The organism is Salegentibacter flavus (assembly GCF_900115145.1).
In the GTDB taxonomy this organism is placed as follows: Bacteria; Bacteroidota; Bacteroidia; order Flavobacteriales; family Flavobacteriaceae; genus Salegentibacter; species Salegentibacter flavus.
Genome location: NZ_FOVL01000008.1, coordinates 1 through 115,343, shown reverse-complemented (window position 1 = coordinate 115,343; position 115,343 = coordinate 1). Strand labels below are relative to the sequence as shown.

At 39.6% G+C, this 115,343-nt stretch carries 116 protein-coding genes and 2 tRNA genes (1 of these 118 running past the window's edge); 73 read left to right on the top strand and 45 right to left on the bottom strand.

What is annotated here, in order from left to right; translation table 11 throughout:
* The 3 genes from BM266_RS08275 to BM266_RS08265 form a co-directional block, all read left to right on the top strand.
* A protein-coding gene (locus BM266_RS08275) for a M1 family metallopeptidase (RefSeq protein WP_093408213.1) crosses the window boundary here: on the top strand, positions 1-904 show its 3' end. Its footprint begins 935 nt before the window's first position; the window shows 904 of its 1,839 coding nt (coding positions 936-1,839); the start codon falls outside the window, past its left edge; it ends in the stop codon at positions 902-904.
* A gap of 214 nt (positions 905-1,118) precedes the next feature.
* Positions 1,119-1,496 carry a ribonuclease P protein component gene (gene rnpA / locus BM266_RS08270; protein WP_093408211.1) on the top strand — a complete coding sequence of 126 codons (378 nt, stop codon included), beginning with the start codon at positions 1,119-1,121 and terminating at the stop codon, positions 1,494-1,496.
* 35 nt (positions 1,497-1,531) lie between these two features.
* Positions 1,532-3,160, top strand: a complete 1,629-nt coding sequence (locus tag BM266_RS08265; protein WP_093408208.1) for a S41 family peptidase — start codon at positions 1,532-1,534, stop codon at positions 3,158-3,160.
* Here the strand turns inward: BM266_RS08265 and BM266_RS08260 are convergent, their stop codons facing one another.
* The 3 genes from BM266_RS08260 to BM266_RS17080 form a co-directional block, all read right to left on the bottom strand.
* Positions 3,161-3,604: a GNAT family N-acetyltransferase gene (locus BM266_RS08260; RefSeq protein WP_394333122.1), complete on the bottom strand. Its 444-nt coding sequence runs from the start codon at positions 3,602-3,604 to the stop codon at positions 3,161-3,163. It abuts the gene before it with no gap.
* Positions 3,605-3,774: 170 nt separating this feature from the next.
* Positions 3,775-4,209 (bottom strand): ribose 5-phosphate isomerase B, encoded by a 435-nt coding sequence (gene rpiB / locus BM266_RS08255; protein WP_093408203.1) that lies wholly within the window; start codon positions 4,207-4,209, stop codon positions 3,775-3,777.
* A gap of 790 nt (positions 4,210-4,999) precedes the next feature.
* On the bottom strand, positions 5,000-5,170 hold the full coding sequence (locus tag BM266_RS17080; RefSeq protein WP_175494781.1) for a hypothetical protein: 171 nt from the start codon (positions 5,168-5,170) through the stop codon (positions 5,000-5,002).
* A 248-nt stretch (positions 5,171-5,418) separates the two neighbouring features.
* On the opposite strand from BM266_RS17080, the gene rnr reads away from it, so the two are divergent.
* From rnr to BM266_RS08240, 3 genes are read left to right on the top strand one after another with little or no spacing between them, the layout of a single operon-like run.
* Positions 5,419-7,617 carry a ribonuclease R gene (gene rnr, locus BM266_RS08250; protein ID WP_093408200.1) on the top strand — a complete coding sequence of 733 codons (2,199 nt, stop codon included), beginning with the start codon at positions 5,419-5,421 and terminating at the stop codon, positions 7,615-7,617.
* Between the two features lie 13 nt (positions 7,618-7,630).
* Complete coding sequence (locus BM266_RS08245) at positions 7,631-8,308, top strand: head GIN domain-containing protein (RefSeq protein WP_139220610.1); 678 nt, start codon at positions 7,631-7,633, stop codon at positions 8,306-8,308.
* A gap of 30 nt (positions 8,309-8,338) precedes the next feature.
* The gene (locus tag BM266_RS08240) at positions 8,339-9,037 is read left to right on the top strand and encodes a LysE family translocator (RefSeq protein WP_093408195.1); all 699 of its coding nucleotides are present in this window, start codon (positions 8,339-8,341) and stop codon (positions 9,035-9,037) included.
* Positions 9,038-9,096: 59 nt separating this feature from the next.
* Here the strand turns inward: BM266_RS08240 and BM266_RS08235 are convergent.
* Positions 9,097-9,167: transfer RNA gene (locus tag BM266_RS08235), tRNA-Cys, on the bottom strand.
* 52 nt (positions 9,168-9,219) lie between these two features.
* The gene (gene folB, locus BM266_RS08230) at positions 9,220-9,576 is read right to left on the bottom strand and encodes a dihydroneopterin aldolase (protein WP_093408193.1); all 357 of its coding nucleotides are present in this window, start codon (positions 9,574-9,576) and stop codon (positions 9,220-9,222) included.
* Between the two features lie 114 nt (positions 9,577-9,690).
* Between folB and BM266_RS08225 the strand changes: the two genes are divergently transcribed.
* The 4 genes from BM266_RS08225 (at position 9,691) to BM266_RS08210 (ending at position 12,449) form a co-directional block, all read left to right on the top strand.
* Positions 9,691-11,367 carry a glutamine--tRNA ligase/YqeY domain fusion protein gene (locus BM266_RS08225; protein ID WP_093408190.1) on the top strand — a complete coding sequence of 559 codons (1,677 nt, stop codon included), beginning with the start codon at positions 9,691-9,693 and terminating at the stop codon, positions 11,365-11,367.
* Positions 11,368-11,495: 128 nt separating this feature from the next.
* On the top strand, positions 11,496-11,849 hold the full coding sequence (locus BM266_RS08220) for a YtxH domain-containing protein (RefSeq protein WP_093408188.1): 354 nt from the start codon (positions 11,496-11,498) through the stop codon (positions 11,847-11,849).
* 12 nt (positions 11,850-11,861) lie between these two features.
* The gene (locus BM266_RS08215) at positions 11,862-12,212 is read left to right on the top strand and encodes a phage holin family protein (protein ID WP_093408186.1); all 351 of its coding nucleotides are present in this window, start codon (positions 11,862-11,864) and stop codon (positions 12,210-12,212) included.
* Positions 12,213-12,215: 3 nt separating this feature from the next.
* Positions 12,216-12,449, top strand: a complete 234-nt coding sequence (locus BM266_RS08210; RefSeq protein WP_093408183.1) for a DUF6327 family protein — start codon at positions 12,216-12,218, stop codon at positions 12,447-12,449.
* 97 nt (positions 12,450-12,546) lie between these two features.
* On the opposite strand, the gene BM266_RS08205 is transcribed toward BM266_RS08210, so the two are convergent.
* Together BM266_RS08205 and gltX are read right to left on the bottom strand one after the other, a co-directional pair.
* The gene (locus BM266_RS08205) at positions 12,547-13,536 is read right to left on the bottom strand and encodes an SPFH domain-containing protein (protein WP_093408181.1); all 990 of its coding nucleotides are present in this window, start codon (positions 13,534-13,536) and stop codon (positions 12,547-12,549) included.
* A gap of 109 nt (positions 13,537-13,645) precedes the next feature.
* On the bottom strand, positions 13,646-15,163 hold the full coding sequence (gltX, locus tag BM266_RS08200) for a glutamate--tRNA ligase (protein WP_093408306.1): 1,518 nt from the start codon (positions 15,161-15,163) through the stop codon (positions 13,646-13,648).
* Positions 15,164-15,318: 155 nt separating this feature from the next.
* Here gltX and BM266_RS08195 point away from each other — a divergent pair, with 155 nt between their 5' ends.
* The 5 genes from BM266_RS08195 (at position 15,319) to BM266_RS08175 (ending at position 22,551) form a co-directional block, all read left to right on the top strand.
* On the top strand, positions 15,319-18,582 hold the full coding sequence (locus tag BM266_RS08195; RefSeq protein WP_093408178.1) for a DUF4175 family protein: 3,264 nt from the start codon (positions 15,319-15,321) through the stop codon (positions 18,580-18,582).
* A complete protein-coding gene (gene ybeY / locus BM266_RS08190; RefSeq protein WP_245760410.1) occupies positions 18,557-18,994 on the top strand; it encodes an rRNA maturation RNase YbeY in 438 nt (145 codons plus the stop codon). The genes BM266_RS08195 and ybeY overlap by 26 nt, the downstream gene beginning before the upstream one ends.
* Positions 18,995-19,004: 10 nt before the next feature.
* Complete coding sequence (gene mnmG / locus BM266_RS08185; RefSeq protein ID WP_093408175.1) at positions 19,005-20,876, top strand: tRNA uridine-5-carboxymethylaminomethyl(34) synthesis enzyme MnmG; 1,872 nt, start codon at positions 19,005-19,007, stop codon at positions 20,874-20,876.
* Positions 20,877-20,956: 80 nt separating this feature from the next.
* Positions 20,957-21,805, top strand: coding sequence for a class I SAM-dependent methyltransferase (locus BM266_RS08180; RefSeq protein WP_245760409.1), 849 nt, complete (start codon positions 20,957-20,959; stop codon positions 21,803-21,805).
* Between the two features lie 233 nt (positions 21,806-22,038).
* Complete coding sequence (locus BM266_RS08175; protein ID WP_093408173.1) at positions 22,039-22,551, top strand: OmpH/Skp family outer membrane protein; 513 nt, start codon at positions 22,039-22,041, stop codon at positions 22,549-22,551.
* A gap of 69 nt (positions 22,552-22,620) precedes the next feature.
* On the opposite strand, the gene BM266_RS08170 is transcribed toward BM266_RS08175, so the two are convergent.
* Entirely contained in the window at positions 22,621-23,016 is a 396-nt protein-coding gene (locus tag BM266_RS08170; protein WP_093408170.1) for a DoxX family protein, read from the bottom strand.
* A gap of 2 nt (positions 23,017-23,018) precedes the next feature.
* Positions 23,019-24,173, bottom strand: coding sequence for a DNA polymerase III subunit (locus BM266_RS08165; protein WP_093408168.1), 1,155 nt, complete (start codon positions 24,171-24,173; stop codon positions 23,019-23,021).
* A gap of 70 nt (positions 24,174-24,243) precedes the next feature.
* Here BM266_RS08165 and BM266_RS08160 point away from each other — a divergent pair, with 70 nt between their 5' ends.
* From BM266_RS08160 to BM266_RS08150, 3 genes are read left to right on the top strand one after another with little or no spacing between them, the layout of a single operon-like run.
* A complete protein-coding gene (locus BM266_RS08160) occupies positions 24,244-25,425 on the top strand; it encodes a phosphoglycerate kinase (protein WP_093408166.1) in 1,182 nt (393 codons plus the stop codon).
* Between the two features lie 54 nt (positions 25,426-25,479).
* The gene (locus BM266_RS08155; protein WP_093408164.1) at positions 25,480-27,057 is read left to right on the top strand and encodes a lytic transglycosylase domain-containing protein; all 1,578 of its coding nucleotides are present in this window, start codon (positions 25,480-25,482) and stop codon (positions 27,055-27,057) included.
* Positions 27,058-27,082: 25 nt separating this feature from the next.
* Positions 27,083-28,060, top strand: a complete 978-nt coding sequence (locus tag BM266_RS08150) for a DUF4837 family protein (RefSeq protein ID WP_093408161.1) — start codon at positions 27,083-27,085, stop codon at positions 28,058-28,060.
* A gap of 53 nt (positions 28,061-28,113) precedes the next feature.
* On the opposite strand, the gene tatA is transcribed toward BM266_RS08150, so the two are convergent.
* On the bottom strand, positions 28,114-28,305 hold the full coding sequence (tatA, locus tag BM266_RS08145; protein ID WP_093408158.1) for a twin-arginine translocase TatA/TatE family subunit: 192 nt from the start codon (positions 28,303-28,305) through the stop codon (positions 28,114-28,116).
* 239 nt (positions 28,306-28,544) lie between these two features.
* Here tatA and BM266_RS08140 point away from each other — a divergent pair, with 239 nt between their 5' ends.
* From BM266_RS08140 to BM266_RS08110, 7 genes are read left to right on the top strand one after another with little or no spacing between them, the layout of a single operon-like run.
* On the top strand, positions 28,545-29,414 hold the full coding sequence (locus BM266_RS08140; protein WP_093408155.1) for a M23 family metallopeptidase: 870 nt from the start codon (positions 28,545-28,547) through the stop codon (positions 29,412-29,414).
* Positions 29,415-29,420: 6 nt separating this feature from the next.
* Positions 29,421-30,920, top strand: a complete 1,500-nt coding sequence (locus tag BM266_RS08135) for a GH3 auxin-responsive promoter family protein (protein WP_093408153.1) — start codon at positions 29,421-29,423, stop codon at positions 30,918-30,920.
* 3 nt (positions 30,921-30,923) lie between these two features.
* A complete protein-coding gene (locus BM266_RS08130) occupies positions 30,924-32,609 on the top strand; it encodes a DUF6909 family protein (protein WP_093408150.1) in 1,686 nt (561 codons plus the stop codon).
* Between the two features lie 9 nt (positions 32,610-32,618).
* Positions 32,619-33,164, top strand: a complete 546-nt coding sequence (rfbC, locus tag BM266_RS08125) for a dTDP-4-dehydrorhamnose 3,5-epimerase (RefSeq protein ID WP_093408148.1) — start codon at positions 32,619-32,621, stop codon at positions 33,162-33,164.
* Positions 33,161-34,027, top strand: coding sequence for a dTDP-4-dehydrorhamnose reductase (rfbD, locus tag BM266_RS08120; RefSeq protein WP_093408145.1), 867 nt, complete (start codon positions 33,161-33,163; stop codon positions 34,025-34,027). Before rfbC ends, rfbD begins: the two co-directional genes overlap by 4 nt.
* Before the next feature lie 24 nt (positions 34,028-34,051).
* A complete protein-coding gene (locus BM266_RS08115) occupies positions 34,052-35,041 on the top strand; it encodes a UDP-glucuronic acid decarboxylase family protein (RefSeq protein WP_093408143.1) in 990 nt (329 codons plus the stop codon).
* Positions 35,041-35,814 (top strand): glycosyltransferase family 2 protein, encoded by a 774-nt coding sequence (locus tag BM266_RS08110; RefSeq protein WP_093408140.1) that lies wholly within the window; start codon positions 35,041-35,043, stop codon positions 35,812-35,814. Before BM266_RS08115 ends, BM266_RS08110 begins: the two co-directional genes overlap by 1 nt.
* Here the strand turns inward: BM266_RS08110 and BM266_RS08105 are convergent.
* Positions 35,811-37,118 carry a phenylacetate--CoA ligase family protein gene (locus BM266_RS08105; protein ID WP_093408138.1) on the bottom strand — a complete coding sequence of 436 codons (1,308 nt, stop codon included), beginning with the start codon at positions 37,116-37,118 and terminating at the stop codon, positions 35,811-35,813. The genes BM266_RS08110 and BM266_RS08105 overlap by 4 nt on opposite strands.
* An 86-nt stretch (positions 37,119-37,204) precedes the next feature.
* Here BM266_RS08105 and purD point away from each other — a divergent pair, with 86 nt between their 5' ends.
* The gene (gene purD / locus BM266_RS08100; RefSeq protein WP_093408135.1) at positions 37,205-38,479 is read left to right on the top strand and encodes a phosphoribosylamine--glycine ligase; all 1,275 of its coding nucleotides are present in this window, start codon (positions 37,205-37,207) and stop codon (positions 38,477-38,479) included.
* Here the strand turns inward: purD and BM266_RS08095 are convergent.
* Positions 38,471-38,701, bottom strand: a complete 231-nt coding sequence (locus BM266_RS08095; protein ID WP_093408134.1) for a DUF6341 family protein — start codon at positions 38,699-38,701, stop codon at positions 38,471-38,473. The genes purD and BM266_RS08095 overlap by 9 nt on opposite strands.
* Positions 38,702-38,820: 119 nt before the next feature.
* Between BM266_RS08095 and BM266_RS08090 the strand changes: the two genes are divergently transcribed.
* From BM266_RS08090 to BM266_RS08080, 3 genes are all read left to right on the top strand, one after another.
* Positions 38,821-39,744, top strand: a complete 924-nt coding sequence (locus BM266_RS08090) for a DUF6427 family protein (protein ID WP_093408131.1) — start codon at positions 38,821-38,823, stop codon at positions 39,742-39,744.
* 134 nt (positions 39,745-39,878) lie between these two features.
* Positions 39,879-40,484: a DUF4254 domain-containing protein gene (locus tag BM266_RS08085; RefSeq protein ID WP_093408129.1), complete on the top strand. Its 606-nt coding sequence runs from the start codon at positions 39,879-39,881 to the stop codon at positions 40,482-40,484.
* A 99-nt stretch (positions 40,485-40,583) separates the two neighbouring features.
* Positions 40,584-41,651 (top strand): glycosyltransferase family 9 protein, encoded by a 1,068-nt coding sequence (locus tag BM266_RS08080; protein ID WP_093408299.1) that lies wholly within the window; start codon positions 40,584-40,586, stop codon positions 41,649-41,651.
* Positions 41,652-41,704: 53 nt separating this feature from the next.
* Here the strand turns inward: BM266_RS08080 and BM266_RS08075 are convergent, their stop codons facing one another.
* Positions 41,705-42,751 (bottom strand): ferredoxin--NADP reductase, encoded by a 1,047-nt coding sequence (locus BM266_RS08075; RefSeq protein WP_093408126.1) that lies wholly within the window; start codon positions 42,749-42,751, stop codon positions 41,705-41,707.
* Between the two features lie 96 nt (positions 42,752-42,847).
* Between BM266_RS08075 and BM266_RS08070 the strand changes: the two genes are divergently transcribed.
* The 19 genes from BM266_RS08070 to BM266_RS07980 all read left to right on the top strand — a co-directional run bounded on the left by BM266_RS08070 (position 42,848) and on the right by BM266_RS07980 (position 60,808).
* A complete protein-coding gene (locus tag BM266_RS08070; protein ID WP_093408123.1) occupies positions 42,848-44,332 on the top strand; it encodes a DUF5687 family protein in 1,485 nt (494 codons plus the stop codon).
* A 12-nt stretch (positions 44,333-44,344) separates the two neighbouring features.
* Entirely contained in the window at positions 44,345-45,070 is a 726-nt protein-coding gene (locus BM266_RS08065; protein ID WP_093408121.1) for an ABC transporter ATP-binding protein, read from the top strand.
* A 114-nt stretch (positions 45,071-45,184) separates the two neighbouring features.
* Positions 45,185-47,680, top strand: coding sequence for a type IX secretion system periplasmic lipoprotein PorW/SprE (porW, locus tag BM266_RS08060; RefSeq protein WP_245760408.1), 2,496 nt, complete (start codon positions 45,185-45,187; stop codon positions 47,678-47,680).
* A 10-nt stretch (positions 47,681-47,690) separates the two neighbouring features.
* Positions 47,691-48,092: a bactofilin family protein gene (locus BM266_RS08055; RefSeq protein ID WP_093408116.1), complete on the top strand. Its 402-nt coding sequence runs from the start codon at positions 47,691-47,693 to the stop codon at positions 48,090-48,092.
* Complete coding sequence (locus BM266_RS08050; protein WP_093408113.1) at positions 48,073-48,288, top strand: AtpZ/AtpI family protein; 216 nt, start codon at positions 48,073-48,075, stop codon at positions 48,286-48,288. The genes BM266_RS08055 and BM266_RS08050 overlap by 20 nt, the downstream gene beginning before the upstream one ends.
* A gap of 4 nt (positions 48,289-48,292) precedes the next feature.
* Positions 48,293-48,676, top strand: a complete 384-nt coding sequence (locus BM266_RS08045; protein WP_093408111.1) for a hypothetical protein — start codon at positions 48,293-48,295, stop codon at positions 48,674-48,676.
* Between the two features lie 135 nt (positions 48,677-48,811).
* Positions 48,812-49,900, top strand: coding sequence for a F0F1 ATP synthase subunit A (gene atpB / locus BM266_RS08040; protein ID WP_093408108.1), 1,089 nt, complete (start codon positions 48,812-48,814; stop codon positions 49,898-49,900).
* A gap of 23 nt (positions 49,901-49,923) precedes the next feature.
* The gene (gene atpE, locus BM266_RS08035) at positions 49,924-50,145 is read left to right on the top strand and encodes an ATP synthase F0 subunit C (RefSeq protein ID WP_072553516.1); all 222 of its coding nucleotides are present in this window, start codon (positions 49,924-49,926) and stop codon (positions 50,143-50,145) included.
* Positions 50,146-50,232: 87 nt separating this feature from the next.
* A complete protein-coding gene (locus BM266_RS08030; protein WP_093408106.1) occupies positions 50,233-50,730 on the top strand; it encodes a F0F1 ATP synthase subunit B in 498 nt (165 codons plus the stop codon).
* Between the two features lie 6 nt (positions 50,731-50,736).
* On the top strand, positions 50,737-51,294 hold the full coding sequence (gene atpH / locus BM266_RS08025) for an ATP synthase F1 subunit delta (protein WP_093408103.1): 558 nt from the start codon (positions 50,737-50,739) through the stop codon (positions 51,292-51,294).
* A 41-nt stretch (positions 51,295-51,335) separates the two neighbouring features.
* Complete coding sequence (gene atpA, locus BM266_RS08020; protein WP_093408101.1) at positions 51,336-52,916, top strand: F0F1 ATP synthase subunit alpha; 1,581 nt, start codon at positions 51,336-51,338, stop codon at positions 52,914-52,916.
* A 46-nt stretch (positions 52,917-52,962) separates the two neighbouring features.
* Positions 52,963-53,820: an ATP synthase F1 subunit gamma gene (gene atpG / locus BM266_RS08015; protein ID WP_093408098.1), complete on the top strand. Its 858-nt coding sequence runs from the start codon at positions 52,963-52,965 to the stop codon at positions 53,818-53,820.
* A 113-nt stretch (positions 53,821-53,933) separates the two neighbouring features.
* Complete coding sequence (locus BM266_RS08010; protein WP_093408096.1) at positions 53,934-54,374, top strand: hypothetical protein; 441 nt, start codon at positions 53,934-53,936, stop codon at positions 54,372-54,374.
* 27 nt (positions 54,375-54,401) lie between these two features.
* Positions 54,402-55,841 carry a lipopolysaccharide biosynthesis protein gene (locus BM266_RS08005; protein WP_093408093.1) on the top strand — a complete coding sequence of 480 codons (1,440 nt, stop codon included), beginning with the start codon at positions 54,402-54,404 and terminating at the stop codon, positions 55,839-55,841.
* Positions 55,842-55,880: 39 nt separating this feature from the next.
* A complete protein-coding gene (gene dut / locus BM266_RS08000; RefSeq protein ID WP_093408091.1) occupies positions 55,881-56,315 on the top strand; it encodes a dUTP diphosphatase in 435 nt (144 codons plus the stop codon).
* A 90-nt stretch (positions 56,316-56,405) separates the two neighbouring features.
* The gene (locus BM266_RS07995) at positions 56,406-57,416 is read left to right on the top strand and encodes a sugar phosphate nucleotidyltransferase (RefSeq protein ID WP_093408088.1); all 1,011 of its coding nucleotides are present in this window, start codon (positions 56,406-56,408) and stop codon (positions 57,414-57,416) included.
* Between the two features lie 36 nt (positions 57,417-57,452).
* A complete protein-coding gene (locus BM266_RS07990; protein WP_093408086.1) occupies positions 57,453-58,817 on the top strand; it encodes a tetratricopeptide repeat protein in 1,365 nt (454 codons plus the stop codon).
* Positions 58,818-59,588: a lipoprotein insertase outer membrane protein LolB1 gene (locus BM266_RS07985; RefSeq protein WP_093408083.1), complete on the top strand. Its 771-nt coding sequence runs from the start codon at positions 58,818-58,820 to the stop codon at positions 59,586-59,588.
* On the top strand, positions 59,585-60,808 hold the full coding sequence (locus tag BM266_RS07980) for a murein hydrolase activator EnvC family protein (protein WP_093408081.1): 1,224 nt from the start codon (positions 59,585-59,587) through the stop codon (positions 60,806-60,808). Before BM266_RS07985 ends, BM266_RS07980 begins: the two co-directional genes overlap by 4 nt.
* A gap of 9 nt (positions 60,809-60,817) precedes the next feature.
* Here the strand turns inward: BM266_RS07980 and BM266_RS07975 are convergent, their stop codons facing one another.
* Together BM266_RS07975 and BM266_RS07970 are read right to left on the bottom strand one after the other, a co-directional pair.
* Positions 60,818-61,336 carry an acyl-CoA thioesterase gene (locus BM266_RS07975; protein WP_093408078.1) on the bottom strand — a complete coding sequence of 173 codons (519 nt, stop codon included), beginning with the start codon at positions 61,334-61,336 and terminating at the stop codon, positions 60,818-60,820.
* Positions 61,337-61,393: 57 nt separating this feature from the next.
* Positions 61,394-62,326 carry an HU domain-containing protein gene (locus BM266_RS07970; RefSeq protein ID WP_093408076.1) on the bottom strand — a complete coding sequence of 311 codons (933 nt, stop codon included), beginning with the start codon at positions 62,324-62,326 and terminating at the stop codon, positions 61,394-61,396.
* Between the two features lie 98 nt (positions 62,327-62,424).
* Here BM266_RS07970 and dprA point away from each other — a divergent pair, with 98 nt between their 5' ends.
* Positions 62,425-63,525 carry a DNA-processing protein DprA gene (gene dprA / locus BM266_RS07965; protein ID WP_093408073.1) on the top strand — a complete coding sequence of 367 codons (1,101 nt, stop codon included), beginning with the start codon at positions 62,425-62,427 and terminating at the stop codon, positions 63,523-63,525.
* On the opposite strand, the gene trpS is transcribed toward dprA, so the two are convergent.
* Positions 63,522-64,490, bottom strand: coding sequence for a tryptophan--tRNA ligase (gene trpS / locus BM266_RS07960; RefSeq protein WP_093408071.1), 969 nt, complete (start codon positions 64,488-64,490; stop codon positions 63,522-63,524). The two genes, dprA and trpS, sit on opposite strands and share 4 nt — an antisense overlap.
* Positions 64,491-64,583: 93 nt before the next feature.
* Between trpS and BM266_RS07955 the strand changes: the two genes are divergently transcribed.
* Positions 64,584-65,306, top strand: a complete 723-nt coding sequence (locus tag BM266_RS07955; RefSeq protein WP_245760407.1) for a lysophospholipid acyltransferase family protein — start codon at positions 64,584-64,586, stop codon at positions 65,304-65,306.
* A gap of 45 nt (positions 65,307-65,351) precedes the next feature.
* Here the strand turns inward: BM266_RS07955 and BM266_RS07950 are convergent, their stop codons facing one another.
* The 4 genes from BM266_RS07950 to recA all read right to left on the bottom strand — a co-directional run bounded on the left by BM266_RS07950 (position 65,352) and on the right by recA (position 68,961).
* Positions 65,352-66,788, bottom strand: a complete 1,437-nt coding sequence (locus tag BM266_RS07950) for a hypothetical protein (protein ID WP_093408066.1) — start codon at positions 66,786-66,788, stop codon at positions 65,352-65,354.
* Positions 66,785-67,327, bottom strand: coding sequence for an RNA polymerase sigma factor (locus BM266_RS07945; protein WP_093408062.1), 543 nt, complete (start codon positions 67,325-67,327; stop codon positions 66,785-66,787). The genes BM266_RS07950 and BM266_RS07945 overlap by 4 nt, the downstream gene beginning before the upstream one ends.
* A 38-nt stretch (positions 67,328-67,365) precedes the next feature.
* Positions 67,366-67,830 (bottom strand): hypothetical protein, encoded by a 465-nt coding sequence (locus tag BM266_RS07940; protein ID WP_093408060.1) that lies wholly within the window; start codon positions 67,828-67,830, stop codon positions 67,366-67,368.
* Between the two features lie 117 nt (positions 67,831-67,947).
* On the bottom strand, positions 67,948-68,961 hold the full coding sequence (gene recA / locus BM266_RS07935) for a recombinase RecA (protein WP_093408057.1): 1,014 nt from the start codon (positions 68,959-68,961) through the stop codon (positions 67,948-67,950).
* 314 nt (positions 68,962-69,275) lie between these two features.
* On the opposite strand from recA, the gene trhO reads away from it, so the two are divergent.
* From trhO to BM266_RS07905, 6 genes are all read left to right on the top strand, one after another.
* Complete coding sequence (gene trhO, locus BM266_RS07930) at positions 69,276-70,307, top strand: oxygen-dependent tRNA uridine(34) hydroxylase TrhO (RefSeq protein ID WP_093408055.1); 1,032 nt, start codon at positions 69,276-69,278, stop codon at positions 70,305-70,307.
* A 118-nt stretch (positions 70,308-70,425) separates the two neighbouring features.
* Complete coding sequence (locus BM266_RS07925) at positions 70,426-71,586, top strand: PSP1 domain-containing protein (RefSeq protein WP_093408052.1); 1,161 nt, start codon at positions 70,426-70,428, stop codon at positions 71,584-71,586.
* A complete protein-coding gene (locus BM266_RS07920) occupies positions 71,579-72,070 on the top strand; it encodes a gliding motility lipoprotein GldH (RefSeq protein WP_093408050.1) in 492 nt (163 codons plus the stop codon). The genes BM266_RS07925 and BM266_RS07920 overlap by 8 nt, the downstream gene beginning before the upstream one ends.
* 14 nt (positions 72,071-72,084) lie before the next feature.
* Positions 72,085-74,397 (top strand): penicillin-binding protein 1A, encoded by a 2,313-nt coding sequence (locus BM266_RS07915; protein ID WP_093408047.1) that lies wholly within the window; start codon positions 72,085-72,087, stop codon positions 74,395-74,397.
* 105 nt (positions 74,398-74,502) lie between these two features.
* Complete coding sequence (locus BM266_RS07910) at positions 74,503-75,204, top strand: CoA transferase subunit A (RefSeq protein WP_093408044.1); 702 nt, start codon at positions 74,503-74,505, stop codon at positions 75,202-75,204.
* 3 nt (positions 75,205-75,207) lie between these two features.
* Positions 75,208-75,864 (top strand): CoA transferase subunit B, encoded by a 657-nt coding sequence (locus tag BM266_RS07905; protein ID WP_093408042.1) that lies wholly within the window; start codon positions 75,208-75,210, stop codon positions 75,862-75,864.
* A 68-nt stretch (positions 75,865-75,932) separates the two neighbouring features.
* On the opposite strand, the gene BM266_RS07900 is transcribed toward BM266_RS07905, so the two are convergent.
* The 15 genes from BM266_RS07900 to hemA all read right to left on the bottom strand — a co-directional run bounded on the left by BM266_RS07900 (position 75,933) and on the right by hemA (position 88,200).
* A complete protein-coding gene (locus BM266_RS07900; protein WP_093408296.1) occupies positions 75,933-76,298 on the bottom strand; it encodes a DUF6616 family protein in 366 nt (121 codons plus the stop codon).
* Positions 76,299-76,436: 138 nt separating this feature from the next.
* A complete protein-coding gene (locus BM266_RS07895) occupies positions 76,437-77,150 on the bottom strand; it encodes a 3'-5' exonuclease (RefSeq protein ID WP_093408040.1) in 714 nt (237 codons plus the stop codon).
* Positions 77,140-78,285 (bottom strand): serine hydrolase domain-containing protein, encoded by a 1,146-nt coding sequence (locus BM266_RS07890; RefSeq protein ID WP_093408038.1) that lies wholly within the window; start codon positions 78,283-78,285, stop codon positions 77,140-77,142. Before BM266_RS07890 ends, BM266_RS07895 begins: the two co-directional genes overlap by 11 nt.
* A gap of 15 nt (positions 78,286-78,300) precedes the next feature.
* Positions 78,301-78,771: a methylated-DNA--[protein]-cysteine S-methyltransferase gene (locus BM266_RS07885; protein ID WP_093408036.1), complete on the bottom strand. Its 471-nt coding sequence runs from the start codon at positions 78,769-78,771 to the stop codon at positions 78,301-78,303.
* Positions 78,728-79,852, bottom strand: a complete 1,125-nt coding sequence (locus BM266_RS07880; RefSeq protein WP_093408034.1) for a CNNM domain-containing protein — start codon at positions 79,850-79,852, stop codon at positions 78,728-78,730. The genes BM266_RS07885 and BM266_RS07880 overlap by 44 nt, the downstream gene beginning before the upstream one ends.
* Before the next feature lie 144 nt (positions 79,853-79,996).
* Positions 79,997-80,455, bottom strand: coding sequence for a hypothetical protein (locus BM266_RS07875; RefSeq protein WP_093408032.1), 459 nt, complete (start codon positions 80,453-80,455; stop codon positions 79,997-79,999).
* Positions 80,456-80,573: 118 nt separating this feature from the next.
* The gene (locus BM266_RS07870; protein WP_093408030.1) at positions 80,574-80,930 is read right to left on the bottom strand and encodes a hypothetical protein; all 357 of its coding nucleotides are present in this window, start codon (positions 80,928-80,930) and stop codon (positions 80,574-80,576) included.
* A 61-nt stretch (positions 80,931-80,991) separates the two neighbouring features.
* Entirely contained in the window at positions 80,992-81,981 is a 990-nt protein-coding gene (gene hemB / locus BM266_RS07865) for a porphobilinogen synthase (protein ID WP_093408029.1), read from the bottom strand.
* Between the two features lie 20 nt (positions 81,982-82,001).
* Positions 82,002-82,463, bottom strand: a complete 462-nt coding sequence (tnpA, locus tag BM266_RS07860; RefSeq protein ID WP_093408027.1) for an IS200/IS605 family transposase — start codon at positions 82,461-82,463, stop codon at positions 82,002-82,004.
* A 496-nt stretch (positions 82,464-82,959) separates the two neighbouring features.
* Entirely contained in the window at positions 82,960-83,862 is a 903-nt protein-coding gene (gene hemF, locus BM266_RS07855) for an oxygen-dependent coproporphyrinogen oxidase (protein WP_093408025.1), read from the bottom strand.
* Entirely contained in the window at positions 83,859-84,353 is a 495-nt protein-coding gene (locus BM266_RS07850) for a DUF6973 domain-containing protein (RefSeq protein ID WP_093408022.1), read from the bottom strand. The genes hemF and BM266_RS07850 overlap by 4 nt, the downstream gene beginning before the upstream one ends.
* A gap of 4 nt (positions 84,354-84,357) precedes the next feature.
* Complete coding sequence (hemE, locus tag BM266_RS07845) at positions 84,358-85,380, bottom strand: uroporphyrinogen decarboxylase (protein WP_093408020.1); 1,023 nt, start codon at positions 85,378-85,380, stop codon at positions 84,358-84,360.
* Positions 85,377-86,036, bottom strand: a complete 660-nt coding sequence (locus BM266_RS07840; protein WP_245760406.1) for a uroporphyrinogen-III synthase — start codon at positions 86,034-86,036, stop codon at positions 85,377-85,379. The genes hemE and BM266_RS07840 overlap by 4 nt, the downstream gene beginning before the upstream one ends.
* Positions 86,036-86,947 (bottom strand): hydroxymethylbilane synthase, encoded by a 912-nt coding sequence (hemC, locus tag BM266_RS07835; RefSeq protein ID WP_093408015.1) that lies wholly within the window; start codon positions 86,945-86,947, stop codon positions 86,036-86,038. Before hemC ends, BM266_RS07840 begins: the two co-directional genes overlap by 1 nt.
* Complete coding sequence (gene hemA, locus BM266_RS07830) at positions 86,944-88,200, bottom strand: glutamyl-tRNA reductase (RefSeq protein ID WP_093408012.1); 1,257 nt, start codon at positions 88,198-88,200, stop codon at positions 86,944-86,946. Before hemA ends, hemC begins: the two co-directional genes overlap by 4 nt.
* Before the next feature lie 197 nt (positions 88,201-88,397).
* On the opposite strand from hemA, the gene BM266_RS07825 reads away from it, so the two are divergent.
* From BM266_RS07825 to BM266_RS07790, 8 genes are all read left to right on the top strand, one after another.
* On the top strand, positions 88,398-89,297 hold the full coding sequence (locus tag BM266_RS07825) for a helix-turn-helix domain-containing protein (RefSeq protein WP_093408293.1): 900 nt from the start codon (positions 88,398-88,400) through the stop codon (positions 89,295-89,297).
* 2 nt (positions 89,298-89,299) lie between these two features.
* Positions 89,300-90,073, top strand: coding sequence for a ThuA domain-containing protein (locus BM266_RS07820; RefSeq protein WP_093408010.1), 774 nt, complete (start codon positions 89,300-89,302; stop codon positions 90,071-90,073).
* A 70-nt stretch (positions 90,074-90,143) separates the two neighbouring features.
* Positions 90,144-91,178, top strand: a complete 1,035-nt coding sequence (gene hemH / locus BM266_RS07815; RefSeq protein WP_093408007.1) for a ferrochelatase — start codon at positions 90,144-90,146, stop codon at positions 91,176-91,178.
* Positions 91,178-92,524: an MATE family efflux transporter gene (locus BM266_RS07810; protein WP_093408005.1), complete on the top strand. Its 1,347-nt coding sequence runs from the start codon at positions 91,178-91,180 to the stop codon at positions 92,522-92,524. Before hemH ends, BM266_RS07810 begins: the two co-directional genes overlap by 1 nt.
* Before the next feature lie 93 nt (positions 92,525-92,617).
* The gene (locus tag BM266_RS07805) at positions 92,618-93,169 is read left to right on the top strand and encodes a CopD family protein (protein ID WP_175494780.1); all 552 of its coding nucleotides are present in this window, start codon (positions 92,618-92,620) and stop codon (positions 93,167-93,169) included.
* 21 nt (positions 93,170-93,190) lie between these two features.
* Entirely contained in the window at positions 93,191-94,645 is a 1,455-nt protein-coding gene (locus tag BM266_RS07800; RefSeq protein WP_093408002.1) for a sensor histidine kinase, read from the top strand.
* Positions 94,646-94,660: 15 nt separating this feature from the next.
* Complete coding sequence (locus BM266_RS07795; RefSeq protein WP_093408000.1) at positions 94,661-95,443, top strand: enoyl-CoA hydratase/isomerase family protein; 783 nt, start codon at positions 94,661-94,663, stop codon at positions 95,441-95,443.
* 73 nt (positions 95,444-95,516) lie between these two features.
* The gene (locus BM266_RS07790) at positions 95,517-96,590 is read left to right on the top strand and encodes a PA0069 family radical SAM protein (protein ID WP_093407997.1); all 1,074 of its coding nucleotides are present in this window, start codon (positions 95,517-95,519) and stop codon (positions 96,588-96,590) included.
* On the opposite strand, the gene BM266_RS07785 is transcribed toward BM266_RS07790, so the two are convergent.
* The 4 genes from BM266_RS07785 to BM266_RS07770 form a co-directional block, all read right to left on the bottom strand.
* Positions 96,587-97,240 (bottom strand): HD domain-containing protein, encoded by a 654-nt coding sequence (locus tag BM266_RS07785; protein WP_093407995.1) that lies wholly within the window; start codon positions 97,238-97,240, stop codon positions 96,587-96,589. The genes BM266_RS07790 and BM266_RS07785 overlap by 4 nt on opposite strands.
* A gap of 33 nt (positions 97,241-97,273) precedes the next feature.
* A complete protein-coding gene (locus tag BM266_RS07780) occupies positions 97,274-98,005 on the bottom strand; it encodes a lysophospholipid acyltransferase family protein (RefSeq protein WP_093407992.1) in 732 nt (243 codons plus the stop codon).
* 51 nt (positions 98,006-98,056) lie between these two features.
* Positions 98,057-98,431 (bottom strand): hypothetical protein, encoded by a 375-nt coding sequence (locus BM266_RS07775; RefSeq protein WP_139220609.1) that lies wholly within the window; start codon positions 98,429-98,431, stop codon positions 98,057-98,059.
* Positions 98,432-98,512: 81 nt separating this feature from the next.
* On the bottom strand, positions 98,513-98,923 hold the full coding sequence (locus BM266_RS07770; protein WP_093407987.1) for a BrxA/BrxB family bacilliredoxin: 411 nt from the start codon (positions 98,921-98,923) through the stop codon (positions 98,513-98,515).
* A gap of 177 nt (positions 98,924-99,100) precedes the next feature.
* On the opposite strand from BM266_RS07770, the gene BM266_RS07765 reads away from it, so the two are divergent.
* The gene (locus BM266_RS07765) at positions 99,101-99,832 is read left to right on the top strand and encodes a TerB family tellurite resistance protein (RefSeq protein WP_093407985.1); all 732 of its coding nucleotides are present in this window, start codon (positions 99,101-99,103) and stop codon (positions 99,830-99,832) included.
* Between the two features lie 2 nt (positions 99,833-99,834).
* Here the strand turns inward: BM266_RS07765 and BM266_RS07760 are convergent, their stop codons facing one another.
* The gene (locus tag BM266_RS07760) at positions 99,835-102,096 is read right to left on the bottom strand and encodes a TonB-dependent receptor (protein ID WP_093407982.1); all 2,262 of its coding nucleotides are present in this window, start codon (positions 102,094-102,096) and stop codon (positions 99,835-99,837) included.
* Between the two features lie 96 nt (positions 102,097-102,192).
* Between BM266_RS07760 and BM266_RS07755 the strand changes: the two genes are divergently transcribed.
* From BM266_RS07755 to BM266_RS07745, 3 genes are read left to right on the top strand one after another with little or no spacing between them, the layout of a single operon-like run.
* Positions 102,193-102,846: a metal-dependent transcriptional regulator gene (locus BM266_RS07755; protein WP_093407980.1), complete on the top strand. Its 654-nt coding sequence runs from the start codon at positions 102,193-102,195 to the stop codon at positions 102,844-102,846.
* A 2-nt stretch (positions 102,847-102,848) separates the two neighbouring features.
* Positions 102,849-103,670 carry a ZIP family metal transporter gene (locus tag BM266_RS07750; protein ID WP_093407977.1) on the top strand — a complete coding sequence of 274 codons (822 nt, stop codon included), beginning with the start codon at positions 102,849-102,851 and terminating at the stop codon, positions 103,668-103,670.
* Between the two features lie 49 nt (positions 103,671-103,719).
* On the top strand, positions 103,720-104,127 hold the full coding sequence (locus BM266_RS07745) for a hypothetical protein (RefSeq protein ID WP_093407975.1): 408 nt from the start codon (positions 103,720-103,722) through the stop codon (positions 104,125-104,127).
* 1 nt (position 104,128) lies between these two features.
* Here BM266_RS07745 and BM266_RS17075 read toward each other — a convergent pair whose 3' ends face one another.
* The 4 genes from BM266_RS17075 to BM266_RS07730 form a co-directional block, all read right to left on the bottom strand.
* Positions 104,129-104,275 (bottom strand): hypothetical protein, encoded by a 147-nt coding sequence (locus BM266_RS17075; RefSeq protein ID WP_175494779.1) that lies wholly within the window; start codon positions 104,273-104,275, stop codon positions 104,129-104,131.
* Positions 104,276-104,282: 7 nt separating this feature from the next.
* Positions 104,283-106,385, bottom strand: coding sequence for a ferrous iron transport protein B (gene feoB, locus BM266_RS07740; protein ID WP_093407972.1), 2,103 nt, complete (start codon positions 106,383-106,385; stop codon positions 104,283-104,285).
* Position 106,386: 1 nt separating this feature from the next.
* On the bottom strand, positions 106,387-106,617 hold the full coding sequence (locus BM266_RS07735) for a FeoA family protein (RefSeq protein WP_093408288.1): 231 nt from the start codon (positions 106,615-106,617) through the stop codon (positions 106,387-106,389).
* 74 nt (positions 106,618-106,691) lie between these two features.
* The gene (locus BM266_RS07730; RefSeq protein WP_093407970.1) at positions 106,692-107,366 is read right to left on the bottom strand and encodes an SCO family protein; all 675 of its coding nucleotides are present in this window, start codon (positions 107,364-107,366) and stop codon (positions 106,692-106,694) included.
* Between the two features lie 158 nt (positions 107,367-107,524).
* Here BM266_RS07730 and rseP point away from each other — a divergent pair, with 158 nt between their 5' ends.
* From rseP to istB, 5 genes are all read left to right on the top strand, one after another.
* Positions 107,525-108,841 (top strand): RIP metalloprotease RseP, encoded by a 1,317-nt coding sequence (gene rseP / locus BM266_RS07725; RefSeq protein ID WP_093407967.1) that lies wholly within the window; start codon positions 107,525-107,527, stop codon positions 108,839-108,841.
* 98 nt (positions 108,842-108,939) lie between these two features.
* Positions 108,940-109,013 (top strand) — tRNA-Asn (locus BM266_RS07720).
* A gap of 298 nt (positions 109,014-109,311) precedes the next feature.
* Positions 109,312-112,335 carry a DEAD/DEAH box helicase gene (locus BM266_RS07715; RefSeq protein WP_394333121.1) on the top strand — a complete coding sequence of 1,008 codons (3,024 nt, stop codon included), beginning with the start codon at positions 109,312-109,314 and terminating at the stop codon, positions 112,333-112,335.
* Positions 112,336-112,507: 172 nt separating this feature from the next.
* Positions 112,508-114,031, top strand: a complete 1,524-nt coding sequence (istA, locus tag BM266_RS07710; RefSeq protein WP_217648150.1) for an IS21 family transposase — start codon at positions 112,508-112,510, stop codon at positions 114,029-114,031.
* Between the two features lie 24 nt (positions 114,032-114,055).
* Positions 114,056-114,775 carry an IS21-like element helper ATPase IstB gene (istB, locus tag BM266_RS07705; RefSeq protein WP_093407962.1) on the top strand — a complete coding sequence of 240 codons (720 nt, stop codon included), beginning with the start codon at positions 114,056-114,058 and terminating at the stop codon, positions 114,773-114,775.
* A 288-nt stretch (positions 114,776-115,063) separates the two neighbouring features.
* Here istB and BM266_RS07700 read toward each other — a convergent pair.
* Positions 115,064-115,343 (bottom strand): transposase (locus BM266_RS07700; protein ID WP_139220608.1); only part of this gene is annotated, 280 nt, incomplete at its 5' end.

The window sequence follows — 115,343 nt, the reverse complement described above, 5'->3', positions numbered from 1 at the left end:
ATGGGATCAATACACTGTAGCCCAGGGGGGAGATGGAGGTATGGAATATGCTATGCTTACTTTAATTACCGGTGAAAGAAGCTTTCAAAGCCTGGTAGGTGTCACTGCTCATGAAATGGCTCACGCCTGGTTTCAGCATTTAATGGCGACTAACGAAAGCAAGCACGAATGGATGGACGAAGGTTTTACCTCTTACATTTCCAGTAAGGCTATGAATCGCGTTATGCAAACCGATGCAGAGAATCCTCATACAGGTTCGTATCGTGGATATCTTCAACTTGCAAATTCAGGGGTAGAACAACCACAAACCACCCACGCCGACCGTTACTCCCTTAATGCGGCCTACGGTGCTACAGCCTATTCTAAAGGTGCTGTTTTTCTTGCACAACTTGGCTACGTAATTGGAAGAGAAAATTTAGATAAAACACTTAGAAGGTATTATGAAGATTGGAAATTTAAACATCCAACACCAAACGATTTTATTCGTGTTGCTGAAAAGGTTTCCGGTGCCGAACTTGATTGGTATTTAATGGACTGGACCCAAACCACCAATCAAATAGATTATGCTATTAAAAATGTTGAAGAAGCAGATAAAAATTCAACAAAAATCACTTTGGAGAGAATTGGAGAAATGCCAATGCCGGTTGAATTAAGTATAAGATTTGCCAATGGAGATCACCAAATCCATTACATCCCACTACAGATGATGCGATGGGAAAAAGAGCCTGAAACAGAAAACTGGATTCAGGAAAAAGACTGGGCCTGGGCATATCCTACTTATGAACTCAGTATAGATAGCCCCTTAAGTGAGATTGAAAGTATAGAAATTGATGATACTCAACTTATGGCCGATGTAAATAGAGAGAATAACGTTTATCCATCAGAGACTTCTGAAAAAGAATAAACTCCTCTTAAAACCTTACCTGAAAGCCCTTCCCAACTGAAGGGCTTTCTTATTATATGAAACCAGCATGCTTCTGGACCCAAAAAATGGCAACACACAGGAGTAGGATTATAAGCCTGTGCCTATTGCCAAATCCTGGTTAAAAAATATAAACAGATGAAAATAATTTTTAGTTCATGTAACCAGGATTAAAACCTATCCTTACTTTTGGGGTATGGATGAGCGTTTTGGAAAACAGGATAAATTAAAAAGTGAAAGGCTTATAGAAAAGCTGTTTACCGAAGGAAAATCGGTTAAGAAATTTCCCTTAAAATTGGTTTATCTTCCAATCAACGCTTCAGATGCTCCGCAATTAAAAACAGGAATTTCTGTACCTAAAAAACTGGTTAAAACCGCTCCCGGGCGCAACAGGATTAAACGCCTGATGCGTGAAGCTTTCAGAAAAAATAAGTATCTTGTAACCAACAACATACCGGGTTCTTATGCCTTTATGTTCATCTATATTTCCAGGGATAAAACAGATTATGAAAGCTTGAACAGGACGATGATAAAGCTTCTTAAAACCTTTGTTGAAAAGGAAAAACAGGAATAAAGGGAATCTCCCCGGCCCGCTTAAAATAATTTAAAATGAAAAAGAATCTTATAAAAAAAGCCGGAATCCTGGTATTGGGAGCCGGACTTATTTTCAGTACGCTTGGGTTTAAATCAGATTTTTTTGAAATAGCCAAGCAGATAGAAATCTTCACAACCCTTTTCAAAGAGATCAATATGAATTATGTAGATGAAACCAATCCTGCAGAACTTATGGATACGGCAATCCAGGCTATGTTGGCAGATTTGGATCCTTATACAAATTATTGGAACGAACAGGATGTGGAGGCCGCAAAGATCAATAATTCAGGAGAATATACCGGGATTGGAGCTTTAGTGAAAGCAACGCCCGAGTATATCAAGGTTATTGAACCCTACAAAGATTATCCTGCCGATAAAGCAGGTTTAAAGGCCGGAGACGAAATAATTGAGATTGGGAATATCAAGGTTTCAGATTTTAAAGAAGACGCAAGAGAGCTTTTAAATGGCGCTGCAAACTCAAGCCTTAAAATTACCTTTAACCGGAGAGGAGAAACAAAAACCACCAGTTTGGTGCGGGGAGCCGTAGATCTTAAGGCGGTTCCTTTCTACAAACTTCTTGAAGATAACACCGGGTATATTGTTTTATCGCGTTTCAATGCAAGAGCTTCTGCAGAAACTTCCAGGGCCCTTAAAGATTTAAAAAACCAGGGTGCAGAAAAGATTATTCTGGATTTAAGAGGAAATCCAGGCGGCCTTTTAGGCGAAGCGATAAATGTGAGTAATATTTTTCTTCAGAAAGGAGAGTTGATTACCACCACAAAATCTGTAATAGAAAAATACAACAAGCAATATTTTACGCAAAAAGAACCTCTGGATACGCAAATTCCTTTAGTAGTTATTGTTAACGGTAGAAGCGCCTCGGCAAGTGAGATCGTAGCGGGTGCAATACAGGATCTTGACAGAGGTGTAGTGGTTGGTGCCCGAAGTTTTGGAAAAGGACTTGTGCAAAGGCCAAAGGAATTAGCTTATGGTACACAACTTAAAGTAACTATTTCGAGATATTATACGCCTAGCGGAAGATGTATTCAGGCTTTGGATTATAGAAGCCGGGATGAAAAAGGTGATGCTGTAAAATTTGAAGATTACAATGAGTTTAAAACCCGAAACGGTAGGAAAGTATTTGACGGGGGAGGAATTCTTCCTGATGTGAAACTGGAAACCTCAGAATACAGCGATATAACCAATGCATTATTGCTGGAGGATGCAATTTTTGATTTTGCCACAGATTATTATTATACGCATAAACTTGAAAATCCTGAGGATTTCAGGTTTACCGAGAATGATTATAAAAACTTCAGGAATTACCTTATAAAAATAGATTTCAATTATCAGACTAAGACTGAAAAAGAACTGGAAGAGGTGTTAATTGTGGCTAAAGAAGAAGGTTATGAAAAGGATATAATCGGTAATTATAAAGATATTTCAGAAGGGCTTAACCAATTAAAAAAACAGGAACTACAAAATAAAAAACCTGAAATAGTTAGTTTGCTCACCGATGAAATTATAAAGCGTTATTTCTACAAAGAGGGGCTTTATGAACATTATGTTGAACATAACCCTGAAATAATGGAATCGCTGGCGATACTTAATAATCCCAGCCGATATTCGGGAATTTTAAAATAGTTATTCTTTTACCATCGCGATATGGGGGATGCCATCTTCCAGGTATCCTTCCCCGGTGGTTTTAAACCCGTGCGACTCATAAAAATCTATTAGATATTGTTGCGCAGAAAGTTTTATTCTGGTGGTTTTATAACGCTCTTCAATAGCCTTTATAGAGGCCTCCAGAATTTCGTGACCATAACCGAATTTTCGGTAATTTTCTTTAACAATCACCCGGCCTATTGCTGCTTCTTCGAAGTAAAATCCTTGCTCAAAACAGCGGGTATATGCAACCAGAACATCATCTTTATAACCCAAAATATGCAATGCTTTTTGGTCTTTACCGTCAATATCCTGGTAAACACAGTCCTGTTCTACTACAAAAACTTCAGAGCGAAGCTGCAGGATTTGGTATAGCTCATTTATACTGAGTTCTTCAAAGGTTTTGATTAGGACTTCCAAAATTAAAATTGAATATTTATTTAGGTTTTTACAAAATGATAGACATTAAAATAGGTGCCAGCAATAAAATGAAGTTCAGATTTTCTGCTGGCAAATTTTTAAACCCAATTTTAGCGATGTAATTTTTTAAATAGAAATCATATCGCTAAAATCTTACAGGTATTAAAAGCTTATTACTTCTGAACAGGAATTTTATCAATCCTGTTTTGATGACGACCACCTTCAAAATCGGTTTCAAGAAATATCTTTACCATATCCAAGGCTTGATTTTCTGAAACAAACCTGGCAGGAATACTTAGGATATTTGCATTGTTATGTTCGCGTGCAAGTTTGGCTATCTCACCAGTCCAACAAAGAGCAGATCTTATTCCCTGGTGTTTATTAGCGGTCATATTGGCGCCATTTCCACTACCGCAAATAATAACCCCAAAATCTACCTTATTGTTTTCAACATCGTCGGCAACGGGATGTACAAAATCAGGGTAATCTACGCTATCTTCGGAATCGGTTCCATAGTTAATAACTTCAATTCCCCTTTGTTTAAGGAGGTTTGCCACCTTTTTCTTATACTGAGTTCCGGCGTGATCATTTCCTATTGCAATTTTCATAGTTGTGTGTTTAGAGGAAACAAAGATAAAAAAAGCACTTATTAACCCCGCCAAAATGGATTGTTAATTACTTTTTAATATGTGTTTAAAATCAAGGCTTTAATATTTACAAGGACATGTGGATAACCTATGATGAGAATATGAGAACCTTATTTGGAGAATAGAATTTTAATTTCAATAGCAATTTTAACCTGAGTAAATCAAATTATAACCCGGTTATTTCTTCTCAAGTTATGAGCATTCAAAAACAGGTTGTGAACAAAGTTGAAATCATTAAATATCATCATTTTTAATTAAGATTTTCTTTTTAACGTTTGTTAACTAAATCCTAAAATTCCAAGATTTCCAGATACTTAGAATATTTTATACCTGTTAACAAGATGTTATCAAAAAGGCTTAACTGAAAAATCAAATTTTAGGAAGAAAAATTGTTGCACAAGTTAACAGACTATAATAACATCCATTTTTAATTTTTATAAAAAGAAAAAGAAATGATAATTATATATATAGTTAATAACTAAACTACTTTTAAATGCAGATTTGTATTTAAAAAATCCTCAATGATCTTTCTTGCCTGATTAAAATCTTCCTGGTGAACTAATTAAGGTATCCCTCCAAAAGCCTTAAATAAAAAGGTAAAAGGCTGGCTAGAGTTTCGTTCCTTTTTAAGAAAAAAATACCTTGTTCTTCCAGTAGTCCTTGTATTAACAGGTATTCCTATTGATAATAGAAGCTGGCTAAAAGCAAATAAGCTTTCATAGGCTTCCCTGATTTTTATAAAATTAAAATGTTATTCCTGAAACGTAATACTGGTGTAGATTTCCTCCTGTGAAATAGAAAAATTATAAATTTCGATCTCTGTTTTTTTATTGAGAGAATTATTAATAATGCTTACATAGAACAACACCCCGATAATAAATATCAGGAAGAACAAAAGAGATATTTTGGTTGGACTGTTCATTAACAAGCATTATAAAAATCAAATTTAGGTCTTAAAAGTTCTATTGATGTTAAATCAAATTTAAGGAATTTTTAAGATATTTATAACCAAATTATTTTTGAATCCAGAAATCAAGGGTTTTCCCTTAGTATTGATAATCAGTTAAATAAATCCAAAAATACCGTCCTAAAATTGCATTAACAAAACTTTACATTCAAAATATATTCATGTGATTTATAAGCTGTAATTTTATATTTTTAATAATACATATGAATAAAAAGAAGAAAAATACGTCTAAGGTGCCGGGAAATCTGGATAAGAGCATTATTGATATATTACGAAAAAATGGCGGTGAAGCCTTTAATTATAAACAAATTGCAGCTAAACTAGAGGTTAATGATGCCAATAGCCGGAACCAAATCATTAAAAAACTATCCCAATTAGCAGCTAAAAAACAGATTGAAGAGGTAGAACGCGGTAAATTTAAAATTAATGATCACCGTGATTATTACCGCGGAATTATAGATATGACTACTAAAGGTTATGCCTATGTGGTTGTGGAAGAACTCGATGATGATGTTTTTATATCCCCTAATCACCTGAATACAGCTTTTAACGGAGACGAAGTTGAGATATATATCTATAATCGAAGGCGCAATAAAAAATCTGAAGGAGAAGTAACTAAAATTATTAAGCGTAAGCGCACAGAGTTTGTTGGGGTGCTTCAGCTCAAAAAAGATTTTGGTTTCGTGGTTATAGACGATCCTAAAATGTATACCGATGTGTTTGTTCAAAAGAACAAGCTCGGTGAAGCTCAAAATGGCGATAAAGTAGTTGTTGAAATTGAAGAATGGCCCGAAAAAGCCGATTCTCCCTTCGGAAATATTAAAAAAGTACTGGGAACGCCCGGCGAACATCATACAGAAATACATTCCATTTTAGCCCAATACGGTTTACCTCATGATTTTCCACCCGAAGTAGAGGAATTTGCCGATAAAATTGATACTTCCATAAAAGAAGAAGAGATCAAAAAGCGACGGGATATGCGTGATGTTTTAACCTTTACCATTGACCCGGAAGATGCCAAGGATTTTGATGATGCCTTGAGTTTTCAGAAACTTGAAAATGGCAATTACGAAATTGGAATTCACATTGCCGATGTTGCTCACTATGTACAGCCAGGAAATATTTTAGATGAAGAAGCCTATGAAAGAGCAACCTCAGTTTATCTTGTAGACCGTGTAGTTCCTATGTTACCGGAAGTGCTTTCCAACAATGCCTGTTCCCTGAGACCAAACGAAGAAAAATATACTTTTTCTGCGGTATTTGAAATCGATAAAAACACAAAGATCATAAAGGAATGGTTTGGGAGAACGGTAACTTTTTCTGATGCGCGTTTTGCTTATGAAGAAGCTCAGCATATTATAGAAACTAAAGGAGGAGACATTCCTGCAGAGATTTCTATTCAGGAGGAGGCTTATTCAGTTAAAGATGAAATTGTTGAAGCTGTGACGGTAATGAACGATCTGGCCAAAACTATGCGTTCTAAAAGAATGCGGGAAGGAGCTATTTCTTTTGATAAAGTGGAAGTGAAGTTCGAACTGGATGAAGAGAATGAACCAGTAGGAGTTTTCTTTAAAACTTCCAAAGATGCCAATAAACTTATCGAGGAGTTTATGTTACTGGCCAACCGAAAAGTTGCCGAATTTATTGGAAAACAGAAAGAAAAGAAAACATTTGTTTACCGTTGTCATGACGAACCAGATGATTCTAAACTTGCTTCATTAAGCAATCTGGTTGCAAAATTTGGTCATAAACTAAATCTTAAGGATAAAAAATCTGTTAGTTCTTCGCTTAATAATTTATTGGAAAGTGTTCAGGGAACCAAGGAGCAAAACCTTGTAGATACCCTTACTATTCGTACGATGAGTAAAGCTTATTACGGGACTGAAAATATTGGCCATTATGGGCTGGCATTTTCTCATTACACTCATTTTACCTCGCCAATTCGTAGGTATCCGGATGTTATGGTACACAGGTTATTGCAGAGATATCTTGACCAGCAACCATCGGCAAAAGAAGATGAATATGACGAAAAATGTCATCATAGCAGTGAGATGGAAAACCTGGCAACAAATGCCGAGCGGGATTCCATTAAATATATGCAAGTAAAATATATGCAGGATCACAACGATGAAGAGTTTCTGGGAGTTATTTCAGGAGTAACAGACTGGGGTATTTTTGTGGAGATCATTCAGAATAAATGTGAAGGGATGATACGACTTAGGGATCTAAGAGACGATCATTATGAATTTGATGAAGAAAATTATGCAGTAGTAGGTCGAAAAACAAAAAAAACCTATCAATTAGGGGATGAGGTTTATGTAGGCGTAAAAAATGCCGATTTAGTTAAAAGACACCTTGATTTTAATCTTATAGGATCTAAAAAAGAGGTTGAAGAAGCTTAATTTAAATTTTTTGATGATGAAGAATTTAATAATGGTTTTTGCCATTCTCTTTTCCGGTACTTTATTGAGCCAGGAAGAGATAACCCACCAGCTTGAAAGTTTTTCGGAAGTAAAAGTATACAATGGCCTGAAGCTTAATTTGCATTATGCCGATGAGAATAAGGCCGTAGTTACAGGCGAAAAACGTGGTGATGTTCAATTTGAGATTGAAGATGGAATTTTAAAGGTAAAGACGAATATCGATAATATCTGGAAAGAGGATAATACCAAAGTTGATCTGTATTTTAAATTTATTAAAAATATAGATGCAAGACAAAATTCATCTGTAGAACTCCCGGAATTATATAAAACCGAAGTGCTTAACCTGGAAGCTTCTGAAGGTGCCGAAATCTATGCAGAAATTGAGGTTCAAGACCTTAGTGTAAAAAGCCTCACGGGTGGGGAAGTAGAAGTGAAGGGCAAGGCCGAAACCCAGGATGTTAAAATAAGGGCTGGAGGCCAGTATTATGCACGCTATCTCGATTCCCGTAATATTTCAATAAGTATTAGTGCCGGTGGCGTTGCCGACATAAATGCCTCCGAAAAAGTTGATGCCAAGGTTAGAGCTGGTGGAACAGTAAATGTTTACGGAAACCCCGAAATAATCGATAAAGACACTCTTTTTGGTGGTAAAGTGAATAGAAAGAACTAAAACCCAACATTTGCATTATATTACCGATGTATGATTCAAGACCTCTTAGCGGCAATTCCACTTGGTTTTTTTCTGGCTTTTCTCCTGGGACCGGTATTTTTTGTATTACTGGAAACTGCTGCGATTAAAGGTTTTAGAGCGGCTTTTTCCTTTGATGTTGGCGTAATAATCGCTGATGTTGTTTTTCTTTTTATCGCCTATGTAAGTACCACTAAATTACTTAAAAGTATCAAAGATGATCCCGCCTTATTCATTTTTGGCGGAGTTATTCTGGCCACTTATGGAGTGATGAGCTTTGTACAAACTAAAAAGGTCTTGCAGCAGGAAGATGAAACTCCTGAGATACGAAAGCTCAAAAAAAGCGATTATATGGGCCTGGCCGTAAAAGGTTTCCTACTTAATTTTATAAATATTGGTGTTTTAGGCTTCTGGCTTGGGCTCATTATTGTATTCGGTCCCAAACTCGAGATGGAAGGTAACCGTATTTTAGTTTTCTTCGGAAGTGTGTTGGCTACATACCTTATCCTGGATATTTTTAAGATCTTGCTGGCTAAAAAACTTAACAGAAAACTTACTCCCAACCGTATTTACGCTATGAAAAAGGGGATAAGTGTGCTACTTATTGTTTTTGGTGCAATACTTATTAGTCAGGGGCTTTTTCCTAATCAGGTAAATAATATTACCGACCAGATAGAGACCATTACCCCTGCAGATAGCCTTTCAGAATAAATTATTTAAAAGTTGAATTTTTAGAAATAAAAAAAAGCCCCTTAAAAAGGAGCTTTTTGAGGCATCGAGCGGATTCGAACCGCTGTACAAGGTTTTGCAGACCTCTGCCTAGCCACTCGGCCACGATGCCGTTTTATACGGTTGGCAAATGTAATAAAATTTTTAGGTTCTAAACCCAATAATTAACGCGATTTGCTTCTGCTAACGGTAACCATCGCTACATTTCCGCCAATTGGAGGATTTATTTTAGAAACATCTACCTTAACTTCCTGGACCATTATAATTTCTTCAAGAATGCGGTTTATAATCTTTTCAGCAACTGTTTCCAGAAGTTTAGCCCTTTTGCCCATCTCTTCTTTCACAATTCGGTTTAAATGTACGTAATCTATAGTATCGCTCAAAGAATCGGTTTTAGCAGAATTAGACAGATCTCCTTTTACGCTTAGATCTACCCGGTAGTCACTTCCAATTTTACCCTCTTCATCCAGGCATCCGTGATAAGCAAAAACCCTTATATTTTTCAGTTTAATTTTTCCCACTTTTATTTTTTTTCAAAGATAACAAGTCCTATCGAAGTTATAAGTATCAAAATAGAGAATGCACCTTATAATCAGGTTAATTTTAAGTAATTTTGGGCCTTTAAAGAGTCCATTATGTCAGAAACAAAAAAGTCACTCAATTTCATTGAGCAAATTATAGAAGAAGATCTGAGATCTACACATACAAGAGAAGATTTAAAATTCAGGTTTCCGCCCGAGCCGAATGGTTATTTGCATATTGGTCACGCTTCTTCAATCTGTTTAAACTTCGGATTAGGGGAACGATACAATGCTCCTGTAAACCTGCGCTTTGATGATACCAATCCCATTAAAGAAGAACAGGAATTTGTTGATGCTATAAAGGAAGATGTTCTTTGGTTAGGATTTAAATGGGCAGAAGAATGTTATGCTTCAGATTATTTTCAGCAATTGTATGACTGGGCGGTTGAGTTAATCAAAAATGGGCATGCCTATGTTGATAGCCAGACTTCTGAAGAAATAGCCTCTCAAAAAGGAACTCCTACCGAGCCTGGGAAAAACAGTCCTTACCGGGATCGTTCCGCAGAAGAAAATCTGCAGCTGTTCGAACAAATGAAGAATGGAGAGACTCCTGAAAAGGGCCACGTTTTAAGAGCTAAAATTGATATGGCTTCTCCAAATATGATTATGAGAGACCCGGTAATGTACAGGTGTTTGCATAAAAGCCACCATCGCACCGCGAATGACTGGATGATATACCCATTGTATGACTGGGCTCACGGAGAAAGTGATTTTATAGAAAGAGTTTCACATTCTTTTTGTACGCTGGAATTTCTGCCTCACCGCGAACTTTATAACTGGTTTGTTGAAAAAGTAAGCAAACCTGGAGAAATGCAACCCAAACAACGGGAATTTGCCCGTCGTAATTTAAGTCATACTGTTGTTAGTAAAAGAAAACTGATGCAATTGGTAGAAAAAGGATTTGTAAACTCCTGGGACGACCCAAGAATGCCTACTATTTCCGGATTGAGACGTAGGGGATATACACCAAACTCCATAAGGAAGTTTGCCGACTCCATCGGGGTTGGTAAGCGCGAGAATATGATAGATGTAGCCCATCTTGAATTTCACGCGAGAGAAGATCTTAATATGATAGCTCCAAGAGTTATGGGTGTTCTCGACCCGGTAAAAGTTGTGATCACCAATTATCCTGAAGGAAAAGAAGAATTGCTTATGGCAGAAAATAACCCTGAAGACGAAGGTGCCGGAACAAGAGAGGTGCCTTTTTCAAGGGAAATTTATATTGAAAGAGAAGATTTTAAGGAAAGTGCAAATCGCAAGTTTTTCAGGCTTACCCTTGGGAAAGAGGTGAGGCTTAAAAATGCTTATATTATTAAAGGGGAAGATGTTTTAAAAGACGCTGAAGGGAATATTACAGAAATTCACTGCACCTACGATCCCAAAAGTAAAAGCGGTAGCGGCACCGAGGAATCGCTTAGAAAAGTTAAGGGTACTTTGCATTGGGTTTCGGTAAAACATGCCCTGCAAGCCGAAATACGGCTTTATGACAGGTTGTTTTCAGTCGAGGCTCCTGATGCTGATAAAGAGAAGGATTTTACCGTATTTATCAATCCGGATTCTCTAAAGCTTATTACCGGTTATCTGGAACCAAGTTTAAAAAATGCCGGAGTTCAGGATAAGTTCCAGTTTCAGCGTATTGGGTATTTTTGTGTAGATAAGGATTCTACAGAAGAGAGACCAGTATTTAACCGTACGGTAAGTCTTCGCGATTCCTGGGCTAAGAAGAAATAAAGTCTCAACTCGTCTTTAAGAATAATTTAGTAAAGGAAATTAACATATTAACCGGTTATTAACAGCGGTGCTACTAAGCTTCTTGTATATTTGGAAATAACTAGAATCAATTTAAACTAAAAACTATTATGGCAAATACAGGAAATACACTTTTAGCCCTTATTACAGGAGCCGCTATTGGTGCAGGTATCGGATTATTGTATGCTCCCGAGAGTGGAGAGAAAACCCGAAAAAGAATTAAGAGCGAGTCTGATAAAGCTCAGGAACGTTTTAATAAGAAATACAACGAAACTTCTTCAAATTTAACTGAAAAGGCTAAGAAGGCCCGATTGGATTTTGAAGAGCGCTTGGGTGAAACCCTTTCTTCTGCAAGCCATAAAGCCGATGATATACTTTCTGCTATGGAGTCTAAACTCGAAGAATTGAGAAAGCAAAATTCTAAACTTAATAAGGACGCTGAAACTAAAGCCAAAAAAGCATAGTATAACTTATTTATGGCATTCGAAAAACTATCCAACAGTCTTAACGAATTAAATCAGAATCTTCAGGCATTTGCTCATACAAATGCCGAATATTATAAACTTAAATTCTTTAAGCAGGCAATGAGTGGAGCCACCTCTTTGGTGCGATTCCTTATTTTGGGTGCTATAACGGTCATAGCTTTTTTCCTGCTTTCGTTTGCTGTGGCTATTGCAATAAGTGAAGCCATTGGCCAACCAAGTGCCGGGTATTTTATTGTAGCAGGATTCTATATTCTTTTATTCATACTGATTTTAGTATTCGGAAAAAGACCTATAGAAAAACTTATGCTACAAAAATTCTCCAGAATTTTCTTTAACGACTAACTTATGAGAGAATACAGTTCTTTTGAAGATATTGATAGAGATTTAAAGATATTAAAACTTCAAACCGAAATAGATAAAGAGGAGATCAAACTTAGCATCGAACAGGCTAAAAAAAGTATTTCTCCACTTTCAATTGCGGGAAGTATCGTAGGTTCAATTCTGGAAAAAGCGCTCGTCTTGAAAGCCGTAACTAAACTAACCGGACTTAAAAGAGTAACCGCAACGGTCAAGAATTAAAATTAAGATTAGCAGCCGTGTGAATAAGATGAAATTAGATGCGTTTTCGCTCATTTCTCTTTATTTTACACAGCTGTTTTCTTTTACAAACCTTTGCTTACTCTTCAAGATCACTTTTGTTATTTCTTTTATTTTTTCTTGTAGTGCTTTCCCTTTTCTTATCTCTTTCCTGCTGCTCATTTTGTTTTTTCATAGCTTCACCTATTTGATTGGATGCAGAAAATGAAGCTACCATATTATTTAGCATATCACTACCTGCCTGGGGAGAATTAGGCAAAAGGATCAGGTTGCTGTTGGTTTCTTCTCCAATGGCCTGAAGGGTGTCATAGTGCTGGGTGACCACAATTAATGCTGAAGCTTCCTGCGAGTTTATCCCCACATTATTTAAAACATCTACACTTTCCTCAAGTCCGCGTGCTATTTCCCTTCTTTGATCGGCGATTCCCTGGCCTTGTAAGCGTTTGCTTTCTGCTTCGGCCCGAGCCTTAGCTACTATTTTAATCCTATCGGCCTCAGCTACGTATTCTGCAGCCACTTTATCGCGTTCTGCGGCATTTATCCGGTTCATGGCAGCCTTCACCTCCACATCTGGGTCAATGTCTGTTACAAGTGTTTTAATGATGTCGTAACCGTAATCCTGCATCGCCTGGTTAAGTTCCCGGTTAACGGCAATGGCAATGTCATCTTTTCTTTCAAAAACATCATCGAGTCTCATTTTTGGAACTTCGGCCCGAACAACGTCGAAAACATATGAGGTAATTTGATCTGATGGGCTTTCAAGTTTATAAAAAGCATCGTAAACATTGGATCTCACCACTTGAAACTGCACAGAGATCTTCAGTTTAACGAATACATTGTCCTTGGTTTTAGTTTCAATGAGAACATCGAGTTGCTGTACCTTTAAATTGATCCTGCCGGCGATATTATCAAAAATGGGAATTTTTAAATGCAATCCGGAATTACTGATGCGTTGAAACTTTCCAAAACGTTCAACAATAGCAGCCGATTGCTGCCTGACTATAAAAATTCCGGAGAATAGAATAACCAGTCCAATAACAAGAATAACGGGTAAGAAAATATAGCTCATAATGTGTTTTTATATTTTTATCAAGATAGCAAATTATCTGCTTCACTTTAGAAACAAAAAAAGCCGGAAGAAAACATAGTCCCTTCCGGCTTTAATTTAATTTATAAGTTTATCCCAGAGTCGAGATCCCTTTTTCAATTCTTTTAAGCGTTTCTTCTTTCCCGATACTTTCTGCAATAACAAAAAGATCGGCTCCGTGCATAGCGCCTACAAGGGCCAGACGGAAAGGCTGCATAACTTTTCCGAAGCCTATTTCCTTAGCACCTATCCATGATTTCACATTTTCCTGAATTGCAGCGGCCGAAAAATCTTCCTGTTTTTTCAGAAGCTCGCTTAGTTCCTGCATCAATTCTGAAGTATCATTTTTCCAGGCTTTTTTTGCGTTTTTGGGATTGTATGAAGTAGGGGAGATGAAAAAATAATCGCCTTGTTCCCAAAGATCTTTTACAAAAATTGCCCGCTCCTTTACGATCTCAACAACCTTTTTTGTATAATCAAGATCGACATTGATCTTTTTTTCCTGAAGTAATTTCTGAAATTCTTTCGCCAGAAAAGCATTATCTGCTTCCTGAAGGTAATGTTGCTGAAACCATTTTGTTTTTTCAGGATCGAACTTTGCGCCGCCTTTATGTACCCGGTCGAGTTCAAAGGCCTGGGTTAATTCATTTATATCGAAAAATTCCTGCTCTGTTCCGGGATTCCATCCTAAAAAGGCCAGCATATTGGTAACTGCTTCAGGAAAATATCCATCTTCCCGGTATCCGGCAGATACTTCTCCGGTTTTGGGATCTTTCCATTCCAAAGGAAATACCGGAAAGCCCAGTTTATCGCCATCGCGCTTGCTGAGTTTACCTTTGCCTTGCGGTTTAAGAATTAGCGGAAGGTGGGCAAATTTAGGTGCTTCCCATCCAAAAGCGCGGTAAATCATCACGTGCAGTGCTAAGGAAGGCAACCATTCTTCCCCACGAATAACATGGGTGATTTTCATCAGGTGATCGTCAACAATATTGGCGAGGTGATAGGTTGGCATTCCGTCACTTTTAAAAAGCACTTTATCATCAAGAATTTCGGTATTGATTTCCATATGACCCCTAATCTCATCCTGGAGATTCAGGATCTCACTTTCAGGAGACTTAAACCGGATTACATAATCTTCCCCTTCAGCGAGTCTTATCTTCACTTCTTCCTCAGAAAGAGAAAGTGAATTATCCAGTTTTAGGCGGTTATGCCAATTATAAATAAAGGTTTTGCCTTTGGCTTCGTGGTCTTTTCTATGATCGTCCAGGGTTTCTGCTTTATCAAAAGCATAATAAGCCTGCCCGCTTTCTACCAGCTTATTGGCATATTCCTTATAAATATCTTTACGCTCACTTTGGCGGTAGGGACCAAAATCTCCTTCTTTTCCCGGGCCTTCATCAAAAGGAATATTGCACCAGTTTAGTGAATCGATAATATATTGTTCTGCTACGTCCACATAACGGTTTTGGTCTGTATCTTCAATACGAAGTACAAAATCCCCATCGTGTTTTTTCGCGAACAAATAGTTATATAAAGCAGTTCTAACTCCGCCAATATGCAGTGGTCCCGTAGGACTTGGCGCAAAACGTACCCTTACTTTAGCACTCATAATTTTAATTTTAAAAACAAAGATACAAGCTTTAGGCAGCATTCCTAAACACTTGTCCCAGGAGCTTGAATAATTTTTAAAATCAACTTACCTGCAATCCATTCTGCTTCAAAAGGATAAAAATTGTAATTTTAAGCTTGAAAGTGAAGTTGTCGATGGAAAATTACAGCAAGGTAAGAAATAAGCTAAGTGCTTTTATATCAAAATATTACATAAATAAACTGCTAAAGGGAGCAATTCTCTTTACCGCAGTTGGCTTACTTTATTTTTTACTGATACTTTCCATAGAACATTTTTTCTGGCTTAACACCGCAGTGCGGAAGATCCTTTTTTGGCTTTTCATCGGTATTGAAGTGGGTTTGTTGGTTTATTTTATAGCCATTCCGCTTTCCAAATTATTGAGATTATCAGAAACGCTATCTGAAGAAGATGCTTCCCGGATTATTGGGGAGCATTTCCCTGAGGTGAAGGACAAACTGCTTAACCTTCTTCAGCTTAAAAATTCAGAAAAAAGATCGGATCTATTACTTGCGGGAATAGATCAAAAAGCCCGGGAGCTGGATCCAATTCCTTTTAATTCAGCGGTAGATTTTAAAACCAGTCTCAGGTATTTAAAATGGGCTGCTTTTCCGGTCATTATATTTTTAGCTATTCTGTTTACGGGAAACTCTTCATTCTTTTCTGAATCTTACGGGCGGGTGGTGAATTATAATACGGTATTTGATCCGCCGGCACCTTTTTATTTCCAAATAGAAAATCAAAACCTAGAAGTGCGTGAAAACCGCGATTTCACTTTAAAAGTAAAAACCATTGGGGAGGTGAGACCGGCAGGAGTAAGCGTAAATTATAATAACCAGGATTATCTTTTAAAACAGGTGGAACCCGGAGTTTTTGAATATACTTTTAAACGGCTTCAGGAAGATCTTGAGTTCAGGCTTAGTTCCAATGGCATTTCTTCCGCTCCCTATAAACTTGATGTAATCAAGGTACCTACGCTTATAAATCTTGAGATGATTTTTGATTATCCCGGCTACACCGGTAAGAGGGATGAATCAATCTCAGGGACAGGTAACGCCCGGATTCCTGAAGGGACGGAGGTTAGCTGGAGAATAAAAACACGGGAAACAGAGGAAGTCCATTTTAATTTACCCGATTCTACTCTTAATCTGAAAGTAGAATCGGGGATGGTAACCCACCAGACGAGGTTGTCTTCTACCTTAAATTATTCACTTAGTTCCTCTAATACTAAAATTCGGGATTTTGAACCGGTTTCTTATAAAATTGATATCATCAAAGATCGTTTTCCGGAAATTGAAGTAGTAAAAAAAACTGATAGTATTGATGAAGAAATCAGTTATTTCTACGGAAAAGTTTCAGATGATTATGCCGTGAATAAATTGGAACTGGTTTATTATCCTGAAAGTGCCAGCGATAGTTTGAAGAAGATTTCAATTCCTGTTGCAAAAGAATCCTTTGCTAATTTTCTCTTTACTTTTCCGGGAGATCTCGACCTGGAAAGAGGGGTAAATTACCTTTATTATTTTCAGGTTTTCGATAATGACGCGGTGAAAGGATCTAAAAGCAGCCGGAGTGAGGTTTTTGGCTTTAGAAAGAAAAGCCTGGAAGAAATAGAGGAGAAAAAACTGCTTCAACAGGGGGAATCCATTCGAAACATTAATAAGTCCCTGGAAGAAATGGAGTATTCGAAAGAAGAATTACGTGAACTTTCCCGTATACAAAAAGAAAATAAATCTTTTGATTATAACGAAAAAAGGAAGCTCACTGATTTTCTGGAAAGGCAAAAGCAGCAGAATGAATTGATGAAAAATTATTCTGAAAAGCTTAAGAAAAGTCTTGAGGAAGAGCACAGGACTACAGAAGAAAATTCCTACAAAGAAGAATTAAAGAAAAGGCTTGACAGAAATGAAGAGCGCCTAGAGGAAAATGAAGCTTTAATGGAAGAGTTAAAGGAATTTTCTGAAAAAATAAGCAGGGAGGAGTTGGGGGATAAACTGGAAGAGCTTTCCAAAAGAAATCAGACTCAGCAACGTAACATGGAGCAACTGCTTGAATTAACAAAGCGGTACTATGTGGAGGAAAAGAATCAAAAATTAGCCAGAGAACTGGAAAAATTGGCTGAGCAACAGGATCAAATTTCCGAAAATGAGGAGCAGAATGGAATAGAATCACAACAAAAAATTTCCGAGGAATTTGATCAATTCAGGGAGCAGTTGGACGAGCTTGAAAAAGATAATGAGCGTCTAAAAGAACCTGTAGACCTTAATCGGGATAAAGTGGATGAAGAAAGTATAAAGAAAGATCAGCAGGATGCAGAAAAGAATTTAGAGAATAATCAACCTGCCGGAGCAAAAGAAAAGCAAAGGGATGCAGCGAAGAAAATGTTAGAGATGAGTTCTAAAATGAAGGAACAAATGCAGGCACAATCCGGAGAACAATTAAAAGCAGATATTGAAAGTCTGCGACAAATTCTTGATAATCTTGTAAAATTTTCCTTTCAGCAGGAGGATTTATTGGAGTCATTTAAATCGATAAACAGAGAGGACCCTATGTTTGCCGGGAATTTAAATATTCAGAATGATCTAAGGGAAAATTTCAGGCATATTGATGACAGTTTGTATAGTCTTGCTTTAAAGAACCCGATGATAAGTGAACAGATAACCGATAAATTATCTGATATAGAATTTGATATTGATAAAGCTTTAGATAGACTTGCAGAGAATGAACTTCCACAGGGGACTGCCAGCCAACAGTATGTTGTGACCGGCGCCAATGATCTGGCTTATTTGCTAAGTAATATTTTATCTGCTATGCAACAGCAGGCTAATCCGCAATTGGGAAAGGGTGCCGGCGAAGGAGAGGAATTTCAACTACCGGACATTATTCATAAGCAGGAGGAATTACAGCAGAAGTTTCAGGAAGGCCTTGAAAAAAAACAAGGAGAAGAAGGCAGTGAGAAACAAGAGGGATATGGCAAGGAGGAGGAGAATGGTGATCTTTTTGATATTTATAAGGAACAGCAGGAACTAAGAATGCAATTGGATAAATTATTGGAGAAGGACGGTCAGGGTCCTGATGGGGATAATTTGAAGAAGAATATGCAGGAGTTGGAAGAACGGCTATTAGATAAAGGGTTTAGCCCTCAAGGCCTTGAGCGAATGACTAATTTGATGCACGAATTATTAAAATTTGATCAGGCCAGATTACAGCAAGGTGAAGACAATATCAGAAAAAGTGAAACCAATACAATTGAATTTGCCAATCCTGCTAAAGATCAAAACCTTAAGGCAAAAGAATATTTTAATCAGACTGAAATTTTAAACAGACAAATCTTACCTTTGCGCGAAATTTATAAACAAAAAGTAAAAAACTATTTTGAGCGCGGAACAGGAACAGATTAACTTTTTTTCAGAAACCGATTTTAATTTCAAAGATGAGGTTGCTCATCGGCAATGGCTGGAACGGGTTATCGATTCTGAAGGAAAAAGCATTGATGAAATCAATTTTATTTTTTGCGATGACGACTATCTGCATAAGATAAACCTACAATATCTGGATCACGATACCTATACCGATATTATTAGTTTCGATAACTCTGTGGAGGATCAGTTGGCCGGGGATATTTTTATAAGTGTCGCAAGGGTAAAAGAAAATGCCCAGGAATTTAATGTGGATTTTGAGGAGGAATTAAAAAGAGTCTTGGTTCACGGAATACTGCATTTTTGTGGATTCAGGGATAAAACTGAAAGCGAAAGGGAGTTGATGCGACAGAAAGAAGACGAAAAGATTGCAATGTTCCACGTGGAACAATAAGGGAAAATTTATGTTTGAAAATGAATATGATGTTATAGTAGTTGGTGCCGGTCACGCGGGAAGCGAGGCCGCTGCAGCTGCTGCGAATATGGGAAGTAAAACCCTTTTAATCACAATGAATTTGCAAAACATCGCACAGATGAGCTGCAATCCTGCTATGGGCGGAATCGCCAAGGGACAGATTGTTCGTGAGATAGATGCGATGGGGGGTTACAGCGGTTTGGTTAGTGATACCAGTGCAATCCAGTTTAAAATGCTCAATAAATCCAAGGGCCCCGCAATGTGGAGTCCGAGGGTGCAGAGCGATAGAATGCGGTTTGCCGAAGACTGGAGGTTTCGACTTGAACAAACTCCTAACCTGGACTTCTACCAGGAAATGGTTGCTGGTTTGATTATCGAAAGCCATAAGGTTGTTGGTGTAAAAACTTCCCTGGGTCTGGAGATAAAAGCCAAATCTGTAGTTCTAACCAATGGCACTTTTTTAAATGGCCTAATTCATATAGGCGATAAAAACTTTGGTGGAGGTAGAGCAGGGGAAAGAGCTGCGACCGGAATCACAAAAGATCTTGTTGATGTTGGTTTTGAATCGGGCAGAATGAAAACCGGAACCCCGCCAAGAGTTGACGGCCGTTCCCTGGATTATTCAAAAATGACCGAGCAACCGGGAGATGATGTACCTTCTAAATTTTCATTTCTGGATGAGACAAAACCTTTGAGTAAACAGCGATCTTGTCATATGACCTATACTTCTAATGAGGTTCACGAGATCCTTAAAGAGGGTTTTGAAAGGTCTCCTATGTTCAACGGAAGAATTCAAAGTATTGGGCCGAGGTATTGCCCATCAATTGAAGATAAAATTAACCGGTTTGCTGATAAGGATCGTCACCAGCTTTTCGTTGAACCTGAAGGATGGAATACCGTAGAAGTGTACGTGAATGGCTTTTCTACATCCCTGCCTGAGGATGTTCAGTTTAAAGCCTTGAGATCTGTGGCCGGTTTTGAAAATGTGAAATTCTTCCGTCCCGGCTATGCGATAGAATATGATTATTTCCCTCCAACGCAGCTCAAACATACCCTGGAGACCAAACTGGTTGAAAATTTATACTTTGCAGGACAAATAAACGGCACCACGGGGTATGAAGAAGCAGCTTCTCAGGGACTAATGGCCGGTTTAAATGCCGCCCTTAAAATTCAGGAAAAAGAAGAATTTGTTCTTAAAAGGAATGAAGCTTACATCGGTGTTTTAATCGATGACTTAATAACTAAAGGTACAGAGGAGCCATATCGAATGTTTACTTCCCGTGCCGAATACCGAACTCTTTTGAGACAGGATAATGCCGATTTCAGATTAACTGAAAAGTCTTATAAATTAGGTTTGGCTTCTGAAAATAGGATGCGAAAAATGGAGGAAAAAAAAGATAAATCTTTTGCCTTCGTGAATTTTTTAAAGGATAAAAGTGTTGCTCCTGAAGATGCAAATCCGATTTTGGAGAAGTATGATTCCTCCCCTATGAAACAAAGCGATAAGATCTTTAAAATCTTTTCCAGGCCGAATATTGAAATGAAAGATGTTCGAATCTTTCCGGGTGTTGAGGAATTTATACAGGAGAATGAATTGAATTCAGAAATGCTGGAACAAACCGAAATTCAGGTGAAGTATTCCGGTTATATTGCTAAAGAAAAAAACAACGCCGATAAACTTAACAGACTGGAAGATGTGAAAATCCCTAATGATTTTAATTATTCCAGGATTAAATCAATGTCTTTTGAAGCCAGGGAAAAACTTAATAAAATTCAACCTACAAGCGTTTCTCAGGCATCCCGTATTAGCGGAGTTAGCCCCAATGATGTTTCGGTTCTGTTGGTCTATATGGGAAGATAAAAAACAAGTAGTTCCACGTGGAACAATTTAATCTAAGGCGTAATTTTTTACACAATACAAACAATATTTAATTTTTACTCTTGGCAGGCACCAAAATAGAAATAAGCAAAAAGGCATTTATTGAGTGCAGGGATTTTTTGGTTTCTGATGAAAAGTTTCAGCTCGTCCCTCTGGTTGAATTTGAAATTTTAAAAACCATTCCTGTTCCTCAAAATTTAGGTTCCTATTATGAAAGTGAAAATTACATTTCCCATACAGATTCTTCCAAGGGAATAACCAATAGAATTTATCAGCTTGTAAAAAAACACATGCTCGATCAAAAATTAAATTGGATTGAAACATTAAAGTCACCGGGAAAATTATTGGAAGTAGGCGCAGGAACCGGAGATTTTATTTTAAATGCGAAAAAAAGAGGATGGCTGGTAAGCGGTGTAGAACCAAATAAATCTGCCAGGGATCTGGCAATTCTCAAAGATCTCGATCTTAAAAAAGAGCTTTCAGAATTTAAAGGAGAAAAATATGATGTTATCTGTCTCTGGCATGTTCTGGAACACATTCCCGATCTTGAAGAAGAAATCTCCATATTAAAAGACCTTCTAAATAAGAATGGAATTTTGGTAATTGCTGTACCCAATTATAAAAGTTATGATGCGAAATATTATCGGGAGTTTTGGGCCGCTTATGATGTGCCTCGTCACCTTTGGCATTTTTCACAAAACGGAATTAAAAAATTATTTTCTCAGTTTGAGTTTCATTTAATCGAAACCCGACCTTTAATTTTTGACGCTTATTATGTGAGCCTGCTTTCTGAAAAAAACAAGACCTGTTCTTCGAATCCCACAAAAGCTTTTTTTCGGGGATGGAAATCAAACCAGCAGGCAAAAAGGACTTCTGAATATTCTTCTTTGGTATATTTCTTCCGAAAATAGCCAAATTCTTATTTTAAGCTTATTTAAAGCATTTTCATGCTGCAAATGACGTAGGATCTGGCTCTTTTTGTTTTTTATCTTCAGAATCAACAGGAGCGCCTGATTTTCAATAAAGGATACTTATTTAACTCCTTTTGTCCATAGCTTTTTTAAATATCAGACTAAATATGATTTGTATATCTAAAATTTAAAGATTTTAGTTTTATACATTTGTCTAAACAAAATTTAACAAAATGAAGAAATTATTTTTAATTGCGGTTCTCTCCGTATTTTTTGTTTCCTGTAATGAGGAAAAAACAGCTTATGTTGATACCACCAAACTTATTCAGGAGTATCAGGAAATGAAAGACGTTGAAGCCGAATTCAGTAAGAAATCAGATATTGTTAAAGGAGAATTGGATTCTGTAGCCAGCGCCTTCCAAGCAGAAGTGCAGGAATACCAGTCTGAAATGAATTCCATGTCCCAGGCACAACGCCAGGAAAGAGAGCAGGAGCTTATGCAGAAACAGCAGCAGTTACAACAACAGCAGCAACAAAGGGGAGGTGTGTTACGCCAGGAAAGTGATGCCGCAATTGATTCTATTGTAGAGAAGGTTAAAAATTATGTAGAGGAATACGGTAAGGAAAACGGGTACACTTATATTTTTGGTTCTAATGAATCTGCCAGTATAATGTATGCTAAGGATGGATTGGATATCACCGAAGAAATTCTGGAAGAATTAAATGCTTCTTATAAGAAAGACTAATTCCTTTTTAAATAGAGAACAAAAAAGCCCCATTCGGGGCTTTGGTTATTTTTGGATGTGAAATAAAATTTAAGATAGTAGATAAATCCCAAAAATCACTACAATAAAGTAACCTGTAATTGTAAATGCCCCGGCGTAGTCTTTGGCAACTCTTTGTCCGAATAAAAGCATTAAAAGAGTAATAGCAGCCATAAGACATGTATAGAATGCCCAGGCGGAATTATTGTATAAAAGGATCCATATTATTCCTAATACGGCCAATAAGCCTGTTATTATTTCAAGTATCATTATAATCCCGACCATAAGTGGAACCATTCCACCCATAAAAGTTTCTTTGAAATGTTCCTTTAACCAGCCTGTATTTCCTTTCCAGTCGGTAGCTTTATCTATACCCGATTGCAAAAAAGTAATCAGAATAAATAGGAGGATAAGTATTTCGGTAATAAAGTTGTAAAGGTTTGTCATAATTATGTGGTTTTTTTATGCAGATATCGAGTTAGTTTGATTGAAAGGTTGGTAAGAACAATCTTTGAATTTGCGTTGCGACCAATGTGGTAGATAGCTTCTTCCAGCGCCTGGTTAATTTCCAGGATGTTTCCACCATGCACATAGGGAGCGAAATTTTTTATTTGAAATCCTTTTGTCCTGGGTTCCAGATATACCAAACTATTTGCTTTATAATTATACATAAGCGACTGCCTGAAAAAATCCATACAATACAGGAGAAAACTCTTCTGGCTTTCTCTTCCCAGTCCAGCAATTTCTTCGCTCCAGGCGATTAGCTCTAAAACAGTGGATTTATTTCCTTTTGCCTTGAAAGCACTTCTTACCCAATTAATAAACCAGGTTTCAAATTGTTCGTCCCCTGCATTATTTTGTAAAAGATGCAAAGCCCTGGTGTAACTACCATTTGCCTGATGTGCTATTTTTAGCGCCTCCTCCTGCTTGCAGTTTTCCTTTTTAATGATGTGTTCTGCAATTTCAGCTTCGGGCAAGGGTGGGAAATGCAGAGTTTGGCACCTGGATCTTATGGTTTGAATGATCTGCTCTTCTTCTTCAGCAATAAGAATAAAAAGCGTTTTGTTTGGTGGCTCTTCAATCAATTTTAACAACTTGTTGGCGGCTTCGCGATTCATCTTTTCCGCCATCCAGATCAGCATTACTTTAAAGCCGCCTTCATAAGCTTTTAAAGAAAGGGATTTCACAATATCCTGAGCTTCATCTACCCCTATCTTGCCCTGTTTGTTCTCAATGCCGAGATCCTGGTACCAATCGAATAAACTTCCATAGGGGTTAGACTTTACAAAATTGCGCCATTCCTCCATAAAGTGGCCTGAAACGGCGTGGGTTTTTATTTTTTCGTTGTTTGCAACAGGGAAGGCAAAATGAAGGTCGGGATGAGCAAGGTTTTTAAATCTTAGGTTACAGGCCTCTTTACCATATTTATTTTCGCCACCGGTATTTTTACACAAAACGTATTGGGCGTAGGCAATCGCCATTGGTAAAGTGCCGCTTCCAGAATTTCCAACAAAAAGTTGCGCATGCGGAATCCTGTTATTATCGGCAGTTGTGGTAAGATGTTTTTTTATGTGGGCTAAGCCTATTATATCTTCAAAAAGCATAAGCAAATATAAAACTTATATGCACTTTTATATCTTCCGAAAAATTTATATTTGTAATTAAAGCATTACTATGAAAACATTAGACGATTATAATTTTAAAGATAAACAGGCACTTATTAGAGTTGATTTTAACGTGCCATTGAAAGATTCGAAAGTAACAGACGCCAATCGGATAGAAGCTGCAAAACCCACCATAATAAAAATACTCGAAGATGGAGGTAGTGTGGTGCTAATGTCTCACCTGGGCAGGCCAAAAGGTAAAGAAGAAAAATATTCTCTTAAGAATATAGTTTACAAAGTATCTGAGGTACTGGGAATTGAAACCAAATTTGTAGATGATTCTGTTGGAGATAAAGTGGAAGCTGCAACAGATAATCTGCAGCCCGGTGAAGTTCTTTTACTGGAGAATCTTAGATTTTATGATGAAGAGACAGAAGGAAACGAAGATTTCGCTAAGCAACTTTCTGAATTAGGGGACATCTATGTAAATGATGCATTTGGTACTGCGCATCGCGCACACGCCTCAACAACTATTGTTGCTAAATTCTTTGAGGAGAAATGTTTTGGGTATCTTCTGGCAAAAGAGATTAAAAGTCTGGATAAGGTGCTAAACAGTAAAGAAAAACCTGTTACTGCGATTCTTGGTGGCGCAAAAGTGTCTTCGAAAATTACAGTGATTGAAAATATCCTTGATAAAATAGATCACCTAATTATAGGTGGCGGGATGGCCTATACTTTTATTCTGGCGCAAGGTGGAAAAATTGGAAATTCCCTGTTCGAAGAAGATAAACAGGAGCTTGCTCTTGAAATCCTGGAAAAAGCCAAAGAGAAAGGAGTAGAAATTCATTTGCCTGTTGACTCGGTTATTGCCGATAGTTTTTCTGAACAAGCCAGCACTCAGGTAGAGCGTATTGATAATATCCCTGATGGGTGGATGGGCCTTGATGCCGGACCGGAATCTCTTAAGAACTTTGAGGCGGTTATTAAAAAATCTAAAATTATCCTATGGAATGGCCCTCTTGGAGTTTTTGAAATGGACAAATTCGCTAAAGGAACCATCAAAATAGGTCAATTTATCGCTGAAGCCACTGCAAACGGAGCTTTTAGTCTGGTAGGTGGAGGAGATTCTGTAGCTGCAGTCAAGAAATTTGGCTTGGAAGATAAGGTGAGTTATGTTTCTACCGGTGGAGGAGCTATGCTGGAAATGCTTGAAGGAAAATCCCTGCCTGGAATTGAGGCTATTGGGAAATAAGGTACGAAAACTGAGAAAATTCCGTTCTCATTACAAAATTTTAGAACTCAATTGATGAAGTATATTTTCTCATTATCGCTCTTGCTTTTTAGTTTGGGCATTTTAGCTCAGGAAGAACCTGAAAAGAGGCTTGAAAAAGCTAATTTCAGAGTTCAGATCTTTGAAAGACCCAGCACTTCAGAAATAATCCTGACTGATCCTGATCCTGAATTCAGAAATAAACTACCAATTTCAGCATTGATAAAAGATTCTGCAGCGGTAAACCTGCAGGATCTTCCTATAGCTGCAGAGATAGATTCGCTCTGGAAATTGCAACTGCTTAATACTAGTTTATACGATACTATTCAGAAAAGCATTCACGAACAGGACTATTCAGATGTTGTATATAAAGATCTGCCAACAGATACTTTAAAAGCCCGTTTAGAGAAACTTAATTCGAGAACGCCTTTTAATATAGAATATAATCCAATCCTGGAAAGCGTTATAAAATCGTACTTAAAACGCAATAAAAGAGCCATGGAAAACCTGATGGCTTTAAGCGAATACTATTTTCCAATGTTTGAAAAAGAATTGGATAGGTTTGATATTCCTTTGGAGATAAAATACCTGGCGATTGTAGAATCGGCATTGAATCCCCGTGCACGTTCCCGGGTGGGGGCCACTGGTTTATGGCAATTTATGTTTCCTACCGGAAAAATGCTGGATCTGGATGTTAGTTCTTACGTAGATGAACGAATGGATCCTGAAAGATCTACGGTAGCGGCAGCCAAATACCTGGCGAGTCTCTACAAATCTTTTGGCGATTGGGATATGGTTCTGGCTTCATATAATTCGGGTCCGGGCAATGTTTCCAAGGCGATAAGAAGAAGCGGGGGCTCCACCAATTACTGGCATTTAAGGAGATATCTTCCGCGTGAAACAGCGGGTTATGTGCCGGCATTCCTGGCGACACTTTATATTTTCGAATATGCCGATGAACACGATTTTCAGCCTAAAAAACCTGACGTGGCTTTTTTCGAAACCGATACTATCAGGGTAAAAAAAATGCTCACTTTTGATCATATTTCAACGGTTACCGGCATTGAAAAGGAAATGCTTCAATTTTTAAATCCAAGCTATAAACTGGATATTATTCCTTTTGTAGAAGAAAAGAATTATAGTGTTAGGTTGCCAAGATCTGTATCTGGTGCTTTTGTGAGCAATGAAGACGAGATTTATGAGTATGTAACCGAAGATCTTGCCGAAAAGAAAAAAAATATACCAAAATATATTGAAACCGAAGACAGGATTCGGTATAAGGTGAAAAGCGGAGATTACCTCGGAAAAATAGCCGCGCGATACGGCGTAGGAATAAGCAGTATTAAACGGTGGAATAATCTAAGGTCCAATAATTTACGTATTGGTCAATACCTTACCATTTATCCCAGAAAACCTGCCGTTTCCCAATCGTCATCCTCTCAAAATAATGCCGATCAAAGGGCTACAAAAGTATATACGGTTAAAAAAGGAGATTCATTGTGGAGCATTTCCCGCAAGTTCCCCGGAGTTACGGTACAGAATTTGAGGGCTTGGAATGATGTGGGCTCTTCCAGCCTTAAACCCGGGATGAAACTAAAAGTTTCCAAAGGGTGAATTTGAAAATCAAATTAAGCCAAAAATGAAAAAATCTTTAGTTCTTCTTTTATCCTTAGTTCTTTCTATTTCCTGTGATGACCAAAACGAGCAGAAGGAACGCATTTTAGTAGATTCTTCGGGAAATATCAATCAGGTAACTTTAATAATTGAAAATAAACTCTGGGAAGGTCCAGTTGGGGAAGCACTTCGTGATAATTTTGCCGCTACCGTAGATGGTTTGCCCCAGGAAGAACCTATGTTTTCTCTTAAACAAATTCCGCCTGAAACCTTTACTGGTTTTGTAAGAAGAAATCGTTCTTTTATAAAAGTTGAAAAAGCTAATGAAGCAGGAGTAAAGGTGCTAAACAATGTATATGCACGTCCTCAAACCGGAATAATTATTTCAGGACCTGATGAGGAAGAAATTATTCGCGCTATTAATGAAGGTGCAGACAAAGCTGTTGCGGTTTTCAAGGAGACCGAAATGAAGGAGAAACAACGCAGAATGGGGAAATCTTTGGGGAAAGATCAAAAATTAAAAGAAGAATTTGGTCTTTCACTTAAATTTCCATCTATTTATCGTTATGCAGTAGAAGAAGATGGGTTTATTTGGCTTAGAAAGGAGATCACTAAGGGAAATATGGAATTACTTATTTATGAGGTTCCCATCAATCAAATCGAAAAAGACACTAATATAATTGGGAATATTATTAAGATGAGGGATTCTATTGGAGAAGCCTATATTCCCGGACCGGTAGAAGGAAGTTATATGATAACAGAGGAAGCCTATGCGCCTTATCTTTTTGAAACCGAAATAGACGGAAAGTTTGCCTATGAAACCCGGGGTACCTGGGAGGTGAAAAATGCCTTTATGGCCGGGCCGTTTGTGAACTATGCAATTAAAGATGAAGCCAATAATCGCTATTTGATTGTTGAAGGCTTTGTTTTTTCACCAGCCAGAGGGAAACGGGATAATATATTTGAGCTGGATGCCATCCTGCAATCGGCGAGAATTAAATAAAGATAAAGCCCAACTGGAAAGTTGGGCTTTATCTTTTTATAAAAATAAGGTAGTTATTTCTTTTCTTCAGGAACTTTGTTCTCGTCATTGTCATCTTTGGAAGCATCCTTGAATTCTTTAATTCCACTACCTAGACCTCTCATTAATTCAGGAATTTTTCGACCTCCAAATAACAGTAGTATCACAATTACAATTAGTATAATTTGTGGTGCTCCTATCATCAATGGTAATATAAATGCATTCATAACTTTAATTTAGATTACACAAACTTAACAAGAATTCATTAAAATATACCTTTATTAACACAAATTAATTTTCTTAGGTTCTTTTAATTGCTTCATTAAAGGTTATCACAAATTTCATGCCGTAACTCAATAAATGTCTATTTAGAGCATTATAGAATAAGTTTTGGAATCTATTTTGATAATCAAATCTCAATTGCACCGAATAATTTTAATTTATCTTTGCGAAAGCTTTATAATCTATGGCAGCCAATAAGAAACATAAAAAAAAGTTCGCGAAAAAACTACTTCATAAGTACCGATTGGTAATTCTAAATGAAGATACTTTTGAGGAGCGACTTTCATTTAAACTTACCCGTTTGAATGTTTTTGTAACGGTCACTTTAAGTGCGATACTTTTAGTGGCAGCTACTACTATCATAATCGCCTTTACCCCGTTGCGTGAATATATTCCCGGTTATTCTTCTCCTGAATTAAAGAGCAGGGCAGTAGATCTCGCTTATAAATCAGATTCATTACAGAGGGTTTTGAAACTTAATGATCAATATCTCAATTCCATAAGAAGTGTTTTAACAGGAGAGGCTGAAACCGGTTCGCTTAACAGGGATTCGCTAATGGAAAGCCCGGAACCACCAGGAGAAATAGAATCAATTGAACCTTCGCGGGCTGATTCTATTTTGCGCGAGGAGGTAGCTCAGGAGGATAAGTACAATATTTTAGCTTCAGCAGAAGATAACGTTGACTTTTCCTTATTCCCGCCGGTAAAGGGATCTATTTCTGAAGGTTTCAATCTAAAGGACAGGCATTATGCCGTAGACATTGTAGTGCCAAAAAACTCTGCCGTAAAATCGGTGGCTGAAGGAAGAGTGATTTTTTCAGAATGGACAACTCAAACCGGTTATGTCATTATTGTGCGGCATAATTACGGCCTCCTTTCGGTATATAAACACAATGCCTCCTTAACCAAAGAACAGGGAGATATAGTAAAAACCGGTGAAGTGATAGCCACTGCCGGTTCTACCGGAGAATATTCCAGCGGTCCTCATTTGCATTTTGAACTCTGGAACGAAGGAGTACCGGTAAACCCAACTGATTATATTGATTTTGATTAAAATTATATGTCTTTAAAATCCATAGGAGCAAAGATATTTGCCCGATACATACGCAAAAAAATTGATGCCTGGGCTTCAAAACCTGAAGCTACGCAACAAAAGGTCTTCAAAGAACTTATTGATCAGGCTAAAGACACAAAATTTGGCAAGGATCACGATTTTGGTAAAATTAAAACTTATCGCGATTTTGCAGAGAAAATTCCGGTTAGGGACTACGAAGAACTAAAGCCTTGGGTGGATAAAATGGTAGCCGGAGAAGCCGATGTTCTATGGCCTGGAAAACCACTTTATTATGCTAAAACCTCTGGAACTACCAGCGGCGCGAAATACATTCCGCTTACTAAGGAATCTATGCCTACGCACATTAATGCTGCCCGAAATGCTATTCTTTGTTATATCGCCGAGACCGGAAATGCTTCTTTTGTGGATGGAAAAATGATCTTTCTGCAAGGAAGTCCGGAGCTTGATGAAAAAAACGGAGTGAAACTGGGCAGACTTTCGGGCATCGTAGCGCATTATGTACCATCCTATCTTCAAAAGAACAGGATGCCAAGCTGGGAAACCAACTGTATTGAAGATTGGGAAACCAAAGTAGACGCTATAGTTGAAGAGACCCGTAACGAGGATATGACGGTAATTAGCGGGATTCCATCCTGGGTGCAGATGTATTTTGAGCGCCTTCATCAGAAAACCGGACAAAAGGTGGGAGACCTCTTTAAAAACTTTGAACTTTTTATCTACGGCGGGGTGAATTATGAACCATACCGTGCGAAATTTGAAAACTTAATCGGGCGGAAAGTTGATAGCATTGAACTCTATCCTGCTTCGGAAGGATTTTTTGCCTTTCAGGATAAACAAAACGAGAAAGGAATGCTCTTGCAGTTGGATTCTGGAATGTTCTACGAATTCATTAAGGCTGATGAGTTTTTTGATGAAAATCCAAAACGACTAACGATTGGTGAAGTTGAGACCGGTGTAAATTATGTGATGCTTATTTCCAGCAATGCCGGCCTGTGGGCTTATAACCTTGGTGACACGGTGCAGTTTACTTCAACAAAGCCCTACAGGGTAATGGTTTCCGGAAGGATCAAGCATTTTATATCGGCTTTTGGAGAGCATGTTATCGCCAAGGAAGTGGAAGAAGCCATGCAGCTGGCTACAGCGCAAACCAAGGCTCGCATAAGTGAATTTACGGTGGCTCCGCAGATTACTCCCGAAAATGATGAATTGCCCTACCACGAATGGTTTATCGAGTTTGAAAAAGAACCTGAGGATTTAGAAGCCTTCAGAAAAATACTCGATAAATCTCTTCAGGAGCAAAATTCTTATTATTTTGATCTTATTGAAGGAAAAATACTTCAACCTTTGAAGATTGCCCGGGTTCCCTCGAACGGATTTCAGAAGTATATGAAATCCATCGGAAAACTTGGAGGACAGAATAAGTTGCCACGATTGGCCAACGACAGAAAGATTGCCGCTGTTTTGGAAGAAATTATAGAAGCATAAAATATGGTGAATTTAAAACTACAAGGCCGTACCCGGGCGCAGGAAAGTACACATGCCATCGAGCGAATGTACATTACTATGCGGCACCTTTTTAACCGGGGATTTTATAAACCTATGGGGGTTTCCGGAGAGACCTTGCGTGAAGCATTGCTTACTTTAAGGCCTGAGATCTATGGATCTATTGCAGAAGATAAAGTAGAACTTGATGGTTTGCTTTATGTCGTAGACAGACTCCCAATTGGTATTGAGGAATGTGCCTATATCAACCTCACCAGTGATGAGGGTTATGGAAATTCACATTTTAAGCCCATCGTACCTCCAAAACGTCGTAGAAACTGCTACAGGATTGATGAAGAGCAGATGAATATTGAGATAACCCGGGGAAGATCTGAGATCTATGATATTCTTACACATCTTACTTTTCTCTTCGTTGAATCTCATAAAATAATGAGGCGTGTACTCATTGATGAAGAAGGCAGTGTTACCAGGGATTGGGAAAAACTGGAAAAAGCAGTGCTTCAGGATACTGAACTCAGTAGGGAAGAACGGGAAGTAGTTTTAACGCATACAGCAAATATTCTTGGACGTACATTTAACGAACTATGTACTCTGTATCCAAAATTTGCTTCCACCGGGCAGCCCGAACGTTTTCTTAATATAATCTATAATCTTGGAAAACTCGCTATTGCTGAAACTGTACAAAATGAAAAACGCATTATAACCTTTAGTCCGGTGTTACGGGAAAGATTAGGTCACCATATTCATGGAGAGATATGGGCCGATAATATTAAACAATTTCTATTAAAGGAGAACCTTTTGCATCGTCCTGTTCATATAATCAGCGCGAATATGCATAGCGTAATGAACACCCTTTATTCCCCTGTTGCTTTAAAGGAAGAATTTAAGAAGAAAAAAGTTCTTGAAATTTATGAAGCACTGAGCGATAGTGGGAACGGCAGCCTTAGAAATAAGGTGATGAAAGCAGCCCTGGATAACGGAATGAATTTCATAGAAGATAAAAGTGGAACCAACATAGATGTCCAGGTCTTTGATACGGCAAAGCTCAAAAACGGCTATAATGGAAAGAAGTCGGAGCTTAAAGAGGACGAAAATCCTGTTATTGTGGTTATGGATTACGCTTTTGGAGAACAGGCATACGAAACTATGGATGAGCTTTTAAAACCTTATAATTTTGAGGGGAATGAAATAAAAATGAACGTATCCTCGATTTCTATTATGGGGAAAGCCGGAATTCTTGATGGTGGTAAAGGTGATATAATGGTGCCTACCGCTCACCTTTTTGAAGGAACAGCCGATAATTATCCCTTCCGCAATCAATTGAAAAAACAAGACCTTGAAGGTCACGGTGTCAAGATTGTTGATGGCGCAATGATCACAGTTTTAGGAACCTCCCTTCAGAATAAAGATATCCTCAAATTCTTCCATGATTCTACCTGGAATGTGAGCGGTCTCGAAATGGAAGGGGCGCATTATCAAAAAGCCATTCAGGCAGCTTCCAAACTGCGAGGTAGTATCAAGGAAGATGTAAAAGTGAGATATGCTTATTATGCTTCAGATAACCCTTTGGAAACAGGAAGCACCTTGGCTTCAGGCGGATTAGGAACCTCTGGGGTAAAACCCACTTATTTGATAACCGAAAAGATCCTTGACCAGATTTTTGAAAACTAAATTATAATAATGCAGGTAGAAAAAACACCCCTGAAAGATTGTTTTATTATAAAACCCGATATTTATAGAGATAAGAGAGGACTTTTTTTAGAGAGTTATCACAAGAAGAAATTCATCGATCTCACGGGAATCGCCAAGGAGTTTGTGCAGGATAATCAGTCAATTTCCAGCTTTGGAGTTCTGCGTGGCCTGCATTATCAGCGAGGAGAGTTCGGTCAAACTAAATTGGTGCGTGCCATTTATGGAAAAGTACTGGATGTGGTTGTAGACCTTAGACCTGAATCTCCTACCTTTAAACAGGTTTTTAAAACCATTCTGGATGACGTGAACCTGCACCAGCTTTATATTCCGAAAGGCTTCGGGCACGGATTTGTAACTCTATCTAAAACTTCTGTTTTTGCCTATAAATGCGACGAATATTATCACCCCGATGCTGAAGGAGGCATTATCTATAACGATCCCGATCTTGCCATAGATTGGGAGTTTCCGGAGGAAAAGATGATTATCTCAGATAAAGACCTTGCACAGCCACAGTTAAAAGAAATATTCGGATGAAAAAGGTGTTAGTTACAGGAGCTTCAGGACAACTTGGAAGGTGTTTTCAAAAGATCACTTCGGAATATCCTGAGTTAAAATTTAAATCCCTCGATTCTTCTGAACTTGATATCACAGATGAAAATCTGCTTCAGCAAATATTTTCAGCAGAAAAACCCGATTACTGTATTAATTGCGCAGCTTATACTAATGTTGAAAAGGCTGAAGATGATAAAGAAACCGCTTTTAAGATCAATGCTGAAGGAGTGAAAAAACTGGCTGAGGTTTGCAAAACTGCTGGAACCGTGCTGATCCATTTCTCTACCGATTATGTTTTTGACGGGAAGGCAAGCGAACCTTATCAGGAAACAGACAAGGTTAATCCCATCAATGTTTATGGCGCTTCAAAATTGAAAGGTGAGGAGTATATCCGGCAGATCCTGGATAAATATTTTATTTTTAGGACTTCCTGGCTGTATTCTGAATTTGGTCATAATTTCTTCAATACGATTCTGAAAAAGGCAGAAGAAGGAGCTAGCCTTAACATCACCACTAATCAAATAGGAACCCCCACTAATGCTAATGATCTTGCGAATTTTGTGCTTCAGCTCATCAATGAAGAGAACACCCATTTCGGCCTTTACCATTACAGCAATACGGGGGAGGCGACCTGGTTTGATTTTGCTAAGGCTATTTTGGACCTAGCAGGAAAAAGCAAGGAGGTGGATATAAATAAAAGCGGATACTATAAAACCCGGGCAAAACGGCCAGTTTTTAGCGTTTTAAATAAAAACAAATTACAGCAAAACTTGAGAAAACCTGTGCTCAACTGGCGGGATAGTCTTGAGGATCTTATCACCAACAGATCTCGAAAATTTAAGTAATTTACGGGAACAAACGAATTATATATGGCTAAACGAATACTTATTACCGGTGCAGCCGGCTTCCTGGGATCTCATCTTTGCGACAGGTTTATAAAGGAAGATTTCCGTGTAATTGGAATGGATAATCTCATTACCGGAGATCTTAAAAATATTGAGCATCTTTTTGGAAATGAAAATTTTGAATTTCTGCATCATGATGTTACCAGATTTGTACACGTCCCCGGAAATTTGGATTATATTCTTCATTTTGCCTCACCTGCCAGCCCAATAGATTACCTTAAAATTCCAATACAAACCCTCAAGGTTGGATCTGTTGGAACACTGCACTGTCTTGGCCTGGCCAAAGAAAAAAATGCCAGAATTCTTATTGCATCAACTTCTGAAGTGTATGGCGATCCTCTGGTACATCCTCAAAATGAAGATTACTACGGAAATGTAAATTCTATTGGCCCGCGTGGGGTTTATGATGAGGCAAAACGCTTTATGGAATCTATTACCATGGCTTATCATCGGTTTCACGGCCTGGAAACCAGGATTGCCAGGATCTTTAATACCTACGGCCCAAGAATGCGACTGAATGACGGCCGGGTAATTCCGGCATTTATCGGTCAGGCACTAAGGGGAGAAGACCTAACTGTTTTTGGGGATGGTCTGCAAACGCGTTCTTTCTGCTTTGTAGACGACCAAATTGAGGGAATTTATCGTCTTTTGCTGAGTGATTATATCAAACCGGTTAACATTGGTAATCCAGATGAAATCACTATCAGAGATTTTGCTGAAGAGATCATAAAACTCACCGGGACGAATCAGAAAATTGTTTACAAAGAACTTCCACAGGATGATCCCCTTCAGCGCCAGCCCGATATTACCAGGGCTAAAGAGATCTTAGGCTGGGAGCCCAAAGTCCCACGGGAACAAGGAATGAAAATCACTTACGAATATTTCAAGAGCCTAAGTCCTGAAGACCTGAAAAAAAGTGAACACAAAGATTTTTCGAAACATATAAGACGTTGATGAATAGCGAGGTTTTGGTTTCTGTGATAATGCCGGCTTATAATTCTGAAAGATTTATTGAGGCCTCTATTCAATCTGTCAGGGAGCAAACTTATTCTTACTGGGAATTATTGGTTATCGATGATGCTTCTGAAGACCAAACTTCAGCAATAATTAAAGAACTGGCTAGCGCAGACAACCGAATTAAATTACTTCAGAATAAGGAAAATAAAGGCGCAGGGGTTTCAAGAAATAAAGGAATAAGTCGGGCTAAAGGAGAATATATCGCTTTTCTGGACGCTGATGATTTTTGGAAACCGCATAAACTCCAAACTCAGCTGGAATTCATGCGGGAAAACGAGGTTTCGGTATGCTTTTCCAGTTATGAACTTTTCACAGAAAACGGGGCGAAACTAAGGGAAGTCGTACAGGCCTTACCTTATGTGACTTACCAGAAACTATTAAAATCCAATTATATCGGTAATCTTACCGGAATCTATAATGCTGTAGAACTCGGTAAAATTTATGGCCCTGAAATCAGAAAAAGACAGGATTGGGGGCTATGGCTGGCAGCGGTAAAAAAGGCGGGTATCGCAAAAAGCATCAAAGAACCTCTGGCGATTTACCGGCTTAGAAGGAATTCTGTTTCAGGAAATAAATTCGAAATGTTGCGCTACAATTTTAATATATACCATAAGGTTCTGGGTTTTGGTTTCTTTAAAAGTCTGCGTTGTATGCTAATGTTCCTGAAAGAACATTTTTTCGTGAAGAGAAAACAAGTAAAAACTACCTAGATTCGTGAGGTAAACTGCTTAAGCTTACCGCTCTTGTCACGATCTAAAACCTCTTTTCTTTCAAATAAAACCTTTAGGTCTTTTCCTACATATTTCTCGATTGCCCTAAGGATTCTTTCAATTTGATTTTCGGTAAATGCTTTTTCGCTTACATAATCAATTTTGAATTTATCCGGTTCGGTTTGGGCCACCACAAACTCCTTGATATTCCCGTTGTCTTCAATAATGGTTTTGGTAACGTAATAGAAAGTAAGTCCTGGTACAAGTTTACCGTTTGCCAGCCTTGCCACATCGTTGGTACGGCCAATTAGTTTTTGAAGAACAGGGGTTTTTGGCGTGCTTTTTTCAGAAAGTATCCCGGTATCTCCAATGTCGTACCTTATCATTGGGTGGGCCAGATTATAAAGCGAAGTGATTACCACCCTGCCTTCCTGCCCATTAGGTACCGGCTTGTTGTTTTCATCCAGGATCTCCACATAAAGATCTTCAGAATTTACGATCCAGTTTTTATGCTCGTCCTCAAATGCGATTAAGCCTACCTCACTGGCTCCGTACTCATTAATTACAGGAACACCTATTGCGCTTTCAATAAGCTCCCTATCTTCCTTAAAAAGTCGTTCTGAAGTAACTATGCAAAGCTTTAAAGAGGGACAAACCTCTTTTAACTGAAGCTTCCTGCTTTTAAGAAATTTCGCAAAAAGAAGGATTGCACTGGTATATCCGTTTATATAATCGAATTTTGACTTTTGAAAGCGCTCAAGAAAAATCTCCATCTTCCCGTCGCTGAGGTCAAATATATTGAAGCGTCTCCGAAGGCTTATTCTATCTTTAAAACGCTCCTGAAGATTGCCATAAAGATCTAAAGGAATCCCGTAAAAACGTGCTTGTAAACTTTTGTTGAGATCTATGCCGTGCCATTGGTACCTATCTTGAAAGCCTGCCCAACTAAGGGCATGACAAAATCGGTCTTTGGCAAAGATAAATGGCTCCCCGCTGCTGCCCGAGGTTTTCCCGACATAAATATTGCGCTTTTTGAAATTCTTGCTAAGCCTGGTTTTTAGTTTTTGTTGAAGTTCGGCTTTTTGAAGCACCGGTACCTCTTCCCATTTCTCAAAGTTATCTTTCTCACAAAATTCCCGGTAAAATGAATTATTCTTTAAATGAAAATCAAGGATCTCGAATTTCTTGCTCTCCAGGTAATCCTCATAATTATCTTCCGGGATCTCCCGGATCTTATCTAAAAGTTTTTGTGCCCGGTTTATGGGGAATTTATTGAGTTGTAGGGACAGCTTAAACCAGTTCAAGGGCAAATTGCGTTTTTATTCGAAATAAATTGGTGCTTCAATTTACAAACAATTATTTTTGGGACAACATTTAAAAGACTTTCAGAATGAAAATTTTAATACTTGGCTCCGGAGGCCGTGAACATACATTTGCATGGAAGGTTGCCCAGAGCAAAAAATGCACTAAACTTTTTGTAGCACCCGGCAATGCAGGAACCGCTCAACTTGCTGAAAATGTAGATCTAAAGCTTAGCGATTTTGAAAGTATTAAAAATTTCGTGATAAAGCAGGAAATTGAGATGCTCATCGTTGGTCCTGAAGATCCTCTCGTAGAGGGAATAACCGATTTTTTTGCCGAAGATCCCAAATTGAGATCTGTGAAGTTGATTGGACCTTCCAAAGGTGGTGCTCTCCTTGAGGGCAGTAAAGAACGAGCTAAGGAGTTTATGGCTATGCACAACATTCCTACCGCAGCTTACGAAAGTTTTACTGTTGAAAGTCTGGACGCCGGGAAAAAATTCCTGGAAAGTCTAAATCCGCCATATGTTCTCAAAGCCGATGGTCTTGCTGCCGGGAAAGGAGTTTTAATCCTTGAAAATCTTGATGAAGCCAAGGCTGAACTTGAAAGTATGCTTTCTGATAAGAAATTTGGGAAGGCCAGTGCAAAAGTAGTGATCGAGGAATTTTTAGACGGGATAGAACTCAGCGTTTTTGTACTTACCGACGGAAAAAACTATAAGATTCTCCCAACAGCCAAGGATTACAAACGAATTGGAGAGGGAGACACCGGGCTTAACACCGGAGGAATGGGAGCTATTTCGCCCGTGCCTTTCGCCGATAATGAGTTGATGAATAAAATTGAAGAGCGAATCGTAAAACCTACCGTTAACGGATTACAGGAAGAAGAAATAGATTACAAAGGTTTCATATTTATAGGTTTAATAAGAGTTGGGGATGAACCTTTTGTGATAGAATACAATGTGAGAATGGGCGATCCAGAGACTGAGGTGGTTCTGCCCAGGATAAAATCTGATCTGGTAGAATTGCTGGAAAAGGTTTCTGAAGGAAAATTGAATGAAGCAAAGCTTGAGATAGACGAGCAGGCAGCAACCACCGTGATGTTGGTTTCAGGAGGTTATCCTGAAGCTTATGGAAAAGGCAAAGAGATCAACGGTTTTGATGACGTTAAGGATAGCATTATTTTTCACGCAGGAACTAAAAAAGAGGGAGAAAAAATCGTGACCAATGGAGGAAGGGTTATAGCGATAACATCGTTCGGAACAGATTACAAAGAAGCGCTAAAAAAATCTTATCAAAATGCAGAGAAACTACATTTTGATAAGATGTATTATAGAAAGGATCTCGGTTTCGATTTATCCTAAAAATGAATGAGCAGAAGGATCCCGGTTTTCTTCGTCGTTATCGTTGAATTTTTTAAGCTGTTTCATCCAGTAGAAAAAAGCAGCTAATCCAATAAGGATAAAAATAAAATTAATGGCGTTGGCTGCCCACCAGGAGTTTAACTCCAATTCACGAAGTGCGTCTAATGGAATCAACAGTATCTCTTCAAAAAGCCATGCGATTCCTTCAAAAAAATCTCTCATTTAAATAATTTTTATGGCTCTTAGCTGTTTATAAAGCGTGGCCAATTGATAACTGGCCTAAAAGGCCCTCAAATGATAACTTTGTTATAATTTAGATTACAAAAATATAAAAAACGGGAATGCTAACAAGCTTTTTTGGCAAATCAAAACCACTTAACGGAATAGTGGTAGCGTTTTTTATGACGCTTATTTTTGTGGTCGCCAATTTTAAGGAATATTATCTGGCATTTAATCTGGCTATTTTTTTTGAAAAACTGGCAGTTTTACTTGCTTTACTGCTTAGCGTATATGTGCTGAATTTTATTGCCAAAAAAAATGAACTCACCCGGCGCAGTGCCTATAAGATTTTGTTTTTTGCTGTTTTTACCACTTCTTTTTTTGCCCTTCTCAATAATACCCAGGTGATTTTCGCTAATTTATGTATCTTATTTGCATTTAGGCGCATCCTGAGTCTGCGTTCCAAAAAGATTATGCAAAAAAAAGTTTTCGATGCCACTTTTTGGATCTGCATCGCTTCAATTTTTTATTTCTGGTCTATTCTTTTTCTGGTAGTGGTTTTTGCTGGAATTCTCTTTTATCTCCCAAAATTTAAGAACTGGTTGATTCCTTTGGTTGCCTTCCTGGCTGTATACTTACTCAATCTAAGTTTCCATTTGTTGGCTTACGAAAACATATACGGATTTGCCCAGTGGTATGAACCGGTAAATTTTGATTTTAGTAATTATAGAGATCTATCTCTTTTAATCCCTCTTAGTCTTATCCTTGCAGTGCTAATATGGACACTTGGTAATTTTCTGGGACTACTTCAAAAAGCCAGTATAAGTCTACGGCCTTCTCTTAACCTGGTTTTGTTTAGTCTTGTTGTTTCAATTGCTATCGCAGTTTTTTCGCCAATCAAAGATGGAAGTGAACTTATTTTCTTTTTTATTCCGTTGAGTATTATCGCATCAACCTGGTTTGAGCGCAAAAAAGATAAGGTTTTTAAAGAAATTCTGCTGGCAATACTCATCTTAATGCCCCTGCTTCTTCCGTTTATTAACTAGGATTTAGATGTCCAAATGGTACGGCCCCGGCTTATTCTTCATAACTATTTCAAAATATGGTACCTTTGCCTGAAGCAAAAAAGAATTGCCTAAGAAATCATCAAATAGGTATACATTTCAGAAAATAAAAGAATATGTTTTCAGACAAAGCAAATAAAATATTTCAGGAAGTAATAGAAAAATACCACGAAAAGGATACGGTAGATCAGCCTTTTTCGAATCCGTACGATAGCGACATTGAACTTATCGAACATTTGCTGTATCGTAAATGCTGGATAGATACTGTGCAGTGGCATTATGAAGATATCATAAGAGATAAGAACATTGATCCTGTAGATGCACTTAAACTTAAACGCCAGATCGATGCCTCTAACCAGGACCGCACCGATACGGTAGAGTTTATAGATAGTTATTTTCTTAAAAAATTTAAGGATGTTGAACCAAAGGAGGATGCCACAATCAACTCTGAAAGCCCTGCCTGGGCGATAGATAGATTATCTATTCTTGCGTTGAAAATTTATCATATGAATGAGGAGGCCAACCGGGAAGATGCTTCGCAGGAACATCAGCTAAAATGCGATGCGAAACTGAAGGTTTTATTGGAGCAAAGAGTAGATCTTTCTACGGCGATCAATCAGCTCCTTGAAGACATCGCTAATGGCGATAAGTATATGAAGGTTTACAGGCAGATGAAGATGTATAATGACGACGAACTAAACCCTGTTTTACGAGGGAAATAAATAGCCTATAGAATTAAGTAAAGCCATATTTCATATTTGTAAAAGTTATGAAACTATGGCTTTTTTTCTGCGGAAAAAGAAACCGGAATTATGAGCAGAATGAAATCAACAAACAAAGCTTCGGCAACTCAAGGTAAAAGCGCCCATATTCTGGTAATAAGACTTTCTGCAATGGGAGATGTAGCTATGGTAGTTCCGGTTTTGCAAACCCTTACCGCTACCTATCCTGAATTAAAGATTACAATGCTCACCCGTGGTTTCTTTAAACCGATGTTTCAGGATATTCCTAATGTTTCGGTTTACGAGGCCGATGTGAACGGTGTTCATCAAGGGGTTTTAGGCTTATCCCGTCTGGCTAAGGAATTGCGCGATGAAGATATTGATGCAGTGGCAGATCTTCATAATGTTTTAAGGAGCAATGTGTTGAAATCGGTGTTTTATCTCTTTGGGATTCCGGTAGAACAAATTGACAAAGGCCGGAAAGAGAAAAAAGCCTTAACCCGGGAAAAAGACAAGGTTTTTAAACCATTGAAATCCACACATCAGCGTTATGCCGATGTTTTTTCAGCCCTGGGTTACCCAATAGATTTAAGTACACACCACTTTCCGAAGAAAAAGCAGCTTTCAGAAAATATTAAAAAGATTGTGGGTCCTGAACCCAAAAAATGGTTGGGAATTGCCCCTTTTGCACAACACAACTCCAAGGCTTATCCTCCTGATCTTATGGCAGAAGTTCTAAATCAACTTTCCAGGAATAACAAAATAAAAGTTCTGCTTTTTGGAGGTGGGAAAAATGAAAAGGAGCAACTGGAATCCTGGGAAGAACAGTTTGAAGATACTTTAAGCGTGGCCGGGAAGCTAAGTTTTGAAGAAGAACTTGCCCTGATTTCTAATTTGGATGCTATGGTCTCCATGGATAGCGGTAACGGTCATTTAGCGGCTATGTTCGGCATTCCTGTTATAAGTATTTGGGGTGTCACCCATCCCTATGTCGGTTTCAGGCCTTTCAAACAACCAGAAAGAAATAGCCTTTTGCCTAACCTTGAAAAATACCCAAATATTCCAACGTCTATTTACGGCAATAAATATCCTGAGGGATATGAAAATGCCATTCGGGAAATTTATCCTGAACAGATCCTGGGTAAGATCAATGAGGTCTTGTTTTAAAACAAAAAAGGCAACTGATTGCTGCCTTTTTCGTTTTTATTTCCCCTATCTAATTATACATCGTCATAATCAACCTTAAGTTTTGGTGTCAAAGGTTGAGCCTGGCAAGTTAGGATAAGCCCTTCGGCAATTTCCTCATCGGTAAGGATCTGATTTTTTCGCATTTCAGCTTTTCCTTCTTTAATTCTTGCGATACAGGAACTACAAATCCCGCCCTGGCAGGAATAGGGGACATCAAGGTCGTGTTCCAATGCAGCATCAAGAACAGTTCCCTTGGAATCCATACTGAAAGTGGTTTCTTCATCATCAACCAGAACAGTAAGTTCTGTCTGACCTTCTACCTTGGTTTCGATGCTTCCGGTATCTTCTGTAGTAAAAAGTTCAAAATGGATATTTTCATCAGAAACTCCGTTTTCTTTAAGCACTTCCGTGACCTGGTTGATCATTTCTTCTGGGCCGCATAGATAGTAACCTGCAAAAGGATGATCCTTGAATTTATTTTTTACCACATAATTCACAGTGCTGGTCTCAATACGGCCAAAATGTGATTTTTCTTCACGGGTACGACTGTAAACAAATTCGATAAACAACCTATCCGGAAATTTAGCCTGGAGCTCCAGCAATTCCTTGAAGAATATGGTCTCTTCAGGAGATTTATTTCCGTAGGTAAGGATAAAACGGCTTTTAGGTTCTTCGGCTAACACAGTTTTTAGAATGGAAAGTACTGGGGTGATTCCGCTTCCTGCAGCAAAGGCTGCATAGTTCTTAGGCTCGGTGCCGGGTTCCAGGATAAATTTTCCTTCCGGCGGATGTACTTCCAGCTCATCCCCGGCCTGGAGTTTATTATTGGCTATCGCAGAGAATTTCCCGCCTTCAACCTCCTTCACGGTAACTTTGAATTCCCCACCTCCGGGTGCTGAACATAGGGAATAAGCCCTGCGGATTTCTTCGCCGTCCACTTGTGTTTTTATAGTAATATACTGTCCGGCCTTAAAAGTGAACTCTTCCTTTAGATCTTCTGGAATTATAAAGGATATACTCACCGCTTGTGGGGTTTCCCTTATTACTTCTTTTATCTTTAGTTTATGGAACTTTTGCATTCAAAAAATAATTTGAGTGCAAAAATACAAAGTATGTGCTATTTTTTAGTGTAACAAAAGACTATTTTTCATTACTTACATTGGAAATAAGCAATTATGTTTACTCGTTTTTTATCTCTGGAGTGGAAAGCCTTTTTTAGGTCGGCAAGTTTAGGGAAAAGTCTGGGGCTTAGAATTTTGATGATTTTCCTGGCGCTTTATTTTTCTGCTGTATTTTTATTTTTCGGCATAGGCTTATACCCACTTTTACAGGAATTTTTTCCCAGCGACGATCCGCTTCAACTGGTAAACCGCTTTGTTTTGGTATGGCTGGTTCTTGAATTGGGGTTGAGGTTTATGTTGCAAACCCTCCCGGTGATGGATATTAAACCCCTAATGTTATTGCCAATTCCCAAGCGTAAAGTGGTGAATTTTGTACTGATAAAAAGCCTGTACTCCTTCTATAACTTCCTACCGTTATTTATTATAATCCCTTTTGGAATATTCAATATCTATAAAAATGAATATACTGTCTCTTCAATACTGGGCTGGATGGTAGCAATGATTGCGTTAAGCCTGTGTGTGAATTACAGTAACTTTATCATCAAAAAACGCTTCACCGAGAACCTGAAGGCGCTTATCCCGGTGATCTTAACCATTGTAATTTTAGGGGCATTAGAATATTTTCAGGTAATTGAAATAAGTTTTTACTTCGGAAAGCTTTTGGATTTTGTTTTGGCCACTCCTTATTTAGCGGCAATTCCGGTTATTTTACTGGTTATTCTTTATAAATGGAACCAACATAACCTGGAAGGTAAATTCTACCTGGATGCCGGGTTAAAAGGGAAAAAAGGGATTACTAATACCCGTGATTTCGATTGGACGAAAAAATTCGGAAGTATTGCACCTTTTCTTCAGTTAGATCTGAAGCTTATCTGGAGAAATAAACGGCCCAAAACCACTATTTATATGTCACTTTTGTTATTGGGTTACGGGCTTTTCTTTTATCCCAATGACATTTATCAGGGGATGCCCTGGTTTTATGTTTTCGTCGGAATTTTTATTACAGGAATTTTTATGATCAATTTCGGGCAGTTTGTGCCTTCCTGGGATGCCTCTTACTACCCGATGATAATGTCGCAGAATATTCCACTGAAACAATATCTGGCCTCTAAGGCCGGTCTTATAAGCTTTAGCGTTGTGGTTCTGGCAATTCTGTCTACGCCTTATATCTATTTTGGCTGGAATATTTTACTTATAAATATGGTTTGTGCGTTGTATAATATAGGCGTGAATGTACCGGTATTATTATATGCCGGGTCGTTTAATAAAAAGAGAATAGACCTGGATAAAAGTCCGTTTATGAATTACCAGGGAACCGGAGCCACGCAATGGCTGGTAAGTTTGCCACTAATGGCGCTACCTGTTCTGCTTTATTGGCTTACAGATAAATTCTTAGGGATGGAAACCGCCTTAGGGCTTTTGTCGGCCCTGGGAATTGCAGGCTTGCTTTTAAGGCCGGTATTGTTAAATAGCATCGCTAAACGTTACCAGGAAAGAAAATATGCAATGATTAATGGTTTTAAGGAAACCGGAGAATAAAAAATTGAATTTATGATTACCGCGACGAATATTACAAAAGTTTACAATGGAACTACGGTTCTCAATATAGAGCACCTGGACATCCCGGCTGGCCAGAATTTTGGACTGGTAGGGAATAATGGGGCAGGAAAAACCACATTTTTCAGTCTATTGCTGGATCTTATTCAGCCAACCACGGGGAATATTTTTAATAACGAAATTACCGTGAGTCAAAACGAGGAATGGAAAAGTTTTACTGCTTCTTTTATTGATGAAAGCTTCCTGATTGGATATCTTACTCCCGAGGAATATTTCTATTTCGTGGGAGAGTTAAGAAATCGCAATAAAGCCGATGTAGATGCACTTTTAGCTGAATTTGAAGACTTTTTTCATGGTGAGATTCTTGGCCGTAAAAAGTACCTGCGTGATCTTTCCAAAGGGAATCAGAAAAAAGTAGGCATTGTAGCCACACTTATAGGTGATCCCAGGGTCGTGATTTTAGATGAACCTTTTGCGAATCTTGATCCCACCACGCAAATTCGGTTAAAAAAGATCATTAGGGAACGAGCCGCAGCCAATGAAACTACCTTCCTGATCTCAAGCCACGATTTGATTCACGTTACCGAAGTTTGTGAACGTATAGTGGTACTGGATAAAGGAGAAGTGGTAAAAGACATACAGACTTCAGAAGCAACCTTAAGGGAGCTGGAAGATTATTTTTCGGGGGAACCTATGCAGCACCAACCCGAGAATATCTAAAAACCGGTTTTTGTTTCTAAAAAGAAGCGTATTTTTACATACTAAAACAGCGGTAGCTGAGTTAATCATATTACCTAGAACCGGTTGATTTTGAATAGTTTTACTAAAATTTTTGTGCTTCTTATCCTCGTGGGCGGTATTCTTGGCTGTTCGCGCAAGAAAGACAAATTTCTAAACCGGAACTACCATGCGGTAACTACCGAGTATAATACCCTTTATAACGGCCATCTCGCTCTCGATCAAGGTCGGGAGGAACTTATCCAGACCTACGATGATAATTTCTGGGATATTCTTCCTATAGAGCGCATGCAAATTGAGGAGCAAATCCTGCTTCCGGATAGCATTAGAAATCAGAATTTTGGTATAGCTGAAGAAAAAGCGGTAAAAGCTATCCAGAAACACTCCATGTTTATTGGAGGAAAAGAGCGAAATCCACAAATAGATGAAGCTTATATGTTGTTGGGAAAGGCAAGATATTATGAGCAGCGGTTTATTCCGGCCCTGGAAGCCTTCAACTATATCCTTCACAAATATCCGGCGAGTAATAATATAAATACTGCCCAGATCTGGCGGGAAAAAACAAATATGAGGCTGGATAATAACCGGCTTGCCATCAAAAATCTGAAGAATATTCTGAAGCAGGAAGACCTGGAAAGTCAGGCTTTTGCTGATGCTAACGCTACTTTAGCCCAGGCCTTTGTAAATCTTCAGCTTATTGATAGTGCCGTGGTACCCCTTCAAAAAGCCGCTGGAATCACCGGTAAAAATGAGCAAAAAGGGAGATATTATTACATTCTGGGGCAATTGTACAACCGTATTGATCAACCCAGTCTTGCCAACGAGGCTTTCGATAAGGTTATAGAATTAAACCGAAAATCCCCGAGGGTCTACATGGTTAACGCTTACGTTGAAAAAGCACGTAATTTTGATTACAACCAGGGAGAAAATTACCAATTAAGAGCATTGCTTACCGAATTGGAGGAAGACCGGGAAAATCGGCCATATCTCGATAAGATTTATTTTCAGATAGGGGAATATTACAGGAATATCGATTCCACGCGTCTTGCGGTTGAATACTACAACAAGTCATTGCGAGCCCCAATTAGCGACAAATTCCTAAAATCTATTAATTATGAGATCCTGGCCAACAGGAATTTTGAGGATGCAAGATACCGTGATGCCAGTAAATATTACGACAGTACCCTGGCAGTGATGTCTCCCCGACTTAGGGAATACAGGACTATCAAAAAGAAGCGCGATAATCTGGAAGATGTTATTTTATATGAAGAAAGTCTGGCAAGAAACGACAGTATTTTAATGCTGAGCAGGATGCTTCCCGATGAACAACTCGAATATTTCACAGCACATATTGAAGACTTAAAAACAAAAGCCGAGTCTGATAGACTCGCCGGAATTGTTGTTGAAGAAATTCCGCAAACCTCACTTCCCGGTCCGGGGGCAATGCCAACTCCCGGAGGGGCCCGTAATTTCTATTTTCACAACGAAAGCAGGCTGCAAAACGGGCTTCAGACATTTAAAAATATTTGGGGAAACAGGCCTTTGGCAGATAACTGGCGATGGGGAGAATTGGGTTTTGCCGAGCAGGACACCACCGAAGAAACCGAAACGGCTGAAATAAACTTTGATGACGATCCGCGTTTTGATCCTATGACTTATGTAAATATGATCCCTACAGATCAACGAATCCTGGATAGTCTAGCCAGCGATCGCAATATAGCCCGCTATCAACTGGGAATTATTTATAAAGAAAAATACAGGCAGTATGATAGGGCTGCTGAAAACCTGGAAGCGCTGCTGAAAGATAGTACTAAAGAAGACCTTATTCTTCCCGCTAAATATAATCTATACCAAATATATGGGATTACCGGTCGTCTTGCCGATCAGGAAAGAATAAAGCAGGATATTCTCAATAACTATCCCGAATCACGTTATGCTACCTATATTTTAAACCCTCAGGCGATTACTGAGGATGAGAATTCTCCTGAAGCGGTTTATGCTGAAGTTTACAGGAATTTTGAAGAGGAAAAATATGATGAGGTGCTCGTGGAGACTAATAAGTATATTAATGAATTTTCCGGGGAAGAAATCCTGCCAAAATTCGAATTATTAAAAGCTATGGCCATCGCTAGATTGCTTGGTCTTGAGGCTTATAAAGATGCCCTAAACCATGTGGCGTTAACCTATCCGCAAACGGAAGAAGGAAATAAAGCACGGGAATTAATAACCCAGACTATTCCTTCGCTTTCCGGGATGGAATTTAACCGGGATAGTCTTCAGACTAATTTTAAACTGGTTTACACCTTTGATATTTCTGAAAAGGAAAGTGCTTCAGCGCTAAAGGGAAAAATAGATAAAGCCATTGAAAAGCTTAATTACGACCATAAAACTTCAGTAGATATTTACGATCCTGCCACGGTTTTTGTGGTGATTCATGGACTGGAGAACAAGGAAAGGGCTTTGGGATTTGCAGAATTACTTCAGAATAAAGAATTTAAAATTGAAGATGAATTCATTGCCATATCAACAGAAAATTATAGAATTGTACAAATTCATAAAAATTTAGACGCTTACCCACCCCCCAATAATTAAAACCCTACTTATGTTTTCAGATCAAAAAAAATCTAAATCCAAATCCGAAAATACCAAAGAACAAAACCGAATTGCTGCCGGAACAACTATTATCGGAGACATTAGCGGCAAAGGAGGATTCAGGATTGAAGGAACCTTGGATGGTAATCTCAAAACCGCCGGCAAGGTTGTAATTAGCGAAGGCGGCCTTTTAAAGGGCAAACTAGAATGCGAACATGCCGATATTGAAGGCAAAATAAACGGAAACCTGCATGTAACCGGAACTTTGAGCCTGAGAACCTCTGCGGTTATTGAAGGGGAAGTTAGCGCCGGAAAACTCGCTATTGAGCCTGGAGCAACGTTTAATGCCACCTGCCAGATGAATGGCGATGTTAAATCGCTTAAGCAAAAAGATGAAAAAAAATCAGCCTAATAAGTACCTGGCCTATGTGAATATTGCCTTCCAGATGGGTATTATTATCGCAGCCGGTGTTTTTATTGGTATTTGGCTGGATGAGAAGTTCCCAAATAAATATTCAGCTTATACCATCTCACTTTCCCTGTTGGGTGTGTTTGTTGCACTTTACCAGGTTTTTAGGGGTTTAAAGGACCTAAGCGACGACGATTAATATTATGAAGAATAATTTACCAGGATTTTTAAAGGTATTCCTTCTTTTTAGCATTGTACTTTTTGTAATACAGTATTTACTGCTGAATTTTATTTTTGAAAGTGAACTCTTTTATCCCGTATGGGCCATCTATCTTTTTCACTTTTTCGCTACTTTAATCATTTACAGCACTCTGATTTGGGTACATCAGAATTTTCAGGACAAAATCGGGTTTGCTTTTATGGGACTTAGTCTTTTAAAGATGCTAGCTGCGGTGATATTTCTTTTACCCCTTATTTTAAGCGGAATCCCCACAACCTTTTTAAATATCATAGCATTTTTCATCCCTTATTTTTTATTTCTGATCTTTGAAACCCTTTATGTCGTAAAGCTTATTAATTTAAAATAAGTTGTTGTCTCTCAACGAAATCCTTAAATTGGAGTTTCGGTTTAAAAATTTATAACCGGGGCTTTCAGATAAAAATTAAAAGTATACCTTTGCAGCGAAATTTAGAGCCCATAATTTTTAAGCAGAACAGGTACTATGATAGCACATAAATCTTTTAAGATTATAGTGACGTTAACACTAGCCTTCGCCTTACTTCCTTTTTTAGCTTTTGCCTCGGCCGATCAGGTTGAAAATGAAACTGAAGAAAAATTCAATCCAACAGATATGATCCTGCATCATATTGGTGATTCCCACGGATGGCATTTTTTTGGATCAGGCGATAACTCTTACACTTTACCACTACCTGTGATTTTGTGGACAGATAATGGATTAGTGACTTTTATGTCCAGTGAATTTCATCACGATACCGAAGGGGAATACATCGTTGAAAAGGATGGAATGCAATTCGTGAACTATCATGAAAAAATATACCAGTTAGAGGAAAGTGCTGAAACCGTTAAGTTCGACGAAGAAGATTATCCTTTAAATGCCGAAAGACCTTTGGACCTTTCCATCACTAAGAACGTAGCGGCTATGCTTTTAACCGTTATTCTGATGATTTGGTTCTTCTTTGGGTTGGCTGGTTTTCACAAGAAGAACAAACATGCGCCTAAAGGTTTTAATAACGTGCTGGAAACCCTGGTATTGTTTGTTAGAGATGAGATAGCAAAACCTCAGATTGGTGAAAAGAAGTATATGAAATTTATGCCCTTTTTGCTTACCGTGTTTTTCTTTATCTGGATAACCAACTTATTAGGTCTTTTACCGGGAGCAGCTAACGTAACCGGAAACATTGCGGTAACAGTCTCTCTGGGATTATTTACCCTTGCTATAATTATTATGAACGGGAATAAAGATTACTGGAAACACGTTTTCTGGATGCCGGGTATTCCAACGTTCGTAAAACCAATTTTGGCTGTAGTTGAGGTCTTGGGTGTGTTCATTAAGCCTATTGCCCTTATGATTCGTTTGTTTGCAAATATTACTGCGGGTCACATTATTATATTGAGTTTATTAGGATTGATATTTATACTGGAGAGTGCCGGAGTAGCCGGAATTTCGGTGCCGTTTGCACTTTTCATCACAATACTGGAATTGCTGGTAGCATTCCTTCAAGCGTTTATTTTTACAATGCTGTCTGCCCTGTTTATCGGAATGGCAGTTGCGGAACATGAACATCATTAATTTTAATTTTTAATTTATCTATTATGGAATTATTGTATGTAGGTCTTGCAGCTCTAGGAGCTGGATTAGCAGTAGTTGGAGCAGCTATTGGTGTTGGTAAAATTGGTGGTTCAGCAATGGACGCTATTGCCCGTCAACCAGAAGCTTCTGGAAAGATCCAAACAGCTATGATTATCGCCGCTGCACTTGTAGAAGGTGTTGCCCTTTTTGGGGTGGTTGCCGCTTTACTTGGTGTACTTAGATAATCGAACCTTAAAAAAATCCACTTCGCAACGGTTGGTTGCGAAGCGGTTTTTTAAATGATGCTTTTAAACTTTTTTACAATATAGATTATGGATTTAATAACTCCTGAATTCGGATTATTTTTCTGGCAAACAATTGTGTTTTTGGTGCTTATCTTCGTTATGGCGAAATTTGCCTGGAAACCAATTTTGGGTGCAGTTAATAACCGGGAACAATCAATTAACGATGCCCTTGCTTCTGCTGTAGAAGCGCGAAAGGAAATGCAAAATCTTAAGGCCGATAATGAGCAATTATTAAAAGAAGCTCGTGCCGATAGAGATGCTATCCTTAAGGAAGCGCGTGAGATAAAGGAAAAGATAATCACTGAAGCTACTGAAGATGCTCAGAAAAAAGCCGATAGGATTGTAGCTCAGGCCCAGGAAAACATTAAATTGGAAAAGCAGGCCGCAATGACTGAATTGAAAAATCATGTTGCCGCGCTTTCTATTGAAATTGCAGAGAAAGTAATTCGTAAGGAACTTTCAAGTGATGAAAAGCAGCATCAAATGATCGATAAGATGCTTGGTGATGTTTCTACTTTAAACTAATTTAAGATGAAAGGAACCAGGGCAGCACAACGTTACGCTAAGGCAATAATCGGTCTGGCAAAAGATAAAAACGCCACCGATGCGGTATATGATGATATGCAAAGCATATCTCAAACCATTGCTAACAGCAAAGACCTAAAAAGTATGCTTGGTAGTCCGGTCATTAAGTCCGGAATTAAAAAAAGTGCCCTTCGGGAGATATTTAAAGATGCTCACGCGATAACCATGAGTAGTTTTGATATCCTGGTAGAGAACGGTCGAATTGACCTTTTAGAAGTTGTAGCGAGACAGTACATTGCAAGGTATTATACGATGAATAATACTCAGCAGGCTATTGTTACAAGCGCAGTTCCTTTAACAAAGGAGCTTGAAGATAAGGTTCAAACTAAAATTAAGGAACTAACCGGGAATGAAGCCAGCCTCAAAAATGTTGTTGACGAAGATATGATTGGTGGTTTCGTGTTAAGGGTTGGCGATTTGCAATTTGATGCCAGTGTAGCCAACAACCTTAACAGGCTTAAGAGAGAATTAAAAAACAACACATACGTTTCAAAATTTAATTAAAACCGTTACACTTAAAGTGTGACATTTTATCCTAAATAATTATGGCAGAAGTAAATCCTGCTGAAGTATCAGCAATATTAAAGCAGCAATTATCAGGTTTTGAGTCAGAAGCCAGTTTAGACGAAGTGGGTACCGTACTTACTGTAGGTGACGGTATTGCTAATGTTTACGGTTTGGCAAATGCTCAATATGGAGAATTGGTTCAATTTGAAAGCGGCCTTGAAGGGATGGTGCTTAACCTGGAGGAAGACAACGTTGGAGTTGTACTTCTAGGACCAACCAAAGAGATCAAAGAAGGTTCGGTAGTAAAAAGAACCCAACGAATCGCTTCCATTAAAGTTGGAGAAGGCATCGTTGGCCGTGTGGTTGATACCTTAGGAAACCCTATAGACGGAAAAGGTGCAATTGAAGGGGAAACTCTTGAAATGCCACTTGAACGTAAGGCCCCCGGAGTAATCTTCCGTCAGCCAGTTAACGAACCTCTTCAAACCGGGATCAAATCTATTGATGCCATGGTGCCAGTAGGTAGGGGACAGCGGGAACTTGTGATTGGTGACCGTCAAACCGGTAAGACAACGGTTTGTATCGATACCATCCTAAACCAAAAAGAATTTTACGATGCCGGAGAACCGGTATACTGTATATATGTTGCCATTGGGCAGAAAGCTTCTACTGTTGCAGGTATCGCCAAGGTACTTGAGGACAGGGGAGCGCTTGCTTATACAACAATTGTAGCTGCAAACGCATCAGACCCTGCACCGATGCAGGTTTATGCTCCTTTTGCAGGTGCAGCGATAGGGGAATTTTTCCGCGATACGGGTCGTCCTGCGCTAATTGTGTATGATGATCTTTCTAAACAGGCGGTAGCTTACCGTGAGGTTTCTCTTTTGCTTCGTCGTCCACCGGGGCGTGAGGCATATCCTGGAGACGTTTTCTTCCTTCACTCGAGACTTCTTGAGCGTTCAGCGAAAGTGATTAACAATGATGAAATCGCTAAGGGTATGAACGACCTTCCTGATCCTTTAAAAGACAGGGTAAAAGGAGGAGGATCACTAACGGCACTTCCAATTATTGAAACCCAGGCGGGAGATGTTTCGGCATATATCCCAACCAACGTGATCTCGATCACCGATGGTCAGATATTCCTTACTTCCGATCTTTTTAACTCGGGGGTTCGTCCTGCGATTGATGTAGGTATTTCTGTATCCCGTGTAGGTGGTTCGGCTCAGATTAAATCGATGAAAAAAGTTGCCGGAACCCTTAAACTTGACCAGGCACAGTACCGTGAACTTGAAGCTTTTTCTAAGTTCGGTTCGGATTTGGATCCTTCTACCCGTCGTGTAATCCAAAAAGGTAAGCGTAATGTTGAGATCCTGAAACAGGGCCAAAATGATCCTTACCCGGTAGAAAACCAGATTGCAATTATCTTTGCTGGTTCCAAGAACTTGTTAAGAGACGTTCCTGTAGATAAGGTAAAGGAGTTTGAAAAAGATTACCTGGAGTTTCTTGATACAAAGCACAGAAATGTTCTGGATACTCTTAAGGCCGGTAAATTAACCGATGAGGCTACTGATACCCTTACGCAGGTAGCTAAGGAAATTTCAGAGAAGTATAAAAAGTAAGAATTATTGTCATTCCCGCGAAGGTGGGAATCTCATAAAGTAACTTATGGCAAACTTAAAAGATTTACGTAGCAGGATTATTTCGGTTTCATCAACCATGCAGATTACCAGTGCCATGAAAATGGTATCGGCTGCAAAGTTGAGCAGAGCCCAGGATGCAATTACCCAAATGCGTCCTTATTCTGAAAAGTTAACCCAGTTGCTACAGGATTTAAGTGCTACCTTAGATGATGCGAGCAGTAAATATGCCGAGGAGCGCGAGGTTAACAATGTGTTGATCGTTGCTGTTTCATCAAACAAGGGATTGGCCGGTGCTTTTAATACCAATATCATAAAAGCGGTTAAGTATAAGGCTAAGAACGATTACAAGGCTAAAAATATAGATATTTACACAGTTGGAAAAAAAGCCAATGATATCCTGAAAAAGGAATATGATATCTATAAGAATAACACTGAGATCTATGATGATCTAAGCTTTGAAAACGCCTCAGCCATCGCTGAAGAATTGATGCAACTTTTCCTTGATGAGAAGTATGATAAGATAGTTCTTGTGTATAACCAGTTTAAAAATGCGGCGACGCAATTCGTTCAGCATGAACAGTTTTTGCCTATCGAGCAGTTTGATTCTGAAGAAAACAAACAACTGGACTATATCTTTGAGCCTTCAAAATTAGAGATCGTAAAAGATCTAATTCCGAAGTCGCTGAAAATGCAATTCTTCAAGGCTCTTAGAGATTCTTTCGCTTCAGAGCACGGTGCGCGAATGACGGCTATGCACAAAGCGACAGAGAATGCTACAGAGCTTAGAGATGATCTTAAATTGTCTTACAACAAAGCCCGACAGGCTTCTATTACCAATGAGATCCTTGAGATTGTTGGTGGTGCCGAGGCCCTTAATGGTTAATCATATAAAATAAGCGGAATTTCTTTCCGTTAATAAACCCTGTCTAACGGCAGGGTTTATTTATTTGGTATATCTTTTGTTTTTGTAACTTTAAAATCACAAAACCCCTTACTATGAAAGCTCCCTTTTTTATATTCAGTATAGTGCTTTTAAGTATTTTAAGCAGCTGCGGCAGTAATAAAGAACTTCAGGAAAGAGCCCCGGCTCAGTTTAACGAGGTTTATTATTCTGAGACCGAAGATGGTTTAGATCTTTACATACCTGTTTCGGTAATTCAGGAAAGCAGGGTGCAGCTGGAAAGTGTTTATTTTCGCGGAATGCATTCCCCGCTTCAGTTGGATGAAGAGCAATCTAATCTTTATATAGCTTCCTTCGCCTTAGGAAAAGGAGATAAGGTGATGCACGTAGATCCTAAAGAAGAATACGGTAATAAGGCGCCACAAGCTCCCAAGGAGAGTCCGTTTGAAATCAACAAAGATGAAGCTATCCTTGTTTTTAAGCAAAACGATAAGACAAAATACTATAAGTTAACCGGAATAGAGGAAAGAAATTAATATCTTGATGACAAAACAGGTCCCCGGTTGAGTACTTTAAAACGTTTTTTTCAGGACACTATAATATACGGTTTTGCCACGGTGCTTCCCAGGCTAATGAACTTTATCCTGGTGCCGCTGCACACCGCCGCCCTTAGTACCGGAGACTATGCTATAAATACAACTTTCTATGTTTGGGCTGCGTTTTTTAACGTAGTTCTGACCTATGGGATGGAGACCGCCTTTTTTAGGTTTTTCAGCCATTCTAAAGAAAAAGGGAAAGTTTTTTCAACCGCTTTTATCACCCTTTCCGTAACAACGGTTTTCTTTTTTATCCTCGTCTTTCTTTTCAGAGATTATATTTTTGGCCTTCTGGATTTGCAGCCATTTTATTTCAATATTCTGCTGGGGATACTTGCGCTGGATACCTTAGTGGTTGTGCCTTTTGCCTGGCTACGCGCTTCTAATAAACCGGTTAAATTCGCCGGGGTTAAGATCATCAATATCGCGATAGTAGTGTTGCTGAATTTTTATTTTCTATGGTGGGTACAAAGATTTCCGGGTTCTACTCCTCAGATTATCCTGGATAACTACTCCGATGCGGATAAGGTCGGGTATATTTTTCTCTCTAACCTTGCAGCCAGTGCAGTGACCTTTTTGATCTTATTGCCGTATTTTTTCAGAACAAAACTAGATTTCAGCTTTCCTTTGCTGAAGAAAATGTGGCATTACGGCTGGCCGGTTATGGTTGCCGGACTTGCCTTCGTGATCAATGAAAACCTGGATAAACTGCTGTTGAAGGATATGATTTCCGATGAAATTATGGGAGCCTACGCCGGTTGTTACAAGCTGGCTGTATTTATGACTATTTTTGTGCAGGCTTTTAAGCTCGGCGCCGAACCTTTCTTTTTCAATCAGGCTAATGCCGAAAATGCAAAAAACACCTATTCTCTTATCCTTACTTATTTTGTTATTGCAGGAAGCTTTATTTTGCTGTTTTTGGTAGCTTTTATAGATCTTTTTAAGGAACTCATAATCCGAAACAGCGATTATTGGGTTGCACTTTCTATCGTGCCTATTGTTCTGTTGGCGAATTTGTTTTTGGGTATCTATCACAACCTTTCGGTTTGGTATAAACTAACAGATAAAACCCGAATTGGGATGTATATTTCTATTTTTGGAGCAATTATTACCGTTTTATTCAATATCATCCTGATCCCGGTCCTTGGTTTTATCGCTGCAGCCTGGGCAACTCTGGCGGCTTATGGAAGTATGGCCGTGATTTCTTATTTCCTCGGAAGAAAATACTATCCGGTGCCTTATGACGTTAAAAAAATAGCTTTTTACCTGTTATTGTCTACCGGCTTTTCCATAATTTCCTTTGGTTTTTTCAGGGAAAACTATATCGCCGGTTCAGGCTTTGTTTTGGGATTCCTGATTATAGCCTTTATAAACGAACGAAAACAGTTAAAACAAATAATAAATTAACAAGCATTTGTTCTAAAATGAACTTTTAAATTTAAATGAATGAAAGTAAAAATTATCAACAAATCGATGCATAATCTGCCTCACTACGAGACCGAAGCTTCGGCGGGAATGGATTTGCGTGCAAATATTTCAGAATCAATAACCATTAAACCTCTCGAGCGTGCAATTGTAAAAACCGGACTTTTTATGGAATTGCCGGTAGGGTATGAAGCGCAGGTTAGACCCAGAAGCGGCCTCGCTGCAAAAAAAGGAATTACCGTTTTAAACTCCCCAGGCACGGTTGATGCCGATTATCGTGGCGAAATTGGGGTGATCCTGGTTAATCTTTCCAACGAAGATTATACTATAGAAAACGGAGAAAGAATTGCCCAAATGGTAATCTCCAAACACGAACATATCTCCTGGGAAGAAGTAGAAGTTCTGGAAGAAACCACCCGCGGTGCCGGAGGTTTCGGTAGCACGGGGCATAAATAAGAATATTATTTGGCCGGTTATTACCGGTTGTGCGGAAAATTAATATTAACAGAAAATTCTCTACAATTCAGGGAATTACAAATTACACCTATGAAAATTATAGTACCAATGGCAGGTCGTGGTTCGCGACTTCGCCCGCATACCTTAACAGTTCCAAAACCTTTGATCCCCATTGCGGGAAAACCGATAGTACATCGGCTAGTCGAAGATATCGCCGGAGTGCTGGATGAAAAAATAGACGAGATCGCTTTTGTTATCGCAGAAGATTTTGGCCCTAAAGTAGAAAGCGATCTAAAGGCGATTGCCGAGAGTTTAGGAGCCAAGGGAACAATTTATTACCAGGATAAACCTTTGGGTACCGGGCATGCCATAATGTGTGCTAAAGAGTCTCTGGAAGGTCCAGCCGTGATTGCTTATGCAGATACCCTTTTTAAAGCCGATTTTACATTGGATAAAGAAGCCGATGGCGTAATTTGGGTAAAACAGGTAGAGAATCCTGAAGCCTTTGGTGTAGTGAATCTTAACCAGAACAACGAGATCGTTGACCTTGTGGAGAAACCACAGGAGTTTGTTTCAGACCTTGCGGTGATTGGGATTTATTATTTTAAAGATGTTGCGGTTCTTAAAAATGAACTTCAGGGCGTACTCGATAAAAAACTTACCCGTGGCGGAGAATACCAGATCAATGATGGCATCCAGGCTATGCGAGCAAGCGGACTTCGTTTTGTGCCCGGGAAAGTCGATGAGTGGATGGACTGCGGAAATAAAAACGTAACCGTTGAAACCAATGGCCGAATGCTGAATTTTCTTCATCAGGAAGGAAAGGACCTGATCTCTAAGTCTGTAAAAATCAAGAATTCTGAAATTACCGAGCCCTGTTTCATTGGAGAGAATGTGGAATTGCTCAATGCTAAGATCGGCCCCAATGTTTCAGTAGGAGATGGCACCAAAATTGAGAATTCAACTATAAAAAACAGCCTTATTCAGAATTTTTCAGAAATAAAAAATGCGAAACTGGATAACGCCATGATTGGAAATCATGCTAAATTCAACGGGGAGTTTACCCAGATTAGCATTGGAGATTATTCAGTTTTAGAATAGCTCCTTCCAAAAGGCCTGAGGCTTCAAAAAAATGTCATGAAAAACCCGCTTTATATATTTCTGCTGTGTTTTTTCTTTCTTCTGCCGGTGACGGCTCAGGAGAAGGAAGCTATCGTAGACGAGGTAAATGAAGATGACCTGGGAAATGTCACCGATGAATTTCAGGAACATTTTTTTGAAGCCCTTAAACAAAAAGGCATTGAGAATTATGAGAAAGCAATAATTGCCCTCGAAGCCTGTCTCGAACTGGAATCCAATAATGCCGTGGTCTATTTTGAATTGGGTAAAAATTATCGGGAGCTGGAAGAATTTGAATCGGCACTTGAAAACTATAAAAAAGCGCTGGCACTTGAACAGCGGGAAGACATTCTCGTGGAGATTTATCATACCTATCGTAGCACCGGTGATTTTGAACAGGCTATTTTAAGTGTGAGGGAGTTGATGGAATTTAATCCTGATTATAAGGAAGATCTTGCCAATCTCTATATGCTCAATGAGCAATATGAGGAAGCACTTCGGGTTCTTGATGAACTCGATGAAGAAGAGGGGGTAAATAACTATAGAACCATAATGCGCAGGCAGATTTATGCCAGAACCGGCAACACCGATGCGCAAATTGGAAATCTAGAGGAAGGGATCGCGCAGGATCCTGAAAACGAACAGAACTACCTTAATCTTATTTACATATACAGCGAGCAGGGGAATGAGGAAGAGGCCTTTCAAACTGCGCTGGAACTGCTGGAGACCAATCCGGGTAGCCGATTGGTGCACCTGGCGCTTTACAAATTTTATCTGAATCGCAACAAACCTGACGCAGCGGTAAATTCAATGAAAATTGTCTTTGAAAGTGAAGAGATAGACCCTGAGTCTAAGTTTAAAGTTCTTAATGATTTTCTGTTATTCGTTAATGATAATCCCGGTTATGAAAAGGAGTTACTGGAAGTGAGCCAAAACCTTATCGAATGGGAAAATACACCAAAACTATATGAAGAACTAGGGAAATTCTACTTGAAAAATGATAAAAAAGAAGAAGCCTTAAAATTTTTTGAAAAGGGAATTGGTCAGGACCCTAATAACTTTGAACTCACTAAAAACACCTTGCTTTTACAAATTGAAGTAGGCCGGAATGAAGAGGCGCGAGATCTTAGCCGGGACGCTTTGGAAGTTTTTCCTGCTCAACCTTTTTTATATCTGTTGCAAGGGGTTGCTTTAAATAATCTGCACCAATACGCCGAAGCAGTAGAAATACTTACATTTGGTCTCGATTATCTCATTGATAATATTAGACTTGAGATTGATTTTTATAACCAGCTAGCCATCGCTTATAAAGGTTTGGGAGACGAAGAAAAAGCCGCCCGGTTTAAAGATAGGACTGAAGAATTATTAAAAGAATTGGAATAAATGATTAGAAGGATATTTGTATTGTTTTTGTTAAGTGCTTTTATGATCTCTTGCGGAAGTGGACGTGTTAAAAAAGGGATAGCGACCAAAGACCTTGAAGCAGCTGGAATTATAGCGAAGCATTACGAAAACGAACCCGATTTCGAGACCTTAACTGCAAGGCTTCGTACGGTTTATCAAACTGAAGATAAGACTCAAACAGTCAATTTAAATTTCAGAATGGAGAAGGATAAGGCGATTTGGATAAGTGCCACAATTTTGGGTTTCCCAATGGCCAAGGCCTATATTACTCCCAGTAGTGTAAGTTATTACGAAAAAATTGGTAAAACATATTTTGAAGGTGATTTTAGCTTGCTTAGCGATATCCTGGGGACTCCCCTTGATTTTGAAAAACTTCAGAACCTATTATTGGGACAGGCTATTTATGATCTGCGAACAGAGGAATATAAATTCTCTCAAACGCCAAGAGGTTATCAGTTCTTACCGGTTAAAGACGATCTTATAAAAAAAATGTTTTTGCTGAATACCGGGAATTTGAAGGCAGAAGCGCAACAACTTGCCCAGGAGGAGGATAATCGCAGGGTCACCGTTGCCTATACAGGTTACCAGGAAACTTCAGGAAAACTTTTTCCCCGTCATATCAGAATCATTGCCAACGAGGGCGCAAATAGCACTCATATAGAACTTACTTACCGCTCACTGGAGGTAAACACAGATATTAGCTTTCCTTTTGAAATTCCTTCAGGCTATGAAGAAATAAGTGTAGAATGAAGCTAAAAAAGTTTACATATTCATTTTTGATCTTCGGATTTTTAATTTTGTTGGGGCTTCCGGCGAATGCGCAAACATCCCGTGAAGAACTCGAGAAGCGCCGTCAGGAATTGCGCAGCGAAATAAAGCGGATCAACGAATTAAGAAGCAGTAACAAGCAAAAAGAGCGTTCGGTCTTAAGTGAAGTTCAGGATCTGGATCAACAGATAAAAAGTACCGAAAATTTAATAAGAGTTACCAATCAGCAGGCGAACCTGCTTACCCGTGAGATCAATTCAAACTCAAGTAAAATAGGTCGGTTGCGCAAAGAACTCGAAGCTCTGAAGGAAGATTATGCCCGTATGATTGAAAAATCATATAAGAGCAAATCTACCAACAGCAGGATAATGTTTTTGCTGTCTTCAGAGAATTTTCTTCAGGCGTACAAAAGGCTTCAGTATATGAAACAATATACGGCTTACAGAAAGCAACAGGGAGACGAAATCCAGGCCCGTACGGCCGAACTTCAGCAATTAAATAAAAATTTGGTCAATCAAAAAGAAGAAAAGGATAAACTCATCGCTGAGAACAGGCAAACCCGGGCAGAGCTTGAAAAAAATCGTATAGCGCAGCGGGAGTTGATGAAAACCATTAGAAGTAAGGAAAGTCAGTTCGCTTCACAGATTAAGCAAAAGCAACAGGAAATCAATAAAATAGACCAACAGATAGAAGAAATGATTCGGGCTTCTATTGCTAAGGACAATAAAGAGAGCGGTTCAGAATCCAGGGATACCTACAAGTTAACTCCGGCAGCAAAAGCCCTCGCCGCCGATTTCATTAAAAATAAAGGGAAATTACCCTGGCCCGTGCGTACGGGTGTGGTAACCATGAAATTTGGTACCCAACCACACCCGGTAGTGAGATCCACAACCATTAACAGCAATGGTGTTCGGATTGATACAGATAATAACGGTAAAGCCCGGGCAGTTTTTAATGGGACAGTTAGTGAGGTACAGGCTGTAAAAGGAGCCAATAAAGCTGTGATGCTTCGTCACGGCGATTATTTAACTATATACAACAATCTTTCGAAAGTATTTGTAAAACGCGGTGACGTTGTTAACATAGGGCAGGAATTGGGCGAGGTTGCTACAAGCCGTAGCACCGGTAAAACAACATTGCATTTCCTAATATATAAGAATACTCAGAAAATGAATCCTGCCGACTGGATCGTTCAAATGTAGTCTAAGAAATTAAATTTTATCCTCAAACAGTGCTTTAAGCTCTGTAGCGTCCTGAGGTTTCATCTTTCCGGCCAGTACCAGGCTGAGTTGTTTTCTTCTAAGAGCGGCGTCGTAACGTTGCTTCTCGAGCTCGGTTTCCGGTTCCAGTGGAGGTACACTTACGGGTGTCCCGGTTTCATCTACCGCTACAAAAGTATAAATAGCCTCGTTGGCTTTGGTGCGATTACCGCTTTCACGGTCTTCCACCCAAACATCAATAAAGATCTCCATAGAAGATTTAAATGCCCGCGATACAGCTGCTTCAACAGTTACTACACTTCCAAGGGGAACGGCCTTATTAAAAGCTACGTGATTTACAGAGGCGGTAACCACAATTCGCCGGCTATGACGGCGGGCGGCAATACTTGCAGCACGATCCATTCTGGCCAGTAGTTCACCTCCAAATAAATTGTTTAAAGGATTGGTTTCACTGGGTAAAACCAGATCGGTAAGGGTAGTACGGGATTCCTGAGGATGTTTTGCTTGCATATTGCCAAATTTTCGGCAAAAATAAGGTGCTTAGATCAATTAAAACCTAAAATCCTATTAAAGTTCCTGAATAAGCAGCCAGGCGCCTTCGTTGGATCTTTTAACATCCCGTAGTACTTTTAAAGCTTCACCGCGGGTTTGCAGGCTTTGGTAAACTACCTGATGTAAACCGAATTTATTGACGTCAATTAGCCTCGCCTTATAACCTTCATTGCGAAGTTCTTCAACTTTTTTCTTTGCATTTTCTTCAACCCTGAAAGCTCCGGCTACTATATGGTAGTTACCCGATTGCTTTTCAATGTTAAAGGTAATAGCAGGTAGCGGATTGTCTATTACAAAGGTTGCCTGTTGAATTTGCTGTTGAAGTTGATCCTGAGCTTCCTGCTGTTCTGCAAGATTATGTTTTGTTACCTGATCGCTGTAGATGTTAAGGCCGGTGAAACCTCCAAGCCCAAGTGCTATAACGGCAACAGCGGCGTATTTAAGGAAAGCAGGTGTTTTTCTTCTTTCCGGGGTGAAATTGATTGGAGTTTTTTCCTCCAGTTCTTCCACCTGTTCTTTATAAACCTCACGATTGACTTTTCCTGCATTAATACTTTCCAGGCCAAAGGAATCGGTAAGGAAATTGAGTTTTTCAACCGGTTCAAACTGAAGATTTCCCTCTTCGGAATAGCTAAACTGGCCAATGTCCTCAAGTTCTACCGTACCATCGCTATTCAAAGAATTCTCAAGATTATCTACAAAAAATACAATACGGTTTACCGCAGCAGGATAAGAGATATTTTCGGCTTCAGAGATATAATTTGCCAGTAGGCCATCACTTTTCACGAGCTGTCCGTTAAAGGAAACCAGCTTTTTAGGAGGGTAAAATGCTCCGGTGTCTTCCTGGATATAGGCCGGTTGTCTCTGGGAAAGAAAAGCCCCAAAACCGGGCAAGATCACGCATTCGTAACGATAAAGTAAATCCTGGATGTGGTTAATTATATTCATTGGCGCAAAAATAACAGGTTTTATGAGGGTTTTTAAAGTTACCTAAAGAATATTTATTAACAAATCTTTTTTCTGTAAATTTAGTTGAAAATGATTTTATGAACGCTTCAGATTTATTATACGTTCTGGCCTTGCAACATATTCCGAACCTGGGAGATAGCACCGCCAAGAAATTGATAAGGCGCTTGGGTTCTGCGGAAGCGGTGATAAAAGAGAAGCCTCAAAATCTTTTGAAGATCGATGGGATAGGCAAAACCAGGCTGAATGAATTCAGAAGTGGAGATCATTTGAAGGCTGCCGATGAGGAATTAAAGTTCATAGAAGACAATAAAATAAATACGCATTATTTTCAGGAAGAAGATTATCCTGAAAAACTAAAGCACTGTTTTGACGGCCCTGTGCTACTGTTCTCCCGGGGAAACATCAATCTTGCCAACAAGAGAATTATCAGCGTGGTTGGGACCAGGCAAGTCACAGCCCATGGTCTGGCGTTTTGTGAAAAATTTATTGAGGAAATTAGCCCTTTGGATCCGGTAATAGTTTCAGGTCTTGCCTACGGGGTTGATATTGCGGCTCAAAAAGCAGCGCTTCAGCATAACCTCCAAACCATAGGCTGTCTCGCTCACGGCTTGAATCAGGTATATCCTAAAGTGCACAAGAAATATGTAAAGCCAATTGAGGAAAACGGTGGATTTTTTACCGATTTCTGGAGTACCGATAAATTTGACCGAAATAATTTTTTAAAACGCAACCGTATCATTGCCGGTTTAAGCGAAGCCACTATCGTGATTGAAAGCGCCGAAAAAGGTGGTTCCCTGGTAACAGCCGATATCGCTAATTCCTATAACCGGGAGGTTTTTGCTGTTCCCGGCCGTCCAACCGATGCCTACAGCAGAGGTTGTAATAACCTGATAAAATCTCAGAATGCGCACTTGTTAAGCTCTGCGGCAGATCTCCTTTATATGCTCAACTGGGAACTCGATGCTAAGGTTCAACCAGTCCAAAAAATGCTGTTTGTAGAATTGGAAGGCGACGAGAAAAGTATTTATAATTTCCTCAAAGATCGTGGAAAAGCACAATTAGACAGTATTGCCCTCAACTGCAATTTCCCTACATTTAAAACAGCAGGAATTTTACTCAATCTGGAACTGAAAGGCGTGATAAGACCCTTGCCGGGTAAGCTATTTGAGCTTATTTAATAACCTAGCTTTCTTCTAACCCTGTTTAAAACTTCATGGGCTACCACAGAAGCTTTTTCGGCACCTACCGCCAAGGCTTCATCAATGGCGTCAAGGTTTTTCATATAATAATCATATTTCTTCCGGGCCTCTTTGAATCTTTCGGATAAAACTTCATAAAGTTCCTGCTTCGCGTGACCATAACCATAACCACCGGCTTCATAATTTTTACGCATTTTTGCAATTTGCTCTTCAGAAGCCACTAGTTTGTAGAGAGCGAAAACATTGCAGGAATCTGGATTTTTTGGTTCCTCCAGCGGTGTGCTGTCAGTTTCTATGCCCATGATTTGTTTTCTGAGCTTTTTATCGGTTTGAAATAGATTAATGGTGTTGTTTTGTGATTTGCTCATTTTTCCGCCATCGGTGCCGGGAACGTACATGGTGTTTTCCTGTACTTTAGCTTCAGGGATAACGAAAGCCTCCCCCATTTGATTATGGAATCTGGAAGCTACATCGCGGGTGATTTCCAAGTGCTGTAACTGATCTTTTCCTACCGGTACAATTTCAGCATCATAAAGCAGAATATCGGCCGCCATCAACATTGGGTAGGAGAAAAGTCCTGCATTAACATCCTCGAGTCTGTCAGATTTATCTTTAAAAGAATGCGCCAGGGTTAAACGCTGGTAGGGAAAAAAGCAACTTAAATACCAGGCGAGTTCCGCGGTTTGTGGGATATCGCTCTGACGGTAAAAAACAGTTTTTTCAATGTTTATTCCACAGGCTAGCCAGGTGGCTGCAACAGAGTAAGTATTATGTCTCAATGTTTCAGCATCCTTGATTTGGGTGAGCGAATGCATATCGGCAATAAAAATAAAAGATTCGTTTTGAGGCTGGTTAGCCATTTCAATGGCAGGAAGAATGGCTCCTAACAGGTTTCCAAGATGAGGAGTTCCTGTGCTCTGAACTCCGGTAAGTATTCTGGACATTGTCTTTTTCTGATTTTTCACAAAGGTAATTTTTTTGGGGAAGACACTCACTTCAATTTAGTATTTTTGGCGACCATGGGTGTACTTAAAAAAATGGCGGTTGCAGTTTGGCGAATTTGGTTTTATGTGCTAATGGTTGTGCCAATAGTCATAATGTTGCCTTTTTTGCTCATTTTTACATCTTCAGAAAGATTTTATCCCCAGTATTATTTTTGCGCGAGAATATGGGCAAAGAGCATTCTTTATGGAATGGGGCTTTACCCGGTTTGCAAATCTCCGGTAAAACTTAAGAACGGGAATAGCTATATGCTGGTGGCCAACCACACTTCTATGATCGATATTATGCTGATGCTGGCCGTGGTGAGGCACCCGTTTATATTTGTGGGAAAAAAAGAACTGGCCCGAATTCCCCTTTTTGGTTTTTTCTATCGCAGAACCTGCATTTTGGTAGATCGTAACTGCAACCAAAGTAAGCACAGGGTTTTTAGTGAAGCTCAACGCCGACTTAATCAGGGAAATAGCATTTGTATTTTTCCGGAAGGAGGGGTGCCGGAAGATCATGCCTTGCTGCTGGATAATTTTAAAGATGGCGCCTTCCGGATCGCCATAGATTACCAGATCCCTATTGTACCTTTTACCTTTTATGATAATAAGAAACGTTTTCCTTACCGGTTTTCTTTTGGAGGTCCGGGACCATTAAGGGTTAAGGCCCACGATATGATCCCTACTGAAGGTAAATCTCAGGGCGATCGACGGGAACTTAAATTAAGAACACGCCAACTTATCCTGGAAGATTTGCAAACCATGCAGAATTAAAAAACCTCTAAATTTCGCGGTTTTCACAGGAGTAATAAGCAAAAATTAAAATTTATAACTTAAACCAGAATATACCCCAAAATAATAAGGTTGTAGGTTTTGGGTGTTATTAAAAGTGTTGATCTGGTATTTAAATATTGGCTCCAGGTTTAATTTAAATCTTTCGGTGAGTTTATAATCCACGCCCAACCCAATATTGGTGCTAAAACTCAAATCATTAATATTATTGGCTTCACCTAAATGAGCGCTTTGGTTGTTGGAATTAAGCAACAATGTATTTTCATCTAAAATAAGGCTACTTCCTCCTCCAATGATATTTAGCCCAATTTTTTTATCGATAAGTTTATACTCTATTTCAAGGGGAATTTCAATATAACCAAACTGTTGGTTGATTTCGCCCAACATTGCTCTGGAAGCACTTTCGGGGGCAAAAGAGGTTTCTGCTGAAGAATAACTGTTTCTTCCCGAGTTCCCTTGTATTTGAAAATTACTTCCTTCGGGACTATAGTCTATGCTGGCAATAGCATTGGGAATAATGGCGGCCGAAAACATTACATCTTGTATATCATAGCTCATAGCCACTTTTCCTATTCCTGATCTGATTTTTAATTTATTAGATAATTGGTAGGACACATTTACACCATAAGCCATTGTTAAATTCTGACTGGAAGGATTACCTGCGAATTGAGGGTCTATAGGATTACCCTTTCCAAAATTGTCATAAACAACAGGGGCAGCGAAGGTGCTTAGACTCAATCTGCTTTTTCCCGTTTCTGTCTCATCCTTTTCTTCTTTCCCGTCCTTACTTTTTTCTTCCAGAGAGGCGATAGCATTTTCAGCGATGCTGTCTTTTTCATTTTGGATATCAGTTTCAGTCTTAGCGGCAATTAGGCTGGTGGAGTCTGACCTATTATTTGAAGCTGGATTATTCTTGTGTTCTGAATTTTCAATAATCTTTTCTTCTGAAAAACTTTCTGTTTCGGCAAGCGCGGTGTTTTGGTCGATGAGGTTTTTATCACTTTCTTCTTTTTCTGAAGAGTTTTCTGCTGAAGCTTTTTCATTTTTGATTTCACTACCAGAAGATGCAAGACCATTGTTACCTGAAACCAATGCGTTATTGGAGGAACTGTTTTCATGCTTATCTGAAGTTATTTTTTGAAGAAGATTCCCTGTTTCGGTAAGGGTTTTATTATCGAACGAAGTTTCGATTTGAGGGCGTTTGATCTCCTGGAATTCAAAGACCATCCCTGGTGTGTTACCAAAGAAGTTATTCTGATAAACAAAATAACCTCCGGACAATAATATGGCCAGCATAGCTGCGGCCCCGGCTATTTTAAACCAAATTGGAAGAATTAACGGCTTTTTTCGTTTATCCTCTTCCAGTCGATCGGCAATATTTTTCCATACTCCGGGTGAGGGAGAAGCTTCAAAATCTTTGAATTTCTCCTGGTAAAGCCGGTCTATGTTCTTTTTCTCTTTCATAATGATCGCACCGAGTTGTTGTTTTGGTGGTTTTCAATTCTTTCTTTCAAAATTCCCCTGGCTCTGGCAAGGTTAGATTTTGAACTTCCCTGGGAAATATTCAGCAAGCCAGATATTTCTTTGTGGGAATAACCATCTAAAGCATACAGATTAAAGACTTCGCGGTAGCGCGGGGGCAGTTCCTGTATGAGTTTTAGCAGAAAATCTACAGACAAATCTTCTTCATCGATCTCAATTTCCTGCTCCTCTAATAGATCTTCATTAATGATATCTAGGTATTTTTCTTTTCGGTATTTCTGAAGAGCGGTATTGATGATAATGCGTTTCATCCAGCCCTCAAAAGAACCTTTATCCTGGTATTGTGATATTTTTTTAAAGATGGTTAAGAAACCATCCTGCAGGTTATCTTCTGCCTGCTGATAATTTGTAGAATATTTAAGGCACACGCCAAAAAGCCTTTGGGCGTATAGCCGGTAGAGCTCTTCCTGTGCCTTAATATCCTGTTTTTTACACTTTTGGATGAGTTTTTCTAAACCCACTTGCTTGTTGGGGTGTTACTCATTACTATTTTCATTTTTTATTCTTCTTCTTCCCCCGTGGTATCGGGATCTTCTACAGGTACTTCTACAGTATAGTATTGCGTTTCTCCTGATGAATCCTGGCCTATCCAGAATTTGAAGGTGTACACCGTACCAACTTCTCCTGTAATTGTAACATCTTTCAAGGTAGCTTCCCTGGAGAGATCATCTTCCTCTTTGTTGCACTCGGTTAGGTTAGCATCATAGGAAGTTACCACTCCAATGAATATTTCGTTGCTGTTTTCACCTTGACCCTGGCGTGCATCAAAACCATTAAATACATGGCAGGCTGAAGGTAATAAATATGTAACAACAATATCATAAGATTCCCCCCGCTCAAAATACTCAGGTAGATCTGCATCGGTAATTTCAGCAAATTCCAGCAATCTGTTAGGGCCATCGTCTTCCAGGCTGCAACCAACCAGGCTGAAAGCAATCAATAGTAAAAAAGCCAATTTTTTCATTTCAATTTTTCTTTTTGATTTAAGTGTTAATGTTTTAGTTCTACCTAGTAGATGCAATTAACTTCAAATGGTTGCGTATTGAAATAAAAAATCCCTTAAAAAAAGGGATTTGATTTTTTACTCGTTGGCTATTTTTATAGCCTCTTTTATTTTGACCTCGAGTTCCTCCATAAGATCGGGATTGTCTTTCAGCAAGATCTTTACGGCATCGCGTCCCTGGCCTAACTTAGTATCTTCATAACTAAACCAGGAGCCACTTTTCTTGATGATCTCATAATCTACTCCCACATCTATGATCTCTCCGATTTTAGAAATCCCTTGGCCATACATAATGTCGAATTCGGCGGTTTTAAACGGGGGTGCTACCTTGTTCTTTACAACCTTCACCCGGGTTTTATTACCTAATACGTTGCTGTTGCTATCTTTAATTTGGGTAGAACGTCTTATGTCGAGCCTTACTGAAGCATAAAACTTAAGGGCATTACCACCGGTGGTTGTTTCCGGGTTCCCGAACATTACTCCAATTTTTTCCCTTAACTGGTTGATGAAAATTACGGTACAATTAGTTTTACTAATGGAAGAAGTAAGTTTTCTTAAAGCCTGAGACATCAGCCTGGCGTGAAGCCCCATTTTAGAATCACCCATTTCACCTTCTATCTCACTTTTTGGGGTAAGTGCGGCAACAGAATCTATTACGATGATATCGATCGCTCCCGAGCGGATAAGGTTATCGGTGATTTCCAATGCCTGCTCCCCGTTGTCGGGTTGAGAGATGATGAGGTTTTCGATATCTATATTCAGGTTTTGAGCATAGGTACGGTCAAAAGCATGTTCGGCATCAATAAAAGCAGCGATGCCTCCGGCTTTTTGGGCTTCGGCTATTGCATGCAGAGTTAGGGTGGTTTTACCCGAAGATTCAGGTCCGTAAATTTCAATTACTCTTCCGCGGGGATAACCTCCAACGCCAAGTGCCAGATCCAGCCCAAGGGATCCTGTAGAAATCGCATCTACATCGCTTACGGCCTGGTCACTCATTTTCATCACCGTACCTTTTCCGTAGGTTTTGTCCATCTTATCCAGGGTAAGCTTTAGAGCCTTTAACTTAGCTTCTCTTTCTTTATCGTTGCTCATGATTTTTATAATATTAAATGAAAGTTGCTAAATTACTATAAGTTTTGGTGCATCACAATTTTAAATTCGGGGCATTTATATTCGAACTGAAATCTTAATAAATCCCTGGGTAATGAGGTATGATTTTTTGGTTTCCCCTGATCTTATAATGTTAGAATAACATGTTAAACTGAATTAAACCGTAAATAACATCGAAAACAGCAACAGAAATCCCGGAAAACCTTTGGATCTTATTAAGATTACCACATTTTTTCTGCTGCGATTAAAGTTTATCTTTGCAAAAATTTTCTTTAACCTTATAAAATTAGTATAGCATGCAACTGTACAATAAATTAAGCGCTAAAGAAAGAGAAGCTTTGTTAGAAGAGGCCGGCGAAGACCGGTTAACACTCTCTTTCTATGCGTATGCAAAAATTGGAAATCCTCATCTTTTCAGAAATCACCTTTTTATCGCCTGGGATCAAATGGAAGTTCTTGGACGTATTTATGTAGCTCACGAGGGGATAAATGCACAGTTATCTGTACCTGCTAAACGCTTTGACGAATTTAAAGAATTTATAGATGGAATTTATTTCCTGGAAGGCGTGAGGCTGAATATCGCTATTGAGCACGACCTGAAATCTTTTCTTAAGCTTAAGGTGAAAGTGCGTAAAAAAATAGTAGCCGATGGATTGAATGATGATACTTTTGATGTTAGAAACAAAGGGGTGCATGTTGATGCGGCTAAATTTAACGAGTTAATCAGCGACCCCAATACCGTTTTGGTGGATATGCGTAATCACTACGAAAGTGAGATAGGGCATTTTGATGGCGCGGTAACACCAGATGTGGATACTTTTAGGGATTCCCTGCCAATTATTGAGGAAGATCTTAAAGAGCACAAAGAAGATAAAAACCTGGTGATGTATTGTACCGGTGGTATTCGTTGTGAGAAAGCCAGCGCTTATTATAAACATAAAGGCTTTAAAAACGTTTATCAGCTTGAAGGTGGAATTATAGAATATGCCAGACAAGTAAATAACCAGCAGCTGGAAAATAAATTCCTAGGGAAGAATTTTGTTTTTGATCACCGCCGCTCCGAATGTATTTCCGGGGAAATTATCGCCAATTGCCATCAATGTGGTAAGGCCTGTGATACCCACGTGAACTGCGCTAATGAAGCCTGTCACCTTCTTTTTATTCAGTGTCCTGAATGCGCAGAGAAAATGAATAATTGCTGTTCTGAAGAGTGTATGGAGATAAACGCTTTGCCCTACGAAGAACAAAAGAAATTGCGAAAAGGTAAAGGCAACAGTAATAAGATCTTTAAAAAAGGTCGTTCTGAAGTTTTAAAATATAAAAGCTAAGCCGACGTTCTTTAAACAGAGCCAATTAATATTGGTATATTTACCTTTTTAGAATTAATTATAAACCTACAAGCCTGCAGCACTAAACTAGCAAGGCTTCCTATATATACAATAATTTATGGCTTGCAGCAGTTGCTCAACCAAAGACGGTCAACCTAAAGGATGTAAGAATAACGGAACCTGTGGTACCGATTCCTGCAATAAACTTAGCGTTTTCGACTGGCTTTCAAATATGTCTCTCCCTCAGGGGGTAGAAGTTTTTAATTTTGTAGAAGTGAGATTTAAAAACGGCAGAAAACACTTCTTCAGAAATACCGAGAACCTTAGCCTGAGCATGGGTGATGTAGTAGCCACGGAGGCATCGCCTGGCCACGATGTAGGAATGGTAAGCCTTGCCGGGGAACTGGTGAGGGTACAGATGAAAAAGAAAAAGGTGGCTCCCGATAGTGAGGAGGTCCTTAAAATATATCGAAAAGCTACTCAGAAAGACATCGATGTTTGGGAAGAATACCGTGAAAGGGAAGATGCTATAAAAAAACGCGCCCGGGAGATCGCGATCAGACTAAAACTCAGCATGAAGATAAGCGATGTCGAATTCCAGGGTGACGGCTCTAAAGCTACTTTTTATTATACAGCCGATGATCGGGTGGATTTCCGCCAGCTTATTAAGGAATTTGCGCACGAATTTAATACCCGTATAGAAATGCGCCAAATAGGTCTTCGTCAGGAAGCCGCAAGATTAGGTGGTATTGGTTCCTGCGGAAGGGAATTGTGCTGTTCTACCTGGTTAACAGATTTCAGGTCGGTGAGTACCTCGGCGGCCAGATACCAGCAATTATCGCTAAACCCTCAAAAACTAGCCGGGCAATGCGGGAAACTAAAATGTTGCCTCAACTATGAGCTGGACACCTATTTGGAAGCTCTTAAAGCTTTTCCAAAAATAGATACAAAGCTTTATACCAAAAAGGGAACGGCGGTTTGCCAGAAAATAGATATTTTCCAGGGCTTCCTTTGGTATGCCTATGAAGGGGAGTGGATGAACTGGTATAAGATCACTGCAGAGCAGGCTAATAAGATTATCCATGCTAATAAAAACAAGGAAGATGTTGCCAGCCTGGAGGAATTTGAAGTTCAGCTATTGGAAACGGAAAAACAACCGGACTTCAACAATGTTGTAGGTCAGGATAGTTTAACGCGTTTCGATAAACCTAAGGGCAAAAAACCGCGCGGAAAGAGCCGTAAGAAAAAGCGTAAGGGTAAACCGTCTAAAAATGCATAAAATAAGTGTTTTTTTAATATTATTGCTTGTTTTTAGTGTATTTGCCGGTTGCGATAAAAAACGGGTTTTTGATGACTATAAATCCGTGAATGGGGAGTGGCATAAAGACTCGATAATAAATTTTGAACTGGGCAAATTAGATTCGCTTAGATCGTATAATTTATTTATAAACATTAGAAATAACAACGATTTTAAATATAGTAATCTGTTTTTGATAACCGAAATCAGGTTTCCGCAGGGAAAAGTGATTACCGATACTCTGGAATATGAGATGGCAGCACCTTCGGGCGAATGGCTTGGCAAGGGTTTTGGTGATGTAAAAGAAAACAAACTCTGGTATAAAGAAAATGTTCGTTTTGATGAACCGGGCAATTATCAGGTACATATTAAACACGCTATGCGTAAAAACGGCGAAGTAAACGGTATAGACAACCTACAGGGAATCACACACGTTGGCTTCAGAATAGAAAACACTTCAGAATAATTTCAGCATAAAAAATGGCCAAGTCACCTACAAAACAAGAAAAGACTACCCGAAGCAAATCCTCTTACATTCTTGGATTCTGGACCCTCTTCGGATTAGGAATATTAGTTATTATTTTCATCTTTTTACTAGCCAGTTGGGGCGCTTTTGGAAAAATGCCAACTTTCGAGGAACTTGAAAATCCCGAAACCAATCTAGCTACAGAGATCTTTTCTTCTGATGGGAAAACCCTGGGGAAATACTACAGCGAGAACCGTACCCCAATAAGGTATGATGATTTGCCTGATCATCTGGTTGAAGCCCTCGTAGCTACCGAGGATGAACGTTTCTATAAACACGCGGGAATAGATCCTAAAGGCACCTTGCGAGCTGCGGTTTTCCTGGGGACACGTGGTGGGGCAAGTACTATTACCCAGCAGCTTTCTAAATTACTTTTTACTGAACAGGTTTCTAATAATCCCCTGGCCAGGGTCCTGCAAAAGGTAAAGGAATGGATTATTGCCACACGTCTTGAGCGGCAGTACACCAAGGAAGAGATTATCACTATGTATTTTAATAAATATGATTTTGTGTATCAGGCAGTGGGAATTCGTTCGGCTTCGAAGATCTATTTTGGTAAAGAAGCAAAGGACCTGAATATTGAAGAATCGGCAGTGCTTGTTGCTATGCTTAAAAATGCTGCTCTCTATAACCCAGTAAGAAGACCGGAAATGGTAGAACAACGTCGCAACCAGGTGTTTGTGCAAATGTATAAGAACGGATATCTCTCAGAAAAGGAAAAAGACTCGCTGCAAAAACTCCCCTTAACTCTCGATTTCTCTCCCGAAGGTCACGATGAAGGTATGGCTACTTATTTTAGGGTTTATCTGCAGGGATTTATGAAAGACTGGATTAAGAAAAATCCAAAACCAGATGGAACAGAATACAATATTTACCGCGACGGACTTAAAATATATACCAGCATAGATTCAAAAATGCAGGAATATGCCGAAGAGTCTGTGAAGAAGCATATTTCCCATCTTCAGAAGGAATTCGACCGCCAGAATGAAAATAATAAAACAGCTCCGTTCAGGGATGTAACCCCGGATGAGGTCAACAGTATAGTGAGAAGTGCCATGCGTCGTTCTGTGCGTTGGAAAGAGATGGAAGAGCAGGGGAAATCTGAGGAAGAGATCCTGGCATCTTTTGATAAGGAAAGAAAAATGAGGGTGTTTAGCTGGAATGGTACTAAAGACACTGTAATGACCCCAAAAGATTCCATTTTTTATTATAAAGGTTTTCTCCAGGCAGGTTTAATGTCTATGACGCCTCAAACCGGAGAGGTCAAAGCCTGGGTAGGCGGTACCAACTTTAAGCATTTTAAATACGACCACGTTAAACAGGGAAAAAGACAGGTGGGTTCTACCTTCAAGCCATTTGTTTATGCTACGGCTATAGATCAGTTAAAACTTTCCCCATGTGATACTTTACCTCTTAATCCTTTTACCATTGAAGCAGGTAAATACGGAAATGTCAAGGACTGGTCTCCACGAAACGTAGGTGATAATTATGAAGGAATGATCTCCCTGAAAAATGCCCTGGCACAATCGGTGAATACTGTAACCGCAAGGCTTATCGATAAAACTGGCCCGGGCCCCGTGGTAGATTTGGCTACAAAACTTGGTGTGGATACCAGATATTTTTCTACGGGACCTGCTATTGCTTTAGGTACTGAGGATATGAGCCTGTTTGAAATGGTTTCAGCCTACAGCACTTTTGCCAATGAAGGGGTATATATTAAACCGGTTATGGTAAACCGTATTGAAGATAAAAATGGTACTATGCTTTATCAGAATGTGCCGGAAACCCGCGACGTGCTTAGTAAAGAAGCGGCGTATGTCACGGTAAATCTTTTAGAGGGAGTAACCCAGTATGGTTCCGGGGTACGCCTGCGCGGTACTTACGCCAAAGATCTCGATCATTATAAACGTGGGGTAACAGGCTATCCTTATGATTTTAAAAATCCCATTGCGGGAAAAACCGGAACCACCCAAAACCAGAGTGATGGTTGGTTTATGGGAATTGTTCCGAACCTGGTAACCGGGGTTTGGGTTGGTGCTGAAGATCGTGCGGTACATTTTCCTACTATAACTTATGGTCAGGGAGCTACTATGGCTTTGCCCATCTGGGGGATGTATATGAAAGATCTTTATGCCGACGAGGAGTTGGAGATTTCTAAAGATGATTTCCCAAAGCCGGATAATCTTTCCATAGAAGTCAATTGTTCCAATTATTACCAGGAAAACCAGCAAAATTCAGAAAACCTTCCGGATGAGCTTGATTTTTAAGATTCATTAAATTTTCATTGAATTAATTCTGAATTAGATAATTTAAGGCTTCAAAAGCATTGTCCTTAGCGGTTTATTTTTGTATTTTTCGGTAAAATTATACCGATGATTCGAAAAACTGTAGAGAATGTTCAGGAGGCGCTAAAGGATGTTGAAGACGGCATGACTTTTATGCTTGGCGGCTTTGGTCTTTCGGGAATTCCTGAAAACGCAATTTCAGAACTTGTTCGCTTAAATGTTAAAGACCTTACCTGTATTTCCAATAATGCCGGAGTAGACGATTTTGGTCTGGGACTACTGCTTCACAAAAAACAAATCAAAAAAATGGTTTCTTCCTACGTGGGAGAAAACGAAGAATTCGAGCGCCAGATGCTTAGTGAAGAGCTGGATGTAGAGTTAATTCCGCAGGGAACTCTGGCGGCAAGGTGCCAGGCCGCCCAGCAGGGTTTTCCTGCCATTTATACTCCCGCAGGTTATGGGACCGAGGTCGCAGAAGGCAAAGAAACCCGCGAATTCGACGGGAAAATGCACGTGCTGGAAATAGCCTTTAAAGCCGATTTTGCTTTCGTGAAAGCCTGGAAAGGAGACAAGGCAGGAAACCTGATTTTTAAGGGTACCGCAAGAAATTTTAATCCCAATATGTGTGGCGCCGCAAAGATCACCGTGGCAGAAGTAGAGGAGCTTGTAGAGCCGGGAGAACTTGATCCCAATCAGGTACATATTCCGGGGATCCTGGTACAAAGGATTTTTGAAGGAAAAAATTATGAAAAAAGAATTGAGCAACGAACCGTACGGTCAAAAAAATAAATTATGTCTTTAGGAAAAGAAGGAATCGCACAACGCATCGCAAAAGAAGTTAAAGACGGTTATTATGTAAACCTGGGGATTGGGATTCCAACCCTGGTGGCCAACTACGTGCGCGACGATATAGAAGTAGAATTTCAAAGTGAAAATGGAATCCTGGGGATGGGACCTTTTCCTTTTGAAGGCGAAGAAGACCCCGACCTTATAAATGCGGGAAAACAAACTATTACCGCACTTCCAGGGGCCAGTTTTTTTGATTCCGCAATGAGTTTTGGAATGATAAGGGGGAAGCATGTGCATCTTACAATTCTTGGTGCTATGGAAGTAGCCGAGAATGGCGACATCGCTAACTGGAAGATCCCGGGTAAAATGGTAAAAGGTATGGGAGGCGCGATGGACCTGGTGGCCAGTGCCGAAAATATTATTGTGGCTATGATGCATACCAATAAAGCAGGACAATCTAAATTGCTGAAGCGTTGTAGTTTGCCTCTCACCGGCGTGGGTTGTGTAACAAAAATCGTTACTAACCTAGCAGTGATAGAAGTTACTCAGGACGGATTTAAACTTATGGAAAGAGCTCCCGGGGTAAGTGTAGCGGAAATTGAACAAGCCACCGAAGGCAAATTAATTGTGGAAGGAGATATTCCAGAAATGAAATTATAACAATCATGTCTGTCTGAAAAATTCAGAAGCGGCCTTCAATGAACTTTTCAGACAGACACTTTTTATATTCAGGAATCGAGGAAAGAAGTTGAAGTCTCTTTGATATTTATTAAGAATTCCATCGCCTCATCACGGGATAGTACCTCACCTCTAGCATTGGCCTGCGAGAAATAGTTATACCAGCCGGCATCTTTTAGGTTTTCTTCCAACATTTTCACCTCTTCTTTTGAAGGCATTTCCCAAACCGTCATATAGCGGTAATCGCTGCGGTAAGGAGTATGTTCATCGTTTCGGGCCCAGCCAAGGTTTTTTACTCCACGAGACTTCATCTCTGATATTCTATCTTCCATTTTGGTAAAAACCTTACGCCGTTCTTCGGTTGAAAGATCCAGCCATTTTCGGGTAACGTTCCACATTTCTACGTATAAATACATAATTTTCGGGTTTTTGGTTAGAATATTTGATCGCCGAAGTTTCATTAAAAAATCAGCCATCTTAAAGTTACAAATTTTTGAAGAGGAAAATGGGGTGTTTTAACTGAAGTTTAGCGGAATAAGATTGAAATCAGCTTTTTAAACCGAAATTACTTCCGCTTCTTCAAGTAGTTTTTCCTGCCTGAATTTCAGAATGATCTGGGCGATGGCCACCACATCTTTCTCGCAGTAGGCAATTATTCTTTGAGGATCTTTTTCTTCATAAAAAACCGTACACACATCGCTGCCGCTTATGTCGTCTTTTGGAGAGGGAATCCCAAGAATATTTGTGAGTAACTTCAAAGAGGTGAAATGTTTATAATCCCCGAATTTCCATAGCTCCAGGGTATCGAGGTGAGGAACCTCCCAGGGTTTCTTTCCGAAGAGATTTAATTTAAATGGAAGCGGAAGTTCGTGAATAAGCATTCTGCGGGCTATAAAAGGGAAATCGAACTCTTTCCCGTTATGCGCACATAACAAATGATAAGGCTGAAAAAAATGCCCTTCTAATAGTTCGCTGAAATCCTTAAACAACTGTTTTTCTTCCCCGCTGAAGGTGGTTATCCTGAAGCTGCGCTCTTCATTTTTATAATTAAAAAAACCAACCGATATACACACGATTTTACCAAATTCGGCCCAAATTCCTGCTCTGTCATAGAATTCTTCCGGAGTATATTCCTCCTTACGCTGGTACTGGGTTTTGTCTTCCCATAAAATTTTTTTCTCCTCGCTTAACTCGTTGAAGGAGGCTGTTTCTGGCACAGTTTCAATATCGAGAAAAAGTATATTTTCCAGATTTATTTTATGAAGCATCTTTTAGCATTTTATATGTTTCATCAATATACCTGAAAAAATCAGGATAATGCTTTTCATCATCTTTTTTGATAAATTTCTCTCCCAATCTTACGATCACCAGGTCATCTTCGGGGATCACAATCACATATTGACCGTGCACCCCGCGCATATAGAAGATTTCCTTATCCATATAATCGGTTAACCATAATCCATAGCCGTATTCCGGGCTCTCCTTAAAACGGGCCTGGGTCATTCTTTCAATATAACCTGAATCCAGAAGGGGCTGGCCGTTCCAGGTGCCTTTATCTTTAAACAATTTTCCGAAGCGGGCAAAATTTCGGGCATTAGAGGCAATGCAGCAAAAGGCTTTTTCCATACCGTATTCTTCACTGTCTAATTGCCAAAATGCGTTGTTTTGCATTCCCATGGGTTTCCAGAAATTTTCACTCAAATACTCAGAGATGTTTTCTCCGGTAGCTTTTTCCAAAACCATAGCCAGCAACTGGGTATTTCCGCTTAAATATTTAAATTCTTCACCCGGGGTTTCGGTGACCTCCAGCTTCAGGATTTGTTTTCTCAGGTTATTATCGTAATAAGCTCTGGCCGTCATTCCGAAGGGATTGTAATAATTTTCGTCCCAGTTTAACCCTGAGGCCATCGAGGCGAGGTCTCCCACTTTAAGGCCTTTATCGAATTGCGGAAAAAAATCGGCAACCGGTTGCTCCAGACTTTCAATATGCCCCTGCATAATAGCTTTACCCAGCATGGCCACTACAATGCTTTTTGCCATAGAAAAAGAGTTAGACCTTATTGGTGGAGTATATTCCCGGTAATATTTTTCAAACCATAAGCTGTCATTCTTAATCACTAAAAAAGACACGGTTTTTAATTCTTTATTTATTTTCTCCAAAGCTTCGGTAGCTTCTTCTGAATTATAATCGGAATGTTTGGGCCATTCCTGGCCGTTATCTCCGGCCTCAATTATCCTATTGTCAAATTCATGATAATCGGAGATATAAGCTGAGGTGTGTCCGTTTAGATAGGTTATTCTAGCGGCTTTTAGTATATATTCATAATTGAAAATATAAAGAAGAACAATGCTCAGCACCAATACCGCCATAGTAATACCGAAAATTCTTAGAAACTTCTTCATGCCAACTTGCTTTATCTAGAAAAGACTTTGTTGTGTTAATGCGCCTTCATGTTCCAGCAACCATTTCTTACGGTGAAGTCCACCGGCATAACCTGTTAAGGAGCCACCGCTGCCTATTACCCTGTGACAGGGAATTACAATCCATAGCGGATTTCTGCCATTTGCCGATGCCACCGCCCTTATAGCTTTAACATCACCTATTTGTTTTGAAAGTTCCAAATAAGAGACTGTTTTTCCATAGGGAATTTTAAGGAGTGCCCGCCATACTTTCTTCTGAAAATTGGTGCCTTCTAAATCAAGTTTTAAATTGAACTCCTCCAGCTCTCCTCTAAAATATGCCTCAAGCTGTTCCACAACAGGCAAAAGAACGTCCGGAATTTCAGAAGAAGGTTGCGGGGATTCATCCAGAATTTTTATTTCTGAAACTCCTTCTTCACTTCCGCTAATCTTTGCTACCCCCAATGGAGTTTTCAGATGTATCTTCATCGGTCTTTTTATCTTGTTCTTCCTCGCGCTTGATCAATCCAAGTCGTTTTGCGCGACGTTCCCAGTTTTGACGGGCAAGCAATTGCATATCTTCGATACTGTCGCTCTCGTCCATTATTTCAAGCCCCAGCAGGGTTTCTATGATATCTTCCATGGTGACCAAGCCTACGGTATTTCCATATTCATCTACTACCATAGTAATATGAGCTCTTTCCTGGATGAATTTTTCAAATAATTCGGGGATAGGGGTGTTGGCAGGAGTCATAAATACGTCACGACGCAGGCTGCTAAGGGGTTCAGGACCTTTTTCGTCAATCATTTCTTCCAGCACATCATCTTTAAGGATAAATCCGGTTATGTTGTTGGGCTTTTCTTTATATACAGGAATTCTGGAAAATTTAAGGTTCCGGTGGGCCCGATGGAAATCTTCGATAGAAGTAGCTTCATCTTCCACAATCGCTACCGAAAATGGTGTCATTACATCTTTTGCCTCTACAGATTTAAATACCAGTAAATTTTTAATAACGGTAGTCTCACTTTGTTCAAAAACACCTTCTTCTTCAGCAGCATCGGTAATCGCCATAAATTCTTCCCGGCTCATAGAGCTAACATGGGCAGATTTTCCTATTAATTTTGTGGTAAGCATCATTAGCCATAGAATTCCGGTATATTTCAGCGGAAAGATCATAATTTTTAAAATAGTAGCAGTAAAGCCACCTAATTTTTGCCAGTATGTTGCACCAATCGTTTTTGGAATTATTTCAGAAATTATTAAAATCGCCAAGGTCATAACAGCCGATACAATACCTACAGCGTTACCTCCATCTCCCCAAACTTTTTCGGCCTGGACACCCACCAAAATAGCTCCTACGGTATGAGCAACAGTATTAACAGTTAAGAGTGCAATTAAAGGTCGATCTATATCCTGCTTGAAATGGGCTAAAGTATCAGCATAGCCTTTGCTCTCCTTTTTTTTTATCTTAATAAAAGAGGGGGTAAAACTTAATAACGCGGCTTCCAGTATAGAACACAGGAAAGAAAAAAAAATGGAAATTAAGGCATAAAAAATAAGTAAACCCATAATGGTTTTTAAGGTTGTTTAGGCCACTAATTTAGGTATTCTCCCATTAAATTAATAAAAAGAAATATTAAACCTCCGGAAAGCTAATGGATGATGGTTTTCCATTTTGACTGCCGGAGGTTTTGTGTTGCTTTAATCTTATGGTTAAGTTCTAATTAGATTTTCCCATTTTTTAGCGAGAACTAAGCAGGCTTCAGCATTTAAAGAATTTTCGTCATCTTCATTATAGAAGACGATTTCATCTAATTTTTTGTTTTTTACACCAAATAGATTCAAACTAATATAATTCAGACGGCCTTCAGGATTTTTATCCTTTTGGGTTGATAACCCGATCTCTTTTAACTCCTTAAGATTTAGTATGTTATATTCAGGATTTTTGCCTGGGTTCACAATAAGTAATTTACGAGCTTTTAAATCCAGGCCTAGTATTAGGTTTTCTAAGAGTTCTGTGGTGTCAGGATTTAAATTATTATCCCTACTAATAGTTTTAAGTTTATTGAGTGTTTTTTTCTCTTGTTTATTCTGTTGAACAATTAAAATAAGGATAGGGCCTATAAACACTAATAGTAGACCCAAACCAATTAAGCTTGAAGCTGTATCCATTTTTTTGTTTTTTTTAAAGGTGAAATAATTTCTGGGTGGTCGCTTGATCTAAAAAATGACGTACCTGCACCCGGGCCTTTTCTAAAGCCTTTTATTTATTCAGATTAGCTGAAAATGTTCACCAGAAAAAATGGAATGGGAAGATCTTGTGCTTCAGGTCGTGTTTATGATCCTGAAGGTATTTTGTAGCGTTTTTTAAGCTGTGTGCATTCCTGAAATGAAAATTCCCGGTCACGGCCAGAGAGCCTGTTCCAAAGATATATTCTGAAAAATTTTCGGAATATTCACTTGTCTGACCATAAGTATTTTCCTGAAAGAAAATTACTAAAGCAGCAGATTTAGTTTGAAAATTGAATTCTTGATCAGAATCCTCGGTAAACTGAGGTAATGAAAAAGCAAAAGCCTGCTGTCCATATAGCAACAGCAAACTCAGCATAATAAATGCAATTAAGCCTTTATTTCGAAACTTTTTCATCTCTCAAAAGTATGTAAAAAGCAGGTTGCTTTTTAAACAATTTAATTATCAAATTATGGGCCTAAGAGATAAGCTTAACGGCTTCTTTTGCAAAATAACTGGCAATCATATTTGCTCCCGCGCGTTTAATAGCGGTTAGCTGTTCCAGTACCACGGCATCGTGATCCAGCCAGCCCTTCTCTGAGGCGGCTTTTATCATCGCATATTCCCCGCTAACCTGATAAACCGCCACTGGCACGTTCACCGCGTTTTTAATGTCACGCACTATGTCAAGATAACAGAGACCGGGTTTTACCATAACGATATCGGCGCCTTCCTCTATGTCCATCAGGGTTTCACGGATGGCTTCATCGCGGTTGCCCGGATCCATTTGGTAGGTTTTCTTATTTTTCGGAATGTTCTCGGCATCAACAGGAGCTGAATCCAAAGCATCACGGAAAGGTCCGTAAAAAGCAGAAGCATATTTTGCGCTGTAACTCATAATCCCGGTATCGTGAAAACCTTCGTCTTCCAGTAGACTTCTGATCTCAAAAATGCGTCCGTCCATCATATCGCTGGGGGCCAGAATATCGGCACCGGCTTTGGCGTGGGAAAGTCCCATTTCAGCTAAAACAGCAGTGGTGTCGTCATTGATGATCTTTCCTTCAGCAACTATTCCGTCGTGACCATAAGCAGAGTAGGGATCCAGCGCGAGATCAGTCATTACCAGCATTTCGGGAACTGCTTCTTTTACCGTTTTAATGGCGCGTTGCATTAAACCTTCTGAATTTAAAGCCTCGGTACCTGCATTATCTTTAAGGTTTTCCGGAACCTTAACGAAAAGCAAAACTGATTTCAAACCTAAATTCCACACCTCTTTTACTTCCTTCTTTAAAAGATCCAGGCTCATCCTGTAATAACCCGGCATAGAGGCGATCTCTTCTTTTATGTTTTTTCCTTCTACCACGAAAAGCGGAACGATAAAATCATCTGGAGTGATGGCAGTTTCTCTAACAAGGCTTCTTACTGCCTCATTAGTTCTTAGTCTTCTATTTCTACTTAGTGGATACATTTTTTTGTTTTTTTCTGATTTTATTCGATCTCTTCAAAAAGATAATCGGAATTATATTCTATATTATATGTGTTCAAAAATTTCAGATATTCTTCCCTGAAATTTAATTTTTTGTGATGACTTTCCTGCTCCTGAATGTAATGTATCACCGTGTCTAATTGTGAATGTCCGCAAGAAAAAGCACCGAAGCCTTTTTGCCACTCAAATTTTCCCGCAATCCAATTTCTGGTATTTATAAATCGAGACGAATTGGTTTTTATATCACGAATAAGATCTGAGATATTTTTATTAGGTTTTATTCCCAGAAGGATATGTAAATGGTCCGGCATCCCGTTTATAGCAATTAATTTCTGGCCTTCATTGGTTACGATACCGGTAATGTATTTATATAGTTCGTCCTTCCATTTTTTGGAAATCAGGTTTTGTCGTCCCTTAACGGCAAAAACGTAATGAATATATATTTGTGTATAGGTATTGGCCATTTTTAAATTTACAAATATCCTACGAATAATCTATGCCGCCTCTCTGAGGCTCTCCCTAGCCCGTAACGCTAATTTTCTATAAATATGTCGCTCCTACTGGAGCTTGCGGAATTGCCTTCAATTAGAATATTTAATATAAATTATAATTTTTCAGCCTCGTAGAGGCGATATATTTATAGATTGTGTTTCATTGTGTGTAATGAGCTCCAGAGGAGCGACACATCACCACCAAAACAAATTGGTTATATATTTTGTTCATAGGTGTGGATCATTCTGAAATTCCCAATTATCCAGCGAATAATCTATGCCGCCTCTCTGAGGCTCAATGGAACGTATATCTTCATATGTTCTATAAATATTTCGCTCCTAACGGAGCTTTTGGAATTTCCTTTAATCAGAATGTTTAAAATTATTTAGAACATGTTAGCCTCGTAGAGACGACATACTTATAAAAATGTATCCTGTTTTGTAAGAAGAGCTCCATAGGAGCGGCATTTTATACCCACTCCCGTGGCTTTTCCAAAACCTTCAACAATCTCTCCTCTTCACTGCCTTGCTCAGGATGATGGTCGTAAACCCATTGCACGTGCGGAGGAAGGCTCATCAAAATACTCTCTATCCTGCCATTTGTCTTCAAGCCGAAAAGTGTGCCCTTGTCGTGTACCAGATTAAATTCTGCGTACCGCCCACGCCTGATCTCCTGCCAGTTTCTCTGAGCTTCGGTATAGCTTAAATTTTTTCTTTTTTCCACAATTGGTACGTAAGCTTCGAGAAAACTATCGCCCACTTCGGTCACGAAATCATACCAGGCCTCGATGCTCATTTCTTCGGAAGCCTTTAAATAATCGAAAAACAATCCGCCGACGCCCCGGGCTTCGTCCCGATGAGAATTCCAGAAATATTCATCACACTTTTTCTTGTATTCAGGATAGAATTCAGGATTGTGCTTGTCGCAGGCTTGCTTCGAGATCTTATGAAAATGAATAGCATCTTCCTCGAACAGGTAATAGGGAGTTAGGTCCTGTCCACCGCCAAACCATTGGTCTATCACTTTTCCCGATTTGTCATACATCTCGAAATAGCGCCAGTTAGCATGAACCGTAGGAACCATAGGGCTTTTAGGGTGAAGTACCAGGCTGAGGCCACAGGCGAAAAAATCTACATCACCTACCTTAAAATATTGTTGCATCGCCGGGGGCAAAGGTCCGTGTACTGCCGAGATATTCACTCCGCCTTTTTCAAATACATTTCCGTTTTCAATCACTCGGGTTCTGCCACCACCACCTTCGGGGCGCTCCCATAGATCTTGCTGGAATTTCGCCGCTCCATCGATCTCCTCGAGTTTGGCAGTTATTCTGTCCTGTAATTCCTCTATATATGCGTAAAATTGTTCTCTCATTTTCGATCTTCGATATAAACCAGCTGATTCTGATGGGCGTTTATCTCCTCTGTTTTGCTCACCTTTATGGCCTTTTTCATTTCCTCTTTTAAAAGCGTGATAATAGCCAGATTTTCTTCGGAATAATTCTTTTTAAAGAGCTTGCGACCTATTCGATTATTATGCAAGTCCATCAATTTGGCGGGTTTATCATTCGGTGCGAGTTCCTCGTGCAAATCGGTTATCTTTTTGCTCCATTCTATCGATCTTTCAACAGAACCAGAAACTTTATAACATTTCTCACAGATCAAATAATTCCAAAGCGCGTGCCTGAAGGCGTTAGTACGATTATTTTCGTGATGGTCATCTCCATAAAGTTCATCACAAATCTCAATACTTTGCCTGGTGGCCTTTATTGTTGGAATAATAAAACGGGGCTGCCTGATAGAGACCTTAAAAAGTTGAAAAACTTCTTGTGGCCCCATATTCATTAATCGTCCCCAGATCGCCATCCTGTTATTTATATTCTTTCACTGCTTCAACAAAGGCGATGGCATTTTCCACAGGGATATCGGGTAAGATGCCGTGTCCCAGGTTCGCGATATAACGATCTTTACCAAATTCATCGATCATCTGGTGCACCATCCTTTTGATCTCTGCCGGAGGCGAATATAGTCTGGATGGATCAAAATTACCTTGTAGGGTAATCTGCCCGCCGGTTAAATATCTTGCGTTTTTAGGGCTGCAGGTCCAATCAACGCCAATAGCAGAAGCGCCGGATCTCGCCATAGTATGTAGTGCAAACCAGCAACCTTTTCCGAAGGCGATCACCGGGATCTCATCTTTTAAAGCATCTATGATTTGCTGAATATATTTCCAGGAAAATTCATCGTAATCGTTGGGACTAAGCATCCCGCCCCAGGAATCGAAAACCTGAACTGCATCAACACCGGCCGCAACTTTGGCTTTGAGATAGGCGATAGTAGTATCGGTTATTTTTTGAAGTAGTTGATGCGCCGCAACGGGATTGCTAAAGCAAAATTTCTTGGCGATATCAAAGTTTTTAGAGCCCTGTCCCTGTACCGCGTAGCATAAGATAGTCCAGGGAGAACCTGCAAAACCAATAAGCGGAACCTCATCATTAAGTTCCTTTTTGGTCATTTTTATCGCTTCCATTACGTATCCCAGAGTTTCATCGATATCCGGAACAATCACGCGATCTACATCTTCCTGCGTTCTTATAGGATGAGGGAGCCAGGGACCAACACCCGGTTTCATTTCCACTTCAATGTTCATCGCCTGCGGAATAACCAGAATGTCACTAAAAAGGATAGCGGCATCGGTACCCACCTGTTTTATCGGCATTACAGTAATCTCTGTAGCCAGTTCGGGGGTGCGACAGCGGGTAAAGAAATCGTATTTCTCCTTCAGCTTCATAAAATCTGGCAGGTAACGCCCTGCCTGTCTCATCATCCAAACCGGTGGACGTTCTACGCTCTCTCCTTTTAAGGCTCTTAAAAATAGGTCGTTTTTTATCATTTTAAGTTCTTTTGTGTATAATGCTTCACCACAGTTACGATCAGGTTTTCGATGCTGGGTTTGGTGGCAATTATAATATTTTCAGTGTGTTTTTCAGCTTCTTTTGCGGTGGTCTTACCTATACAAAAGGCGGTGCTCTCCTTTATTTTATTTTCAGAGGCAAAACTCTTTACGCCACTGGGGCTGTAAAACATGATCCCATCAAATTCCTGCGGAAAGCTTTGTTTGTTTAAACTTGTTTTATAAACCTCCACCTCCTGAAATTCTATGCCTTCTTCTTTTAATACTGAAGGTAATTCTTCCCTACGAAGGTTTCCGCAGAAAAAGGTAAAATTATCTTCCCGGTATTTTTCAGTTATAATTTTAGCAAGATCGCTTCCGTAATCTGAAACTTCGCGAATATTAAAGTTATGTTTTTTTAAAAAACCGGCAGTTTTTTCTCCTACACAAAAGCAATTCTGAATTTTTAACTGTCTTTCAATAATAGCTTTTGCGCTGCTCCTGCTGGTTATGATGGCATTTTTGATCTCTTTTTCTGGAAATTCAAAGTCCAGGAATTCAATATTAATGGCATCGTATTCTACAAGGCTCAGCCCGGTATTCAGAAAAAGATTTTTCTGGCTTAAGCTGAGTTTTTTAGTAGAAAGGACCGTCATTATTTTAAGACCTTTCTTATCTCAGTCATCAATTCTTTCCCACCTTTATTCAACACTTCACGGGCACAGCTGGTTCCAAAACCCTGAATTTCGTCAATTCGTGTGGTTTTTTCAACTTCAATTTTTTGTTTACCATCAAGACTGAAAAGCGCGCCTTTAAAATACACAATATTTTTTTCTATGGTTACAAGAGCACCGATTGGGGCGGTACAGCCACCTTCCAGGGTTTTGAGAAATTGACGTTCGATATGAACACTTATTTTGCTTTCCTGGTGATTGAGCAGTTCAAGGGCTTTTCTGGAAAATTCGTCGTTTTCCATAGCTACTACAAGCATTGCTCCCTGGGCGGGAGCCGGAATCATCCAGTTGAGATCTACGTAGTTTTCGGGTTTCAAAGCGATGCGTTCCAGGCCTGCTGCGGCGAAAATGGCACCGTTCCAGTCGTTTTCCTTTATTTTTTTCATCCGGGTGTTTACGTTTCCACGTAAATCAACCACTTGATGATTTGGATACCTGTTGAGCCACTGTGCTTTCCGGCGGAGGCTTCCAGTGGCGATTGTCCCTTCAGAATTCAGGAAATCAAGGCCTTTATGAATTAATAAGTCTTTAGAATTTGCTCTTTTCAGGATAGCGGCTTCTACAATTCCTTTGGGAAGTGCGGTAGGGACGTCTTTCATAGAATGAACGGCAATGTCTATTTCGCCTTTTATCATTGCCACATCCAGGGTTTTGGTGAAAATCCCCGTGATCCCCATCTCATAAAGAGGCTGATCCAGGTTGAGGTCTCCGGTAGATTTTACAGGAACAAGTTTGGTTTCATGACCTAACTTTTCCAGGGCATTTTGTACAGTTTTGGCCTGCCAAAGAGCAAGTTCACTGTCCCGGGTGCCTATTCTAATTGTTTTTTTCATTTCTGAAGCTCTTCTAACTGAAAAACTTTCTGGATGAGTTCCAGGCTTTCATCAGTGGTTTCAGAATCGCTTTTTAGATGATTTGCAAAATGTTTGGTAATCTTTTGAATGATGCGATTGCTTATTATTTCGGCCTGTTCATCATTAAAATCGGTTATTTTTCTGCGTTGAAAATCCAATTCGTCATCCTTCATGGTTTTCAGTTTTTTCTTTAAAGCCTTGATGGTAGGGGCGAATTTTCGGGTTTCCAGCCACTTGTTAAATTCAGCTTCCACTTCGATAATGATCTCCTGTGCCTTGGGAATAAACTGCTGGCGTCGCTCCAGAGTGGCGTCGGTCATCTTTGAGAGCTGATCCAGATGGACGAGCCTCACGTTAGAGAGTTCTGCCACGTCATCGGCCACATTTTTTGGAATTGAAAGATCAAGAATGAGCAGATCTTTTTTGGAATAGATGAGCTCTTTAGAAATGGTAGGATTGTGCGCGCCGGTAGCCACGATTAAAATATCGCTGTTGCGTATCTCGGCTTGTAAATCGGCATAATCTTTAACGATAAGATTAAATTTTCCCGCAACGCGTTCAGCTTTGTCTTTTGTTCGGTTGATTAGGGTAATATGATGGTTTTTTGTGTGTTTAACCAAATTTTCACAAGTGTTACGGCCAATCTTACCGGTTCCGAAGAGTAAAATATTTTTTTCGGAAATATTTTCAATGTTGTTCAGGATATATTGAACAGATGCAAAAGCAACAGAGGTAGCTCCGCTGGAGATCTCAGTTTCATTTTTTATGCGTTTGCTTGCCTGTATGACCGCGTTGACAAGACGCTCTAGAAAAACATTGGTGAGTCCAAGTTTTTTAGACTGGATAAAGGAATTCTTCAGCTGACTTATAATCTCAAAATCGCCCAGGATCTGGCTATCCAGTCCGGTCCCCACCTGGAACATATGAGCTATTGCTCTCTTATTTTTATGCACATAGGCAACCTTTTCAAATTCTTCTACGGTGCCATGGGTATGTTCGCAAAGCAATTTGATAAGTTCAAAAGGGTGATGGGCAAAACCATAAATCTCGGTACGGTTACATGTAGAGGTGGTTAAAATAGCCTCAATTCCTTCTTCGTTGGCCTGTTCCAGCAGTCGCTGTTTGGCTTCTTCGTCAAGGCTAAAATGTCCCCTTATCTCGGCATCAGCTTTTTTGTAGCTTAATCCGATAGTGTAAAAATGTTTACCTCCAGAAAAATGAAAATTCTCCATGTATGTTATTAGGATTGCGTGGACAAAAGTAAAACATAGCTTAAAGAAAATATAACGCTAAAAGTACTAAATGTGTCGATACCTGATAAATATCAGTTAAAATCGGCCTAACTTTGAAAAATAGCCTAAATAATAGTAATTTCAATTGCTTGAAAGGCTTTTATATAGGTGATGAATAAGGAAAGAATTATTTTATGATGAAAACAAACGGCAAAAATATCGCTGGAGGAACCATAGTTAGTACTCAGATAGAGGAAGGCTTTTACATATTCAAGTTCCTTAATGATTCTGCTGAAACTCAGAATTTTGTCCGCGAAATAGATAGTAGTTTTATCCAATTCCATTTTAATGTAAAGGGGAACAGTAGGTTTTTGTTTAACGCTGGCGGGTATGAGTTGCCGCTTCAGGAGGAAAATTCGCTGCTGCTTTATAATCCACAGCAGGCTCTTCCCTTAAACCTAAATCTTGAACCCAATTCCTGGGTGATCTCCCTGGTGATTTCTATTAAAAAATTCCATTCTCTTTTCTCTCAGGAAGCCGATTATATTCCTTTCCTGAGTTCAGAAAATCGGGATAAAAAATATTATAAGGATGCGCCAATTACACCATCTATGGCAATTGTACTTAACCAACTTTTAAATTTCAGTTTAACGCCAAGTATAAAGAACCTGTATTTTAAAGGGAAGGCATACGAGTTGCTTAGCTTATATTTTAACAGAACCGAAGATCCGGATCTTGAACAATGTCCATTTTTGATTGACGAGGAAAATATCCTGAAGATACGCCGCGCGAAGGAGATTGTGATCTCCAAATTGGCCGAGCCGCCATCGCTGCAGGAGCTCGCTAATGAGGTTGGTTTGAGTTTAAAGAAATTAAAAGACGGATTTAAACAGATTTATGGCACTTCGGTGTATAGTTTTCTGTTTGATTATAAAATGGAATACGCCCGAAAATTGTTGGATACCGGAGAATATAATGTAAATGAAGTAGGCCTGAAACTAGGCTACAGCACTGCCAGTCACTTTATAGCTGCCTTTAAAAAGAAATTCGGGACAACCCCGAAGAAATATATTATGTCTTTATCTAAAAATCTTTAGAAATGAGAAGTTTGAAATATTTATCAATAGTTTTTCTTGTACTGACGATTTCAACAAATATGCTTGCTCAGGGGGAGGAAGAGAAAAAAGGAAAAAAGGAAATTCTGGTTTTTCATAAAGCCGAAGGCTTCTGGCATGAATCTACTCCTGCCGGTCACGCGATAATAGAAGATCTCGGCGAAGAAAACGGCTTTGAGGTTGAAGAAACCAATGATAGCGATGATTTTAACGAAGAAGACCTTAAAAAATATGATTTGGTGATTTTCTTAAACACCACCGGAGATGTACTGAATGATAAAGAACAAAGCGCTTTCGAAAAATATATTGCCGATGGTGGAAGTTTCTTCGGAATTCATGCCGCCGCCGACACCGAATATGATTGGCCCTGGTATGGCGAGCTGGTGGGTGGTTATTTTGTGAGTCATCCCGAGGTGCAGCGGGCTAACGTGATCGTTGAGATGCCCGATCACCCAACTGTTTCCCACCTTCCCAATCCCTGGTCGAGAATAGATGAGTGGTATAATTACAAAAATCTTAACCCTGAAAATAAAGTACTGCTAAGCCTTGATGAAACGACTTATAATGGCGGAGAGAACGGAGAAAGCCATCCCATTGCCTGGTATCGTGAGCTTCCCGGTGGTGGTGTTAGTATATACACCGGAGGTGGCCACAGGATCCAGTCTTATATGGAACCGGGATTTCAGGAACATTTATTAAGATGTATACTTTTTGCTCTTGGAGAAGAGAACGATACCAATTTGATTATTGAACAATAAAGATTCAGAATAGCGGCGGTTTTCACCTCCCGTATTATAGTTATATTTTTGTGACGAAACTAATGAAGCTATGAGTAAAGGCGTATTACTGGTCAACCTGGGATCCCCGGAGAGCACCGATCCAAAAGATGTGAAAAAATACCTGGACGAATTCCTTATGGATGAACGGGTTATAGATGTTCCTTATTGGGCACGAGTACTTCTTGTGAGAGGAATAGTACTGAATACCAGGCCAAAAAAATCTGCCGAGGCTTATAAAAAGATCTGGTGGGAAGAAGGTTCGCCTTTAATAGTACTTTCTGAAAGACTGCAGTCAAAAATAGACGATCTAACTTCGGTGCCAATAGCCCTGGCGATGCGTTACGGGAAGCCTTCAATTATGGAAGGCTTGCAAGAATTACATGACAAAGGGGTAAATGAAGTCTTGCTTTTTCCGCTTTATCCTCAGTTTGCGATGGCCACTACCGAAACTATCTTGGTTTTAGCTGAAGAACTTAGGCAAAAGCATTTTCCGCAGATGCAATTCACTACCGTGCCGCCCTTTTATAATCATCCCGATTATATACGGGTTCTTGCCGAAAGTATTTCTGAAAGCTTAAAAGGAAAGGATTTTCAGCATTTATTGTTTTCTTATCATGGGGTTCCAGAAAGGCATATTCGCAAAAGCGATATCACAAAATCTCACTGTAAAATTGATGGAAGCTGTTGTCAGACTCCTTCAGAAGCACACCAGTTTTGCTACAGGCACCAGTGTTTTGAAACTACCCGTTTAGTGGCTGAATACCTGGAATTGAAAGAAAATTCCTATAGCGTTTCTTTCCAATCCCGACTTGGTTTCGACCCGTGGCTTCAACCATATACCGATAGAACCATTGAACGCTTCGGGAAACAGGGAATGAAAAAACTTGCCATTGTAACTCCGGCTTTTGTTTCAGATTGTCTGGAGACTTTGGAAGAGATCGCTATGGAAGGAGAAGAAATATTCCACGAGGTAGGAGGAGAGGATTTTAATGTAGTAGCCTGTTTGAATGATCGCGATGACTGGGTAAAAATCCTGTCCCGATGGATCGATGAGTGGGCATATCAAAAGGCTGTTGAGGTATAATGTCAAAAATCACTGCTGCCGAACTCGGAAATAAACCCATAGGGAAACTTCTTATTCAGCAGGCAGTTCCGGCATCTGTCGGGATTTTGGTGATGTCCCTGAACATCCTTGTAGATACTATTTTTGTTGGAAACTGGATAGGCCCGGTAGCTATAGCAGCTATTAATGTGGTTTTACCGGTTTCTTTTTTTATTGCCGCCCTGGGAATGGCCATTGGGGTAGGAGGATCTTCGGTGGTGTCCAGAGCTCTGGGTGCAAATCATTCTGAAAAGGCCTTAAGAACCTTTGGTAATATGATAAGCCTTACACTTATCCTATCTTCTGCGCTGGTAATTCTTGGACTTCTTTTTGTAGATTTTCTTATTCCCGCTTTTGGAGGAAAGGGGGATATTTTTGAACCCGCAAGAATTTATTATCAGGTTGTTGTTAGCGGGGTGCCTTTTCTCGCCCTTTGTATGATGGGTAATACAGTTATAAGAGCTGAAGGCAAACCTAAATTTGCCATGGTCGCGATGATCATTCCTTCTGTGGTAAACCTTTTCCTGGATTACCTTCTTATAAATGTTCTGGAAATGGGAATGCTAGGGGCGGCCTTAGCCACAACTGCTTCTTATATCTTCTGTTTCATCTATGTATTTTGGTTTTTCCTCTCAAAAAATTCAGAATTAAAGATCAGTCTAAGTCATTTTGGTTTTAAACTACCTATCCTTAGGGAAATATCTTCATTGGGATTTGTTACCCTGGCCCGGCAAGCCGTGGTAAGTGTAATCTATCTTTTAATGAATAATATTCTCTTTGATCTGGGTGGAGAAAATGCGGTCACGGTTTATGCCATAATTGCCCGAATGCTGATGTTCGCTTTGTTTCCTGTGCTAGGTGTAACCCAAGGGTTTTTACCAATTGCCGGGTATAATTATGGTGCCAGGGAATTTTCCCGGGTTAAAGAAAGTATTCGCACCGCCGTGATCTATGCCAGTGGGCTAGCTTTGCTGGTTTTTGCCGGAATAATGTTTTTTTCTGAAGATATTGTGAAGATCTTTACCGGAAACGAGGAGATTATCGCTGCAACACCCTCGGCAATGCGCTGGGTTTTTGCGGCTACTCCAATTGTTGCACTCCAATTAATAGGAGCAGCCTATTTTCAGGCGGTAGGTAAGGCACTGCCAGCCCTTTTACTTACGCTTTCCCGGCAGGGTTTTTTCTTTATTCCTCTGGTGCTTATTCTGCCCAACTATCTGGGAGAATTAGGAGTTTGGATTTCATTTCCGCTGGCCGATGTTTTGTCGACTATCGTAACCGGTTATTTTTTACACCGGGAAGTAAAATCAAACCTGAAACCCGATTAAGATTTAAGATTCAAATACCTAAAACAAATACTTATCTTTGTTAGGATTGAAAGCTGTTTGAGCTACCGATAAAAACAAGCAAACTTATAATTTGTGATAGAATATTACCACTACATTAAAGCACTTCATTTAATTTTTGTGATCACCTGGTTTGCCGGGCTTTTTTATATCCCAAGGTTATTTATTTACCATATTGAAGCCAGCCTCAAACCCGAACCGGAAAAACATATCCTTAGTGAACAATTAAAACTGATGACCAAAAGGTTGTGGTATATTATCACCTGGCCTTCAGCTATACTTGCGAGTCTATTTGCGTTCTGGCTGTTATTTTTGATGCCTTCATTTTTGCAAATGGATTGGATGCTTATAAAACTGGCTTTCGTAGTGTTATTGTATGCCTATCACTATAAATGCCATTTGATTTTCAGGGAAATGCAAAAGGATGTTATTAATTGGTCTTCCACCCAAATGCGGCTATGGAATGAAGTATCTACCCTAATCCTTTTTGCAGTTGTTTTTCTGGTTATCCTTCGGGATTCACTCAACTGGATCTATGGGGTGGTAGGAATATTTTTGCTTGCCGGCATGTTGATGCTGGGCATTAAAATTTACAAGAGAATACGAGCCGGAAACCCTAAGGCCTGATATTTGCTTAAATGGAGCTGTATGAATTTGTTAAACCTTTCTTTGCGTTCCCGAATTTTCTTCTCTATGCTATTATTGGTATTAGGGACTTCCATCCTTATTGTTGGAGTAACCGTTTTTCAGTATAAGAAGGAGGCAGAACAGTATCACAGTGAGCGACTAGAAAGAAAGGAACAGGCCATAATGGAAAATATTCGCTTTGTTCTGGGAAGTACTACCTATTATGTGAATACTGAAAATATTGATGAGATCTTCAAGGAACGCGGAAAGATCTATGAAATGGCGCAGGTTCACGAAATGCAGATCAATATCTACGATCTGGAGGGCCGTTTGTTGGTGAAATCCAACGAATCTTTTTTTAAGGATACTACCGATGTACAGTTAGATAAGGAGCTCCTGGAGAGGCTGGATAATTCTTCCGGAAAAAGAGTCTTACAGCATACCGAAGTGAATGGGGATAAATTTCAGTCTTCCTATTCCTATATCACAGACAATAAATTTAAACCGCTTGCTATCTTATACCTGCCGTATCTTCAGGATGATAGTTTGTTGAATCGTGATCTCAATAATTTCCTTATGCGTATGGGTGAGGTCTATTTATTGATGTTGGTGTTGGCCATTATTTTGTCTTATTTCCTTTCAAAGTATATCACTAAAACCCTGAAAATTATATCAGACAAGATCAACCAGACCAGGTTAGACAAGCGCAACCAGAAAATTGAGATCGGCAATGCTTCCGAGGAGATCTATGCCCTGGTATCGGCATATAACAGTATGATTGATGAGCTTGAAGAAAGCGCGGTGAAGCTCGCTACCAGTGAGCGGGAACAGGCCTGGCGGGAAATGGCCAAGCAGGTAGCTCACGAGATCAAGAATCCACTAACCCCAATGCGGCTTAGCGTGCAAAGTTTTCAGAAGAATTTTGATCCAAATGATCCCAACATAGAACATAAGGTAGATGAATATTCCCAAACCCTCATCAATCAGATAGACACGATGAGTTCTATAGCTTCGGCTTTCTCGAATTTTGCTAAAATGCCGGCACAACAAAATGAAACCCTAAACGTACCGAAGATCGTTAAGTTGGCCCTGGATATTTTTAATGAAAGCTATATAAACTTCACTACAGACAGGGAGGAGATTCTGGCTAAATTTGATCGTACACAGCTAATTAGGGTAATTACCAACCTTGTTAAGAATGCCATCCAGGCTGTACAGGACACAGAGAATCCTCAAATTCTGGTGAGTGTGCAAGATGAAGATACTATGGTTTGTATTTCGGTTTCTGATAACGGTTCCGGAATTGCAGAAGAAAATAAAGAAATGGTTTTTGAACCTAAATTTACCACTAAAAGCAGCGGAATGGGACTTGGTCTCGCGATGGTGAAAAAAATTGTAGAAAACTACCAGGGGACTATCAGTTTTAGTTCAAAACAAAATAAAGGCACTATCTTTAAGGTGCGATTTCCAAAATAGCTAAAAAATTAAATAATGGATTACGAAAATATTTTAACCGAAGAACAGGACGGTATACTACACATTACAATAAACCGCCATACAAAACTTAACGCTCTTAACAAGGCTACCATAAAAGAACTTCACGAAGCTTTTTCTGAAGCTAAAGAAGATCACGATGTAAAAGTGATCATCCTTACCGGAAGTGGAGAAAAAGCTTTCGTGGCCGGTGCCGATATCAGCGAATTTGCTGATTTTACTCCGGAAGAAGGCCGTGAACTTGCCGCCGAAGGACAGGCTTCACTTTTTGATTTTGTAGCTAATTTTCCTAAACCTGTGATTGCTGCCGTAAACGGATTTGCCCTTGGAGGTGGTTTGGAATTGGCGATGGCTGCTCATTTTAGAATTGCCAGCGATAATGCCAAAATGGGATTGCCGGAAGTCTCCCTTGGAGTAATCCCCGGATATGGTGGTACACAACGTCTTCCTCAATTAGTTGGGAAAGGTCGTGCGATGGAAATGATTATGACGGCGGGAATGATCGATGCTAACCAGGCGCTTCAGTATAACCTGGTTAATCACGTGACTTCTTTAGATGAACTTCCCGAACTTGCTCTAGAACTGGCACAAAAAATAATGAAAAACTCTCTTGTTGCAATAAGTGGAGCGATTAGATCGATAAATGCTAATTACCAGGATGGTGTGAACGGTTTTGAAGTGGAAATAAGCGAGTTTGGCCATGCCTTTGGTACCGAAGATTTTAAAGAAGGAACTTCTGCCTTTCTCAATAAACGCAAAGCCGATTTTCCTGGGGAATAATCTATATTCTTAAGTTTCCTGTTAAATTTATCCTCTAATTTCCTTAAATGGATATATTCCATATTTTTGTAATATGTCCAAAAATGAATTCATAAAAGGAAGAGGAGCGCAACTGAATGTATCCAATAAGTTCGAGGCGCAGCAGCACGAATTTCGGGATGATTTTCTGAATTATTGTGCGGCAGAAGGGGATGAGGTACAGAATAACAATACGGTTTTAATTGATACTTTCTCAAAAACCATTGTAAACAAAGTAACCAGTCCCGATGTTGGAATGGAATACTCACTTAATCCCTACCAGGGCTGCGAGCACGGCTGCATTTACTGTTATGCACGTAATTCTCATGAATACTGGGGTTACAGCGCCGGCCTTGATTTTGAAAGAAAGATCCTGGTTAAAAGGAAGGCGGTAGAATTACTCGAAAAGAAATTCCGAAGCAGGAAATGGGAAGCTAAACCAATTATTCTTTCCGGAAATACCGATTGTTATCAACCCATTGAAAAAAAACTGAAGATCACCCGGCAGTTGCTGGAAACTTTTCTAAAGTATAAACATCCGGTAGGGATAATTACCAAAAACGCTTTGTTACAAAGGGATATGGATATTCTTCGCGAGCTGGCAGAAGATGATCTGGTAAGCGTTACACTTAGTGTAACTTCCCTTTCTGAAGAAACCCGAAGGATTCTGGAACCACGTACGGCCAGTATCAAAAAACGACTGGAAACCATTGAAATACTTTCCCGGGCCAACATCCCGGTGAATGTAATGATGGCACCCATAATTCCTGCTATAAATTCCCATGAGATTATGCCTTTGGCCAAAGAAATTTCAGAAAGAGGAGCCTTGAGCCTGGGCTATACCATAGTTCGCCTGAACGGTGCGATAGCAGAAATCTTTACCGATTGGATTAAAAAAACCATGCCCGATAGAGCTGATAAGGTGCTAAATCAAATAAAAAATATTCACGGCGGGAATCTTAATGATAGCCGTTTTGGAACACGAATGAAAGGGGAGGGGGAATTCGCTAGTCAGGTTGCGCAGCAGTTTAAGCTCGCAAGAAAAAAATACTTTTCAGATAAAGAAAGAATTAAGCTGAACTGTAAACTACACGAAAGCTTTAAAGATGGGCAAATGAAATTATTCTAAGTGAGACCGTCCCACTCGTTGTAAAACTGCTGGAGATAATTCTCCATAAACCTATGTCGTTCTTCGGCAATTTCCCGGCCGGTTTCGGTGTTCATAAGGTCTTTAAGCAAGAGTAGTTTTTCGTAAAAATGATTAATAGTAGGAGCAGCCGAGGCCTTGTACTCCTCTTTTGTCATATTCAGGTTTGGTTTGATTCCCGGATCATATAAAGCGCGACCTTTAAAACCGCCATAATTGAAAGTGCGGGCAATGCCAATTGCGCCTAGAGCATCAAGCCTATCGGCATCCTGCACGATTTTTAATTCAATAGAATGGAAGCTTTGCTTTTCATTTCCACCTTTGAAGGAGACATTCTCGATGATCTTTATAACGTGATTTTTTTCCTCTTCGGGAACTGCCTGGGTTCCGAGGAATTCAGAAGCCATTTTAGGGCCCTTACTTTCGTCGCCATTGTGAAATTTATAGTCGGCGATGTCGTGTAGCAGGGCACCGAGTTTTACAATAAATCTGTTGGCGTTTTCTCCTTCGGCAATTAGTTTAGCATTATTGTATACTCTTTGTATATGAAACCAATCGTGGCCGCCCTCGGCATCGGCCAGTGTTTTTTGCACAAATTCAACGGTGTTCTTGATTACTTCTGGTTTGTTCATAGAGGGAGGTTTTTGAAAATCAATAATCCGTTCCTATTTAATATCTGCGATGATGGTTCGCTCTACTTTTGCTACAAGGCTCTCAGCGTCGTCTGAATTAACCGGGATAGGTTCGTGAACCTTTAAGGTAACATGGACTCCGGGTTCCATAGGGAAATTGCCGTGCTTAAATAATTTCCAGGAATTGTTGATAGTTACAGGGACGATAAGCGCATCAGGCATTTTTTTAAACAGTAACTGAAGTCCGCTAACGGCAAATTTCTTTGGTTCCCCTGTTCGGCTTCGGGTACCTTCGGGAAAGATTACGGCAGAATGTTTCGTCTTGTTTAGATAATCGGCGAATTTTGCCATTTTCACCATGGCTTCCCGTTTGTTTTTACGGTCAATTAATACTGAACCACCGTGTCTTAAATTGAATGAAATACTCGGGATGCCATGTCCCAATTCCTTCTTGCTGACAAATTTGGCATGATGCTTTCGCATATACCATATTATGGGTGGAATATCATACATTCCCTGGTGATTAGCTACAATAATACAGGGTTTGTCTGTAGGAATATCGTACGGGTTATTAAAGGTAAAGCGCGTGCCGAGAAGGTTAAGACAGCGCATAAGGAATAAATTAAAAATATCCACGCTTTTCTTATGCGGTTGATAACCACCAAGTTTCAGACTTATCCATTGTATTGGATGAAAAACCAAAAGGGTTAGAAAAAAGAAGATATAAAACAGTACCGATAATGGGTAAGAAAGTATTTTTTTCATCTTAAATATTATGGGGCTAAAGTACATATTTAAGCCCAAAATTTAAAAATGTTAAAGGGTTTCACATTTTCCGTTCACGCAACCAATTTTTTCCGGAGGAGTGACTAACATGCAATCTGAAACGATCCCATATTTTCGATTAAAATCAGATTCGGCTTTGTTGTAGTTCTCAACTAATTCTTCCAGTTTTTGTCTGTCTATTGAGGAAGAGAATAGCAGATAGGTTTTGGGTCCGCCACAGGCCTTGCTGCCAGCGGCTATAAAATCGCAGCGGTTTTCTTCATCACAGGATTCCCGGGAAATGAAATCTTTTATCTCCTCAAGTTGAAGATCAAGTTCTTTCCGATCTGCCTGCTGTGAATTTTCGTTACTATCGCAGCCCGAAATTGAAAGAAAAATTGAAATAAAAATCACCAGCATTCTCATAAGGAAGTTTTTTCAGCATAAATATAAAACGAAAAAAGGCCGCCTGCATCGCAAACGGCCTTTTTTATAGCTTACTTTCTATTAGCAAAAATCGTTATAGGCAGCCATTAGGTTTTCAGCGATCATCTCGGCCGGGCGTCCTTCAATGTGATGACGCTCGAGCATATGAACTAATTCTCCATCCTTGTAAAGTGCCATAGATGGCGAAGAGGGAGGAAAAGGCAGCATATAATCACGGGCCTGGGTGGTAGCTTCTTTATCTACACCGGCGAAAACTGTATAAAGGTTATCTGGTTTTTTTGCGTTTTGTAGCGATAGTCTTGCACCGGGACGGGCATTTGCAGCGGCACAGCCACAAACCGAATTAACTACCACCAGGGTAGTTCCTTCTTTCTTCATTGCGGCATCTACATCTTCTACGCTGTGCAATTCTTCAAAACCTATGCTGGTCAAATCTTCGCGCATTGGTTTTACTAACTCTGCTGGGTACATATATTATTTGTTTTTGTATTAAAATTTTTATGAAAAGCAAAGATACCAAATTAACTTAAGCTGAGCATATCTCAATTTATTATAGGTGAATAGGTTATGTCAATTACATTCAGTAGGCTGGCATTCGGTTAAACTTTGGTAAAATAGTATCTTTGCCGCTTACTTAAAATTAGCTTGATGTTTAAATGGGTACTTGCGGTCCTGGGTTATATGTATTTCCGCTTTGGTGGAGCGATCCTGGGATTTATAATTGGGTCGGTAATAGATAACTGGACACGCTCGGGGCCTGGGATGCGGAGAATGTTCAGCCAGGAGGAAAAAAAGGTCTCTCCCGGAGATTTTGAACTCAACCTGCTTTCGCTGTGTTCCATAGTGATAAAAGCCGATGGTAATGTAACCCAAAAGGAACTCGACTACGTGCGGTCCTATTTTGTACAGGCCTATGGAAAGGAGCATGCTAATGCCACCTTCAGAACTTTTAATGATCTTATCAAGGATCGGGAGATTTCTGCCTCGCGCATTTCGCAATACCTCGCTGCCAGAACCAAATATCCGGCTCGCTTGCAAATCATTCACTTTCTCTTCGGAATAGCCCAGGCCGATGGCCGGGTGAGTGAAGCCGAAGCCCGTGCCATCCAGGAGATTGCTGGTTTTCTGCGTATAAGCCGCATGGATTTTGAAAGTCTGAAGGCTATGTTCTTCAAATCGGCTGATAATGCTTATAAAATCCTGGAGATCGAAAAGTCAGCAAGTGATGACGAGGTGAAAAAAGCTTACCGTCATATGGTGAAAAAATACCACCCCGATAAGCTTGGGCATATGGATGAAGCCTACCGGAAAGGGGCGCAGGAAAAATTCAATAAAGTGCAGGAAGCTTACGAGCAGATCCAGAAGGAACGCGGGATGTAGCTTTAAAAGTCATATTTCAAATTCAGCATAATATTTCTTCCCGGGCTGCTTACATTAAAAGCTCTTAGTAAAGACATATGATCTACATAGGTTTTATCTAAAGCATTGTGGATGGTAAAGCCTGCATCCAGAGAATTCTTTCCAAACCTGAATTTTTTGTTTACACCCAGATTCAACAGAGTATAACCCGGAGTTTTTTCTTCGTTTAGACCAGTCTTGTTTTGGTCACTTATTATTCGAAGCCTGGAGAAAATGGTCATACTTTTATCTGAAAGCGCATAATAGGTAGCTTTCAGATTAAAATTATCGGGTGGGATAAAACTAAGATTTTCCCTTGCATCCAGATCTCTGGCTCGCACAAACGCTCCGGAAACCGATGTTTCGAGTCGGTTTTCGTTCAACCAGTTATATTTTACATCGAATTCCATGCCGTAGAAGCCTGTATTTGTTTGGAGATAACTCCATATCTCCTGATTATTTTCAGGTGGTTGCTCTAAGGAGGCTGTAAAGAAAATGTAGTTTTCTACCAGATTTCCAAAGACCGAGACATTAGCCTGGAATTTATTTTTTCTGAAAGAATAGGTTGCATCTACTTGGTAACTTTGCTCCCGCCCAAATGTGTCATTCCCTTTTTCAAACCTGTTGGTTCCGGGATGTGGCCCATTGGAAAAAAGTTCGGCCAGGTCCGGAGCGCGAAATCCGGTGGAAAAGTTAAGCTTAAGTTGCTGTTGGTTATTAAAAGTTTTTGTTGCTCCAAGGGAGCCTGTGAGCCCTCCAAATTCCCTGATAAGCTTGCGGTTTTCAGGATTGCCGGGCAGGATAAATTCATCGGCGATAAGATATGCTGCAGTGGCATCGGCAGTTACCTGGCGGTAATCATATCGCAGGGCACCCTGTACATACCAGGAATCCAGAGAAGCGCTGGCGAGATAATAAATTCCACTTTCAAAAACACCGGCATCCGGGATTAGGAAATCTTCTGAATTCTCGAAATTTTTGGTTTTCACAAAACTCCCTTGAACTCCAAAACTGTGTTTTATTTTTCCATTTGGCAGACTCAAACGGGCATTGAAAAAAGTATGATTTTGCTTTAATCCGAGGTCAATAAGCTCCCTTGCCGATTCTATTTCACGCCTTTCATTAAAATGACGCGAAATGTGTAAAGATGTCTCAAACTGTTCATTTTTTGTTTCCTGGTTATAAGAGAAAAGATAATCGGAAACTTCCTGGAATGGCAACTGCATTTTGCGGTCATTGGGTGTAGTTGCAAGACTTTCTGAAGGCAACATCTCTTCATCATGAATTATACCCAGGTCCTGGTCATTATAGGTAAAAGCCAATTTATTTTCAAAATTTTCTTTTTTCACTCCGGAATGTAGGCGAAGGCTTTTTGAGTTAAACCTGCTGTTGCCAATAATTCTTTGATCACCATTCTGATAATCGGCATGGTTCTCCATTGCCATATCCACAGCAAAGAACAAGTCATTTTTAAAAGATTTTCCCGCTGAAGCGTAAGTTCTAATCCCCCTGGAAACACTATTATAGGTGCTGCCAATACTGCCCGTAATTTTTTCTGAATTCATAAAATTATCTTCATCCTTAACCAGCAATACTCCTCCCAGAGCACCCGATCCATATAATACCGATGCCGGGCCCTTAACCACTTCTACGCGTTTCACACCAAGATCATTAATTCCCAAGCCGTGATCTGCACCCCATTGGTGATTTTCCAGTTTATTGCCCTGGTAAATAGTGACAACCCGGGAAAATCCAAGTCCACGAATGAAAGGCTTAATAATTCCCTGGCCGAATTCGGCTCCGTAAAGCCCTGGGAGCTCTCTAAGGCTACCCATCATTCCATTGGGATTACCTTTGTTTTCTATCCCCTGCATACTAATAGTAGAAACATTATAGGGTGTTTTCCGGGTTAAACCGGTTTGGGTATCTACAATAAGAATTTCATCCAGCTGATCTTTCGATTCTCCCAGGGTAACATTAATAATTTGATCTTTTGAAATTGTTATTCCCTTTTTAATGGTCTTATAACCCATGGCACTTATCACCAGTTGATAACTACCCCTTTTAATATTCCTTAAAATATATTTCCCGTCTTTTCCGGTAGTGGTACCTTTTTTTGAATCTTCCAGATAGATATTGGCCAAAGCAACGGGCTCCCCCGATTTATCTCCTACTTTACCACTTATAGTTTGAGCAGTGGATATATTTCCGCAGAAAACAAGGAGGACAATTATTAGAGATCTCATCTTTTTTTAGGCAAAACTAATTAAAATATTTAGTCTAATCTAAAAAATTGATAAGATCAAATAAAAAATGTATTTTTGCTTCTTTAAAAATCATATATGTTTAGTTTTTCAGAAGAGAATTATCTTAAAGCTGTTTTTCACCTGGAACGTAAGTATAAGGGAGGGGTGAGTACCAATGCCCTGGCCGAAGAGATGGAGACCAAGGCTTCTTCGGTAACCGATATGATCAGGAAACTATCAGATAAGCAACTGGTGATCTACAAAAAATACCAGGGCGTGAAGCTTAGCGAAAAAGGCAGGGCAACCGCCATTGAGGTAATCCGAAAACATAGGCTTTGGGAATTCTTCCTGGTAGAGAAATTAAATTTTAACTGGGATGAGGTGCATGATGTTGCCGAACAACTCGAGCATATAAAATCTGAAAAGTTAACCCGTGAACTTGATAAATTTCTGGGCTTTCCCAAACGTGATCCCCACGGCGATCCAATTCCGGATGCTGAAGGTAATTTTTCGGTTTCCAATAAGCTCCTGCTTTCAGAATTGGACAAAGGGCAAACCGGAATTTGTGTAGGAGTAAAAGATACCTCTGCCGATTTTCTTAGATATCTCGATAAAAACAAAATCGCACTGGGAAAAACGGTAGAAGTAAAAGATATAGAAGATTTTGATAATTCTATGTTGATAGTTATAGACGGGGAAGAGCTTAGGATATCCCAGGCAATCTCCGGAAACCTGTTTATTAAAATGTGAATATGGAAAATATTATAGACTATTTTGAAAGTATAGATCCGATTTTAGCAGCCTTTCTAGCCACCTTGTTCACCTGGGGATTAACTGCATTGGGCGCTTCACTGGTTTTTCTTTTTAAAGGATTAAACCGTAAATTCTTTGATGGGATGCTGGGATTTACCGGGGGAGTAATGGTTGCAGCGAGTTTTTGGAGCTTGCTGGCCCCGGGAATAGAAATGAGTCCGGGAGAAGGCTTTGAAAAAACCGTTCCGCCGCTTATAGGTTTTGGTCTGGGGGCATTATTTCTTTTCGGATTAGACAAAATTCTGCCTCACCTTCACGTTAACTTTCAAATGAGTGAAAAGGAAGGCATAAAAACGCCCTGGCATAAATCTACCTTACTCACGCTTGCAATAACACTACATAATATTCCGGAAGGTTTGGCTGTTGGGGTTCTTTTTGGCGGAGCTGCCATGGGTTTTGAGGGAGCCAGTATTGGTGGCGCAGTGGCCCTGGCGATAGGAATCGGTCTCCAGAACTTTCCTGAAGGATTTGCAGTGGCAATGCCTTTACGCCGACAGGGATTAAGCCGATGGAAGAGTTTCAACTACGGTCAGCTATCGGCAATTGTGGAACCTTTTGCCGCAGTGCTTGGTGCCTGGGCTGTGATGACTTTTGAACCCATCCTGCCTTATGCGCTTTCCTTCGCAGCAGGAGCGATGATCTTTGTGGTGGTAGAGGAAGTGATTCCCGAGTCGCAGCAGGAAAGATTCACTGATATTGCCACGATGGGCTTTATCCTCGGGTTTATGGTAATGATGGCCCTGGATGTAGGTTTGGGTTAATATTTGCAACATCAGGAAAAACGAAGCGGCTTTAATATTAATAGTACTTATGAGAATTTTTCTTTTTCTGTTTTTTGTGACCAGCCTTGGATTCTCGCAAAGCACACCTGGCCCGGAGCATCTTTACTCCTCACTAGCTCCCGGTCAAACATTTACTTTAGAAGGCAAAAGTCTAAAGTTTAAAAAAGTGATTTCTGACTCCCGTTGTCCAGAAGGTACCACCTGTATCTGGGCAGGGGAGGCTAAAGTATTGGTTGAAATTTTTGAAAACGGAAAATTACTCGAAGAGCGGGTTATAAGTCTGGGAGCATCCCGGAATCTACCCTCCGATTTACTGGGAGAAAATATATTTAATATTTCGGCACTTCGTTTAAGTCCTTATCCTGAAATTTCCGGGAAGATCGCAGCTTCAGACTACAGCCTCTACATTGAAGTTTCAGGGTCTGCAGAGATATAGCTTAATCACAGCCACAGCCGGAAACCCCACAGGATTTAGTGGTTTTCTTTTTGGTTAAAAAGGAGGGCGTCCAGATTAGTTTGGTGAACAAATATCCCAAAGCAAAAAGGAAGCTTATTAAAACCAATATATTCTGAAGTAGTTCCATAATAAAATTATTTTAATAGTTGGAATGCCGTTAAAGCAATAATATAAGCAAATACACTCATCCCTACGAGCTGAAATAAAGGCCATTTCCAGGTGTTGGTTTCTCGTTTAACAATAGCGAGGGTACTCATACACTGCATAGCAAAAGCATAGAAAAGCAATAAACTTATCCCACTGGCAAAGGTAAACAAGGGTCCGCCTAAAATGGGGTTTGTTTCAGCGGCCATTCGGTTTTTAATAGTTTCTTCTTCATCACTGCCAACGCTGTAAATTGTAGCCAGGGTACCCACAAAAACCTCCCGGGCAGCAAAAGAACTTATGATAGCTATTCCTATCTTCCAGTCGTAGCCCAGAGGAGCCACCACTGGTTCAATGCCTTTTCCCATAATCCCTATATAGGAGTTACGCAGTTTAAAAGAAGCGATCTCCTCATCAAGATCTGCTTCTGAAACAGGGTTTTCTTCTGAATAATTAACGCTTACGATCTCTTCAGCATTACTGAATTTTTCGCCGGGGCCATAACTGGCCAATACCCAAAGAACAACAGAGATCGCCAAGATGATCTTTCCGGCACCAAGGACAAAGGATTTTGTTTTTTCTACAACATTAATTCCTACGTTTTTCAGCATAGGAAGTTTGTAATTGGGCATTTCTATCACGAAATAGCTTTTGGAGCTTATTTTAAGAATTCTATTCAGAATCCAGGCTGAAGCTATTGCCGTTCCAAAACCAATGAGGTAAAGTAGCATAAGGGTTAGACCCTGAAGGTTAAATCCCCAGACACTGCGGTCTGGGATTACCAGGGCTATTATGATAAGATACACGGGCAATCTTGCCGCACAAGTGGTAAAAGGCACTACCAGAATAGTAATAAGCCTTTCTTTCCAACTTTCGATATTTCTGGTGGCCATTACTGCGGGAATAGCACAGGCGGTACCAGATACCAAGGGAACTACGCTTTTTCCACTTAGCCCGAAACGCCTCATTACTCTATCCATAAGAAAAACCACCCGACTCATATAACCACTTTCTTCCAGAACTGAGATAAAAAGGAATAAAAAGGCAATCTGGGGGATAAAGATCACGATCCCGCCTAACCCGGGAATTACTCCTTCAGCGATAAGGCTGGTGAAAGCACCGGCAGGCAGATTGTTTTTTGTCCATTCACTAAACTGGGCGAAGGCAACATCAATCATATCCATAGGATAACTCGACCAGTTATAAATCGCCTGAAAAATGAGAAGCAGGATTGCAAAGAAAATCACATAGCCCCATATTTTATGAGTTAGAACGCGGTCTAATCTGGCACGTAGGTCTTTTGCCGCCCTGGCATCTACACTCATGGCTTCTTTAAGGACCCCATTGATGAACTGGTAGCGCAAAATTGTTTCTTTCTGCTGAAGCCTTTTCAGGTCACTTTCAGATTTAGTTTGAAAGCCTGAGGTTTTTGCCAGTTCATTGCGACTTAGATTCCCGAAATTCACATCTTGTGTGATCACCAACCACAACTTGTAGAGGGACTGATTGGGATAAGCACTGCGCAGCCCATCAAAATATTCGGGATCTATCACTGAAGCGTTTACACAAGGTTCGGTGGAAAGGTGCTTGTAATTTATGATGAACTCTTTAAGCTCGTCAATACCGGTGTTTTTTCTTGCGCTTACCAGGGCTATTTTGGTGCGTAATTTTTCTTCCAGTCGTTCAACATCCAGTGAAATTCCTTTTCGCTCCATCCTGTCAGCCATATTCACCACTAGAATGGTAGGTATTCCCAGATCTTTTACCTGTGTAAAAAGCAAAAGATTCCTCTTTAGGTTTTCCACATCGCTTACCACCACAGCTACATCGGGATAATCTTTGTCATTCTTGTTGAGGAGCAGTTCAATAACTACATTTTCATCAAGGGAAGAAGCATTGAGGCTATATGTACCTGGAAGATCTATTATATGGGCTTTGAGCCCCCGCGGGAGTTTACAGATCCCTTCTTTTTTTTCAACAGTGATACCTGGATAATTACCTACCTTTTGATTTAGACCTGTGAGTTGGTTAAACACTGAGGTCTTTCCGGTATTGGGATTTCCTATAAGGGCGACATTGATCTGCTTGCTCATATTAATCGATAAGCTCTATTTCTATATGTAAAGCGGTCTCTTTTCTAATAGCGAGATGGCTACCATTAACATTGAGATACATAGGGTCCATAAAAGGAGCGGTTTGTATGACTTCAACTTCATTGCCGGGAAGACAACCCATTTCAAGAAGTTTTAGCGGAACATCTTCGGTTGAAAAGTCCTTGATAATCCCGCGTTGTCCGCATCTTAATTGAGCCAGAGTGAGCTTCACTTTATTTAGATTCATTTTAAACAAGACAAAAGTACTGCAAATTACATAAGCAGAAAAGTTTGAGCCTTAAAAACTTAATCGGCGTATTCTGCTTTTAGAATTCTTATATCATCCATCAGATCTTCAATGGCTTCAGGATCGGTTCCGTCGTAGAATCCGCGAATGCGTTTTTGTTTATCTACCAAAACAAAATTTTCGGTATGGATCATATCGTAAGGGCCGCCATCTCCATCGCTTTTTGAGGCCAGGTAAGACTTCCGGGCCAATTCATAGATATGTTTTTTATCGCCGGTGACCAGGTTCCATTTTTCATCTATGATTCCTTTTTCTTCAGCGTATTTTTTAAGTACCGGTACAGAGTCGGTTTTTGGGAAAACGGTATGGGAGAGCAGTAAGACTTCAGGGTCGTTTTTTATCTCTTTCTGAATCTGCAACATATGGTCGGTCATTACGGGGCAGATGGTCAGGCAGGTGGTAAAGAAGAAATCTGCAACATAGATTTTGTCCTGGTAAAAATCCTGGGTGATGGTATCTCCGTTTTGGTTTATCAGTTTAAAATCGGCTACAGTATGGTATTTCCTGACGTGCTGTACGGTAGTGTCTACCAGTTCAGCATTTACCATGTCGGGCTGAAATATGGGCAGACGCTCTTCAGGTTTCAGAAGTGTATAAATAGCAGAAATGATTATTACCGAAAGAATAGCCAGAACTATGGCTAAGGTTTTAAATTTGGCAAAAAACTGGATCATATTTTTAGGATTGAATGCAAAATTAATGGCTGGCGCTCAATTAGTCGCATAGTCTGGATTAAAATTTCAGAAATTCGTTTGCGGCTGTTTCAGATTAACTTTTTTAGGAGTTTTTAAAAGGTTACTTTTGTGCGATTTAAAAATTTGAAGAGTAAAGAATGGATCCATTTTTAGTTAAGGCGATACAATTATTGTTGAGCCTGTCCTTACTTATTGTGCTGCACGAACTGGGGCATTTTATCCCCGCCAAAATATTCAAAACCAGGGTAGAAAAGTTCTTCCTGTTCTTTGATGTAAAATTCGCCCTTTTTAAGAAAAAAATAGGGGGTACCGAATACGGAATTGGATGGTTGCCGCTGGGTGGCTATGTGAAGATATCAGGAATGATAGACGAGAGCATGGACAAAGAACAGATGGAAAAACCTCCTGAACCATGGGAATTCAGAAGTAAACCGGCCTGGCAACGACTTATTATTATGCTTGGCGGCGTTACCGTTAACCTGGTACTTGGTTTCCTGATCTTTATCATGATAATGTTCGTTTGGGGAGAGAATTATGTTGGAGCCGAAGAAATGCCGGAAGGTTTTGCAATTGTTGATGAATTTAAAGAATATGGTTTTAAGGATGGAGATCGAATTCTACAGGTTAATGGAAAGGATTTCCAGAATAGCATAGATGTCAATAAGCATCTTTTTATGCGTGATGTGAATACTATCACTGTTTTGCATCAAAACGGGGAGCAGGAAGTTATTAGTATCCCTGAAAATATTGGAGAAAGTATGTGGGAAAAGGGAATAATGCAACCATTTATCCCAATACAAAGGCCAATCCTGGATAGTGTACTCACCGAAAACCCTGCAGGAATAGCCGGATTAAAAAAGGGAGATAGCCTTATTTCGGTAAACGAACAGGAAATTGGATACTGGCACGAATTAGCGCCTATTGCTAATGAAAATAAAGGTAAGGAGCTCGAGGTTGTATTTAAGCGTGATGACGAGATTAAGAGTGTAATGGTCACTCCTGATGAAGAAGGAAAATTCGGGTTCTATCCACAATCAAACTTTGATATCAAAACTCAAAAATACAATCTGGCTGAAAGCATCAAAGAAGGATTTGATTATGGCTACTGGACCTTACGGGATTATGTATACCAATTTAAATACGTGTTTACCTCAAAAGGAGCTAGTCAACTTGGTGGTTTTGGAGCCATTGGCGGATTGTTCCCCGACACCTGGAACTGGCAGGGCTTCTGGTACACCACGGCCCTGATTTCTATTATCCTTGCTTTTATGAACATCTTGCCCATCCCGGCTTTGGATGGAGGGCACGTAGTGTTTCTGCTGTATGAGATGGTGACGGGTAGAAAACCCAACGATAAATTTATGGAAATCGCCCAAATGGTAGGCTTCTTTATCCTGATCGCTTTAGTACTTTATGCCAACGGGAATGACGTATATCGCTGGTTATTTGAATAGTAATTCAGGCTGGAAAAAATTACCTGAAAAAAGTTATAGTTTGTTTTGTGGTGATTTAAAATTTGGTTTATATTTGCAACCGCAAAAGAGCAACACACTCCTCCTTAGCTCAGTTGGTTAGAGCATCTGACTGTTAATCAGAGGGTCCAAGGTTCGAGTCCTTGAGGGGGAGCAGAGTAAAGACAAGCCATTCAAGAAATTGAGTGGCTTTCTTTTTTTAGTAGGTACAACATAGGTACAACACTTCAATAATTCAAAAATTTCCTTAATTTGACTGATCCAGCTGATGATCTAGCTAACCTATGGCGTTTTCAAAACTGTAAAGAAAATTAATTTTCAATTTTTCCTATTAGTAGAAACCTTATGTATATTTCGTTAAGATTTTATGAACAAGCCTCTATTATTTTGAGATGGTTGTTTTTTAATTAAAACCTCACTGTTTATTAGATTAAAAGAAAGGCTGCTGTTTAATGGAAATAGATTTAATTAAATCATTATTTAAAGGACGAACAGATGTATTTGCTATTCATTGGCAGAAAGGAAAAAAGAATGGTTACATGCCAACATATAGTTATGATCCTTATATGTATCGGCTACATAAGATGAAAGGAGGCTCGTTTAAAGATTATAAAGACAAAACCCACCAGCCATTAACCGATTATCAAATTGAAAAACATCTTAGCGGCAAACAATTAATAGGAATCTACCCCTTACTTAAGGACAATACTTCTTGGTTTATTGCTGCTGATTTCGATAAGCAAGATTGGATTCAAGAATGCCTGAAATTAATTGAAATTTGTATTAAAAATGGCATTCCTGCGTATTTAGAAAGATCCCGTTCCGGAAATGGTGGACACGTATGGATATTTTTCAGCCAAGCTTATCCTGCATATAAAATCAGGAAAATTATAATCAGATTAATGGAACAGGCGGATTTGTTTTCCGTTTTTGAGAAAAACTCCAGTTTTGACCGGTTATTTCCAAACCAAGATTATCACTCCGGGAAAGGATTGGGAAACCTTATTGCCCTACCATTCTATAAACCTGCCACAGAGGAAGGAAATAGCTGTTTTGTTGATCCGTCTACGAAGGGATTAGAACCTTATTTTGACCAGGAGAATTTCTTAACTACAATTCAAAAGACTTCAATTGAACATCTTGATCAATTATATAATTCACTTGGTCTTGCCACAATAAATAATTCAGAAATAAAGAATAGTTCAGAAAAACTTCAAATAAACCTGAGTAATGCGTTGCGTTTGAATAAGACCGGAATAAATTCAACTTTAATTAACTTTTTGAAGGAAAACCTGAATTTTGCCAATTCTGAATTCTTTATCAAGAAGAAATCTGGAAAAAATACCTGGGGCATACAGCCTTACTTCACTTGTATAGAAGATACCGAAAAGGAGATAATTTTACCCCGGGGATTTGTTGGAAAGTTAATTCGATTTTGTAATAAGCAGCAGTTGAATTTTGATTTGCACGATAACAGGCAAAAACAAGCATCTGTTGAGTTCTATTGTGATATAAATCTTCGATCTCACCAAAATTTAGCGATTAAAGCAGCTGCAAAAAAAGATTTTGGAATTATTTCAGCTCCTCCAGGTTCAGGAAAGACCGTTATAGGGTTGAAGATTATTGCAGAAAAAAGGCAGCCAGCACTTATAGTTGTTCATAGAAAACAATTAATGGAACAGTGGATCGAACGAATTATAGCCTTCTTGGGGATTCCTAAAAATGAAATCGGGAGAATAGGACAAGGAAAAGTCAAATTGGGTAAAAAAATTAGCGTTGCAATGATTCAAAGCTTGGGAAAATACATTGAAAAACAGGAAACAAAAGAGTTTACCCAATCTTTTGGCATCTTGATAATTGATGAGTGCCATCATATTCCTGCCAAAACTTATAGAGATACGATATCAGGAATTTCATCTTATTATCAATATGGGCTAACTGCTACCCCTTTTCGTAAGGGAAGTGATGAAAAGCTACTGTTTGCTTATTTAGGAGAGAATATTGCCGAGATTAAACCTAATGATGTAGAGGAATACAGGCGCCCAAGGATCGTGATAAGAAACACTTCTCTGAATATTCCGTTTAATTCTAAAACTGATGCTTTTGAAACTTTATCAAAAATCCTCATACACGATTCTTCCAGAAATAGATTAATCCTAAAAGATGTAGAGACCGAGCTAAAGCTAGGTAAAAAGGCAGTTATTATCACAGAGCGAAAGGAACATATTGATGCTTTAAACCAATATCTCAAACAATCTTATGAATCTATAACCTTAAGTGGAGAAGATTCGGAGACAAACCGTAAAACCAAATGGAAATTACTGAATGAAGGAAATTACCAGGTTTTAATTACTACCGGACAATTTTTTGGTGAGGGCAGTGATCTTCAAAATGCTTCTTCTCTTTTTCTGGCCTATCCGTTTTCGTTTAAGGGAAAACTAATCCAATATATTGGCAGGGTACAACGCTCAGAGATTACTCCGGTGATATATGATTACCGTGATTATCACATCGATTATTTAAATCGTCTTTTTCTGAAAAGGAATAAGCATTACCGGAACTTTGACAGGCAGGCGACCTTATTTGATGATGAAACAAATACAAAGACTTCCACTCATCTTTTAACAATCGATAAGAAAATAAGAATACTCGTTGAGGAATTGGATTTTCGTTATGGAGCAGCTGCTTTCAAATATCAGGATTCAGAAATGGATAAACCGCTCGAATTTGAAATTGAAAATGATGAGTTACGACCGGAATTTGATGTTCTTAAATCCTATTTTTCCAAGATATTAAAATCAAAATATGTTGAAGTAGAGATTTATGTGGAATATGAAAATGAAGTGTTGGTGGCTCTATCTGCTTTCTCCAAGGATATAGAGCGCATTAATCAAGATCTTATTGAAAGTGTAAGGTTTCGTTTCATTGAAAAAGATATTTTAGGAAAGACGCCTTCCAACTTCGAAGATGAAAATCTATTAGATTTGAAAAATTTACAGGGGCGGGACAATTTATCACTTTATAATTCTGACGAGGATTTAATTAATGATCTCTTAAAGAATAAAGATGTAAAACATTACCGGCAAATAAAGTATCTGGCTTCAAGACATGAGATCGAAACGTTGAGGCTTAGATTTGTTTTGCAACCTTTTTCTTTTGTTTTCCTGATTTCAGGAAAAGATGCGTATCATTTAGTATTAGAAACATTAAATACTGAAGAAGCAACTTATATTTGGCATCTTGATAAAAAAATAGAAAGTCTAAAACAAAATATAAATTTTATTGATAAAGATTTAAGTCTAATTCGAAACAAAGGACGGCAGCATTTTTTGGAAATACCAAAAAGTAATTTCAGCAGAATTGTACACGATTACTCCGATGAGCGCAAAGGTTTTGTTGTTTGGATGGATACACTGGAGCATGTTGACCCCCCTAAAGCCCACCTTATAGGTAGCTGCCGTTCTGGCGGATGCTGACCCCCCTTAGAAAAAGAAGATAGCTGAATTTTTAAATTATTCCGGAGCATGTTGACCCCTCTGGATGATTTATTTGGGAGCATGTTGACCCCCCTGGCTATTTTCTTTCTGGTTTTGGTTTATTTGATGAATCCCATCAAAAAGATAACTAATGGCTGGAAAACCAAAACCAATGAGTCAAGTAAAACAAATACTTCGCCTGCACCAGCAGGGAAAAGGTAAGAAAACCATTGCCAAGGCCCTGTCGGTCAGTAAAAATACCGTGAAGGATTATATTAATAAAGCTATAGCGAGCAACTTTTCCATAGAAGTTTTATTGGCTTTGGAAGATCCTGTGTTAGAGGGGAAATTATGTCCTGGGAACCCTGCCTATAAAGATGAGCGTTACGATCAGCTCAAACCCCACTTGGATTATTTTAGCAAAGAGCTTAAGAAAGTAGGTGTTAACCGACAGGTGCTATGGGAAGAATATAAAGCAGGTAATCCAAATCCTTATAGCTATGGCCAGTTCTGTTACCATATCCAGCAATACCTCCGCAGCGGGAAGCCCTCCATGGTACTGGATCATAAACCGGGAGAAAAACTTTATGTGGATTATGCTGGCAAACTTCTATCCTATATTGACAGGCAGACCGGAGAGGAAATTAAAGTCCAGGTTTTTGTAGCTTGCCTGCCGTACTCTGACTATTGTTTTGCTATTGCCGTACCTAGTCAAAAAGTAGAGGATTTTATCTATGCCCTGGGCTGTTGTTTAAACCAAATAGGTGGCATACCCCAGACTCTGGTGCCGGACAATCTTAAAGCTGCAGTGATTAAAGCGAATCCCTATGAACCAGATATTAACCGGGCACTGGAGGATTTTGCCAATCATTATGGTACTTCGGTAACCCCTGCACGCCCCAGAAAACCTCAGGATAAATCGTTGGTTGAGAACCAGGTGAAGCTTATCTATAGCCGGGTATATGCCAAGTTACGCAAGCTCACTTTCTTCGACCTTCCTTCATTAAACAAAGCCATTGCCCAAAAAGTCAGGGAGCATAACCAAACCCGCATGCAACAGAAAGCGTATTGCAGGGAAGAGAAATTCCTGGCTGATGAAAAGCATACTCTTCAGTCATTACCGGCGGAGCCCTTCGAGATGAAGTACTACAGGGAGCATAAGGTGGCTAAAAACAATCATATTTACCTGGGTATGGACAAGCACTATTACAGTGTCCCTTTCACTTATATCGGGATGAAGGTCAAGGTGATCTACACCCGATCCCTGGTAAAGATATACCACAAGGCACAGCTAATTGCTACCCATCCCAGGAACCACCGAAAAGGTGGATATACCACCCGCAAGGAACACCTGTGTTCCCATCATCAGTATTACAAAGAACGAAGCCCTACGTATTACCTGCAACGCGGCTATAATCATTCAGAGACGCTGTATCAGTATTTGGAGGCTTTATTCAAACAGGATAAATATCCAGAGCAGCTTTATAAAACCTGTGATGGCATCTTAAACCTGGCTCGAAAAGCGAACCTCGAATCATTTACCAAAGCTTGCGACATAGCCTTGGAACATCAGAATTACTCTTACAAGTTCTTAAAACAAGTCCTGGAAAACCGGATGACCGAATACCCCGAGGAGCCTGTGGTAAAATCCCTGCCCTCCCACGGGAATATCCGTGGGGCATCATCTTATAAATAAGTAACCTTTTAAATTAATACACATATGAGTACCATTGAAAATCAATTAACACAGCTACGGCTTAATGGCATGCACAGCAGCTGGAAAGCCATGGTAGAAACCCGGCAGCACCACGAACTCTCCTTCGGGGAAGGCCTGGAAGTTTTATTGCAAGCGGAAGCAGAAGACCGAACCCACCGCCGGTTTGAACGGCTGAAAAAAAGTGCACAGTTCAGGTACCAGGCTAGCGTGGAGGAGCTGAGTCTGGATGCCTCTAGAGGGATCAATAAAACACAAATTACAGAACTCACCAGTGGCTCCTATCTTGAAAAAGGAGAATCCATCCTATTAACCGGAGCTACTGGTTGTGGCAAATCGTTTCTCGCGTCAGCCCTCGGCCACCAAGCCTGTAGTCAGGGGCATAAAGTGCTCTATTATAATACCCAAAAGTTAATGATGAAGACCAAAATGACCCGTATTGACGGGAGCTTCCTGAAATTCTTTGATAAGCTGGCAAAGGCAAACCTGTTGATCCTGGATGACTTTGGACTGGCGCACCTGGACAGAAAACAGCAAATGGATCTAATGGAAATTATTGAGGACCGTCATGGAAGATCATCCACCATTATTGCCAGTCAGCTCCCAGTGGCAAGCTGGTATGAAATCATTGGGGAAGCAAGCATCGCTGATGCGATTTTAGATCGATTAGTACACACCTCTCATCGAATAGAATTGAAGGGAGAAAGTCTAAGAAAAAAACTGTAATATTGTCATTATCTTATCTTTTTGACCAAAATCCTTAGGGGGGTCAGTATGGCCTGAACGGGGGGTCAGCATCACCGGAATATCCATTTGGAAAAGCGCATTAGAGGAAAGACTTTTTTAATGAATTAATATTTTGCTATCCTGTTAATTTTAAAGACTATCAATTATTTTAGTCTTGTGGTCCTTTCAATTTATGTTTAAGGTGATAGCTTAAAAAAGCTCCTCTTGGGAGTGTTAGCTCAACTCTGTCTCCTTCCTCCTCCGGGGGTACCCCCGGAGGAGGAAAATTTAGCTTTTCGTTTTATTGGTTGCTAAATCCAACTCCAGTCGGCCTTCAAATTTAATGGCTAATTGTTGAACTACCAAGCCCCAATTCTGCAGTGGAGCGTTCCATTTCTTTTCAATTCTTTGGGTAGCCAGATAAACCAGCTTCAATAACGCCATATCATTAGTGAAAGCTCCTTTGGTCTTGGTTACTTTTCTTACCTGCCGGTGAAAACCCTCTACGGCATTAGTAGTATATATGAGCTTCCTAATGGGCGCCGTATACTCAAAATAGGCACTCAAT

What these genes read in the sequence shown, in the direction of transcription:
- rnpA (WP_093408211.1), top strand. Translation starts at nt 1,119, where the DNA reads ATGGATGAGCGTTTTGGAAAACAGGATAAATTAAAAAGTGAAAGGCTT.
- BM266_RS08265 (WP_093408208.1), top strand. Translation starts at nt 1,532, where the DNA reads ATGAAAAAGAATCTTATAAAAAAAGCCGGAATCCTGGTATTGGGAGCC.
- rpiB (WP_093408203.1), bottom strand. Translation starts at nt 4,209, where the DNA reads ATGAAAATTGCAATAGGAAATGATCACGCCGGAACTCAGTATAAGAAA.
- BM266_RS17080 (WP_175494781.1), bottom strand. Translation starts at nt 5,170, where the DNA reads ATGAACAGTCCAACCAAAATATCTCTTTTGTTCTTCCTGATATTTATT.
- rnr (WP_093408200.1), top strand. Translation starts at nt 5,419, where the DNA reads ATGAATAAAAAGAAGAAAAATACGTCTAAGGTGCCGGGAAATCTGGAT.
- BM266_RS08245 (WP_139220610.1), top strand. Translation starts at nt 7,631, where the DNA reads ATGATGAAGAATTTAATAATGGTTTTTGCCATTCTCTTTTCCGGTACT.
- BM266_RS08240 (WP_093408195.1), top strand. Translation starts at nt 8,339, where the DNA reads ATGATTCAAGACCTCTTAGCGGCAATTCCACTTGGTTTTTTTCTGGCT.
- BM266_RS08225 (WP_093408190.1), top strand. Translation starts at nt 9,691, where the DNA reads ATGTCAGAAACAAAAAAGTCACTCAATTTCATTGAGCAAATTATAGAA.
- BM266_RS08220 (WP_093408188.1), top strand. Translation starts at nt 11,496, where the DNA reads ATGGCAAATACAGGAAATACACTTTTAGCCCTTATTACAGGAGCCGCT.
- BM266_RS08215 (WP_093408186.1), top strand. Translation starts at nt 11,862, where the DNA reads ATGGCATTCGAAAAACTATCCAACAGTCTTAACGAATTAAATCAGAAT.
- BM266_RS08210 (WP_093408183.1), top strand. Translation starts at nt 12,216, where the DNA reads ATGAGAGAATACAGTTCTTTTGAAGATATTGATAGAGATTTAAAGATA.
- BM266_RS08205 (WP_093408181.1), bottom strand. Translation starts at nt 13,536, where the DNA reads ATGAGCTATATTTTCTTACCCGTTATTCTTGTTATTGGACTGGTTATT.
- gltX (WP_093408306.1), bottom strand. Translation starts at nt 15,163, where the DNA reads ATGAGTGCTAAAGTAAGGGTACGTTTTGCGCCAAGTCCTACGGGACCA.
- BM266_RS08195 (WP_093408178.1), top strand. Translation starts at nt 15,319, where the DNA reads ATGGAAAATTACAGCAAGGTAAGAAATAAGCTAAGTGCTTTTATATCA.
- mnmG (WP_093408175.1), top strand. Translation starts at nt 19,005, where the DNA reads ATGTTTGAAAATGAATATGATGTTATAGTAGTTGGTGCCGGTCACGCG.
- BM266_RS08175 (WP_093408173.1), top strand. Translation starts at nt 22,039, where the DNA reads ATGAAGAAATTATTTTTAATTGCGGTTCTCTCCGTATTTTTTGTTTCC.
- BM266_RS08170 (WP_093408170.1), bottom strand. Translation starts at nt 23,016, where the DNA reads ATGACAAACCTTTACAACTTTATTACCGAAATACTTATCCTCCTATTT.
- BM266_RS08165 (WP_093408168.1), bottom strand. Translation starts at nt 24,173, where the DNA reads ATGCTTTTTGAAGATATAATAGGCTTAGCCCACATAAAAAAACATCTT.
- BM266_RS08160 (WP_093408166.1), top strand. Translation starts at nt 24,244, where the DNA reads ATGAAAACATTAGACGATTATAATTTTAAAGATAAACAGGCACTTATT.
- BM266_RS08155 (WP_093408164.1), top strand. Translation starts at nt 25,480, where the DNA reads ATGAAGTATATTTTCTCATTATCGCTCTTGCTTTTTAGTTTGGGCATT.
- BM266_RS08150 (WP_093408161.1), top strand. Translation starts at nt 27,083, where the DNA reads ATGAAAAAATCTTTAGTTCTTCTTTTATCCTTAGTTCTTTCTATTTCC.
- tatA (WP_093408158.1), bottom strand. Translation starts at nt 28,305, where the DNA reads ATGAATGCATTTATATTACCATTGATGATAGGAGCACCACAAATTATA.
- BM266_RS08140 (WP_093408155.1), top strand. Translation starts at nt 28,545, where the DNA reads ATGGCAGCCAATAAGAAACATAAAAAAAAGTTCGCGAAAAAACTACTT.
- BM266_RS08135 (WP_093408153.1), top strand. Translation starts at nt 29,421, where the DNA reads ATGTCTTTAAAATCCATAGGAGCAAAGATATTTGCCCGATACATACGC.
- BM266_RS08130 (WP_093408150.1), top strand. Translation starts at nt 30,924, where the DNA reads ATGGTGAATTTAAAACTACAAGGCCGTACCCGGGCGCAGGAAAGTACA.
- rfbC (WP_093408148.1), top strand. Translation starts at nt 32,619, where the DNA reads ATGCAGGTAGAAAAAACACCCCTGAAAGATTGTTTTATTATAAAACCC.
- rfbD (WP_093408145.1), top strand. Translation starts at nt 33,161, where the DNA reads ATGAAAAAGGTGTTAGTTACAGGAGCTTCAGGACAACTTGGAAGGTGT.
- BM266_RS08115 (WP_093408143.1), top strand. Translation starts at nt 34,052, where the DNA reads ATGGCTAAACGAATACTTATTACCGGTGCAGCCGGCTTCCTGGGATCT.
- BM266_RS08110 (WP_093408140.1), top strand. Translation starts at nt 35,041, where the DNA reads ATGAATAGCGAGGTTTTGGTTTCTGTGATAATGCCGGCTTATAATTCT.
- purD (WP_093408135.1), top strand. Translation starts at nt 37,205, where the DNA reads ATGAAAATTTTAATACTTGGCTCCGGAGGCCGTGAACATACATTTGCA.
- BM266_RS08095 (WP_093408134.1), bottom strand. Translation starts at nt 38,701, where the DNA reads ATGAGAGATTTTTTTGAAGGAATCGCATGGCTTTTTGAAGAGATACTG.
- BM266_RS08090 (WP_093408131.1), top strand. Translation starts at nt 38,821, where the DNA reads ATGCTAACAAGCTTTTTTGGCAAATCAAAACCACTTAACGGAATAGTG.
- BM266_RS08085 (WP_093408129.1), top strand. Translation starts at nt 39,879, where the DNA reads ATGTTTTCAGACAAAGCAAATAAAATATTTCAGGAAGTAATAGAAAAA.
- BM266_RS08080 (WP_093408299.1), top strand. Translation starts at nt 40,584, where the DNA reads ATGAAATCAACAAACAAAGCTTCGGCAACTCAAGGTAAAAGCGCCCAT.
- BM266_RS08075 (WP_093408126.1), bottom strand. Translation starts at nt 42,751, where the DNA reads ATGCAAAAGTTCCATAAACTAAAGATAAAAGAAGTAATAAGGGAAACC.
- BM266_RS08070 (WP_093408123.1), top strand. Translation starts at nt 42,848, where the DNA reads ATGTTTACTCGTTTTTTATCTCTGGAGTGGAAAGCCTTTTTTAGGTCG.
- BM266_RS08065 (WP_093408121.1), top strand. Translation starts at nt 44,345, where the DNA reads ATGATTACCGCGACGAATATTACAAAAGTTTACAATGGAACTACGGTT.
- BM266_RS08055 (WP_093408116.1), top strand. Translation starts at nt 47,691, where the DNA reads ATGTTTTCAGATCAAAAAAAATCTAAATCCAAATCCGAAAATACCAAA.
- BM266_RS08050 (WP_093408113.1), top strand. Translation starts at nt 48,073, where the DNA reads ATGAAAAAAAATCAGCCTAATAAGTACCTGGCCTATGTGAATATTGCC.
- BM266_RS08045 (WP_093408111.1), top strand. Translation starts at nt 48,293, where the DNA reads ATGAAGAATAATTTACCAGGATTTTTAAAGGTATTCCTTCTTTTTAGC.
- atpB (WP_093408108.1), top strand. Translation starts at nt 48,812, where the DNA reads ATGATAGCACATAAATCTTTTAAGATTATAGTGACGTTAACACTAGCC.
- atpE (WP_072553516.1), top strand. Translation starts at nt 49,924, where the DNA reads ATGGAATTATTGTATGTAGGTCTTGCAGCTCTAGGAGCTGGATTAGCA.
- BM266_RS08030 (WP_093408106.1), top strand. Translation starts at nt 50,233, where the DNA reads ATGGATTTAATAACTCCTGAATTCGGATTATTTTTCTGGCAAACAATT.
- atpH (WP_093408103.1), top strand. Translation starts at nt 50,737, where the DNA reads ATGAAAGGAACCAGGGCAGCACAACGTTACGCTAAGGCAATAATCGGT.
- atpA (WP_093408101.1), top strand. Translation starts at nt 51,336, where the DNA reads ATGGCAGAAGTAAATCCTGCTGAAGTATCAGCAATATTAAAGCAGCAA.
- atpG (WP_093408098.1), top strand. Translation starts at nt 52,963, where the DNA reads ATGGCAAACTTAAAAGATTTACGTAGCAGGATTATTTCGGTTTCATCA.
- BM266_RS08010 (WP_093408096.1), top strand. Translation starts at nt 53,934, where the DNA reads ATGAAAGCTCCCTTTTTTATATTCAGTATAGTGCTTTTAAGTATTTTA.
- dut (WP_093408091.1), top strand. Translation starts at nt 55,881, where the DNA reads ATGAAAGTAAAAATTATCAACAAATCGATGCATAATCTGCCTCACTAC.
- BM266_RS07995 (WP_093408088.1), top strand. Translation starts at nt 56,406, where the DNA reads ATGAAAATTATAGTACCAATGGCAGGTCGTGGTTCGCGACTTCGCCCG.
- BM266_RS07990 (WP_093408086.1), top strand. Translation starts at nt 57,453, where the DNA reads ATGAAAAACCCGCTTTATATATTTCTGCTGTGTTTTTTCTTTCTTCTG.
- BM266_RS07985 (WP_093408083.1), top strand. Translation starts at nt 58,818, where the DNA reads ATGATTAGAAGGATATTTGTATTGTTTTTGTTAAGTGCTTTTATGATC.
- BM266_RS07980 (WP_093408081.1), top strand. Translation starts at nt 59,585, where the DNA reads ATGAAGCTAAAAAAGTTTACATATTCATTTTTGATCTTCGGATTTTTA.
- BM266_RS07975 (WP_093408078.1), bottom strand. Translation starts at nt 61,336, where the DNA reads ATGCAAGCAAAACATCCTCAGGAATCCCGTACTACCCTTACCGATCTG.
- BM266_RS07970 (WP_093408076.1), bottom strand. Translation starts at nt 62,326, where the DNA reads ATGAATATAATTAACCACATCCAGGATTTACTTTATCGTTACGAATGC.
- dprA (WP_093408073.1), top strand. Translation starts at nt 62,425, where the DNA reads ATGAACGCTTCAGATTTATTATACGTTCTGGCCTTGCAACATATTCCG.
- trpS (WP_093408071.1), bottom strand. Translation starts at nt 64,490, where the DNA reads ATGTCCAGAATACTTACCGGAGTTCAGAGCACAGGAACTCCTCATCTT.
- BM266_RS07955 (WP_245760407.1), top strand. Translation starts at nt 64,584, where the DNA reads ATGGCGGTTGCAGTTTGGCGAATTTGGTTTTATGTGCTAATGGTTGTG.
- BM266_RS07950 (WP_093408066.1), bottom strand. Translation starts at nt 66,788, where the DNA reads ATGAAAGAGAAAAAGAACATAGACCGGCTTTACCAGGAGAAATTCAAA.
- BM266_RS07940 (WP_093408060.1), bottom strand. Translation starts at nt 67,830, where the DNA reads ATGAAAAAATTGGCTTTTTTACTATTGATTGCTTTCAGCCTGGTTGGT.
- recA (WP_093408057.1), bottom strand. Translation starts at nt 68,961, where the DNA reads ATGAGCAACGATAAAGAAAGAGAAGCTAAGTTAAAGGCTCTAAAGCTT.
- trhO (WP_093408055.1), top strand. Translation starts at nt 69,276, where the DNA reads ATGCAACTGTACAATAAATTAAGCGCTAAAGAAAGAGAAGCTTTGTTA.
- BM266_RS07925 (WP_093408052.1), top strand. Translation starts at nt 70,426, where the DNA reads ATGGCTTGCAGCAGTTGCTCAACCAAAGACGGTCAACCTAAAGGATGT.
- BM266_RS07920 (WP_093408050.1), top strand. Translation starts at nt 71,579, where the DNA reads ATGCATAAAATAAGTGTTTTTTTAATATTATTGCTTGTTTTTAGTGTA.
- BM266_RS07915 (WP_093408047.1), top strand. Translation starts at nt 72,085, where the DNA reads ATGGCCAAGTCACCTACAAAACAAGAAAAGACTACCCGAAGCAAATCC.
- BM266_RS07910 (WP_093408044.1), top strand. Translation starts at nt 74,503, where the DNA reads ATGATTCGAAAAACTGTAGAGAATGTTCAGGAGGCGCTAAAGGATGTT.
- BM266_RS07905 (WP_093408042.1), top strand. Translation starts at nt 75,208, where the DNA reads ATGTCTTTAGGAAAAGAAGGAATCGCACAACGCATCGCAAAAGAAGTT.
- BM266_RS07900 (WP_093408296.1), bottom strand. Translation starts at nt 76,298, where the DNA reads ATGTATTTATACGTAGAAATGTGGAACGTTACCCGAAAATGGCTGGAT.
- BM266_RS07895 (WP_093408040.1), bottom strand. Translation starts at nt 77,150, where the DNA reads ATGCTTCATAAAATAAATCTGGAAAATATACTTTTTCTCGATATTGAA.
- BM266_RS07890 (WP_093408038.1), bottom strand. Translation starts at nt 78,285, where the DNA reads ATGAAGAAGTTTCTAAGAATTTTCGGTATTACTATGGCGGTATTGGTG.
- BM266_RS07885 (WP_093408036.1), bottom strand. Translation starts at nt 78,771, where the DNA reads ATGAAGATACATCTGAAAACTCCATTGGGGGTAGCAAAGATTAGCGGA.
- BM266_RS07880 (WP_093408034.1), bottom strand. Translation starts at nt 79,852, where the DNA reads ATGGGTTTACTTATTTTTTATGCCTTAATTTCCATTTTTTTTTCTTTC.
- BM266_RS07875 (WP_093408032.1), bottom strand. Translation starts at nt 80,455, where the DNA reads ATGGATACAGCTTCAAGCTTAATTGGTTTGGGTCTACTATTAGTGTTT.
- BM266_RS07870 (WP_093408030.1), bottom strand. Translation starts at nt 80,930, where the DNA reads ATGAAAAAGTTTCGAAATAAAGGCTTAATTGCATTTATTATGCTGAGT.
- hemB (WP_093408029.1), bottom strand. Translation starts at nt 81,981, where the DNA reads ATGTATCCACTAAGTAGAAATAGAAGACTAAGAACTAATGAGGCAGTA.
- tnpA (WP_093408027.1), bottom strand. Translation starts at nt 82,463, where the DNA reads ATGGCCAATACCTATACACAAATATATATTCATTACGTTTTTGCCGTT.
- hemF (WP_093408025.1), bottom strand. Translation starts at nt 83,862, where the DNA reads ATGAGAGAACAATTTTACGCATATATAGAGGAATTACAGGACAGAATA.
- BM266_RS07850 (WP_093408022.1), bottom strand. Translation starts at nt 84,353, where the DNA reads ATGGCGATCTGGGGACGATTAATGAATATGGGGCCACAAGAAGTTTTT.
- hemE (WP_093408020.1), bottom strand. Translation starts at nt 85,380, where the DNA reads ATGATAAAAAACGACCTATTTTTAAGAGCCTTAAAAGGAGAGAGCGTA.
- BM266_RS07840 (WP_245760406.1), bottom strand. Translation starts at nt 86,036, where the DNA reads ATGACGGTCCTTTCTACTAAAAAACTCAGCTTAAGCCAGAAAAATCTT.
- hemC (WP_093408015.1), bottom strand. Translation starts at nt 86,947, where the DNA reads ATGAAAAAAACAATTAGAATAGGCACCCGGGACAGTGAACTTGCTCTT.
- hemA (WP_093408012.1), bottom strand. Translation starts at nt 88,200, where the DNA reads ATGGAGAATTTTCATTTTTCTGGAGGTAAACATTTTTACACTATCGGA.
- BM266_RS07825 (WP_093408293.1), top strand. Translation starts at nt 88,398, where the DNA reads ATGAAAACAAACGGCAAAAATATCGCTGGAGGAACCATAGTTAGTACT.
- BM266_RS07820 (WP_093408010.1), top strand. Translation starts at nt 89,300, where the DNA reads ATGAGAAGTTTGAAATATTTATCAATAGTTTTTCTTGTACTGACGATT.
- hemH (WP_093408007.1), top strand. Translation starts at nt 90,144, where the DNA reads ATGAGTAAAGGCGTATTACTGGTCAACCTGGGATCCCCGGAGAGCACC.
- BM266_RS07810 (WP_093408005.1), top strand. Translation starts at nt 91,178, where the DNA reads ATGTCAAAAATCACTGCTGCCGAACTCGGAAATAAACCCATAGGGAAA.
- BM266_RS07800 (WP_093408002.1), top strand. Translation starts at nt 93,191, where the DNA reads ATGAATTTGTTAAACCTTTCTTTGCGTTCCCGAATTTTCTTCTCTATG.
- BM266_RS07795 (WP_093408000.1), top strand. Translation starts at nt 94,661, where the DNA reads ATGGATTACGAAAATATTTTAACCGAAGAACAGGACGGTATACTACAC.
- BM266_RS07790 (WP_093407997.1), top strand. Translation starts at nt 95,517, where the DNA reads ATGTCCAAAAATGAATTCATAAAAGGAAGAGGAGCGCAACTGAATGTA.
- BM266_RS07785 (WP_093407995.1), bottom strand. Translation starts at nt 97,240, where the DNA reads ATGAACAAACCAGAAGTAATCAAGAACACCGTTGAATTTGTGCAAAAA.
- BM266_RS07780 (WP_093407992.1), bottom strand. Translation starts at nt 98,005, where the DNA reads ATGAAAAAAATACTTTCTTACCCATTATCGGTACTGTTTTATATCTTC.
- BM266_RS07775 (WP_139220609.1), bottom strand. Translation starts at nt 98,431, where the DNA reads ATGAGAATGCTGGTGATTTTTATTTCAATTTTTCTTTCAATTTCGGGC.
- BM266_RS07770 (WP_093407987.1), bottom strand. Translation starts at nt 98,923, where the DNA reads ATGTACCCAGCAGAGTTAGTAAAACCAATGCGCGAAGATTTGACCAGC.
- BM266_RS07765 (WP_093407985.1), top strand. Translation starts at nt 99,101, where the DNA reads ATGTTTAAATGGGTACTTGCGGTCCTGGGTTATATGTATTTCCGCTTT.
- BM266_RS07760 (WP_093407982.1), bottom strand. Translation starts at nt 102,096, where the DNA reads ATGAGATCTCTAATAATTGTCCTCCTTGTTTTCTGCGGAAATATATCC.
- BM266_RS07755 (WP_093407980.1), top strand. Translation starts at nt 102,193, where the DNA reads ATGTTTAGTTTTTCAGAAGAGAATTATCTTAAAGCTGTTTTTCACCTG.
- BM266_RS07750 (WP_093407977.1), top strand. Translation starts at nt 102,849, where the DNA reads ATGGAAAATATTATAGACTATTTTGAAAGTATAGATCCGATTTTAGCA.
- BM266_RS07745 (WP_093407975.1), top strand. Translation starts at nt 103,720, where the DNA reads ATGAGAATTTTTCTTTTTCTGTTTTTTGTGACCAGCCTTGGATTCTCG.
- BM266_RS17075 (WP_175494779.1), bottom strand. Translation starts at nt 104,275, where the DNA reads ATGGAACTACTTCAGAATATATTGGTTTTAATAAGCTTCCTTTTTGCT.
- feoB (WP_093407972.1), bottom strand. Translation starts at nt 106,385, where the DNA reads ATGAGCAAGCAGATCAATGTCGCCCTTATAGGAAATCCCAATACCGGA.
- BM266_RS07730 (WP_093407970.1), bottom strand. Translation starts at nt 107,366, where the DNA reads ATGATCCAGTTTTTTGCCAAATTTAAAACCTTAGCCATAGTTCTGGCT.
- rseP (WP_093407967.1), top strand. Translation starts at nt 107,525, where the DNA reads ATGGATCCATTTTTAGTTAAGGCGATACAATTATTGTTGAGCCTGTCC.
- BM266_RS07715 (WP_394333121.1), top strand. Translation starts at nt 109,312, where the DNA reads ATGGAAATAGATTTAATTAAATCATTATTTAAAGGACGAACAGATGTA.
- istA (WP_217648150.1), top strand. Translation starts at nt 112,508, where the DNA reads ATGAGTCAAGTAAAACAAATACTTCGCCTGCACCAGCAGGGAAAAGGT.
- istB (WP_093407962.1), top strand. Translation starts at nt 114,056, where the DNA reads ATGAGTACCATTGAAAATCAATTAACACAGCTACGGCTTAATGGCATG.